Annotated in this window: 88 protein-coding genes and 2 pseudogenes (1 of these 90 running past the window's edge); 25 read left to right on the top strand and 65 right to left on the bottom strand. The window is 73.3% G+C overall.

Annotated elements, in window-relative coordinates; all coding sequences use genetic code 11:
* Window positions 1-183 precede the first annotated feature (183 nt).
* The 3 genes from ACFY1S_RS20555 to gltB form a co-directional block, all read right to left on the bottom strand.
* A complete protein-coding gene (locus ACFY1S_RS20555; protein ID WP_387120232.1) occupies window positions 184-699 on the bottom strand; it encodes a hypothetical protein in 516 nt (171 codons plus the stop codon).
* Window positions 700-821: 122 nt separating this feature from the next.
* Entirely contained in the window at window positions 822-2357 is a 1536-nt protein-coding gene (locus ACFY1S_RS20550) for a glutamate synthase subunit beta (RefSeq protein ID WP_387120229.1), read from the bottom strand.
* Window positions 2350-7053, bottom strand: coding sequence for a glutamate synthase large subunit (gene gltB / locus ACFY1S_RS20545; RefSeq protein ID WP_387120227.1), 4704 nt, complete (start codon window positions 7051-7053; stop codon window positions 2350-2352). Before gltB ends, ACFY1S_RS20550 begins: the two co-directional genes overlap by 8 nt.
* A 153-nt stretch (window positions 7054-7206) precedes the next feature.
* On the opposite strand from gltB, the gene ACFY1S_RS20540 reads away from it, so the two are divergent.
* Complete coding sequence (locus ACFY1S_RS20540; protein ID WP_387120315.1) at window positions 7207-8043, top strand: GNAT family N-acetyltransferase; 837 nt, start codon at window positions 7207-7209, stop codon at window positions 8041-8043.
* Window positions 8044-8056: 13 nt separating this feature from the next.
* On the opposite strand, the gene ACFY1S_RS20535 is transcribed toward ACFY1S_RS20540, so the two are convergent.
* The gene (locus ACFY1S_RS20535; protein WP_387120224.1) at window positions 8057-9244 is read right to left on the bottom strand and encodes an FAD-dependent oxidoreductase; all 1188 of its coding nucleotides are present in this window, start codon (window positions 9242-9244) and stop codon (window positions 8057-8059) included.
* A gap of 15 nt (window positions 9245-9259) precedes the next feature.
* Window positions 9260-10435, bottom strand: a complete 1176-nt coding sequence (gene lgt / locus ACFY1S_RS20530; protein ID WP_387120221.1) for a prolipoprotein diacylglyceryl transferase — start codon at window positions 10433-10435, stop codon at window positions 9260-9262.
* A 101-nt stretch (window positions 10436-10536) separates the two neighbouring features.
* Here lgt and ACFY1S_RS20525 point away from each other — a divergent pair, with 101 nt between their 5' ends.
* Complete coding sequence (locus ACFY1S_RS20525; RefSeq protein ID WP_387120218.1) at window positions 10537-11106, top strand: NUDIX hydrolase; 570 nt, start codon at window positions 10537-10539, stop codon at window positions 11104-11106.
* A gap of 69 nt (window positions 11107-11175) precedes the next feature.
* Here ACFY1S_RS20525 and trpA read toward each other — a convergent pair whose 3' ends face one another.
* The 3 genes from trpA to trpC are packed head-to-tail and all read right to left on the bottom strand — an operon-like array spanning window position 11176 to window position 14060.
* On the bottom strand, window positions 11176-11979 hold the full coding sequence (gene trpA, locus ACFY1S_RS20520) for a tryptophan synthase subunit alpha (protein ID WP_387120215.1): 804 nt from the start codon (window positions 11977-11979) through the stop codon (window positions 11176-11178).
* A 1-nt stretch (window position 11980) separates the two neighbouring features.
* Window positions 11981-13219, bottom strand: a complete 1239-nt coding sequence (trpB, locus tag ACFY1S_RS20515; protein ID WP_139585700.1) for a tryptophan synthase subunit beta — start codon at window positions 13217-13219, stop codon at window positions 11981-11983.
* 37 nt (window positions 13220-13256) lie between these two features.
* Window positions 13257-14060: an indole-3-glycerol phosphate synthase TrpC gene (gene trpC, locus ACFY1S_RS20510; protein ID WP_334631255.1), complete on the bottom strand. Its 804-nt coding sequence runs from the start codon at window positions 14058-14060 to the stop codon at window positions 13257-13259.
* A 485-nt stretch (window positions 14061-14545) separates the two neighbouring features.
* On the opposite strand from trpC, the gene ACFY1S_RS20505 reads away from it, so the two are divergent.
* Complete coding sequence (locus ACFY1S_RS20505; RefSeq protein WP_387120311.1) at window positions 14546-14815, top strand: hypothetical protein; 270 nt, start codon at window positions 14546-14548, stop codon at window positions 14813-14815.
* A 19-nt stretch (window positions 14816-14834) separates the two neighbouring features.
* Here the strand turns inward: ACFY1S_RS20505 and ACFY1S_RS20500 are convergent, their stop codons facing one another.
* From ACFY1S_RS20500 to ACFY1S_RS20485, 4 genes and pseudogenes are all read right to left on the bottom strand, one after another.
* The gene (locus tag ACFY1S_RS20500; RefSeq protein ID WP_387120210.1) at window positions 14835-15431 is read right to left on the bottom strand and encodes a Trp biosynthesis-associated membrane protein; all 597 of its coding nucleotides are present in this window, start codon (window positions 15429-15431) and stop codon (window positions 14835-14837) included.
* Window positions 15432-15605: 174 nt separating this feature from the next.
* On the bottom strand, window positions 15606-17159 hold the full coding sequence (locus ACFY1S_RS20495; RefSeq protein ID WP_387120207.1) for an anthranilate synthase component I: 1554 nt from the start codon (window positions 17157-17159) through the stop codon (window positions 15606-15608).
* Window positions 17156-17590: a phosphoribosyl-AMP cyclohydrolase gene (hisI, locus tag ACFY1S_RS20490; protein ID WP_387120308.1), complete on the bottom strand. Its 435-nt coding sequence runs from the start codon at window positions 17588-17590 to the stop codon at window positions 17156-17158. Before hisI ends, ACFY1S_RS20495 begins: the two co-directional genes overlap by 4 nt.
* Window positions 17591-17758: 168 nt before the next feature.
* A pseudogene (locus ACFY1S_RS20485) lies at window positions 17759-18043 on the bottom strand (phosphoribosyl-AMP cyclohydrolase); the annotation flags it as partial.
* A 597-nt stretch (window positions 18044-18640) separates the two neighbouring features.
* On the opposite strand from ACFY1S_RS20485, the gene ACFY1S_RS20480 reads away from it, so the two are divergent.
* The 3 genes from ACFY1S_RS20480 to ACFY1S_RS20470 are packed head-to-tail and all read left to right on the top strand — an operon-like array spanning window position 18641 to window position 20746.
* Window positions 18641-19372, top strand: coding sequence for an ABC transporter ATP-binding protein (locus ACFY1S_RS20480; protein ID WP_387120204.1), 732 nt, complete (start codon window positions 18641-18643; stop codon window positions 19370-19372).
* Entirely contained in the window at window positions 19369-20124 is a 756-nt protein-coding gene (locus ACFY1S_RS20475) for an ABC transporter permease (protein ID WP_387120201.1), read from the top strand. The genes ACFY1S_RS20480 and ACFY1S_RS20475 overlap by 4 nt, the downstream gene beginning before the upstream one ends.
* 25 nt (window positions 20125-20149) lie before the next feature.
* Window positions 20150-20746 (top strand): TetR family transcriptional regulator, encoded by a 597-nt coding sequence (locus tag ACFY1S_RS20470; RefSeq protein WP_364362636.1) that lies wholly within the window; start codon window positions 20150-20152, stop codon window positions 20744-20746.
* Between the two features lie 14 nt (window positions 20747-20760).
* Here the strand turns inward: ACFY1S_RS20470 and ACFY1S_RS20465 are convergent, their stop codons facing one another.
* The 3 genes from ACFY1S_RS20465 to ACFY1S_RS20455 form a co-directional block, all read right to left on the bottom strand.
* A complete protein-coding gene (locus tag ACFY1S_RS20465) occupies window positions 20761-21510 on the bottom strand; it encodes a DUF2470 domain-containing protein (protein ID WP_387120196.1) in 750 nt (249 codons plus the stop codon).
* 85 nt (window positions 21511-21595) lie between these two features.
* Window positions 21596-23374 carry an ABC transporter ATP-binding protein gene (locus ACFY1S_RS20460; protein WP_387120193.1) on the bottom strand — a complete coding sequence of 593 codons (1779 nt, stop codon included), beginning with the start codon at window positions 23372-23374 and terminating at the stop codon, window positions 21596-21598.
* Window positions 23371-25254, bottom strand: a complete 1884-nt coding sequence (locus tag ACFY1S_RS20455; RefSeq protein ID WP_387120190.1) for an ABC transporter ATP-binding protein — start codon at window positions 25252-25254, stop codon at window positions 23371-23373. The genes ACFY1S_RS20460 and ACFY1S_RS20455 overlap by 4 nt, the downstream gene beginning before the upstream one ends.
* Before the next feature lie 168 nt (window positions 25255-25422).
* Between ACFY1S_RS20455 and ACFY1S_RS20450 the strand changes: the two genes are divergently transcribed.
* The 3 genes from ACFY1S_RS20450 (at window position 25423) to ACFY1S_RS20440 (ending at window position 29094) form a co-directional block, all read left to right on the top strand.
* The gene (locus tag ACFY1S_RS20450; RefSeq protein WP_387120187.1) at window positions 25423-26052 is read left to right on the top strand and encodes a TIGR03085 family metal-binding protein; all 630 of its coding nucleotides are present in this window, start codon (window positions 25423-25425) and stop codon (window positions 26050-26052) included.
* A 259-nt stretch (window positions 26053-26311) separates the two neighbouring features.
* Complete coding sequence (locus tag ACFY1S_RS20445) at window positions 26312-27127, top strand: terpene synthase (RefSeq protein WP_387120184.1); 816 nt, start codon at window positions 26312-26314, stop codon at window positions 27125-27127.
* 140 nt (window positions 27128-27267) lie between these two features.
* Entirely contained in the window at window positions 27268-29094 is a 1827-nt protein-coding gene (locus ACFY1S_RS20440) for an AMP-dependent synthetase/ligase (RefSeq protein WP_387120182.1), read from the top strand.
* Window positions 29095-29327: 233 nt separating this feature from the next.
* On the opposite strand, the gene ACFY1S_RS20435 is transcribed toward ACFY1S_RS20440, so the two are convergent.
* On the bottom strand, window positions 29328-30785 hold the full coding sequence (locus ACFY1S_RS20435) for a PLP-dependent aminotransferase family protein (protein WP_387120179.1): 1458 nt from the start codon (window positions 30783-30785) through the stop codon (window positions 29328-29330).
* Between the two features lie 59 nt (window positions 30786-30844).
* On the opposite strand from ACFY1S_RS20435, the gene ACFY1S_RS20430 reads away from it, so the two are divergent.
* Together ACFY1S_RS20430 and ACFY1S_RS20425 are read left to right on the top strand one after the other, a co-directional pair.
* Window positions 30845-31495, top strand: a complete 651-nt coding sequence (locus tag ACFY1S_RS20430; protein WP_387120176.1) for a YitT family protein — start codon at window positions 30845-30847, stop codon at window positions 31493-31495.
* A gap of 102 nt (window positions 31496-31597) precedes the next feature.
* Complete coding sequence (locus ACFY1S_RS20425; RefSeq protein WP_364362623.1) at window positions 31598-32059, top strand: hypothetical protein; 462 nt, start codon at window positions 31598-31600, stop codon at window positions 32057-32059.
* Between the two features lie 7 nt (window positions 32060-32066).
* On the opposite strand, the gene hisF is transcribed toward ACFY1S_RS20425, so the two are convergent.
* The 12 genes from hisF to hisD all read right to left on the bottom strand — a co-directional run bounded on the left by hisF (window position 32067) and on the right by hisD (window position 40263).
* Window positions 32067-32825 carry an imidazole glycerol phosphate synthase subunit HisF gene (gene hisF, locus ACFY1S_RS20420; RefSeq protein WP_364362622.1) on the bottom strand — a complete coding sequence of 253 codons (759 nt, stop codon included), beginning with the start codon at window positions 32823-32825 and terminating at the stop codon, window positions 32067-32069.
* A 74-nt stretch (window positions 32826-32899) separates the two neighbouring features.
* Window positions 32900-33898 (bottom strand): NADP-dependent oxidoreductase, encoded by a 999-nt coding sequence (locus ACFY1S_RS20415; RefSeq protein ID WP_387120173.1) that lies wholly within the window; start codon window positions 33896-33898, stop codon window positions 32900-32902.
* A gap of 49 nt (window positions 33899-33947) precedes the next feature.
* Complete coding sequence (locus ACFY1S_RS20410; RefSeq protein ID WP_364362620.1) at window positions 33948-34379, bottom strand: organic hydroperoxide resistance protein; 432 nt, start codon at window positions 34377-34379, stop codon at window positions 33948-33950.
* A 5-nt stretch (window positions 34380-34384) separates the two neighbouring features.
* On the bottom strand, window positions 34385-34831 hold the full coding sequence (locus ACFY1S_RS20405) for a MarR family transcriptional regulator (protein ID WP_364362619.1): 447 nt from the start codon (window positions 34829-34831) through the stop codon (window positions 34385-34387).
* Window positions 34832-34909: 78 nt separating this feature from the next.
* Window positions 34910-35299: a RidA family protein gene (locus tag ACFY1S_RS20400; RefSeq protein ID WP_387120168.1), complete on the bottom strand. Its 390-nt coding sequence runs from the start codon at window positions 35297-35299 to the stop codon at window positions 34910-34912.
* The gene (priA, locus tag ACFY1S_RS20395) at window positions 35296-36021 is read right to left on the bottom strand and encodes a bifunctional 1-(5-phosphoribosyl)-5-((5-phosphoribosylamino)methylideneamino)imidazole-4-carboxamide isomerase/phosphoribosylanthranilate isomerase PriA (protein ID WP_387120165.1); all 726 of its coding nucleotides are present in this window, start codon (window positions 36019-36021) and stop codon (window positions 35296-35298) included. The genes ACFY1S_RS20400 and priA overlap by 4 nt, the downstream gene beginning before the upstream one ends.
* A 14-nt stretch (window positions 36022-36035) precedes the next feature.
* Window positions 36036-36359, bottom strand: coding sequence for a hypothetical protein (locus ACFY1S_RS20390; RefSeq protein ID WP_387120162.1), 324 nt, complete (start codon window positions 36357-36359; stop codon window positions 36036-36038).
* Window positions 36360-36398: 39 nt separating this feature from the next.
* On the bottom strand, window positions 36399-37034 hold the full coding sequence (gene hisH / locus ACFY1S_RS20385; protein WP_387120159.1) for an imidazole glycerol phosphate synthase subunit HisH: 636 nt from the start codon (window positions 37032-37034) through the stop codon (window positions 36399-36401).
* Window positions 37031-37204, bottom strand: coding sequence for a hypothetical protein (locus tag ACFY1S_RS20380; protein ID WP_167517465.1), 174 nt, complete (start codon window positions 37202-37204; stop codon window positions 37031-37033). Before ACFY1S_RS20380 ends, hisH begins: the two co-directional genes overlap by 4 nt.
* 58 nt (window positions 37205-37262) lie before the next feature.
* The gene (gene hisB / locus ACFY1S_RS20375; protein WP_357989976.1) at window positions 37263-37874 is read right to left on the bottom strand and encodes an imidazoleglycerol-phosphate dehydratase HisB; all 612 of its coding nucleotides are present in this window, start codon (window positions 37872-37874) and stop codon (window positions 37263-37265) included.
* On the bottom strand, window positions 37874-38944 hold the full coding sequence (locus ACFY1S_RS20370) for a histidinol-phosphate transaminase (RefSeq protein ID WP_387120154.1): 1071 nt from the start codon (window positions 38942-38944) through the stop codon (window positions 37874-37876). Before ACFY1S_RS20370 ends, hisB begins: the two co-directional genes overlap by 1 nt.
* Window positions 38941-40263, bottom strand: coding sequence for a histidinol dehydrogenase (hisD, locus tag ACFY1S_RS20365; RefSeq protein ID WP_387120151.1), 1323 nt, complete (start codon window positions 40261-40263; stop codon window positions 38941-38943). The genes ACFY1S_RS20370 and hisD overlap by 4 nt, the downstream gene beginning before the upstream one ends.
* A gap of 106 nt (window positions 40264-40369) precedes the next feature.
* Between hisD and ACFY1S_RS20360 the strand changes: the two genes are divergently transcribed.
* Window positions 40370-41074, top strand: a complete 705-nt coding sequence (locus ACFY1S_RS20360; RefSeq protein ID WP_387120148.1) for an LON peptidase substrate-binding domain-containing protein — start codon at window positions 40370-40372, stop codon at window positions 41072-41074.
* Here the strand turns inward: ACFY1S_RS20360 and ACFY1S_RS20355 are convergent.
* From ACFY1S_RS20355 to mraZ, 25 genes and pseudogenes are all read right to left on the bottom strand, one after another.
* Complete coding sequence (locus tag ACFY1S_RS20355) at window positions 40989-41720, bottom strand: DUF2567 domain-containing protein (RefSeq protein ID WP_387120145.1); 732 nt, start codon at window positions 41718-41720, stop codon at window positions 40989-40991. The two genes, ACFY1S_RS20360 and ACFY1S_RS20355, sit on opposite strands and share 86 nt — an antisense overlap.
* 56 nt (window positions 41721-41776) lie before the next feature.
* Window positions 41777-43519 (bottom strand): ATPase, encoded by a 1743-nt coding sequence (locus ACFY1S_RS20350; RefSeq protein ID WP_387120142.1) that lies wholly within the window; start codon window positions 43517-43519, stop codon window positions 41777-41779.
* A 74-nt stretch (window positions 43520-43593) separates the two neighbouring features.
* Entirely contained in the window at window positions 43594-44622 is a 1029-nt protein-coding gene (locus ACFY1S_RS20345; RefSeq protein ID WP_387120139.1) for a hypothetical protein, read from the bottom strand.
* Between the two features lie 42 nt (window positions 44623-44664).
* Complete coding sequence (locus ACFY1S_RS20340; protein ID WP_364362608.1) at window positions 44665-45609, bottom strand: RluA family pseudouridine synthase; 945 nt, start codon at window positions 45607-45609, stop codon at window positions 44665-44667.
* On the bottom strand, window positions 45606-46223 hold the full coding sequence (lspA, locus tag ACFY1S_RS20335; RefSeq protein WP_364362607.1) for a signal peptidase II: 618 nt from the start codon (window positions 46221-46223) through the stop codon (window positions 45606-45608). The genes ACFY1S_RS20340 and lspA overlap by 4 nt, the downstream gene beginning before the upstream one ends.
* A 64-nt stretch (window positions 46224-46287) precedes the next feature.
* The gene (locus tag ACFY1S_RS20330; protein WP_139586058.1) at window positions 46288-46707 is read right to left on the bottom strand and encodes a TraR/DksA C4-type zinc finger protein; all 420 of its coding nucleotides are present in this window, start codon (window positions 46705-46707) and stop codon (window positions 46288-46290) included.
* 224 nt (window positions 46708-46931) lie between these two features.
* Window positions 46932-48431: a potassium/proton antiporter gene (locus ACFY1S_RS20325; protein ID WP_364362606.1), complete on the bottom strand. Its 1500-nt coding sequence runs from the start codon at window positions 48429-48431 to the stop codon at window positions 46932-46934.
* 22 nt (window positions 48432-48453) lie between these two features.
* The gene (locus tag ACFY1S_RS20320) at window positions 48454-48759 is read right to left on the bottom strand and encodes a DUF167 domain-containing protein (protein ID WP_387120134.1); all 306 of its coding nucleotides are present in this window, start codon (window positions 48757-48759) and stop codon (window positions 48454-48456) included.
* An 11-nt stretch (window positions 48760-48770) separates the two neighbouring features.
* Window positions 48771-49490, bottom strand: a complete 720-nt coding sequence (locus ACFY1S_RS20315; protein WP_387120131.1) for a hypothetical protein — start codon at window positions 49488-49490, stop codon at window positions 48771-48773.
* Between the two features lie 75 nt (window positions 49491-49565).
* A complete protein-coding gene (locus ACFY1S_RS20310; protein WP_364362603.1) occupies window positions 49566-50369 on the bottom strand; it encodes a DivIVA domain-containing protein in 804 nt (267 codons plus the stop codon).
* Window positions 50370-50413: 44 nt separating this feature from the next.
* Window positions 50414-50719 carry a YggT family protein gene (locus ACFY1S_RS20305; RefSeq protein WP_030334503.1) on the bottom strand — a complete coding sequence of 102 codons (306 nt, stop codon included), beginning with the start codon at window positions 50717-50719 and terminating at the stop codon, window positions 50414-50416.
* 30 nt (window positions 50720-50749) lie between these two features.
* Window positions 50750-51445: a cell division protein SepF gene (locus tag ACFY1S_RS20300; protein ID WP_364362602.1), complete on the bottom strand. Its 696-nt coding sequence runs from the start codon at window positions 51443-51445 to the stop codon at window positions 50750-50752.
* A gap of 192 nt (window positions 51446-51637) precedes the next feature.
* The gene (locus ACFY1S_RS20295; protein ID WP_387120127.1) at window positions 51638-52381 is read right to left on the bottom strand and encodes a YggS family pyridoxal phosphate-dependent enzyme; all 744 of its coding nucleotides are present in this window, start codon (window positions 52379-52381) and stop codon (window positions 51638-51640) included.
* A 9-nt stretch (window positions 52382-52390) separates the two neighbouring features.
* Window positions 52391-53506, bottom strand: coding sequence for a cell division protein FtsZ (ftsZ, locus tag ACFY1S_RS20290; protein WP_139586065.1), 1116 nt, complete (start codon window positions 53504-53506; stop codon window positions 52391-52393).
* 247 nt (window positions 53507-53753) lie between these two features.
* Window positions 53754-54572: a cell division protein FtsQ/DivIB gene (locus ACFY1S_RS20285; protein ID WP_387120124.1), complete on the bottom strand. Its 819-nt coding sequence runs from the start codon at window positions 54570-54572 to the stop codon at window positions 53754-53756.
* Window positions 54569-56134: a UDP-N-acetylmuramate--L-alanine ligase gene (murC, locus tag ACFY1S_RS20280; RefSeq protein ID WP_387120121.1), complete on the bottom strand. Its 1566-nt coding sequence runs from the start codon at window positions 56132-56134 to the stop codon at window positions 54569-54571. The genes ACFY1S_RS20285 and murC overlap by 4 nt, the downstream gene beginning before the upstream one ends.
* On the bottom strand, window positions 56131-57237 hold the full coding sequence (gene murG / locus ACFY1S_RS20275; RefSeq protein ID WP_387120118.1) for an undecaprenyldiphospho-muramoylpentapeptide beta-N-acetylglucosaminyltransferase: 1107 nt from the start codon (window positions 57235-57237) through the stop codon (window positions 56131-56133). The genes murC and murG overlap by 4 nt, the downstream gene beginning before the upstream one ends.
* On the bottom strand, window positions 57237-58649 hold the full coding sequence (locus tag ACFY1S_RS20270; RefSeq protein WP_387120305.1) for an FtsW/RodA/SpoVE family cell cycle protein: 1413 nt from the start codon (window positions 58647-58649) through the stop codon (window positions 57237-57239). The genes murG and ACFY1S_RS20270 overlap by 1 nt, the downstream gene beginning before the upstream one ends.
* A gap of 390 nt (window positions 58650-59039) precedes the next feature.
* Window positions 59040-60164 (bottom strand): phospho-N-acetylmuramoyl-pentapeptide-transferase, encoded by a 1125-nt coding sequence (mraY, locus tag ACFY1S_RS20265; protein WP_387120115.1) that lies wholly within the window; start codon window positions 60162-60164, stop codon window positions 59040-59042.
* Window positions 60161-61558 carry a UDP-N-acetylmuramoyl-tripeptide--D-alanyl-D-alanine ligase gene (gene murF, locus ACFY1S_RS20260; RefSeq protein ID WP_387120111.1) on the bottom strand — a complete coding sequence of 466 codons (1398 nt, stop codon included), beginning with the start codon at window positions 61556-61558 and terminating at the stop codon, window positions 60161-60163. The genes mraY and murF overlap by 4 nt, the downstream gene beginning before the upstream one ends.
* On the bottom strand, window positions 61555-63117 hold the full coding sequence (locus tag ACFY1S_RS20255; protein ID WP_387120108.1) for a UDP-N-acetylmuramoyl-L-alanyl-D-glutamate--2,6-diaminopimelate ligase: 1563 nt from the start codon (window positions 63115-63117) through the stop codon (window positions 61555-61557). Before ACFY1S_RS20255 ends, murF begins: the two co-directional genes overlap by 4 nt.
* A 52-nt stretch (window positions 63118-63169) precedes the next feature.
* The gene (locus ACFY1S_RS20250) at window positions 63170-65374 is read right to left on the bottom strand and encodes a peptidoglycan D,D-transpeptidase FtsI family protein (RefSeq protein ID WP_387120105.1); all 2205 of its coding nucleotides are present in this window, start codon (window positions 65372-65374) and stop codon (window positions 63170-63172) included.
* Window positions 65375-65376: 2 nt separating this feature from the next.
* Entirely contained in the window at window positions 65377-65985 is a 609-nt protein-coding gene (locus tag ACFY1S_RS20245) for a hypothetical protein (RefSeq protein WP_387120102.1), read from the bottom strand.
* Window positions 65975-67084 (bottom strand): annotated as a pseudogene (gene rsmH, locus ACFY1S_RS20240) (16S rRNA (cytosine(1402)-N(4))-methyltransferase RsmH). Before rsmH ends, ACFY1S_RS20245 begins: the two are co-directional and overlap by 11 nt.
* Before the next feature lie 205 nt (window positions 67085-67289).
* On the bottom strand, window positions 67290-67721 hold the full coding sequence (gene mraZ, locus ACFY1S_RS20235; RefSeq protein ID WP_355049459.1) for a division/cell wall cluster transcriptional repressor MraZ: 432 nt from the start codon (window positions 67719-67721) through the stop codon (window positions 67290-67292).
* Window positions 67722-68076: 355 nt separating this feature from the next.
* On the opposite strand from mraZ, the gene ACFY1S_RS20230 reads away from it, so the two are divergent.
* From ACFY1S_RS20230 to ACFY1S_RS20215, 4 genes are read left to right on the top strand one after another with little or no spacing between them, the layout of a single operon-like run.
* On the top strand, window positions 68077-69324 hold the full coding sequence (locus tag ACFY1S_RS20230) for a MurT ligase domain-containing protein (RefSeq protein WP_387120302.1): 1248 nt from the start codon (window positions 68077-68079) through the stop codon (window positions 69322-69324).
* Window positions 69314-70033 (top strand): type 1 glutamine amidotransferase, encoded by a 720-nt coding sequence (locus ACFY1S_RS20225; RefSeq protein ID WP_139587167.1) that lies wholly within the window; start codon window positions 69314-69316, stop codon window positions 70031-70033. The genes ACFY1S_RS20230 and ACFY1S_RS20225 overlap by 11 nt, the downstream gene beginning before the upstream one ends.
* On the top strand, window positions 69976-70716 hold the full coding sequence (locus tag ACFY1S_RS20220) for a TVP38/TMEM64 family protein (protein WP_387120299.1): 741 nt from the start codon (window positions 69976-69978) through the stop codon (window positions 70714-70716). Before ACFY1S_RS20225 ends, ACFY1S_RS20220 begins: the two co-directional genes overlap by 58 nt.
* Complete coding sequence (locus ACFY1S_RS20215) at window positions 70713-71480, top strand: phosphotransferase (RefSeq protein ID WP_387120098.1); 768 nt, start codon at window positions 70713-70715, stop codon at window positions 71478-71480. Before ACFY1S_RS20220 ends, ACFY1S_RS20215 begins: the two co-directional genes overlap by 4 nt.
* 138 nt (window positions 71481-71618) lie before the next feature.
* Here the strand turns inward: ACFY1S_RS20215 and leuS are convergent, their stop codons facing one another.
* On the bottom strand, window positions 71619-74459 hold the full coding sequence (gene leuS / locus ACFY1S_RS20210) for a leucine--tRNA ligase (RefSeq protein WP_387120095.1): 2841 nt from the start codon (window positions 74457-74459) through the stop codon (window positions 71619-71621).
* A gap of 391 nt (window positions 74460-74850) precedes the next feature.
* Here leuS and ACFY1S_RS20205 point away from each other — a divergent pair, with 391 nt between their 5' ends.
* From ACFY1S_RS20205 to ACFY1S_RS20195, 3 genes are read left to right on the top strand one after another with little or no spacing between them, the layout of a single operon-like run.
* A complete protein-coding gene (locus ACFY1S_RS20205) occupies window positions 74851-75903 on the top strand; it encodes a MoxR family ATPase (RefSeq protein WP_357993461.1) in 1053 nt (350 codons plus the stop codon).
* A 1-nt stretch (window position 75904) separates the two neighbouring features.
* A complete protein-coding gene (locus ACFY1S_RS20200; protein WP_387120092.1) occupies window positions 75905-77203 on the top strand; it encodes a DUF58 domain-containing protein in 1299 nt (432 codons plus the stop codon).
* 16 nt (window positions 77204-77219) lie between these two features.
* Complete coding sequence (locus ACFY1S_RS20195; protein ID WP_387120089.1) at window positions 77220-79703, top strand: transglutaminaseTgpA domain-containing protein; 2484 nt, start codon at window positions 77220-77222, stop codon at window positions 79701-79703.
* Between the two features lie 233 nt (window positions 79704-79936).
* On the opposite strand, the gene ACFY1S_RS20190 is transcribed toward ACFY1S_RS20195, so the two are convergent.
* The 11 genes from ACFY1S_RS20190 to ACFY1S_RS20140 form a co-directional block, all read right to left on the bottom strand.
* The gene (locus ACFY1S_RS20190) at window positions 79937-80338 is read right to left on the bottom strand and encodes a DUF3040 domain-containing protein (protein WP_139587174.1); all 402 of its coding nucleotides are present in this window, start codon (window positions 80336-80338) and stop codon (window positions 79937-79939) included.
* A 116-nt stretch (window positions 80339-80454) separates the two neighbouring features.
* Window positions 80455-81714: a DNA polymerase IV gene (locus ACFY1S_RS20185; protein ID WP_387120085.1), complete on the bottom strand. Its 1260-nt coding sequence runs from the start codon at window positions 81712-81714 to the stop codon at window positions 80455-80457.
* Between the two features lie 156 nt (window positions 81715-81870).
* A complete protein-coding gene (locus ACFY1S_RS20180) occupies window positions 81871-82638 on the bottom strand; it encodes a methyltransferase domain-containing protein (RefSeq protein WP_387120082.1) in 768 nt (255 codons plus the stop codon).
* A 9-nt stretch (window positions 82639-82647) separates the two neighbouring features.
* On the bottom strand, window positions 82648-83574 hold the full coding sequence (locus ACFY1S_RS20175; protein ID WP_387120080.1) for a carbohydrate ABC transporter permease: 927 nt from the start codon (window positions 83572-83574) through the stop codon (window positions 82648-82650).
* On the bottom strand, window positions 83571-83747 hold the full coding sequence (locus tag ACFY1S_RS20170) for a hypothetical protein (RefSeq protein WP_364366190.1): 177 nt from the start codon (window positions 83745-83747) through the stop codon (window positions 83571-83573). The genes ACFY1S_RS20175 and ACFY1S_RS20170 overlap by 4 nt, the downstream gene beginning before the upstream one ends.
* Window positions 83744-84691, bottom strand: coding sequence for a carbohydrate ABC transporter permease (locus ACFY1S_RS20165; protein ID WP_387120077.1), 948 nt, complete (start codon window positions 84689-84691; stop codon window positions 83744-83746). Before ACFY1S_RS20165 ends, ACFY1S_RS20170 begins: the two co-directional genes overlap by 4 nt.
* Before the next feature lie 5 nt (window positions 84692-84696).
* Window positions 84697-86046 (bottom strand): extracellular solute-binding protein, encoded by a 1350-nt coding sequence (locus ACFY1S_RS20160; RefSeq protein ID WP_387120074.1) that lies wholly within the window; start codon window positions 86044-86046, stop codon window positions 84697-84699.
* A gap of 92 nt (window positions 86047-86138) precedes the next feature.
* Window positions 86139-89522: an error-prone DNA polymerase gene (locus ACFY1S_RS20155; RefSeq protein ID WP_387120071.1), complete on the bottom strand. Its 3384-nt coding sequence runs from the start codon at window positions 89520-89522 to the stop codon at window positions 86139-86141.
* A gap of 165 nt (window positions 89523-89687) precedes the next feature.
* A complete protein-coding gene (locus ACFY1S_RS20150; RefSeq protein ID WP_387120068.1) occupies window positions 89688-91250 on the bottom strand; it encodes a DNA polymerase Y family protein in 1563 nt (520 codons plus the stop codon).
* Window positions 91247-91972, bottom strand: coding sequence for a hypothetical protein (locus ACFY1S_RS20145; RefSeq protein ID WP_387120065.1), 726 nt, complete (start codon window positions 91970-91972; stop codon window positions 91247-91249). The genes ACFY1S_RS20150 and ACFY1S_RS20145 overlap by 4 nt, the downstream gene beginning before the upstream one ends.
* A gap of 102 nt (window positions 91973-92074) precedes the next feature.
* Complete coding sequence (locus ACFY1S_RS20140; protein ID WP_139587588.1) at window positions 92075-92524, bottom strand: SAV_6107 family HEPN domain-containing protein; 450 nt, start codon at window positions 92522-92524, stop codon at window positions 92075-92077.
* A gap of 455 nt (window positions 92525-92979) precedes the next feature.
* Here ACFY1S_RS20140 and ACFY1S_RS20135 point away from each other — a divergent pair, with 455 nt between their 5' ends.
* The 6 genes in view from ACFY1S_RS20135 to ACFY1S_RS20110 are tightly spaced (at most 38 nt apart) and all read left to right on the top strand, a layout consistent with a single transcriptional unit that may run on beyond the window.
* Complete coding sequence (locus ACFY1S_RS20135; protein WP_364362580.1) at window positions 92980-93468, top strand: YbaK/EbsC family protein; 489 nt, start codon at window positions 92980-92982, stop codon at window positions 93466-93468.
* 38 nt (window positions 93469-93506) lie between these two features.
* A complete protein-coding gene (locus ACFY1S_RS20130; protein ID WP_387120296.1) occupies window positions 93507-94202 on the top strand; it encodes a monooxygenase in 696 nt (231 codons plus the stop codon).
* On the top strand, window positions 94199-94750 hold the full coding sequence (locus tag ACFY1S_RS20125; protein ID WP_364362579.1) for a GNAT family N-acetyltransferase: 552 nt from the start codon (window positions 94199-94201) through the stop codon (window positions 94748-94750). Before ACFY1S_RS20130 ends, ACFY1S_RS20125 begins: the two co-directional genes overlap by 4 nt.
* Entirely contained in the window at window positions 94747-95601 is an 855-nt protein-coding gene (locus ACFY1S_RS20120) for a carotenoid biosynthesis protein (protein ID WP_387120060.1), read from the top strand. Before ACFY1S_RS20125 ends, ACFY1S_RS20120 begins: the two co-directional genes overlap by 4 nt.
* Complete coding sequence (locus ACFY1S_RS20115; RefSeq protein WP_387120057.1) at window positions 95598-96722, top strand: glycosyltransferase; 1125 nt, start codon at window positions 95598-95600, stop codon at window positions 96720-96722. Before ACFY1S_RS20120 ends, ACFY1S_RS20115 begins: the two co-directional genes overlap by 4 nt.
* An 11-nt stretch (window positions 96723-96733) precedes the next feature.
* Window positions 96734-97682: the 5' portion of a phytoene desaturase family protein gene (locus ACFY1S_RS20110; RefSeq protein ID WP_387120054.1), read on the top strand. 539 nt of this gene lie beyond the right edge of the window; the window shows 949 of its 1488 coding nt (coding positions 1-949); the start codon lies at window positions 96734-96736; the stop codon falls past the right edge of the window.

The raw sequence follows: 97682 nt of genomic DNA, 5'->3' as shown, positions 1-97682 counted from the left end.
CGGGCCCCCCCCCACTGGGGTGGGGCCGTCGCCCGCCCCCCCAAATGGGGGGGGTGCCGGGCGCCCAAACTGGGGGCCCCCCCCCCAGGGCCCGTGGGGGGGGTGTTGCCCCCCCCCCCCCCCCCCCCGCAGGTCGTCGCCGGCTGGTTTCACCCACCCGGCCACGGGCCTGGAGAGGCCCGGTCACGGAGTCGCTGGGACGCCTGTCGCCGCGGCCGTGCTCGCTTCCACGACCCGGATGTGCCGGTAGGCGAACCAGAGCGGCGGGAACGCCCCGACCGCGAAGGACAGGTCGACGAGCGTCCAGAACCAGGGGATGTCCCGGATCGGTCCGCAGATCACCGCCAGCGGGATGATCCCCGCGCAGGCGATCATGCCGACCTGCACCACCCACACGTTGCGCACCGGGTCACGCAGCGGCCCCCAGAACGCCACGGCCAGCACCAGGTGGGCGAAGGCCAGCCAGTCGGTGCCGTAGAGCAGGAACGGGTAGTCCTCACCGGCCGTCACGAGCCCGGTGTGCACCCGCTCGATCCAGGCGACCAGGGCCGGCAGTTGGTCGGCGAGCGGGTCCAGTGCGCGCAGCAGCCACCGCACCTCGATCTCCAGCGGGAACGCCGTCGCCCCGCTCAGGAAGAGCCCGATCAGCACGATCCACAGCCACCGACGGGTTCGCCGTAGCCGCTCTTCGATGTCCATGACCGCAGCGTAACGATGATCTTCGTGCCGGTTGGTCCGCCGACCGGTGACCGCTGTCTCAGTGACACGGTGCCCGTCCGGCCGGCGGGGCGGCGACCGCCCCGCCGGCCGGCCGGAATCCCTCAGCGCACGGCGAGCGGCTGCGCGGCCGGGGCGACCGGCGCCGGCAGCACCCCGGCGCCCCCGAGGTAGCCGTGGATCGCGGCGGCCGCCGCACGCCCCTCGGCGATGGCCCACACGATCAGCGAGGCGCCGCGGTGCATGTCACCCGCCACGAACACCCCGTCGGCGTCGGTCTGCCAGTCGTCGCGGGCGTCCACCGCGCCCCGAGGGTTGCGGGTCACCCCGAACTGCGCCAGCAGCGGCTGCTGCTCGGTGCCCTCGAAACCGATCGCCAGCAGCACCAGGTCCGCCGGAAGCTCCCGCTCCGAGCCGGGCACGACTGTGACGATGCGCCTGCCGTCGCGCTTCTCGACTGTCACCTCGGCGATCCGCACCGCCCGCACCTGGCCGGTGCCGTCGTCCACGAACTCCTGCACCGCCACCGCGAAGACCCGCTCGCCGCCCTCCTCGTGCGCCGGGTAGCTGCGCAGGACCCACGGCCAGGTCGGCCACGGGTCCCGTGCCTCGTCGCGCTCGGTCGGCGGCTGCGGGTACAGGTCGAGCTGGTGCACGCCTGCGGCGCCCTGCCGGTGCGCGACGCCGAGGCAGTCCGCCGCGGTGTCCCCACCACCGATGATCACCACATGCTTGCCGGCCGCGTCGATGGGTGTACCGTCCGGCAGCACCGCCCGCCCCGGCCGCCCCTCGCCTGTCACCGCGACGCCCGGCTCGTCGGTGGCCGACGTGGCCACCGCGCGGTTGGCCGCGACCAGATGCGCCATGGCCTGGTGTACGCCCCGCAGCGCCCGCCCCGGGGTCTCCGGAGTGTCCCGGCCCTGCAGCGCCCCGCAGGCCAGCAGCACCGCGTCGTGCTCGGCGCGCAACTGCTCGGCGGTCACGTCCACCCCGACGTTCACCCCGGTCCGGAAGCGCACCCCCTCGGCGGAGAGCTGGGCCAGCCGGGCGTCGATGTGCCGCTTCTCCAACTTGAAGTCGGGGATGCCGTACCGGAGCAGGCCACCTATCGCGTCGTCGCGCTCGTACACAGTCACCGCGTGACCGGCGCGGGCCAGTTGCTGGGCGGCGGCCAGGCCGGCGGGCCCGGAACCGACGACGGCGACCGACCGGCCCGACGGCGCAGGTACGGGACGCGGGGTGAACCCACGCGCCGCCGCCGCGTCGGCGATCTCCACCTCGACCTGCTTGATGGTCACCGGGTGACCGCCGGCGATGCCCAGCACGCAGGCCGCCTCGCAGGGCGCCGGGCAGAGCCGGCCGGTGAACTCCGGGAAGTTGTTCGTGGCGTGCAGCGACTCCACCGCCGCGTCCCAGTTGCCGGTGCGGACCAGGTCGTTCCAGTCCGGGATGCGATTGCCAAGCGGGCAGCCGTCGTGGCAGAACGGGATGCCGCAGTCCATGCAGCGGGTGGCCTGCTCGCGGACGAGGTCCTCGCCGGCCGGCGGGTACACCTCGCGCCAGTCGCTGATCCGCACCGGCACCGGACGGCGGGCCGGCAGCCGCCGGTCGTAGCGCAGGAAACCGTTCGGGTCAGGCACGAGCCACCTCCTGGGCCGCCACCCGCGGGGCGGGCGGCACGGGCGCGGCGGGCGCGCTGAGCGCGCCCATCACCGCGTCGTCGACGTCGTGGCCGGCGGCTTCGGCGGCCCTCATGATCTCCAGCACCCGGCGGTAGTCGCGGGGCACCACGGCGGTGAACTCGGCCACCGCCTCCGGCCACCGCTTGAGCAGCTCCTCGGCGACCGCCGAGCCGGTCTCGGCCACGTGCCGCTGGACCAGCTCGTGCAGAAGCGTCTGCTCCTGCTCGCCCAGCGGTGCCAGGTCGACCAGCTCCCCGTTGACCCGGGAACGGTCCAGACGGTGCACGAACGCCATCCCGCCGGACATGCCGGCGGCGAAGTTGCGGCCGGTCGCGCCGAGCACCACCACCGTGCCGCCGGTCATGTACTCGCAGCCGTGGTCGCCGACACCCTCGACGACGGCGACCGCGCCGGAGTTGCGCACCGCGAACCGCTCCCCCACCCGGCCGCGCAGGAAGACCTCGCCCGCGGTGGCCCCGTACAGGATGGTGTTGCCGGCGATGATCTGGTCCTCCGCGCGCTGGCCGGGCTCGGCGTCCGCGTCGAGGAACGGCGCGGCGGCGTCCGGACGGACGATCAGGCGGCCGCCGGAGAGGCCCTTGCCCACGTAGTCGTTGGCGTCGCCGTGCAGCCGCAGCGTCACACCGCGCGGCAGGAACGCGCCGAACGACTGCCCGGCCGTGCCGTGCAGCACGAACTCGATGGTGTCCTCGGGCAGGCCGGCGCCCCCGAAGCGGCGGGTCACCTCCCCGCCCAGCATCGCGCCGACGCTGCGGTGCTCGTTGCGCACCGCCACCTCGACCCGCACCGGCGCGCCCCCGGACAGCGCCGGACGCGCCAGCGCGATCAGCTCGTTGTCCAGGGCGTGCTCCAGGCCGTGGTCCTGCGCCCGTACCCCGCGCCGGACCGCGCCGGCCGGCAGTTCGGGCAGGTGCAGGACGGGCGCCAGGTCCAGGCCGTGCGCCTTCCAGTGCGCCACCGCCGGGGCGACGTCGAGCAGCTCGGACTGCCCGATGGCCTCCTCGATGGACCGGAAGCCCAGCTCGGCCAGGTAGCCCCGGACCTCCTCGGCGAGGAACAGGAAGAAGTTCTCCACGAACTCCGGCTTACCTGTGAACCGCTCCCGCAGCACCGGGTTCTGGGTGGCGATGCCGACCGGGCAGGTGTCCAGGTGACACACCCGCATCATCACGCAGCCCTCGACGATCAGCGGCGCAGTCGCGAAGCCGAACTCCTCCGCGCCGAGCAGCGCCGCGATCAGCACGTCCCGGCCGGTCTTGAGCTGACCGTCGACCTGCACGGTGACCCGGTCGCGCAGCTTGTTGAGCAGCAACGTCTGCTGGGCCTCGGCCAGCCCCAGCTCCCACGGGGTGCCGGCGTGCTTGAGCGAGTTCAGCGGGGACGCGCCGGTGCCGCCGTCGTGCCCGGAGATGAGGATGACGTCGGCCTTCAGCTTGGCCACGCCGGCCGCTACCGTGCCGACACCCACCTCGCTGACCAGCTTGACGTGCACCCGGGCGGCCGGGTTGACGCACTTCAGGTCGTGGACGAGCTGCGCCAGGTCCTCGATCGAGTAGATGTCGTGGTGCGGCGGCGGGGAGATCAGGCCCACGCCCGGCGTGGCGTGCCGGGTCCGTGCGATCCACGGCCACACCTTGTTGCCGGGCAGTTGGCCGCCCTCGCCGGGCTTCGCGCCCTGCGCCATCTTGATCTGGAGGTCGTCGGCGTTGACCAGGTATTCGCTCGTCACACCGAACCGGCCGCTGGCGATCTGCTTGACCGCCGAACGGCGTACCGGGTCGTGCAGCCGCTCGACGTCCTCGCCGCCCTCACCGGTGTTGGACTTGCCGCCGAGGCGGTTCATGGCGATCGCGAGCGTCTCGTGCGCCTCGGCGGAGATCGACCCGTACGACATGGCGCCTGTGGCGAACCGCTTGACGATCTCGGAGGCCGGCTCGACCTCGTCCAGGGGCACCGCCGGGCGGACCCCGGTGCGCAGGGTGAACAGCCCGCGCAGCGAGCCGGCCTGCGCGGCGAGCGCGTCCACCTTGGACGTGTACTGCCGGAACACGTCGTACTGCCGGCTGCGGGTGGCGTGCTGGAGCAGGAAGACCGTCTCCGGGTTGAACAGGTGCAGCTCACCCTCGCGGCGCCACTGGTACTCGCCGCCGACCTCCAGCCGGTCCGAGGCCGCGGCGCCGGACGGCGGCCAGGCCAGCGCGTGCCGGGCGGCCACCTCGGCGTGCACGCCGGCCAACCCCACCCCGCCGATCCGGCTGGGCGTGCCCCGGAAGTAGCGGTCGATGAGCCGGCTGTCCAACCCGACCGCCTCGAAGACCTGCGCACCGCAGTACGACGAGACCGTCGAGATGCCCATCTTCGACATGATCTTCAGGACGCCCTTGCCGAGCGCCTTGGCGTAGTTGCGCACCGCACCCGCCGGCTCCACCCCGACGAGCGCGCCGGTGGAGATCATGTCCTCCACCGACTCGAACGCCAGGTACGGGTTGACAGCCGCCGCGCCGTACCCGATCAGGACCGCCGCGTGGTGCACCTCCCGGCAGTCGCCGGACTCCACGATGAGCGCCGCCTGGGTGCGGGTCTGCTCCCGCACCAGGTGCTGGTGCACGGCGGCGGTGAGCAGCAGCGACGGGATCGGCGCCAGGTCGGCGTTGGAGTCCCGGTCGGAGAGCACCAGGATGCGGACGCCGTCCTCGATGGCCTCGGAGACGTGCCGGCAGATCTCGGTCAGCCGGGCCTTGATGCCTGCGGCGCCCTCGCGGATGCGGTACAGGCCGGAGACCCGGACCGCCTTGAAGCCGGGCAGGTCACCGTCCTCGTCGATGGAGAGGATCTTCGCCAGCTCGTCGTTGTCGATGATCGGGTGTGGCAGCACGATCTGCCGACAGCTCGCCGCCCCCGGATCGAGCAGGTTGCCCTCCGGCCCGATTGTCGATGCCAGGCTGGTCACCAGCTCCTCACGGATGGCGTCCAACGGCGGGTTGGTGACCTGGGCGAAGAGCTGGTGGAAGTAGTCGTAGAGCAGCCGCGGCCGGGTGGACAGCGGCGCGATCGGGGTGTCCGTGCCCATCGAGCCCAGCGGCTCCGCGCCGGTACGCGCCATCGGCGCGAGCAGGATCTTCAGCTCCTCCTGCGTGTAGCCGAAGGTCTGCTGGCGGCGGCGTACCGAATCGTGGGTGTAGACGGTGTGCTCGCGGGCCGGCAGGTCGTCCAGCTCGATCAACCCGGCGTGCAGCCACTCGCCGTACGGCTGCGCGACGGCCAACTCGGACTTGATCTCCTCGTCGTGCACGATCCGCCCGGCGACGGTGTCGACGAGGAACATCTTCCCCGGCTGGAGCCGCCCCTTGGCGACCACGTGGGCCGGGTCGAGGTCGAGAACGCCCGCCTCGGAGCCCAGCACGACCAGACCGTCGTCGGTCTGCCACCAGCGCCCCGGGCGCAGCCCGTTGCGGTCCAGCACCGCGCCGACGATCTCGCCGTCGGTGAACGCCACCGACGCGGGCCCGTCCCACGGCTCCATGAGGCTCGCGTGGAAGCGGTAGAACGCCCGCTTGTCCGGCTGCATGCCGGGGTCGTTCTCCCACGCCTCGGGGATCATCATGAGCACCGCGTGCGGCAGGCTGCGCCCCGCCAGGTGCAGCAACTCCAGCACCTCGTCGAAGTTCGCCGAGTCGGAGGCGCCTGGGGTGCAGACCGGGAAGACCCGGCGGATGTTGCCCGGGACGTTCGGCGAGCGCAGCAGCGCCTCCCGGGCCTGCATCCAGTTGCGGTTGCCCCGGATCGTGTTGATCTCGCCGTTGTGGGCTATGAACCGGTACGGGTGCGCCAACGGCCAGGACGGGAACGTGTTCGTGGAGAAGCGGGAGTGCACAAGCGCGATCGCGCTGTCCACCCGCTCGTCGCGCAGATCCGGGTAGAACGCCGGCAGCTGGTCGGGGGTGAGCATCCCCTTGTAGACCATCGTGCGGCTGGACAGCGACGGGAAGTACGCAGGCACGCCCCGCTCGGCGGTCTCCCGCTCGGCCTGCTTACGCAGGCAGAACGCCACCCGGTCCAGGTCGATGCCGCTCAGGGCGGAGCCGGCCCGACCGGCCGGCGAGTCGGTGAGCCGACGCGCGGCCACGAAGACCTGCCGGACCCGGGGCATCGCCGCCAGGGCGGTCTCGCCGAGCTCCTGCGGGTCGATCGGCACGTCCCGCCAGCCGAGGAGGTCGGCACCCTCGACAAGCGCGTACTTCTCGACGACGCGGCGGGCGCGGGCCTCGGCGGCGTCGTCGTCGGGGAGGAACACCAGACCGGTCGCGTACTCACCGGCCGGGGGCAGCGTGACACCGGCCACCGCGCGCAGGAACGCGTCCGGGACCTGGATCATGATGCCCGCGCCGTCGCCGGTGTTGGGCTCCGCGCCTCGGGCGCCCCGGTGGTCCAGCCGGCAGAGCGCACCGAGCCCGTTGGCGACGACCGCGTGCGAACGCCGACCGTGCAGATCCGCAACGAAGGCCACCCCGCAGGCGTCGTGCTCCTGCGCCGGGTCGTACAGGCCCTGGGCGGACGGGCGGGGGTCGGGCGTCGGGGACGCCTGCGGGCTGAGCGGGTACGGCTGTGACTTGTGCGGGTACGGCTGAGCCACCGGGCCTCCTGTCGTCACTCAGGTTGGATCGTGATGGGGACGACGTCGGCCCGTGGGTCTATTGAGTCTACGTTAGGGCTGCGGCCACAAGGCCAGTCAAGATTGATCACACCGTCCAGAGTCTGGGACGTGTAGTCTCGCGCGGTGGATCCGCTGCATCAGGACGTCTTCGACCGGTTGGAACGCTTCTACGACGCGGTGCCCCGCGACGTCGCCCTTGCGCAGGAGTACGGCGGGCTGGTGTTGTTCGTCCGCGAAGGCGCCGGTTGGCCGTTCTACGCCCGCCCCCGCCTCGACGCCACCGAACCGCCGTCGCTCGCCGACGTGACAGCCGTACGCGAACGGCAACGGGAACTGGGCCTCCCGGAAGCCTTCGAATGGGTGCACGAGACCACACCGCAACTACTCGCGGTGGCCCGCTCGGCGGGGCTGAACGTGCTGGAGGCGCCGCTGATGGTGCTCGACCCGGCAGCCCTGCCCGACCCGGCGACGCTCTCCGACGTACCGGTGCGGGTGCTGGCGGCGGACTCGCCCGACTTCGCCGCCGACGTGGCCGCCCGGCGGGCCGTCGCGGCCGTGGCGTTCGCCGCCGCCGGCACCGCGCGCGGCGAGGCCGGCCCGGCCGAGCGGGACGCCGCGGTCACCGGGCTGGAGTTGGCCGCGCTGGACGAGGAACGGGTCCGCATCGCCGACGGCCGACGGATCTCCGCGCTGGCCTGCACGGTCACCGAGGGCGCCCTGGCCAGCGGGATGGCGATGCGTGTCGACGACGTCGCGGAGATCGCCGGTGTGGCGACCCTGCCGGCCGCCCGGCGGCGTGGTCTGGGCGCCGCGCTGACCGCCACACTGGCCCGGGAACTGCTCGCCGCCGGCACCGAACTGGTCTTCCTCTCCGCCGGCAGCGACGAGATCGCCCGCGTCTACCTGCGGGTCGGCTTCCGCCGCGTCGGCACCGCCTGCATCGCCGAGCCCGCCGCCCTGATCGGCTGACCGGCGGCGCGGGTCACGCCGGGGGCCGCCACTGCGCGGCCGAGGCCGCGGCGCTGGAGAGCAGACGCGAGTTGATCGTGCCGAGGGCCGCGTCGCGGGCACGCAACGCCAACCGGCCCCGCGTCTGGAGCACCGCCGACATGCGTCGGGTCTGCCGGACCACTGTCGCCGCCCGTGGCCGGCGCACCCGGTCGTACGCCTGCACGGCGTCGGGCAGCCGGGCCTCGCGCAGCAGGGAGGCGAGCGTGGCCGCGTCCTCGAAGGCGAGGCAGGCGCCCTGCCCGAGGTGCGGCGGCATGGCGTGCGCCGCGTCACCGAGCAGCACCACGCCCCCGGGCCCGACCGGGAAGCCGTACGCGCGGGGCAGCGGACGCAGCTCGCGGACCTCCTGCTGGACCAGGTCACCGGGGTCGGTGGCCTCGAGCAGCGCGCCGATCGGCTCGGGCCAGCCCGCGTACCAGCGGCGCAGCAGCGCCAACTGCGTCTCGGGCGGTTCCGGGCGGGGCGCTCCGGCGGCGGTGGCCACCCAGTAGATGCCACCCCTGCTGGAACCGCCGGACGAGCCACGCTCGCCGAGCGAGGCGGCCACGAACCGGTAGCCCGCGCCGAGGACCTCACCGGCGGCCGGCTGGTCGGCGGGCAGCCGGGGCGCCCGGTACCAGGGAATGACGGCCCGCCAGGCGGCGCAGCCGGAGCTGACCACCCCGGACTCGGGGGCGAGCTGGCGGCGGACGCCGCTGTCCGTGCCGTCGGCGGCGACCACCAGGTCGGCCTCGATGGTGTGCCGGCCATCGCTGACCGCCGGTCGCTGGCCCGACTCGACCCGGACGTGTCGCACTGTGACGCCGGTGCGCAGCTCCACCCGGTCGCCGAGCCCGGCGATCAGCGTGTCGTGCAGATCCTCGCGGTGCACCACCACAGGCATCCGGTCGGCCGGGACGGGGCGGGGCTGCACCAGCCAGTGCCCGTCCGGCCGGCGGACCCCGCCGTCAGGCAGCGGGGTGGCGATGGCGGCCAGGCCCGCGCCGAGGCCCAGCGCCTGAAGGGCGCGTACGCCGTTGGGCCACAGCACCACGGCGGTCGGCTCGGGGCGTACCCGCTCGGCCCGCTCCAGCAGGGTGACCTGCCAGCCGGACCGCGCCAGCGCGCTGGTGACCGCGAGACCACCGACTCCGGCGCCGACCACCACCGCGCTTCGCATCGGTGCCGCCCCCGCTCAGCTGTCCCGGTCGGCGGGACGCGCGCCTGTGGCGTCGGCCCGGTCGTCGCGGGTCTGCGGCGTACCGTCCCCCGCCTGGTCCCCGGTCGAGGCGGCGTCGTCGGCCGCGTCGACCGACTCGTCGGCCGGGCGGTCGTCGTCACCGGCGGACCCGGCCGGCAGGACACCGCTGTCCCGCCAGGCGTGGTACTGCTCTTCGCTTACCACCTCGTACCCCTCGGGGGCGGCGCTGCGCGCCGAGGCCTCCCGCGCGGAGAGGTCGACCTGGGACAGGTCGGACGTGCCGGTCGGCGCGGGCGTCGCCGCCGCACCGAGCGGGATCAGGAACTCCTGGGGGCCGCGCACCCGGACGAAGTAGATCAACGCGCCGAGGAAGACCAGGGCCGCGGTCCAGACGTTGAGGCGTACGCCGAGGATCCGGTTCGCCTCGTCGGCGCGCATCAGCTCGATCCAGAACCGGCCGGCGGTGTAGCCCATCACGTACAGGGCGAACGCCCGACCACGGCCGAGCTTCAGCCGACGGTCGAGGACCAGGACCAGTGCCACCACGCCGAGGTTCCACAGCGCCTCGTACAGGAAGGTCGGCTGGTAGAGGCCCGGTTCGAGGATCGGCTGACCGGCGTCGTCGCGCAGCGCGTGCCCGGGATTGTCCGGGTCCATCCGGTGGATCTCCAGACCCCACGGCAGGGTGGTCCGGCCACCGAACAGCTCGTTGTTGAACCAGTTGCCGAGGCGACCGACCGCCTGCGCCAGCGGCAGACCGGGGGCCAGGGCGTCGGCCACCACACCGAACGGGATGCCGAGCTGCCGGGCCGCGATGAAGGCGCCCACCGCGCCGCCGGCGACCGCGCCCCAGATGCCGAGACCACCCTCCCAGATGGCGAACGCCTTCATCGGGTCGCCGCCCGCGCCGAAGTACTTCTCCGGGGAGGTGATCACGTGGTAGATCCGGGCGCCGATGATGCCTGCGGGCACCGCCCAGACGGCGATGTCGAGCACCGCGCCGGGGGCGACGCCGCGCTGACGCAGCCGACGCTCGGTCACCCAGCAGGCCAGCACGATGCCGGCGATGATGCACAGCGCGTACGCCCGGATCGGGACCGGCCCGAGCTGCCAGACAGCGGTGCTGGGACTGGGCAGGGCCGCCTGGGGGGACAGCGAGGCGTAGGTCACGGGTGCACACGCTACCGCTGTGCACCCCCGAAGCGGCACCCCGGGCCGCCCTACCGGCAACCCGGTGACTTCTGGTTTGCACCGCCGTAGGCTCTTTGTCCATGAGCGCGCTCAGCTGGGCGGTCGCCGCGGTCGTCACCGACGACACCGGACGGGTGCTGCTCTGCCGCCAGGGCCGGGGCGAGCGACGGTACGCCCTGCCCGGCGGGCGGCTACGTCCGGCGCAGAGCCCGGTGCCCGCCGCGCTGCGCGACATCCGCGCCGAGACCGGCTGGGAGGTCGAGCTGGTCGACCTGGTCGGTGTCTACCACCTGGCCGCGCCGGGCACGGGTACGGCGCCGGCAGGGCGGGCCGGGCCGCTGCCGGACGTCCTGGTGCACGTGTTCCGGGCGCGGGTGGCAGGTGTCCGGCCCGCCGCCGACCCACCACCTGGTTGCCGGCTCTCCTGGCATCCGCCCGCCGCGCTGCCCGAGGCGGTCACCCCGCTCACCCGGGCAGCCGTCGACGACGCGTCGGCCGGCCGCTCCGGTGTCCTGCGTGACGTCCCCTGGGCACCCGGCCCCGTCGGCGTCGCGCCGCCAGCGGCCCGCGCCGCCGACGACGGGTGGTCGGGAGTCGGGCAGCCACCGGAGCAGCGCGGCGAGGCGGCGGATCCGTCCCTGCGACCCTGACAGCGCCGCCCGACGGCCCGCCGCCGGTAGCGGCGCATCACCGCCAGGCCGAGCTTGGCGGGAGACGGCTCAGCGGACCGGGTTGCGGACGCCCTCGGCAAGCTCGGCGCTGAGCGTACGCAGCGCGGCCAACCCCTCCGCCTCGGACGACGCGTCGAGCACGCACCGGACCAGGGCGCTGCCCACGATCACGCCGTCGGCGTACCCGGCCACGGTCCCGGCCTGCGCGCCGGTGCCCACCCCCAGGCCGACGCCGACCGGCAGGTCGGTGACCGCGCGGGTCCGGGAGACGAGCGTCGGGGCGGCGTCGGAGGTGTTCGTCCGCGCGCCGGTCACGCCCATGACCGCGGTGGCGTAGACGAAGCCCCGGCAGTGCTTGACGGTCATCGCCAACCGGGCGTCGGTGGACGACGGGGAGACCAGGAAGGTGCGGTCCAGCCCGTGCGCGTCCGAGGCGGCCAGCCACTCGGCCGCCTCGTCGGGGATGAGGTCAGGCGTGATCAGACCGGTGCCGCCGGCGGACGCGAGGTCACGGGCGAACACGTCCACGCCGTACCGCTCGACCGGGTTCCAGTAGGTCATGGTGACCACCGGGGCTCCGGTGGCCGCCACCGCCTCGACGACGCGCATCGTGTCCGCGGTGCGTACGCCCCCGGCCAGCGCGATGTCACTGGCCTTCTGGATGACCGGCCCGTCCATCACCGGGTCCGAGTACGGGATCTCGACCTCGATGACGTCCACGCCGGCCTCGACCATCGCGGTCATCGCCGCGATGCTGCCCTCGACCGTCGGGAACCCGGCAGGCATGCAGCCGACCAGCAGCGCCCGTCCGTCGGCCCGGGCCTTGTCGAAGGCCACCCCGATCCGGCTCATCTCACCGCTCCTTGTCGAGGATGCCGAAGTAGTCCCCGGCGGTGTGCACGTCCTTGTCGCCCCGCCCGGAGAGGTTGACCACGATTGTGGGCTCCCGGCCCAGCTCGGCGGCGAGCTTCGGTGCGAGGGCGACGGTGCCGGCGAGCGCGTGGGCGCTCTCGATCGCCGGGATGATGCCCTCGGTGCGGCAGAGCAGCTCGAACGCGGCCATCGCCTCGTCGTCGGTGACCGGCAGGTAGGTGGCCCGCCCGCTGTCGTGCAGCCAGGCGTGCTCGGGCCCGACGCCCGGGTAGTCCAGCCCCGCCGAGATCGAGTGCGACTCCAGCGTCTGCCCGTCGGCGTCCTGGAGCACGTACGTGCGGGTGCCGTGCAGCACCCCGGCCGACCCGCCGGTGATGCTTGCCGCGTGCCGGCCGGTCGCGACACCGTCGCCGCCGGCCTCGAAGCCGTACAGCCGCACGGCCTCGTCGGGAACGAACGCGTGGAAGATGCCGAGCGCGTTGGAGCCGCCGCCGACGCAGGCGGTGACCGCGTCCGGCAGCCCTCCGGTGAGGTCGAGGCACTGCTGCCGGGCCTCGTCACCGATGCCCCGGACGAAGTCACGCACCATCGCCGGGAACGGGTGCGGCCCCGCCGCGGTGCCGATCAGATAGTGCGTCTCGTCGACGTTCGCCACCCAGTCGCGCATCGCCTCGTTCATCGCGTCCTTGAGGGTGCGCGAACCGTTGGTGACCGGGACGACCGTGGCGCCGAGCATCCGCATCCGGGCCACGTTGAGCGCCTGCCGCTCGGTGTCGACCTGGCCCATGTAGACCACGCACTCCAGGTCGAACAGGGCGGCGGCGGTCGCGGTGGCCACGCCGTGCTGGCCCGCGCCGGTCTCGGCGATCACCCGGGTCTTGCCCATCCGCTTGGTGAGCAGCGCCTGACCCAGCACGTTGCGCACCTTGTGCGCGCCCGTGTGGTTGAGGTCCTCCCGCTTGAGCAGCACCCGGGCGCCGACCTTCGCGGAGAACCGCCGGGCCTCGTAGAGCAGCGACGGCGTGCCCGCGTAGTCACGCAGCAGCGCGCCGAACTCGGCCCGGAAGGACTCGTCCGCCATCGCCGTACGCCACGCCCCGTCGAGCTCGTCCAGCGCGGCCACCAGGGCCTCGGGAACGAACCGACCGCCGAAGCGGCCGAAGTGGCCGGCGGAGTCGGGCTGCGGGCCGGCCACCGGGGCCAGCGCGTCGGCGCTCATCGGAAATCCTCTCGGTGGGGCGTCACACCGGTGCGGCTCAGCGCACCGGCCGGGGCGTCGCAGGGTGGTTACCGGCGTTGACCAGTTCGGCGACCGCCTCGCGCGGGCTCTTCTGGGTGACCAGGCCCTCGCCGACGAGGACCGCGTCGGCGCCCGCCGAGGCGTACCGGATCAGGTCGTGCGGGCCGCGGACGCCGGACTCGGCGATCTTGACGACGCTGCTGGGCAGGCCCGGCGCGATCCGCTCGAACACCGACCGGTCGACCTCCAGGGTACGCAGGTCACGGGCGTTGACCCCGATCACCTGCGCGCCGGCCTCCAGGGCCCGGTCGGCCTCCTCCTCGTCGTGGACCTCGACCAGAGCGGTCATGCCCAGCGACTCGATCCGCTCGAGCAGGCCCATCAGGACGTTCTGCTCCAGGGCGGCGACGATCAGCAGGACCAGGTCGGCGCCGTGCGCGCGGGCCTCGTGGATCTGGTAGCTGGAGACCACGAAGTCCTTGCGCAGCACCGGCACGGTCACCGCGGCCCGGACGGCCGCCAGGTCGTCGAGCGAACCGCCGAACCAGCGCCCCTCGGTCAGCACGCTGATGGCGCGGGCGCCACCGGCCGCGTAGTCGACGGCGAGGTCGGCCGGATCGGCGATCTCGGCCAGCCGGCCCTTGGACGGCGACGAGCGCTTCACCTCGGCGATCACCGCGACGCCGGGCTTGCGCAGGGCCGCGTACGCGTCGAGCGGCGGCGGCGCCGCAGCTGCCAGTTCACGGATCCGCTCCAGCGGAACCTGCTCCTGGCGACGGGCGACGTCCTCGCGCACGCCTGCCAGAATCTCGTCGAGCACGCTTACGGACGCTGCCTGACCGGCGTCGTCCCCCTCCGCGTGCGCATGCTCAGCAGTCACCAACGGACTCCCCTCTCCGGGTGTCATGGGCCGATGCTAGGGGCAGGGGGCCGACCCCGGACGCCGGGGGTATGGCGCTGCTCACGAAAAGGGCTGCGGCATAATGGCCGACCTGCCGTGAACGGGATGTCACGCAGCGCCACCTCCGCCATCGATCGTGGTCACACGGTGGGAGCCCGGCGCTCCCGGCGAGTCAGCCGATCCCCCGATCATGCCACCGACGCCGGACCGGCGCTCAACGGCAGTTACGCCTGTCGATGCTGTGAGCAAGCTCAAGGCCTGACGGCCGATCCCTGGTCGGGGCCGGGACGGGACAGTTGACCGGGCGGTCACCACTGCGAAACGTCAGCCGGTCAGCATCGTCCTCGGGCAGACTCGATGGCGCGCCTGCCCCGACCGCCGTCAACTCCTCGTGCGAGGTGACCATGAACATTGCCGAGCCGACCCCCAGCATCGGGCTGACCACCATCTCGCGGACCGTGGCGTCGCTCGCCGTCGGTGTCGTGCACACCCTGGAACGGGCAGTGGTCGGTGAGGGCCGGGTGCGCACCGCGCGCGGCAACGCCTGGGAAGCGGTCTGCGCCGACCGGGCCCGCGCCGACAAGCGTGCCGAACTGGACCGCCTGGTGGCCGAGCTGACCGCCGCGCGAACCGCCGCCCGCCGGACACAGCGGGACCGTCAGCCGGTCGGCTGACAGCGGCCGACGGCCGGCCTCAACCGGCCGTCGGATCTTCGCCCCGGTCCAGCGCGTCCCAGGCCTCGGTGGTCCGGCGACCAGCCATCGGCGCGGACGAACCCCCCGGACCGGGCACCGCCGGCGCGCTGTCCGCGACGGTCCGTGACGGCCGCTCGTACCGCGCGCCCATCGCCGGCCAACCACCGCCACGCAGCGCCGTCCACCCCCCGCCCACGGCGGCGAGCAGGCCGCCGAGCAGGCAGAGGGCGGGCCACTGCCGGCTCACTGCGCCGTCCAGGTCAGCGACCAGGCCGTACCCACCGCCGGCCGCCACGGCCAGGCCGAGCACACTGAGCAGCCCGCCGAGCAGCCGCCGCACCCGGCCCCGGGTCGCCAACAGCGCGCCACCGCCGGCAAGCGTGACCAGAGCCAACGCCGGAAGCCACGGCAGCAGCGCGGCGCCACTGCGGGTATCCCGCATCGGCGGCAGCGGTGCCGGGCGCACGGTCAGCTCCAGCGACCAGCTCCGGGTCGCCGCCCACAGCGCCAGGCCCGCACCCGCCACACAGAGCAGCACGGCGTACGTCAGCTCGCGCCGACCCACCCCGGACCGCCCGCCCCCGTCGGCGCTCACCGGGCCAACCTTTCGTTCGCGACTGCGGGGCTCCGCTGCGCTGCACTCCTCGCGCTCACCGGGCCGGCCTTTCGTTCGCGATTTGCGGGGCTCCGCTGCGCTGCACTCCTCGCGCTCACCGGGCCGGCCTTTCGTTCGCGACTGCGGGGCTCCGCTGCGCTGCACTCCTCGCGCTCACCGGGCCGGCCGCAACGTCTCGGCCGCCGCGATCGCCGCCAGCACGGCGGCCGCCTTGTTCCGCGTCTCCTGGTCCTCGGCGGCCGGGTCCGAGTCGGCGACCACACCCGCGCCGGCCTGCACGTAGGCGCGGCCGTCGCGGATCAGCGCGGTCCGGATGGCGATCGCCATGTCCAGGTCGCCACCGAAGCCGACGTAGCCGACAGTGCCGCCGTACACGCCGCGGCGCACCGGCTCCAACTCCTCGATGATCTCCATGGCCCGCACCTTCGGTGCGCCGGAGAGCGTCCCGGCCGGGAAGGTGGCGGCGAGCGCGTCGAACGCGTTCTGGTCCGTACGCAGCGTGCCGGTCACCGTCGAGACGATGTGCATCACGTGGCTGTACCGCTCGATCGTCGCGAACTCGGGCACCTCGACACTGCCCGGCTGGCAGACCCGACCCAGGTCGTTGCGGCCCAGGTCGACGAGCATCACGTGCTCGGCCCGTTCCTTCGGATCGGCGAGCAGTTCGGCGGCCAGCGTCGCGTCGTCGGCCGGCGTGCCGCCGCGTGGCCGGGTGCCGGCGATCGGGTGCAGCAGGGCCCGGCGCTTGCCGTCCGTGCCCGCGGTGACCTTCAGGTGCGCCTCCGGCGACGAGCCGACGATGTCGAAGCCGTCGAAGCGCAGCAGGTACATGTACGGGCTCGGGTTGCTGGTGCGCAGCACCCGGTAGACGTCAAGCGGATCGGCGTGGGTGGACCGCTCGAAACGCTGCGACAGCACGATCTGGAAGCACTCGCCGGCCCGGATCGCCTCCTTTGCCGCCTCCACCGCCTTCGGGTAGCCACCCTCGGGCGTACGGCAGGAGACCTCGCCGGTCGGCGGACGCTCGACCGTGGAGATCATCGGCGGGATGGGCCGGGACAGCGCGGTGGTCATCGCGTCCAGCCGGCCCACGGCGTGGTGGTACGCGGCGCTTACCTGCGCGGCGCGGTCCGGGGCGTCAAGCGGGGGCAGCAGCGCGTTGGCGACCAGGATCGCCGAGCCGTCGTAGTGGTCGAGCACCACCAGGTCGGTGGCGAGCATCATGCCCAGCTCGGGCACACCCAGGTCGTCCTCGATCAGCTCGGGCAGCCGCTCGAAGCGACGGACCAGGTCGTAGCCGAGGTAGCCGACCATGCCCCCGGTCAGCGGCGGCAGCCCGTCGGCAGGGTCGGCGACCGGGCCGGCGAGAGCCGCGACGGTCTCCCGGAGCACCCGCACCGGGTCGCCTCCGGTGGGCAGCCCCGCCGGTGGCTCACCGAGCCACGCCGCCACGCCGTCCCGCTCCACGAGGGTCGCGCTGCTGCGCACGCCGATGAACGAGTACCGCGACCAGGCCATGCCTGCCGAGCCGACGCCCTGTTCGGCGGACTCCAGCAGGAACGTGCCGGGCCCGCCGGCCAGCTTGCGGTAGACGCCCACAGGGGTCTCCGCGTCGGCCAGCAACCGCCTGGTGACCGGCACCACCCGCCAGCGCGCGGCCAGTCCGGCGAAGGTGCTCGGGTCGGGGCTCACCGTGCCGTCGGTCATGCGCCGGGCCCCGTCCCCGTCACCGGCAGCTCGGTGAAGAAGCACGTCCGGTGCCCGGTGTGGCAGGCCGCGCCGACCTGGTCGACGCTGACCAGCAGCGCGTCGCCGTCGCAGTCCAGGGCGACCGAGCGGACGTACTGGTGGTGCCCGGAGGTGGCGCCCTTTACCCAGTACTCGCGGCGGCTGCGCGACCAGTAGGTGGCCCGGCCGGTGGTGAGGGTGCGGTGCAGCGCCTCGTCGTCCATCCAGGCGACCATCAGCACCTCACCCGAGTCGTGCGCGCGGACGACTGCCGCGACCAGGCCGTCGGCGGTGCGACGCAGCCGGGCCGCGATGGCCGGGTCGAGCCGGGAGGGACGGGCCGGCGGGGACGCGTCCGGGCCGCTCGGATCGCTGGGGACGCCGGTTACCGGCGGGTCAGGTACGGGCACAGTGACCAATTGTCCCGCACGCGGGGCGGGGACCGGCGACCGCTCCCGCCGGGGGCCGGCGGGCCGGGCCAGTTGGGCGACGTAGCGCTCCAGCCGCCCGTCGACAAGGGCGTCGGCCAGGTCGGTGCCGGCGCTCTCGGCGATCTCCTCGGCGTACGGGCGGACCAGCGGCAGCGTGCCGGCGACAAGCCGCACGGCGGCGGCCCAGAGCTGCCCGACGGAGCCCGGACGCAGCCCGAGGCAGAGCAGCATGTCCTCCCGGTAGTTGGGCGGTGCGACGGGCAGTTCCAGGGCCGCCGCGAAGGCCGCCCGGCGGGAGAACACACGTACCGACGGGTTGGCCGGGCGCAGCACCGACGGGCAGAGCCGGGCCAGGTCGGCGACGGCGAGTCGGACGCCGAGGCGGTCGTCGGCGACCCGCGCGGCGGCGGCCTTGCCCAGCGCGGCGATCATCTCCTCGAGCCGGGGTGGTTCGGCCGGCTGACAGAGCACCGGCAGGTCGATCCGGGGCCGCCAGTGCGGGTCGGCCCAGAGCAACCGGGCCGGGGCGGTGACCGGCAGCCCGAACGCCCAGTCCGCGGGCTCGCCGAGCCGGTGCACCCAGGAGCGGACGTCCCGGGCGGCCACCGACACGTGGGTCAGCCGGCCTGCGGATTCGGCGAGGTACGCCCGTCGGGCCGCGTACGGGGCACCGCCGACCAGCACGTCGAGGTCGACGTCGCTGTGCGCGGTGGCCGTCCGGCGGGCGTGACTGCCGCGCAGGAGGATGCCGACGACAGGTCGCTCGGCGGCCTGCCGAAGCCGTGCGGCCCAGTCTTCGAGGAAACCGCTGTTCGGTAACGGAGCGTGACCCACCGCGCCATCGTGCCGTACGCCCGATCAGCGCGCAATGCCCGATGGCGGACCTGGTGTCCGGTCCGAAGGCTACTGCCCGTTGTAGCGCCCACCGGCACGGGCCGTCCCGGTCGCCGGCCCCTCGGCCGTTGCGGCGGCGGCGGAATCTCATCTAGCGTTGAGTTCATCAGTTGATGAGTTTTTCGGAGGTGTCTGATGGACGATGCGATAGCCGTCCGTGACCTGGTCGTCGACCGGGGCGGGCGGCGGGTGCTGGACGGCATCAGCTGCGATGTCACCCGGGGCGCCGTCACCGGCCTGCTCGGCCCCAGCGGCAGCGGCAAGACGACCTTCCTGCGCGCGGTCGTCGGGGTGCAGGTGGTCACCGGCGGAACGATCACCGTCCTGGGTCAGCCGGCCGGCGCCCCCGCGCTGCGGCACCGGGTGGGTTACCTGACGCAGGCGCCGAGCGTCTACGCCGACCTGAGCGTGCGCGAGAACGCCCGCTACTTCGCGGCCCTGCACGGGCGGGGGCGCGCCGAGGCCGACCGGGCGGTCAGCGACGTGGGGCTGGCCGGGGCGGCCGGCCAACTGGTCGCCACCCTCTCCGGCGGCCAGCGCAGCCGCGCGTCGCTCGCCTGCGCGCTGGTCGGCGACCCGGAGCTGGTCATCCTCGACGAGCCGACCGTCGGCCAGGACCCGGTGCTGCGGGCCGACCTGTGGGCCCGGTTCCACGCCATGGCGGCGGCCGGCACCACCCTGCTGGTGTCCAGCCACGTGATGGACGAGGCGGCCCGCTGCGACCGCCTGCTGCTGATCCGCGAGGGGCGGCTGATCGCCGACGACAGCCCCGCCGCGATCCGCGCCGCGGCCGGCGTGGACGACCTCGACGAGGCGTTCCTGCGGCTGATCCGGGCCGGCGCGGCACCCGCCGGAGGCGCCTCGTGAACGCGCGCATCCTGGCCGCCACCACCTGGCGCATCCTGCGCCAGCTCCGGCACGACAGGCGCACCATCGCGCTGCTGGTGGCGGTGCCGGCCGTCCTGCTCACCCTTGTCTACTTCATGTACGCCGACCAGCCGACCCCACCCGGGGCGCCGTCCACGTTCGACCGGGTCGCGCTGGTGATGCTCGGCATCTTCCCCTTCGTGATCATGTTCCTGGTGACGAGCATCGCCATGCTCCGGGAGCGCACCTCGGGCACCCTGGAGCGGCTGCTCACGACCCCGATGGGCAAGCTGGACCTGCTGTTCGGCTACGGCATCGCGTTCGGGTTGGCCGCCGCGGTCCAGGCGGCGGTCGCCGCCGCCGTCGCGTACTGGGTCTTCGACCTGGAGACCGCCGGCAGCAGCGCGCTGGTGATCGGGATCGCGGTCCTCGACGCGGTGCTCGGCGTCGCCCTCGGGCTGTTCTGCAGCGCCTTCGCCCGCACCGAGTTCCAGGCAGTACAGTTCCTGCCGGTCGTGGTGATCCCCCAGCTGCTGCTGTGCGGGCTGTTCGTGGCCCGCGACCAGATGGCCGGCTGGCTCCAGGCGCTCAGTGACGCCCTCCCCCTGTCGTACGCCGTCGAGGCGTTGCAGGAGGTCGGCGCGAACGCCGAGCCGACCGGCAGGATGTGGCGGGACGTGACAGTGGTGTTCGGCGCGGCGGTGCTGGCGCTGGTGCTCGCGGCGGCCACCCTGCGCCGGCGCAGCGGCTGACCGGCGGGACGGACGAAGGGCGGCGATGACGCGGCGTACGGGCCGGAGACCCGGCAACCCGGGCACCAGGGAGTCGATCCTCGACGCGGCGCGGGCGGCGTTCGCCGAACGGGGCTTCGACGCGGCCTCGATCCGCGCCATCGCCGGCACGGCCGGGGTCGACCCGGCGCTTGTGCACCACTACTTCGGCAGCAAGGACCAGCTCTTCCTGGCCGCGATGAACTTCCCGGCGGACCCGGGTCAGCTGGTGCCGAGGGTGCTCGCCGGTGACCGGGACGGCGTCGGCGAGCGGATGGTGCGCGTCTTCCTCGGCGTCTGGGACTCTCCGGCCGGCAGCGCCGGGGTGGCGCTGCTGCGCTCGGCGGTGAGCAACGAGTGGACGGCGCGGCTGCTACGCGAGTTCATCACGACGCAGGTGCTGCGCCGGGTGCTCGAACAGCTGGACGTCGAGCCGGCCCAGCTGCCGCTGCGCGGGTCCCTGGTGGCCACCCAGATGATCGGCCTGGCCATGATGCGGCACGTGGTGCGGCTGGAGCCGGTGGCGTCCGCCGACCCGGAGACGCTTGTCGCGGCCGTCGGCCCGACCGTGCAGCGCTACCTCACCGGCTCCCTGTCGGCCTAGCCAGCGGCCGGTGCTCAGGACCGGGGTCGGGCCCCGGCCAGGCGGCGCAGCGGTGGCAGCAGGCCGGCCAGCTCGTCCGGGTCGGTCACCGGGCGCGGGAAGGCGAGCCGGACCCGACGCCGGCCGCCGGCGCGGCCGAGGGCCACCACCAGCCCGTACCTGTCGATGCGCACCACACGGGGTGGCCCGTCCGGCGTCTGCCCGGTCAGCCCGAGCTGCCGACGCAGGTAGTCGGTCATCTCGGGGGCGTCGCGTTCGGCGAGGTCGGCCAGCAGGCGCGCCTCGACCGGGTGCACCGGGTCCGGCTCGGCCTCGGCGTACTCCCCGGGGTCGACCCGCCGCACGGTGCCTGCGCGTTCCCAGCGGACCTCGGCCACCTCGAAGCGGTACAGCCGGAAGCGGGTGCCCACGTCGAGCAGGTCACCGGTCGGGTCGACGGCGGCGAAGTCGACGGCCGCGTGCCGGGCCTCGTCGCCGCGCAGCTCGGCCGCCCAGCCGGAGACCCAGGCCCGGCCCAGAGCGGGCGCACCGGCGGCGGGCGGCAGGTCGAGCACGTCCAGGACCACCGCGACGTCGTTGCCGCCGGCCACCGGCTGCAGCGCGGCGGCCAGGTGGCTGGCGACCGGCACCAGCAGCAGCACCCGACCGTCCGGGTCGGTCACGTGCCGGGCGTGGTGCGGGCCGGGCCGGTGGGCCAGGTGGACGAGACCGGGCAGGCGGCCGGCGACGAGGGTACGAACGATCTCGGCGGGGCTGGGCCGCATGGGCGCGACTCCTTTTGAGGTTAGGCTTACCTAATCCGGAGCCTAGAGCACCTGTGCAGCGACGTCCACCACACAGATGCCATCGTTACCGCGTCTGCTCCAGCCACGAGGCGTAGAGCAGGCCGTAGACCGAGTCCGCGTCCCGGACCAGCTCGTCGTGCGGCCCGCGCTGCACCACCCGCCCCCGGTCCACCACGATCACCTCGTCCGCGGCCTGCGCCGTGGAGAGCCGGTGCGCGATGGCGAGCGTCGTGCGGCCCCTGGTGACCGCGTCCAGGGTGCGTTGCAGACGCACCTCGGTCGCCGGGTCCACCGCGCTTGTCGCCTCGTCCAGGACCAGCAGGTCCGGGTCGGCCACGTACGCCCGGGCCAACGCGACGAGCTGCCGTTCCCCGACGCTGAGTGCCTCACCCCGCTCACCGACAGGCGTGTCCAGCCTCGCCGGCAGACCGTCCAGCCAGTCCGACAGGCCCAACTCGGTGAAGGCGGAGCGGAGCTGCTCGTCGGTCAGCTCCGGACGGGCGAACCGGACATTCTCCCCCACCGTCGCGTCGAAGAGGAAGCCGTCCTGCGGCACCATCACCACCCGGGAGCGCAGCGAGTCGAAGCGGACCTCCGACAGCGGCACGCCGGACAGCAGCACCGCGCCCGCCGACGGGTCCATCAGGCGGGTGAGCAGCTTGGCGAATGTCGTCTTGCCGCTGCCGGTCTCCCCGACCACCGCCACCCGGCTCTTCGCCGCGATCTCCAGGTCGATGTCGTGCAGCACCGGTGGCCCACCCGGGTACGCGAACCGCACCCCCGCGAAGCGGATGTCCAACGGCCCGCCCGGCAGGTCGCGCCCCTGCTCCCCCGGGTCGGCCACGTCCGGGGCGACGTCCAGCACGTCCAGCACCCGACGCCAGCCCGCGATCGCGTTCTGCGCCTCGTTGAGCACCTCGGTGGCGATCTGCACCGGCTGGATGAAGAGCGTGACAAGGAACAGGAACGCGGTCAGCTGCCCGATCGACAGCGTGCCGTCCACGCCGAGCGTCACACCGAGCACCACCACGCCGGCCAGCGCCAACCCGGCGGCCAGCTCACCCACCGAGCTGCCCACGATGCTGATCCGGATCGCCCGCTGCTGCGCCAGCCGCTGACCGTCGATGGCGTCGTCCAGCCGTCGGGCGGTGCGTCCCGCGATGCCGTACGCCCTGATGACCGGAGCCCCGACGACGCTCTCGCCGATCGCGCCGAGCAGCGTGCCGGTGCGCTGACGCACAGTCGCGTACGCCGCGCCGAGGCGGCGTTGCAACTGCCTGATGACGAGCACCGCCGGCAGGAACGCGGCAAGCACCACAACTGTCAACTGCCAGGAGTACGCCAGCATGACGGCTGTGGTGACGACCAGCTGACCGAGATTGACCAGCAGGATCACCCCACCCCACTGGAGGAACTGGGTGATCTGGTCGACGTCGCTGGTGACCCGGGAGACGAGCGATCCGCGCCGCTCCGACTGCTGGTGCAGCATCGACAGGTCGTGCACGTGCCGGAACGCCCGGGTGCGTACGTTCGCCAGCGCCGTCTCGCTGACGGTGAACAGCCGGCGCATCATCAGGTACCCGCAGAGCGTGGTGACGGTGAGGATCGCCGCGGTGATCGCCACCACCGACCACACCACGTCCAGGTTCAGCCCGCCGACGATGCCCCGGTCGATGCCCTGCTGCACGGCGACCGGTACGGCCACCCGGCCGACCATGTAGACGAGCGCGAGGGCGAGCGTGGCGGCCAGCCCGGTCCGCAGCTCGGGCGAGAGCGCCAGGCCACGACGCAGCGTCTGCCAGGTCGTCTCGGTCCGCTCACCAGCGTCCTGCGTCGTCGTCACCGGTCCACCTCGATCTCCAGGCCCGACGGGAGCGGTGCGACCTCGTCGTCGTACGGGCGTTCCTGCGCGCGGTCGACCTCCGCCTGTTCGTAGGCGGTGACCAGGTCGGCGTAGCCGGGCACGGTGGCCAGCAGCTCGGTGTGCGTCCCCCGGGCCACCACCCGCCCCTGCTCGACGTAGATGACCTCGTCGGCGAGCGCGATCGTGGCCCGGCGGTACGCGACGACCAGGATCGACGCGGCCGGCACACCCGGTTGGCCCGCCGACGAGCGCAGGCCGGCGAGGATGGCCGCCTCCACCCGGGGGTCGACAGCGCTCGTCGCGTCGTCGAGCACCAGCAGTCGCGGTCGGCCGACCAGCGCGCGGGCCAGGGTGAGCCGTTGGCGCTGCCCGCCGGAGAGCGAGGTGCCCCGCTCGCCGACCATGGTGTCCAGTCCGTCGGGCAGGGCCGCGACGAACCCGTCCGCCTCGGCCAGCCGCAGCGCCGCCCAGACGTCCTCGTCGTCGACGCCGGGCCGGTCCAGGGCGATGTTGGCGCGGACCGTGTCGTCGAAGACGAACGGCACCTGCGCGACCAGGGCCACCGTGCCGGTCAGCGACGCGGCGGTCAGCTCCCGCACGTCCACCCCGTCCAGCTCGACGGTGCCGGAGTCCGGGTCGACGAGGCGTACCGCCAGCGAGGTGATGGTGGACTTGCCGGCACCTGTCGGCCCGACCAGGGCCACCGTCCGCCCGGCCGGCACGGTGAAGCCGACCTCGCCGAGCACCTGCGCGCTGGGTAGGTGCGCCTCGGCCGGCGGGTACGAGAAGTGCACGCCGGTGAAGGTGAGGGTGGCCGGGCCGGAGGTGGCCGGGTCGAGCACCCGCTGCCCGTACGACATCTCGCCTGTGGCGTCGAGCACGCGGCGCACCCGGTCCCAGCCGGCGACGCTGCGCGGCAGCTCGGCCAGGACCCAGCCGATGGCCCGCACCGGGAAGGCCAGCACGGTGAAGAGGAAGGCCACGCTGACCAGCTCGGCGACGCTTATCGCGCCCTGGCGCAGCCGGAACGCCCCGACCACCAGGACGGCGAGGGTGCCGAGGCTGGGCAGCGTCTCCAGCAGCGGGTCGAAGACACCGCGCAGCCGGCCGACCGCGATCAGCGAGTCGCGCAGCTCGCCTGCGCGGCTGGCGAACCGGGCCGTCTCCTGCGCCTCGCGGCCCATCGTCTTGACCACCAGGGCGCCGTCGAAGCTCTCGTGGGCGATGCCGCTGACCTCGGCGCGCAGCCGCTGCGCCCGGGCCTGCCGGGGCGCCATCCGGCGGGAGTAGACCACGTTGAGCGCGAACAGGGCCGGAAACACCGCGAGGCCGACCAGGGCGAGGGCCCAGTCGGTGGCGAACAGCGAGGCGATCGCGCCGACCAGCATGACGAGCGTGCCGACGGCGAACGGCAGCGGCGCGATCGGGTACCAGGCCGCCTCCACGTCGGAGTTGGCGTTGGACAGCAGCGTGCCCGTGGAGTTGCGCTGATGCCAGGCCACCGGCAGGTCCAGGTAACGGCGGGTGACCCGGCGGCGGTAGGCCGCCTGGAGGCGGTACTGCATGTAGCCGGCACCGAGCCGGCGACCGAAAATGCCCACCACGCGCAGCACGCTGATCCCGAACAGCGCGGCCGCGGCCAGCGCCAGGGTGCCGACGCCCACCTGGCCACGGGCGATGGACGGCACCACCACCTCGCCGACGACCCCGCCCACGACGTACGCGCTGGCGATGACCATCCCGCCGAACAGCACACTGCCGACCACCGCGACCGCGAAGATCCGTGGCTGTTCCCGGATCGCCTGCCCGAGGACCCGCAGCCCTCGACCCAGCACGTCCCGACTTGTCCTGCTCGCCACGCTCTCCCCCGCCGTAAGCCACAATTATCTCCCTCATCCTTACCGCTGCGAGCCAGCACCGCCGACCGGAGCGGATATGTCGACAGTCACGTGCCGGCGCGCGCGGTCGGCGAGGCGGGCCGCGCCCGCCGGCGCGCGGCGGCGGGCGGCCGGGCCTACGATCGGGCCATGTCGCGGTACGCCCGAGCCGAGCGCCAGGCGCTGGCCGATCTCCTCCTGGCCCTCGGGCCCGACGCGCCGACGATCAACGAGGGGTGGGCCACCCGTGATCTCGCCGCGCACCTGGTGCTGCGCGAGCGCCGGCCGGACGCGGCGGGTGGGATCCTGCTGCCGCCACTGCGCGGGTACGCCGAGCGGGTGCGCCGCCGCCTCGCCGCCCAGCCGTACGACGACCTGGTGGCGCGGGTGCGCCGACCACCGGTGTGGAGCCCGGTCAGCAACCCGCTGACCGACGAGCTGGCCAACACCATGGAGTTCTTCATCCACCACGAGGACGTACGGCGGGCCAGCCCCGGCTGGCAGCCCCGCGACCTGGCGCCCGGCCTCCAGGCCAGCCTGTGGAAGCGCGCCGCCCCGATGGCGCGGCTCGCGCTGCGCCGCTTCCCGGCGGACCTGTACGTGCAGGCCCCCGGGCACGGGGAGATCTCCGTCGGCCGTGGCGGCGAACGGCTGCGGCTGGTGGGGGCGCCGGCCGAACTGGCCCTGTTCCTCTCCGGCCGGCAGCGGGTGTCGAGGGTCCAGCTGGACGGCCCGCCCGAGGCCGCCGGCCGGCTGCGAACCGCCGGCCTGGGTATGTGACGCTCTGACCAGAAACGGTCGCAATTCCACTGTGGAATACCCCACACCCAGCGAAGCACGCTGATGCCTTCTCCCGTACGCTTCATCGCGCCGCTCTGCGCCGGGCGGCACGAAGTGGGGACGCACTGTGCGGAGTTTCGCGATGTCGGCGCTGCGGGAGCCCCCGTTCGCCAGGGGGCGCCACGGCGCCACGGAACAGGTTGCGGGCGAGAGCGCCGAATGGGCGCGCGCCTTCGGATTGGTCGATTCCGGCCATCGTGTGCGCCGGCTGCAACAGGCCGACGCCGCGGGGCTGGCCGGTCGCGCCTGCCCGGACGGGTCGGCGGACGGCCTGCGGCTGCTCACCGACCTGATCAGCTGGCTCTTCGTCATGGACGACGCCTGCGACGAGGACGGCCTGGGCAGCGACCCGGCCCGGCTCGGGCCGGCGATCAGCACCCTGCTCGACGTGCTGGACCAGTTCGGCGACCCGGACGTCGTACCGCCCACCGTCGGGCCGCTCGGTGACGCGCTGCACGACCTGTGCCGCCGCACCCGGCTCCACGACCACCCGGCACTGCTGCTGCGGTTCGTCAGCCAGCTCCGGGAGTACCTGCTGGCACTGCTCTGGGAGGCGACCAACCGGGAGCGGCGGCGCGTGCCAGAGGTGGCGGAGTACGTCCAACTGCGCCGGCACATCGGCGGCGTACATCCCTGCCTGACCCTTACCGACCTGGCGTCGGGGCAGCCGCCCGGGTCGGACCGGCGCGCCGACCCGGCGTTCGTCGCCCTGGACCTGCTGGCAGTGGACCTGGTCTGCTGGTGCAACGACCTCTTCTCGTACGGCAAGGAGAGCCAGTCGGACCCGGACGCGCAGAACCTGGTGACGGTGATCGCCCAGAGGAGCGGCTCGGACGAGGCGGACGCGTTGCGGACGGCGGCGGACCGGTTCAACCGAGGGCTCGCGGCGTACCTGACGGCGGAGGAGGCTCTGCTGGCAAGCGGTGACGACGGCGTCCAGCCGGCAGTGGCGACCCGCCGGAACTGGGTCCGCGCCACCTACGACTGGTCAGTCGCGGCCGCCCGGTACGCCTGATCGGGCGGCACCGGTCGGTGTCCAGGGACGCCCGAACGATCACCAGGGGCTAGCCGATGCCCGGTGACAGGCAATACTCTGCGGTAACCACATACGACGTGACCCCCGTCACGCCACCACCCCCGAAGGCGGCTACAGCGATGGCTCTCGATGTACCGTACCGCTCCATCCCGGATATGTTCCTCAAGCGCGTGGCGGCCACCCCCGACCAGCACGCGTTCGCGTCCCCGAACTCCGACGACTCCGGTCCCGACTGGCTCACCTGGGCGCAGGTCGGGCAGCGCGCCAAAGCGGTCGCCGCCGGCCTGCACAACCTGGGGATCGGCTTGGAGGACCCGGTCGCGATCCTCGCCAACACCCGGCTCGACTGGGTGATCGCCGACCTCGGCATCATGTGCGCCGGTGGGGCGACCACCACCGTCTACCCGACCACCGAGCCGGCGGACGCCACGTTCATCATCGCCGACTCCGGGTCCAAGGTGCTGTTCGCGGAAAACCCGGCCCAGGCCGCCAAGATGGCCGGCGCCACCCTGCCCGCGCTCACCCACGTGGTGCTCCTCGACGGCGCCGTCGACCCGGCTGCCGCCATTCCGCAACTGACGCTCGCCGAGCTGGAGGAGCGGGGCACCCAGACGCTGGCCGCCGAGCCGGATCTGATCGACATGCTCGTGGCCGGCATCGGCCCGGACCACCTGGCCACCCTGATCTACACCTCCGGCACCACCGGCCGACCCAAGGGCGTCGAGCTGCTGCACGGCGGCTGGTGCTGGGAGGCCGTGGCGCAGGCGGAGGTCGGGCTGCTGCGCGACGACGACCTGCAGTACCTGTGGCTGCCGCTGGCCCACTCGTTCGGCAAGACCCTGCTCTGCGGCGCCATCCACGTCGGGCTGCCCACCTACGTCGACGGGCGGGTGGACAAGCTTGTCGAGCTCCTCTCGGTCATCCGTCCGACGCTGATGTGCGGCGCTCCCCGGGTGTTCGAGAAGGTCTACAACAAGGCCGTGACCACCGCGCAGGGCGCCGGCGGCGCGAAGGCGAAGATCTTCGGCTGGGCCGTCGGCGTCGGCAAGGAGAAAATCACCCTGGAGCAGGCCGGCAAGCCGGTGCCGACCGGGCTGAAGCTGCGCTACGGGCTGGCCGAGAAGCTGGTGTTCAGCAAGCTCCAGGCCCGCCTGGGCGGCCGGATGCGGGTGCTGGTGTCCGGCGCCGCTCCGCTCAGCCCCGAGATCGCCACCTTCTTCGCCGCCGCCAACCTGCCGATCTCCGAGGGCTACGGCCTCACCGAGACCAGCGCCGGCAACTTCGTCAACCCGCCGGCCGGGCTGCGGATCGGCACCGTGGGCCGGGCGATGGGCGACCTGGAATGCCGGATCGACACCGACGGGGAGATCCTGGTCCGTGGCCGGCCGGTGATGCGCGGCTACCACAACCTGCCGGAGGAGACCGCCGCCTCGTTCACCGAGGACGGCTTCTTCCGTACCGGTGACATCGGCACCCTCGACGAGCAGGGCTACCTCCGCATCACCGACCGCAAGAAGGACCTGGTCAAGACCTCGGGTGGCAAGTACATCGCGCCGTCGCACATCGAGGGGATGTTCAAGGCGATCTGTCCGTACACCTCACAGGCGGTCGTCGTCGGTCAGGCCCGCAACTTCTGCACGATGCTGGTCACCCTCGACCCGGACGCGATCCGGGGCTGGGTCGCCGGCGGCCCTCTCGAAGGGCGCAGCTACACCGAGATCGTCGCCTCGGCTGAGGCCCAGACGATGGTCGAGGAGTACGTCGCCCAGCTCAACGCCAAGCTCAACCGCTGGGAGACGATCAAGAAGGTGGCCATCCTGCCGCGCGACCTGACCATCGAGCACGGCGAGATCACCCCCTCGCTGAAGATCAAGCGCCGCGGGGTGGAGAGCAACTTCGCCGCCGAGATCGACAAGATGTACTCGGGCACCCTCGCCGAGCTGTGACCCGCCGACGGTCCCGTGTCCGGCTCCCCCGCCGGCACGGGGCCGTCACAGGTGGTGGCCCCGCCACCTCGTCTGTTCCTCCTCCACGGCGAGCTGCTCCTCCAGCGCGGTCTGCCGGACCCCCCGCCGGCGTCGGGTGTCCACGACCGAAGGGGATTGTGGCAGTCGCGGCCTGGGCCAAGGCGGGTTCCGAGCAGACGGGTGGGCTGCGGAGCCCATCTTGCGTGCCGGGCTCAGGCGATGACGGCCGGCTCCCGCCAGCGCTGCCGACCGGTCCGGTCCAGGTCGTACCGGACCCCGGCGATCCGCTCGACCGCCTCCACCAGGTCGGCGGCGGGCAGGGTGAACGGCAGCCGCAGGAACCGTTCCAGGGTGCCGTCGAGGCCGAACCGGGGGCCGGGGGCGAGCCGGACGCCCACCTCCTCGGCGGCCCGGGCCAGCGCGCTGGAGACCGGCCCGTCCAGCTCGGCCCAGAGCGTCACGCCGCCCCGTGGCGCGGTGACGCGCCAGTCCGGCAGCCGGTGCGCCAGCGCGCCGAGCAGGGCGTCGCGCTGCGCGGCGAGTTGGACCCGCCGGTCGCCGACGATGGCCGGCGCGTCGGCGAGCAGGCGCACCGCGACAAGCTGGTCCAGCACCGGGCTGGCCATGTCCACACCGACGCGGACGGCGGCCAGTCGCTGCACCTGCGGAGCGGAGGCGCGGACCCAGCCGATCCGCAGGCCACCCCAGTATGTCTTGCTCATCCCGCCGATGCTCACGACCCGGGAGTGCCTGTCGAAGGTGGCCATCGGCGGCGGCAGTTCGGTGCCGTCCAGCGGCAGGTCCACGAACGATTCGTCGACGACGAGGTCGGTGCCGGCGGCGTGGGCGGCGGCCACCACCCGCTCGCGCAGGGGGGCCGGCATCAGATGTCCGGTCGGGTTCTGGAACTCAGGGATGAGGTACGCCAGCCGGGGTCGGGTCTGCCGGAGAGCGCCCAGCAGCAGGTCGGCGTCCCAGCCACAGATGTCGGAGGCCAGGCCGTGGGTGGTGATCCGGGCCCGCCGCCCGGCCAGCGCGGCGAGCGCGTTGGGGTAGGTGGGTGACTCGACAAGCACGCTGCCGCCGGGCGCGAGGGCGAGGCGCAGCACGAGGTCGAGTGCGTGCTGGGTGCCGCTTGTCACCATGATCTGGTCGGCCGAGGTCGGCAGCCCCCGTGCCGTGTACCCGTCGGCCACCGCCTCGCGCAGCTCGATGATGCCGGTCGGGTGGTAACCGGCGCCGCCCACGTACCGCGGCAGGTCCTCGGCGGCGGCCCGGGCCGCCGTGAGCAGCTGCGGCGGCGCGGACAGCGCGGCGACGCCGAGGTCGATCATCTCCCGGTCGTCCAGCGGGGTCCACAGGCCGGTGCTGGCGACCCGGTGGTTGCCGGGCAGCATGGTCCAGCTGCCGGCGCCCCGGCGGCTGGCCAGGTGCCCTGTCTCGCGCAGCTGCCGGTACGCGGCGGTGACAGTGGTCCGGCTGATCCGCAGCGCCTCGGCCAGCTCGCGTTCGGCCGGCAGGCGTACACCCAGGGGCAACCGGCCGTCGGCGAGCAGGCCCCGCACGGCGCCGGCGAGGGCGGCGTAGTCGGGGCTGCGCCGCCGGCCCGGAAGGGCGTGCCACTGGCCGAGCAGACGGGCCAATTGGACGCCGCGCACCTGACCGGTCATGGCCACTCCTCGGATATTGGCTTCTTTCATAGGGAGGATTGGCACCTAGGGTGGCATGCATGGCACTGATTGGCAATCTGCGGTACCGGCCCGCGCGGCGGCTGGGCCAGCTCTACGTCGGGCTGGTCCTCTACGGCGTCAGCATGGCCCTGATGGTCCGCTCCGATCTGGGCCTCGACCCGTGGGACGTCTTCCACCAGGGCCTGGCCGAACGGACCGGGCTCTCCTTCGGCACCGTCACCATCGCCGTCGGTGCGCTCGTGCTGCTGCTCTGGATCCCGCTGCGGCAACGCCCCGGGCTCGGCACGGTCAGCAACGTGGTCGTCATCGGCCTGGTGGTGGACGCCACGCTGGCCCTGCTTCCGACTGGCGGCCCGCTCGGCGTGCGCATCGCGCTGCTGGTCACCGGGATCGTCGCCAACGGCGCCGCCACCGGCCTCTACCTCGGCGCACAGCTCGGTCCCGGCCCCCGCGACGGCCTGATGACCGGCCTCGTGGCCCGCCGGCCCGGCTGGTCGGTCCGGCTGGTACGTACGGTCATCGAGGTCACCGTGCTCGCGCTGGGCTGGCTGCTCGGCGGCAAGGTGGGCGTGGGCACCGTCGCGTACGCGCTTGCCATCGGCCCACTGGCGCACCTGTTCATCCCGGTGTTCGCCGTGCCCATGACGAAGAGCACAACCCCGGAGCCGGAGGCCGCTCCCGTCGGCTGAGGGTTCACCTACCGTCCCCGGACCGGCACGCCGTGGTGGTGACGAGGGGCCGGATGGCGGGTGGGTGTTCCCTTCCGGGACGCGCGCCGTCATCATTTCTGCATGGGGGAGAACGGTTGGCGCTGGACGGACGCCTGGATCTTCGTGTCGCTGGTCATCGCGAGCGGCGCCGGTCGGCACCGCCGATCGGCGACCAGCCGCAGGCCGGAGGGTGTCCGCCTCACCGATGTGCTCTCCACCGCCGACCATCTCAACCACGCGATCCCGCAGCGGCACGAGGTGGAGGTCGCCGTCCGGCGTCTCGTCGGCGCCGGTCTGGTGAGCGTGTCCGACGGCTGGTTCCGGATCACCGGCGAGGGTGAGCAGCTCTGGCGCAACCGCCCCCGCACCGGGGTCGCCACGATGGTGGACACCGTGCAGGGCGCCCTGAGCCGACGGCACGCACCGGGCAGCGCCGACTGGATCCTGGAGGAGGCCGACCACGCGGCGGCCGTCCAGGAGTACGTGGTCCGTTCGATCCCGACGCCCCGGCGCTCCCCCGAGGGGCACTCCGGCGGGCACTGACCGGGCTTCAGCGCACCGGGTGACCACCACGGCGCAGCGCGTCCTTGACCTCGGCCACTGTCAGCTCGCCGAAGTGGAAGACGCTGGCGGCGAGCACCGCGTCCGCGCCGGCGCCGATCGCCGGCGGGAAGTGGGCCACCTCGCCCGCGCCGCCGCTGGCCACCACCGGCACGTCCACCACGGCCCGCACGGCGGCGATCAGTTCCAGGTCGAAGCCCGCCTTGGTGCCGTCGGCGTCCATCGAGTTGAGCAGGATCTCCCCCGCGCCCAGCTCGGCACCGCGCCGCGCCCAGTCGACCGCGTCGATGCCGGTGCCGCGCCGGCCGCCGTGCGTGGTGACCTCGAAACCGCTGGCGGTGGCGGCCCGGCGTACGTCGAGGGAGAGCACCAGCACCTGCCGCCCGAACCGGTCGGCGATCTCGGCGATCAGCTCGGGCCGGGCGATGGCGGCGGTGTTCACGCCGACCTTGTCGGCGCCCGCGCGCAGCAGGGTGTCCACGTCGGCGACCTGCCGGACCCCACCGCCGACGGTCAGCGGGATGAACACCGACTCGGCGGTGCGGCGCACCACGTCGAGCATGGTGCCCCGGTCACTGGAGGACGCGGTGACGTCGAGGAAGGTCAGCTCGTCGGCGCCGGCGCGGTCGTACGCCGCCGCCAGCTCCACCGGATCACCGGCGTCGCGCAGGTCGAGGAAGTTGACGCCCTTGACGACCCGCCCGGCGTCCACGTCCAGGCAGGGGATAACGCGCACCGCCACCGTCATGCCCGTGAGCCTATCCCCCGTACGTGGCACGGCGGCCGACCCGATCGGGCCGGCCGCCGGTAACGAGGTGGGTGTCACACCCGGACGAGCATCTTGCCCAGGTTCTCGCCGCGCAGCAGCCCGAGGAATGCCGACGGGGCGTTCTCGATGCCGTCCACGATCGTCTCGTCGTACCTGAGCGTGTCGTCGCGCAGCCAGCCGGCCACGTCGCGCAGGAACGCCTGACGGACGTCGCCGTGGTCGTTGACCAGGAAGCCGCGCAGGGTGAGCCGCTTGCCGATGACCATCGCGAGGTTGCGCGGCGCGGCCGGCGGCTCGATGGCGTTGTACTGCGCGATCATGCCGCAGATGGCGGCCCGGCCGTGCAGGTTCATCGCCGAGATCGCCGCCTCCAGGTGATCGCCGCCGACGTTGTCGAAGTAGACGTCGACACCGTCCGGGGCCGCCTCGCGCAGCGACTCGCGGACCGGCCGGTCGTGGTAGTCGAAGGCGGCGTCGAAGCCCAGCGCCCGCAGCCGCTCGACCTTGGCCGGCGACCCGGCGCTGCCGATGACGCGGCCGGCGCCCTTGAGCTTGGCGATCTGCCCGACGAGGCTGCCCACCGAGCCGGCGGCGGCGGAGACGAAGACCGTCTCGCCGGGCTTCATGGCCGCCACCTCGAGCAGACCGGCGTACGCGGTCAGCCCGGGCATCCCGAGCACGCCCAGGTACGCGCTGACCGGGGCCAGGCCGGCGTCGACCGTACGGGCGGCGGAGGCGTCGAGAAGCGCGTACTCCCGCCAGCCCAGCCCGTGCAGGACCGTGTCGCCGACGTGGACGTCCGCCGCCTCGCTGGCCACCACCTCGCCGACCGCCGCCCCGTCCAGCGGCGCGTCCAGCTCGAACGGCGCCACGTACGACTTGACGGCGTTCATCCTCCCCCGCATATACGGGTCGACGGACATGAACTGGTTGCGGACCACGATCTGGCCCGGACCGGGTGTCGGCACCTCGGTCTCGACGAGCCGGAAGTTCTCCTCGGTGGGCCAGCCGGCGGGCCGGCGGGCCAGGTGGATCTCACGGTTGCTGGTCACGGGGGTGGTCGTCCTTCCGTCCGGGGGGTGGCGGTCTGGGTCCGCGACGTCACGCGGCCAGGGTCTCGCGAACGGTGAGGGTGACGTCGATGTTGCCGCGGGTGGCGTTGGAGTACGGGCACACCTGGTGGGCCTGCTCGACGATCTGCTCGGCGGTCTCGCGGGGCACGGCGGGCAGGTCGACGACGAGCTGCACGGTGAGCCCGAACCCGCCGCTGCCGTTCGGGCCGATGCCCACCTCGGCGCCGACGACGGAGTTGGCGACGTCGGCCTTGGCCCGGCGGGCCACCACACGCAGCGCGCTGTGGAAGCATGCCGCGTAGCCGGCGGCGAAGAGCTGTTCGGGGTTGGCGGCACCACCGGCGCCACCCATCTCCTTCGGCACGGCCAGGTCGAGCGTGACGGTGCCGTCGGAGGTCTCGACGTGGCCGTCCCGGCCGTCGCCGGTGGCGGTCGCGGACGCGGTGTAGAGAACCTGCATGAGAGTCACTGCTCCTTCTGTCGATGGATGGTGTCGGTGACCCGGGTGAGGGTGTCGCGCAGCGCGACGAGCTCGCCGAGGCCGAGCCCTGTGGACTGCGCGATCCGCAACGGGACGTCGCAGAGCCGCTCGCGCAGCGCACGGCCCTGCTCGGTGAGGCCGACCTCGACCCGCCGCTCGTCGCGGGCGGACCGCCGTCGGATGACCAGGCCCGCCCCCTCCAGCCGCTTGAGCAGCGGGGAGAGCGTGCCGGAGTCCAGTCGCAGCTCGGTGCCGAGCTCGGAGACCGTGGGGGCGTCGTCGGGACGCTCCCAGAGCACCAGCAGCACCAGGTACTGCGGGTAGGTCAGCCCGAACTCGTCGAGGATCGGCCGGTACACGTCGGTCAGGGCGCGCGACGCGGCGTAGAGCGCGAAGCACACCTGCCGGCGCAGCACCAGATCATCGGTCACCGTTGAACCGTAGCCCACAACTAAGTTGTGCACAACCTATCTGGCCGCGAGGCGACCCGACGCCGCCGGGCCGCGCCCTCAGCGATCGCCGAGGTACGCCTCCAGCTCCACCTCGACCAGGTGCTCCCGATCCAGCAGGGCGGCCACCACCACAAGCGTCGCCGCCGGCCGCACCGCCCCGAAGACCGCGTTGTGCGCCTGGCCTACCTCGTCGGCGTACAACCGGTCCGTCACGTACATCCGGGTCCGGACCACGTCCCCCGGCTCCGCACCCACCTCGGCCAGCGCCGCCAAACCGATCCGCAGCGCCTGCGCGGTCTGCGCCGCCGGATCACCCACGTGCGTCACCCGGCCATCCACAGTGGACGTGCAGCCCGCCGTCCACGCCAGGTCACCGGCCCGGACGACGCGTGAGTAGCCGTACCGCTGCTCCCACGGGCCGCCCGAGCCCAGCCGGGTGACGGTCACGCCTCGGCCAGCGTCCGCAGCGCCTCGGCCACCGTGAAGGCGCCCGCGTACAGCGCCTTGCCGGCGATCACACCCTCCACACCGAGCGACTCCAGCGCGGCCAGCGCCCGAAGGTCGTCCAACGTGGACACACCACCGGAGGCGATCACCGGCCGGTCGGTCCGGGCGCACACCTCCCGCAACAGGTCCAGGTTCGGCCCGCGCATCGTGCCGTCCTTGGTGATGTCCGTGACCACGTACCGGCTCGCGCCCGCCTTGTCCAGCCGCTCCAGCACCTCGTACAGGTCACCGCCGTCGCGGGTCCACCCGCGCGCCGACAGGGTACGACCGCGCACGTCCAGCCCGATGGCCACCCGGTCGCCGTACTCCCCCACCACCCGGTCACACCACACCGGGTCCTCCAGGGCGGCGGTACCGATGTTGACCCGGGTCGCCCCGGTGCCCAGCGCCGCCCGCAGCGACTCGTCGTCACGGATACCGCCGGACAACTCCACCTTCACGTCCAACTGGCGCACCACCTCGGCGAGCAGGTGCGCGTTCGTGCCCCGGCCGAACGCCGCGTCCAGGTCGACCAGGTGGATCCACTCCGCGCCGTCCTGCTGCCAGGCCAACGCGGCGTCCAACGGGTCGCCGTAGATGCTCTCGCTACCGACAGCGCCCTGCACGAGCCGGACGGCCCGGCCGTCGGCGACATCCACGGCGGGTAACAGGGTGAGACTCAACGTCTTCTCCTCGATCAGGTACGACGGTCCAGAGCGATCACGACGATCGCCGGCAGTACGAGCAGCAACAACACGATCAGCGCGACGCGCAGCGCCAGATCGTCGACGAACGCCCAGATCAGGATCAGCGCCGCCCCGGTGAGCAGGACGATCGCGGCCCGCTCACCCCGGGAGTGCCGGGCCAGCCGACCCGAGCGGCCCCGGCGCAGCTGCGGCGTCAACCGGCGGACCACCGCCCGACGGCGCTGCCGGCGAGCCACCCGGCGCTGCCGCACCGCCCGCTCACGCGCCTGCTCCGCCTCACGCTCCGCCCGGCGGCGGGCCCGCTCCCGACTCACCGCGCGCCCCACCCGACGGGCAGCGGGCGCCGACGCCCCTCAGCCACCGGTGGACAGCGTGGCGAGCCAGTTGCGCAGCAGCGCGGCACCGGTGTCAGCGGACTTCTCCGGATGGAACTGGGCCGCCGACAACGCACCGCGCTCCACCGCCGCCACGAAATCCGTGTCGTGGTGGGCAGTGGTCACCAACGCGCCGGCCGCGGACAACGCCGCCGGGTCACCCATCGCGTACGAGTGGACGAAGTAGAACCGGCTCTGCGGCCCCAGACCGGCGAAGAGCACCGACTCCCGGGGCGCCCGCACCGTGTTCCATCCCATGTGCGGCAACCGGGTCGCGGCCAACCGGGTCACCCCGCCCGGCAGCAGCCCGAGCCCCTTGGTCACCACACCGTGCTCGTCACCGTGCTCGAACAGCACCTGCATCCCCACACAGATGCCCAGCACCGGCCGGCCGGCGGCCACCCGCTCGGCGATCACCGGGCCCGCCCCGAGCGCCTCGATCCCCGCCATGCACGCGGCGTACGCACCAACCCCCGGCACCACCAGCCCGTCGGCGGCGGCAGCGGCGGCCAGGTCGTCGGTCACCCGCACGTTTGCACCGGCGGCGGCCAACGCCCGCTCCGCCGACCGCAGATTGCCCGAACCGTAGTCGAGCACCACCACGTCGGCGCTCACGAGCCCGACCCCGGAATCAGACGCAGCACCCCGGCGGCCGTGGCGAGGACCGCCAGCAGCCCGGTGACCACCACCGCGCCCCTCGGCGCGCCCTGCCGGTGCAGCGACCAGGTGCCGCCCACCAGCACCCCGGCCAGGATCAGCAACAGAGTCGGCAACGCGGCACCCATCAGAGCCACCTTCCATTCGCGACTGCGGGGCTCCGCTCCGCTGCACTCCTCGCGCTCATCAGAGCGCACCCTTCGTGCTGGGGATCGCGCCCGCCGCACGCGGGTCGATCGCGGTGGCCTCGCGCAACGCCCGGGAGACCGCCTTGAACTGCGCCTCCACCACGTGGTGCGCGTCCGGGTGACCACCCGGGCGGGCCGCCCGCAGCACGTCGACGTGCAACGTGACCCGTGCCGCCTGACCGAACGACTCCCAGATGTGCCGGGTCATGCTCGTCGCGTACACCGGCCCGATGTACGGCGCCAGCAGCGGCTCGTCGTGCACCACGTACGGCCGGCCGGACAGGTCGACCGCGGCCCGCACCAGCACCTCGTCCATCGGGACTGTCGCCGAACCGTACCGTCGGATGCCGGCCTTGTCGCCGAGCGCCTGGTCGAACGCGGCGCCCAGGGCCAGCGCGGTGTCCTCCATCGTGTGGTGCGCGTCGATCTCCAGGTCACCAACGGTGCGCACGGTCAGGTCGAAGCCGCCGTGCCTGGCGATCTGGTTGAGCATGTGGTCGTAGAAGCCCACGCCGGTGCTGATCTCGGCGGCGCCGGTGCCGTCGAGGTCGATCTCGACGAGGACCTTGGTCTCCTTGGTGATCCGCTCCACCCGGGCGGTCCGGCTCATCACACAGTCTCCATCGCAGAAAGGAAGGCGTCGGTCTCGGCGGGGGTGCCGGCGGTCACCCGCAGCCAGCCGGGCAGACCGACGTCACGGACCAGCACACCCCGGTCCAGCAGGGCACGCCAGGCGGTGGCCTGGTCGCCACCGGTCTCGAAGAGCACGAAGTTGGCGTCGCTGTCGGCCACCCGCAGACCGCGCCCGCGCAGCGTCGCCACGATCCGGTCCCGCTCCCCCATGATCGCGCTCACCGTACCGAGCAGGGCGTCGCGGTGCGCGAGTGCCGCGCGCGCGGCGGCCTGGGTCAGCGCCGACAGGTGGTACGGCAACCGGACCAGCTGCACCGCCCGCACCACCGCCGCGTCGGCGGCCAGGTAACCCAGCCGGCCGCCGGCGAAGCCGAACGCCTTGCTCATCGTCCGGGTGACCACCAGCCGCGGGTGACCGGGCAGCACCGCGAGGGCGCTGACCGTGCCGGGTCGGGCGAACTCGGCGTACGCCTCGTCGACCACCACCATGCCGGGCGCCGCGTCGAGCACGGCGGCGACCACCGACGGGTCCAGTGCGGTGCCCGTGGGGTTGTTCGGCGAACAGAGGAACACCACGTCGGGCCGGTGCTCGCGGACCTGGGCGACCGCCTCGTCGGCGGTCAGCCCGAAGTCGACGCCGCGCCGCGCCGGCACCCACCGGGTGCCGGTGCCGAGCGCCAGCAGCGGGTGCATCGAGTACGCCGGAACGAAGCCCAACGCGCTGCGCCCCGGGCCGCCGAACGCCTGGAGCAGCTGCTGCTGGATCTCGTTGGAGCCGTTGGCCGCCCACACCTGCTCGACGGTGAGCCCGTGCCCCAGGTAGCCGGCCAGGTCGGCGCGCAGCGCCACCGCGTCCCGGTCCGGGTAGCGGTTCAGGTCGCGCAGCTCGGCCGCGAGCGCCTTGCCGATCGCCTCGACCACCGGCTCTGGCAGCTGGTACGAGTTCTCGTTGGTGTTGAGCCGCACCGGCACGTCCAGCTGCGGCGCCCCGTACGGCGTCAGCCCGCGCAGGTCGTCGCGGATCGGCAGATCCTCCAGCCCCGTCACGCCGATCCTCCCGGGAAGCGGGCCTGGACGGCCTGGCCGTGCGCCGGCAGGTCCTCCACGTTCGCCAGGGTGACCACGTGCGGGGCCACGTCACGCAGCGCGGCCTCGGTGTACTCGATCAGGTGCACACCGCGCAGGAAGGACTGCACGGACAGCCCGGACGAGTGCCGGGCGCACCCGCCGGTGGGCAGCACGTGGTTGGAGCCGGCGCAGTAGTCGCCGAGCGACACCGGCGACCAGGCGCCCACGAAGATCGCCCCGGCGTTGCGTACCCGCAGCGCCCACTCCCGCGCGTCGGCCGTCTGGATCTCCAGGTGCTCGGCCGCGTACGCGTCGACCACCCGCAGCCCAGCCTCCAGGTCGTCCACCAGGACCACGCCGCTCTGCTCACCGGTCAGCGCGGTGCTCACCCGCTCGGCGTGCTTGGTCGCCGGCACCTGCCGGGCCAGCTCCCGCTCGACCGCCTCGACGAGCGCCGGCGACGGGGTGACGAGCACGCTCGCGGCCAGCGGATCGTGCTCGGCCTGGCTGATCAGGTCGGCGGCGACGTGCGCCGGGTCGGCGGTGTCGTCGGCCAGGATGGCGATCTCGGTCGGGCCGGCCTCGGCGTCGATGCCGACCACACCGCGCAGTAGCCGCTTCGCCGCGGTCACCCAGATGTTGCCGGGGCCGGTGACCAGGTCGACCGGATCGCACCGCAGCTCACCCGCCGGGTCGACAGCCGAGCCGTACGCCAGCATCGCCACCGCCTGGGCGCCGCCGACGGCGTACACCTCGTCGACGCCGAGCAGCGCGCACGCGGCAAGCACCCGAGGGTCGGGCAGGCCACCGTTGTCCTTCTGCGGCGGGCTGACCACCACCAGCGACCGCACCCCGGCCGCCTGGGCCGGCACCACGTTCATCACAACTGTCGACGGGTACATGGCGAGCCCGCCGGGGACGTAGAGGCCGACCCGGTCGACCGGCAGCCACCGCTCGGTGACGGTGCCACCGGGCACCACCTGGGTGACGTGGTCGGTACGCCGCTGGTCGGCGTGCACCCTGCGGGCCCGGCTGATCGACTCCAGCAGCGCCTCACGCACCGCCGGGTCGAGCACCCCCTCGGCCTCGGTGATCGCCTCCACGGGCACCCGCAGCACCTCCGGCGAGATGCCGTCGAACCGTTCGCTGGCCTCCCGGATCGCCGGGTACCCATGCTCCCGGACCGCCTCCACCAGCGGGCGGATCCGCTCGACGGCCACCGACACGTCGAGCTGGGCACGGGGCAGCAGACGGCGCGGGTCTCCGAGACCGTCGCGCAGGTCGATCCGATTCAGCACCCTTGCGAGTCTAGGCGGCCCGGCCGCAGCTCACCCGAGCCGCCCGCCCGCCGGGACGGTGAGCCGGGCCACGCCCCGCCGGACGGGATTCGTTAGGCTCGACCACGTGACCGCACGGCTGCCGGTGTTCCCGCTCGCAACGGTGCTCTTTCCCGGGTTGGTGCTGCCACTGCACATCTTCGAGGAGCGTTACCGGGCGCTGGTCCGGCACCTGGTCGACCTGCCCGAGGGTGCCCCACGCGAGTTCGGCGTGGTGGCCATCCAGGCCGGGTGGGAGGTCGCGCCCGCCGGACCGGGCGGGCGACCCGTCCCCGGTGTCGGCGAGGTCACCCTGCACGAGGTGGGGTGCACCGCCGAACTGCGCCAGGTCACCGAGCTCGCCGACGGCGGCTTCGACATCGTCACTGTCGGCCGACGCCGGTTCCGCATCGCGGAGGTCGACGAGAGCGCCGCGCCCTTCCTGACCGCCGAGGTCGAGTGGCTGCCCGAGCCGGCCGGCGCGGACGAGGTGGCCGATCTGCTGGCCGCCCGGGTCATCGCGGTGTTCCGGCAGTACCTGAGCCTGGTCCGCTCCGACCCGGAGGAGATCTCCGAACAGCTCCCGGAGGACCCGACGGTGCTGTCGCACCTGGTGGCGGCGACGGCGGCGCTGACCGTCGACGACCGGCAGCGGCTGCTGGCGATCGACGACACCGCGGCCCGGCTCCGCGCCGAGCTGCGGTTGCTCAACCGCGAGGCGGCTCTGTTGCGCCAGGTGCGGGCGGTTCCGGTGCCGCTGTCGGAGCTGGCGTCCCCGCCGACGCCCAACTGAGCGACGCCAGCTCGGGCTCCGGCCGCAGCGACGGCCACCGCGACCAGCCCGCCAGCAGGGTGTACGTGATCGCGGCGCCGAACGCCGGCAGCAGCAGGTTGCCGTGCGGCACCGGCAGCACACCGAGCAGCCAGTCGACGCCACCGGCGCGCAGGTCGGCGGGTTTGGTGAACGCCTGACCGTCAGGCGCGGCGTCCAGCAGCCGGTCGAAGGTGGCAAGGCCCACCCGCCGGCCCACCTGCCAGGCCACCGGCGCCGCGGCCACCGTGCCCAGCACCACGGCGAGCAGGCCGACCGGGCCGCGTCGGCGACGCAGCACGAACCACACGACGAGGGCCGCGAGCACCCCGAAGGCGAGACCGAGCAGGCTGAACCAGCCGTCCGCGGCGATCGGCTGCTCCGGCTGCGGCTCGGCGTAGATCGCCCCCTCGGCGGTCTTGAGCACCGGCGTGTCCGGCGCGAGCGCGGCCCAGAGCAGCCCGAGCGGCGCGCCCAGCACGGCGATCGCGAGCACGAAGCCCAGCACCGTCAGCACCGTGCGCGACTGGCGACGCGACTCGTCGGGCGGCGCGGGCCGGTCGGTCTCGTCGACGGGCCGGTCGGTCTCGTCGACGGGCCGCTCGGGGTCGGGGTTGTCCGGGCTCACCCGATGATCCTCTCAGGCCCGACGGTGGGCCGGGGCGCCGGTGGCGGCAGACCAGCTCACCGGGCGAACGGCTCCACCATCATCGCCGCCGCGCGCAGCCACGCCTGCCGGGTCTCGGGCTGGAGCTGGTGGTACTCGATGGACGACCCGGTCTCCAGCGCCGGGTCGTACGGCACCACCGCGACACCCCGGGTCCGGGTGGCGAAGTGCCGCTCCAGGTCGTCCTGGAGGGCGGATCGCCCAGCGGTGGGACAGGAGATGAGGGTGATGGCGTTGTCGGCCAGCTCGCTCATGCCCTCCTCGTGCAGCAGGTCGAGCATCCAGTCGGCGCTGAACGCCGCGTCCTCGCGGGGCACGGTGGTCACCACCAGCTGGTCGGCGGCCTGCATCACGGTGCGCCAGTTGGGGCTCTCCACGTTGTTGCCGGTGTCCACGCACACCACGTCGTGGGTCCGGCGCAGCAGCTCCAGCACCCGCCGGACGGTGAACTGGTCGAGTCGCTGGGCGAAGCGCGGGCTCTCCTCGCCGGCCAGCACGTCGTACGAGCCGTCGGAGGCGTGCCTGAGGAAGTCGTCCAGCCGGTCCAGCAGGGTCGCCCCCTCCAGGATCTCGATCTGGGCCAGCTCGCCGATCAGGTGGCGGATGGTCCGGGCGTGCCGGGCGCTGCCGGCGCGCAGCCCGAGGGTGCCGCGCAGTTCGTTGTCGTCCCAGGCCAGCACGCCCCGCCCGCGCACACTGCCGACCGTGGCGGCGGCGAGGACGGTGGCGGTGGTCTTGTGCACCCCGCCCTTGGGGTTGGCGAACGCGAACACCCTCGGCGTGCCCAGGTCCCGGCGGAGCACCCCGGTGGCCCGTTCCACCTCCTGGTCGACGCCCTGCGGCCGCCACTCGATGCGGGGCGGGTAGCCGCGCTCGGCGACCGCCGAGCCGATCGACGGCGCGGGTGGCGGCGTAGGTGGCGGTGCGACCGGCGGGGCGGGTGGCGGGATCACCGGCGGTGCGGGCGGCGCGACGGGAGGGGGCGCCGCGACCGGGTAGCCCGTCTCCGGCTGGTAGCCGGTCTCCAGCAACGCGTAGCGCGACTCGACAGGCGGCCCACCCTGGCGGTAGCCGTTGTCCAGCACCGCGTAGCGCGACTCGACCGGCTCGGGTCGCGGCGCCGGCGGCTCGGGTGCGGCCCGGTACGTCGGCTCGGGCCGGTAGTCCGGCTCCGGCCGGTAGGTGGGCTCGGCCCGGTAGGTGGGCTCGGAACGGTAGTCCGGCTCGGCCCGGTAGGCCGGATCAGCCCGGTAGGCGGGCTCGGCCCGGTAGTCCGGCTCCGACCGGTAGGTGGGCCCGGAGCGGTACTCCGGCTCCGAGCGGTAGGCGGGCTCGGCCCGGTAGTCCGGCTCCGCCCGGTAGTCCGGCTCCGCCCGGTAGTCCGACTCCGCCCGGTAGTCCGACTCCGCCCGGTAGTCCGGCTCCGCCCGGTAGTCCGGCTCCGCCCGGTAGGCCGGCTCGGCCCGGTACGCGGGGTCGACCCGGTAGGTCGCCTCGGCCCGGTAGGCGGGCTCCGCGCCGTACGACAGCTCGGCCGGATGCCCGATGGCCGGCGCGCGCCCGGCGTAGCCGTTGGGAGCCGCGCGTCGGGGCAGCGGATCCGGTCCTGGCTCCTCGGCCCGCCGGTCGGGCTCGGCCTGCTCGGCGGCACGGCCGCCCAGCCGGGCGCGGTCCAGCAACGCCCGCCACCGAGGCGCTGGTTCGGCCGGCCGGCCCCAGCCGGTCTCACTGCCCTCCACGGCCCGCCCTCCCAGCACCATCGATCTCCGTCTGACAGGCTACGAAGGAAACACTATTCGGACCACACCTCAGGACGCACACCGCCCGGCACAGATCACGACGGGGTGGGGGCCAACGGGTTGGCCTCGGTCACGTCCGGGGAGGTGGTGGCGCTCGGCACGGCCGGCTCGGTCGCCACCGCCGACGACGCGTCCGGTGACGGAATAGTGACGAGCGGTGCGGGTTCCGACGATTCGCCCATCGACGCCGAGGGCAGAGGGGCGGGTCGCGTCGACGCCGTGGCCCCGGCGGGGTGCGACGTCGGGCCCGGTCCGGTGTCGACAGGCGGGCGGGCCACGTCGCGCTGTTCGGGAAGCGGCGGCGTGAAGACCGCGCGGTCCAGCCGGTACACCTCGGGGGCCGGGTCGACGGCACGTACCGCCGGCCGGGTCGCCACACCCCGCAGCACCTCGGGGGCGGCCCGGACGACCGCCGCGTACACACAGTCGCAGCCACCCCGGTACGCCGCCGCCTCCGCGTCCGCCACCTCGGCGCCGTCGGCGTACCGCGCGCGCAGTTCCCGCTCGTCGACACCGTCGCCTGTCGTCGCGGCGGCCCGCGCCCGGTAGTCGGCGGCCTCGGTGGCCTTGCGGGCAGCAACCTCCGCCATGCCGGCGACGACGTCGTCCGGCACCCGCAGCGCGGGGATCCTGACGATCTCGGTCTGCCGCCCGGGCAGTGGCACCCGCCCGAAGACCGTCGAGACCGGCACGTCGCCGAGCACGTCAGCCAGGCGCTGCGGCGGAAGGTACGCGTCGAACGTGACAAGCGCGTACGTCCCGTCGCCGGTGGACGGCGTCGCGGTGGACAGGGCGGCCAGGTCCGCCGCCGCCGAGCGCAGGTAGCCGGGGACGGAGTCGCCGTCGGACACCCCGACCCGGGTCACCTCGCCCACCGTCCGGTCGCCCACCGGGGCGTCGTCGGCCGCCCACACGGCGGTGCCCAGCACCGCCGCCAGGGAGAACAGCGCGGCCCAGGTGAGCACCCCGGACCGCCGCGAGCGGTCATCCAACCGGGCGACGCCCCGGGTCAACGGCGGCAGCAGCCGTTGGTCCAACTGCCGCAGCAGATCGCCGGCGCGCACGGGCGGATCCCCTCTTCGGATCGGTGTCGGACGGTCGCCGCTCTAGTCACGCAGGATCTGAAGCGCGCGCTCCAGGTCGTCAGGGTAGTCGCTGACGAACCGGACCTCGTCCCCCGAACGGGGGTGCAAAAAGCTCAATTCGCGAGCGTGCAGCCACTGTCGGGCCAGTCCGAGACGGGCCGAGAGGGTGGGGTCGGCACCGTACGTGAGGTCACCCACGCAGGGGTGCCGCAGGGTGGAGAAGTGCACCCGGATCTGGTGGGTCCGGCCGGTCTCCAGCCGCACGTCGACGAGGCTCGCCGCCGGGAACGCCTCAAGCGTGTCGTAGTGGGTGATGCTCGGCTTGCCGCCGGAGACCACAGCCCACCGGTAGTCGTGGGTGGGATGCCTGTCGATCGGCGCGTCGACGGTGCCGCGCAGCGGGTCGAGGTGACCCTGGACCACCGCGTGGTAGCCCTTGTCCACCTCGCGGTACTTGAAGGCGCGCTTCAACGCCGTGTACGCCTGCTCGCTCTTGGCCACCACCATGATCCCGGTGGTGCCCACGTCGAGGCGGTGCACGACGCCCTGGCGTTCGGCGGCGCCGCTTGTGGAGATGCGGTGCCCGATGGCGGCGAGGGCGCCGATGACGGTCGGGCCGGTCCAGCCGGGGCTGGGGTGCGCGGCAACGCCCACCGGCTTGTCCACCACCACGATGTCGTCGTCGGCGTACACGACGCGCAGGCCGGGCACCGCCTGCGGCACCACTGTCGGCGGGGCGACCGGGGCGGGCAGGGTGACCTCCAGCCAGGAGCCGGCCTTCACCTTGTGCGAGTTGGCCCGGGCAGTGCCGTCGACAAGCGCGTCCCCGGCGTCGATCAGGGCCGCGGCGGCGGTGCGGGAGAGCCCGAACAGGCGGGAGACGGCCTGGTCCAGGCGCATCCCGTCGAGGCCGTCGGGCACGGGCAGGGAACGGTGGTCGCCGCCGGCGGCGAACGCGGAGGTCATGCCCGCTCCCGCTGGTCGGCGGTGGTCGGGGTGGCGTCCGCGTCGCTCGCGTCACCGTCGCGGCCGGCCCGGCGGCCGTCGCGCTGACGGCCTGTCAACTCGAGCAGGACGGCCAGCAGCACGCCGCAGACCAGCGAGCTGTCGGCCAGGTTGAACACCGGCCACACCTGGCCGTACGGGTCGAACAGGCTGATCATGTCGACCACGTGCCCGTGGAACGGCGAGGGTGCCCGGAAGATCCGGTCGACGAGGTTGCCCAGCGCGCCGCCGAGCACCAGGCCGAGGGAGATCGCCCAGGGCAGCGAGCGCAGGCGCAGCGCCATCCACACGATCCAGCCCACCACACCGATGGTGATCAGCGGGAAGATCCAGGTGTGGTCGGAGCCGATGCTCCACGCCGCGCCGCTGTTGCGGGTGAGGCTCAGGTAGACAAGGCCACCGAGCAACCGGACCGGCTCCCGGTCGGTCAACGCGCCAAGCGCGAGGTGCTTGGTGACCAGGTCGGCCAGCAGGGCCACCAGGGCGACCCCGGCGAGGATCGCGACGGCCCGGGGCCGGGGCTTGCCGCCACCCGGCTCACTGCGGCCCGGCTCGGCGGACGGTGCTGCGGTCATTCGCTCCCCATCGACAGTCTCGGCGGTGATCGCTCACCGTCCCATCGCCGCCGGGGAACGGACCTCAGCGCCGCTCCTCCAGCTGCTTGCACGTCACACACAGGGTGGCCGACGGGAAGGCGGCGAGGCGCTCGACCGGGATCGGGTTGCCGCACCGCTCGCACCAGCCGTAACCACCCTCGTCCAGGCGCTCGAGGGCGCGCTCGACCTGCGTGATCCGTTCCAGGATGCTGTTGGCGAGTGAGATCTCCTGCTCACGCTCGAACGTCTTGGTGCCGGTGTCGGCCTGGTCGTCCCCGGCCGAGTCGGTCAGCCGGTCGCGCTGCAGCTCGGTGATCTCGCTCAGCGTCTGATCGTACTCGGCGCGAAGCTCGTCCCGCCGCGCCGCCAGCGCCGCGCGGATCTTCTCGGTCTCCGCCGCGCTGCGGGTGACCTTGGCCACCGCCTTGCGGCCGGCGGTCCTCGTGTCGGCTGGCTTCGCCATGGTCGCTCCCTCGGCCGCGGAACCGCGTGGTCCACGGTTCCTGGTCAGGGGGCGCCAACCAGGGCGTCCCCTATGTACAAAAAGGGGCGCACGGCGACGATGGCCGCGCACTCCGGAGGTTCGCAAGGATACGGAACGTACAGGCGTCCGACAACGTGCCGCACCGTCGTACCGCTTAACTGCCCCGAGACCCGTCTAACTGGGGCAAAAGGAACGCTAGCAGATCAACGGTCTGAGTCGTCCCCGTACTCCCCAAACCATCGGGCCAGCCGACCCCTCCGGCTGACCGCCCGCAACCGCCGTTCGGCGGCGTCACGCACCCCAGCGGTGGCGACGATCAACAGGCTGTCGCCGGTCTTCAGCCGGGTGTCCGGGCCGGGCACGAACCCCACCCCGTCACGCAGCACCAGGGTCACCGAGGCACCGACCGGCAACCGCAACTCGTCGACGTGCACCCCCGCCAGACGGGACCCCTGCGGCACCTCGAGCTGGAGCAGGTCGGCCCGCATCCGCTCCAGCGGAGCCGTCTCCACGTGGATCTCGCTGGCCTCGGCCGGCGCCGTGATCCCCAGCCGGCGGGCCAGCGGCCCGAGCGTCCCGGTCTGCACAAGCGTGAAGATGACCACCAGCACGAAGACCGCGTCGAACAACCGCTCCGCGCCCGGCACCCGCTCGGAGAGCGGAATGGTGGCCAGCACGATCGGCACCGCACCGCGCAACCCGGCCCAGGACAGGAACGCCTGCTCGCGCAGACCCACCCGGAACGGCACGGCCGACGCCGCCACCGACAACGGTCGCGCCAGCAGCACCAGCGCCAACCCCGCGACCACCGCCGGCAGCACCGCCGCGTCCAGCCGGCCCGGCGACACCAGCAGACCGAGCAGCACGAACAGGCCGATCTGCGCGAGCCACGCCAACCCGTCGGCGAAGCCGAGGATCGCCCGCCGATGCGACAGGCGCGCGTTACCCAGCAGCACGCCAGCCACGTAGACGGCGAGGAACCCGGAGGCGTGCAGCACCGCGCCTGCCGCGTACGCCAGCACCGTGATCCCGACCGCCGCGATCGGGTACAGCCCGGCCGCGGGCAGCGCGGCCCGGCGCAGCGCCCACGTCCCGGCCACGCCGGCGGCCACGCCCACCGCCGCGCCGACCCCCAGCTCGTAGACGACGAGCCCGGCCTCGTACCACCACGGATGCGCCCAGCCCGAATGCGACAGCAGCACCACCAGCAGCACCACCGGGGCGTCGTTCATCCCTGACTCGGCCTCCAGCGTGGCCACCAGCCGCGGTGGCAGGCGCAGCCGGCGCAGCGTCGCGAAGACCGCCGCCGCGTCGGTGGACGAGAGCACCGCCCCGTAGAGCAACGCCAGCCGCCAGTCCAGACCCAACAGCAGGTGTACGGCGACACCGACGACCAGGATGCTGACCACCACGCCGACTGTGGAGAGCGCGGAGGCCAGCCCGAGCACCGGGCGCAGCGTGCTCCACCGCGCGGTCAGGCCACCCTCGGCGATGATCACGATCAGGGCGCAGAACCCGAGGGTCCTGGTCAACTCGACGTCGTCGAAGCGGATGCCCAGCCCGCCCTCGCCGATCGCCACGCCCAACGCCAGGTAGACGAGCAGGCTCGGCACCCCGAGGCGGGTGGAGAGACGCACCGCCCCGACCGCCACCAGGAGCACGCCCGCACCGAGCAGCAGCGCGATGTCCAGCCCCGGTGTCACAGCTGCCCGGCCCGGACGTTCCTCACTCGACGGATCCGTCGCGCAGCCGGCAGAGCAGCCCGGACAGCTCCGGGCCGGGCCGGTCGACGAGGAAGAGCTTGTCCCGGCTGGCCGCGCCGGCCCGCAACGACACCGCGGCCTGCCGCACACCCAACGCGCCGGCAAGGGCCCGACGGGCCGCCTCGGTGGCGCGTCCGTCGACGGCCGGCGCGTGCACGGCGATCACCAGAGCCGGACCGTGCGGCCCGTCGAAGCGGCCGCCGACCCGGTCCCGGGACGCGCCGGGTTTCACCCGTACCGCCACGGTGAGCGTGTCCTGGGCGGGCACCGGAAGCCGTTTCAGATCGGTCGGACGTCGGCGAGCAGGACGGTGGCCGGCGCGCAGCGCGCACACGGGGTGAAACCCAGCTCGACCGCCTCGGCGACCGGCAGCGTCTCCGCCGCCCGACCGACAAGGTGCGCACAGTGGGCGAGGTGGTAGCGGGGCCGGCCGTCCACCACCTGGACGGGATCGGGCAGCCGGGCCACCCGGGCGGCCTCCGCCGGGGTGACCGGCTGGGCGGCCGGTTCACCTGCCAACGCCTCGGCGGCCACCGCGTCGACGGGCGACGCCCCGTCCGACGGCGCCGGACTCACCGGCGACGACGACGCGCCGTCGACCGGGGCCACGAACGGGGCATCCCGGTCGACCGACGCGTCGACTGGTGAAGCGTGGTCAACCGGCGGCTCGGGTGGTTGCCGCCACCCGGTGTCGCCGGAACCGACAGTCGACGGCATGTGCTGCACCGGCACGTCCGGCTCGACCAGCGGCGGCCCGTACGGAGCACCCGACGTGGCCTGGCTGGCCGTACGGGGTGCGCGGGAGGTGCGCCGGCCGGACCGGCCCGGAGCCGCCGTGGTGCGGTTGGCGGCTGCCTGGCGGGCACCCACCACCAACGCGACGGCGGCCAGCAGACTGGCCGCGATGGAGATGATCAACATGATGCTGGAGCCCCCGGCCAGGCCGAGAACCAGCAGCACCACCGCGACGAGGATGAGCAGGAGACTCGCAACTATCACGGCTCACCCCCGCCGCTTCGTACCGTAAAAGCGGGGCCGGCGACCGTCACCATTGGCGCGATCGCCGGCCGATGCTCAGCGTCCGGCTTCGAGGGCGCCGGAGCGCCCGCCACCGTACGAACCGGCGAGCCCCGCGGCGGCCAGCCCGTTGCCACCGGCGACCCGGCCCGCCTCGGAGCGGGTCATCTCGGCCTCGAGGCCCTGCCCGCGACCGTCGAGGTCACGCAGCTGGCTCTCCAGGTACGCCTTGAGCCGGGTGCGGTACTCGCGCTCGAACTGCTTGAGCTCCTCGATGTGCTTCTGCAGCGCCGTGCGCTTGGCGTCCAGGCCGCCCATGGCCTCCTGGTGCCGCTGGCGGGCGTCCCGCTCCAGGGCGTCGGCCTTCGCACGAGCCTCGCGGGTCACCTCCTCGGCCTTGCCGCGCGCCTCGGAGAGCAGCTGGTCGGCCTCGCGCCGGGCGTCGGACACGTGGTCGTCGGCGGTGCGCTGGGCCATCATGAGAACCCGCAGCGCCTGCTGCTCGCCGTCACCGGTGACGCCGGCCGGGCCGCCGGTCGCGCGGACCTGCTCCAGCTCGGCCTGCATCGCGCGGGCGGCCTGCTCGGCCGCCGACTTGTCACGCTGCACCCGGTCGAGCTGGGCCTTCACGTCGTTGAGCTCCGCCGCGAGTCGGGCGTCGCCGCCGGGGCCGGCGGGGGCACCGCCACGGCCGCCGCGCTCCACCTGGGCGCGCAGCTCGTTGTTCTCCTCGATGAGACGGGCGAGCTCGCGCTCGACCTCGTCCAGGAAGGCGTCGACCTCCTCCTCGTCATACCCCCGCTTGCCGATCGGCGGCTTTTTGAAGGCGACGTTGTGGACGTCGGCCGGGGTCAGCGGCATCGAAACTCCTCGGGTCAGTTGCGGCCGCGAAAGCGCGTCGGTCATCAGGCAGATGCCCTGATCGACGGCCCTAACACGAACTCCATCAGCACGAACAGGATAACCAGGAGCACAAGGGAGGCCAGGTCGATGCTCACGGTACCAATTCGCAGCGGAGGGATCACACGCCTCAACGCGTTGAGAGGGGGATCAGTGACGCTCCACACGGATTCCAATCCGGCCGACGCTCCACGCCCCGGCTGCCACCGTCGGCCGTACTGCAGGACGGCGCTCAGCACGAACCGGGACAGAAGAAGCAGCAGGAAGACATAAAGGATCAGGTACAACACTTGCAGCAAGATCGACAACACGGTCAGCGACGTCCCTCGGGTCGGGCGGGATCAACTCAGACTGAAAAAACCGCCCTCAGCGATCTTGGCCTTGTCCTCAGCGGTGACCTGGACATTGGCCGGTGAGAGCAGGAACACCCGATTGGTCACGCGCTCGATCGTACCGCGCAGCCCGAACGCCAGCCCGGCGGCGAAGTCCACCAGACGGCGGGCGTCGGCCTCGTCCATCTCGGTGAGGTTGATGATCACCGGGACCCCGTCGCGGAAATGCTCACCGATGGTGCGCGCCTCGCGGTAGGTGGTCGGGTGCAGCGTGGTGATCTGGTAACGCTGCTCCTCCTCCTGCACCACCGCGCGCTCACGCGTCGTGGCCTGCGGCGCGAGGGCCAGGTTGTCCCGGGTGTGGTAGGTCAGCGCGCCGGACGTCTCACCGGCCGACGACCGGGTGATCGACCGGACACTCGACCGCTCGACCCGCTCCGGACGCTCACCGTCACCACGGTCGGACTCGCTGACGCGCCCGTTCGACCGCTCGGAGAGCCGACCCCGCTCGCTGGCCCGCGGCCGGGGAGCCGGCGGCTCCTCGGTGTCGTCCTCGTCCTCGTCGGCGAACTCCTCGGCGTACCGGCTCTGCCGGTACCGCGAGTCGCGGTAGCCACCCTTGTCGTAGCCACCGTCGTCGTAGGCCCGCTCGTCGTCTTCCTCGACCAGACCGAGCCAGACCCCCGCCTTGCGCAGTGCACCCATCCCGCGCCCTTCCGTCCGCCGTGCGGCACGCGCCCCCGTGCCATGTCGCCCGTCGCGAGTGGACAACCATGCCCATCGGACCGGAACGGCAATCCCCCCGGCACGCGATTCGCGTCGCATGCCACGACCCCCCGACAAGGAGATGCCGTTCCTGAAACAACACTGATGTAATTTGCTTGTCTCGCGGTCAGGCTACCGCAGCGTGGGGCGCATTCCGAGCAACGCGCTACCGACGCGGACATGTGTCGCGCCGTATCGGATCGCGATTTCCAGGTCGCCGCTCATTCCGGCGGACAGCGCGCTCGCTCCCGGATGGACTCTCCGGAACGCCTCGGCCACCTCGGCCAGCCGCTCGAAGGCCCGTTCCGGAGGCCACCCCAGCGGCGCCACAGCCATCAGACCGGCCAGTCGCAACGACGGCGCGGCGGCCACCGCCTCGGCCACCGGCTCCAGGCCACTGCCCGGATCGGCCGAACCGGGCAGCGCTCCACCCCGCGCCGGGTCGCCGTCGATGCTGACCTGCACCAGGGCCTCCAACGGGCGCTCCCGGTCTGCGGCAGCAGTGGCCAGCGCCCGGGCCAGCCGGACACTGTCCACGGAGTGCACCACGTCGGCGTAGCGGACCACCGAGCGAGCCTTGTTGCGCTGCAACTGGCCGATGAAGTGCCACCGTGGGTCGACCCCGGCCGCGGCCACCTCGGCGGCCTTGCCGGCGGCCTCCTGGTCGCGGTTCTCCCCCACGTCGGTCACCCCGAGCCCGGCCAGCGCCAGCACGTCGCCGGCCGGGTAGGTCTTGGTCACCGCGATCATCGTGACCTCGGCGACGTCCCGGCCGGCGTCGGCGCAGGCGCCGGCGATCCGCTCCCGGACGTGGGCCAGGCCGGCCGCGAGTTCGGCGCGCCGGTCCGGTCGTACCGTGGCTGAGCTGTCGGTCATCGGCGGGGCTCAGGACCCGTTCTTGAGAAAGTCGGGCACGTCCACGTCGTCGAAGAGCACCCGACGCGGCGACTGGGTCGGCGCCGGCATGGTGGCCGGCGGCGTGACCGGGGCACTCTGCGGCGCCGGCTGGTTCGTGTTCGTCTTGCGCGCCGGCTCGGCAGCCTTGTACGCGGGCGTGCCGCCGTCGAAACCCGCCGCGATGACAGTCACCCGCACCTCGTCGCCGAGCGCGTCGTCGATCACCGCACCGAAGATGATGTTGGCGTCCGGGTGGGCCGCGTCGGTGACCAGCTGCGCCGCGTCGTTGATCTCGAACAGGCCCAGGTCGGAACCGCCGGCGATGGAGAGCAGCACGCCGCGCGCGCCGTCCATGCTCTGCTCCAGCAGCGGGCTGGAGATGGCCGCCTCGGCCGCCTCGACCGCGCGGTTCTCGCCGCGGGCGCTGCCGATGCCCATCAACGCGCTGCCGGCGCCGCTCATCACGCTCTTGACGTCGGCGAAGTCCAGGTTGATCAGACCCGGGGTCGTGATCAGGTCGGTGATGCCCTGCACACCGGAGAGCAGCACCTGGTCGGCGGTGCGGAACGCATCCATCATGCTGATGTTGCGGTCGCCCAGCGCCAGCAGCCGGTCGTTCGGAATGACGATCAGGGTGTCGCACTGGTTGCGCAGTTCGTCTATCCCCGACTCGGCCTGCACCTGGCGGCGCTTGCCCTCGAAGGAGAACGGCCGGGTCACCACGCCGATGGTCAGCGCACCGAGCTTACGGGCGATGTTGGCCACCACAGGCGCGCCGCCGGTGCCGGTGCCGCCGCCCTCACCGCAGGTCACGAAGACCATGTCGGCGCCCTTGAGCACCTCCTCGATCTCGTCGCGGTGGTCCTCGGCGGCGTTCTTGCCCACGTCCGGGTTGGCGCCCGCGCCGAGTCCACGGGTCAGTTCACGGCCGACGTCGAGCTTGACGTCGGCGTCACTCATCAGCAGCGCCTGGGCATCTGTGTTGATCGCGATGAACTCGACGCCCTTGAGCCCAACCTCGATCATCCGGTTGACGGCGTTGACGCCGCCACCCCCGATGCCGACGACCTTGATGACCGCCAGGTAGTTGTGCGGAGGTGTCATCTCCGGTCCTTTCCGTTCGAGATTGGCTTCGGCCGACCGGGTACGGCGTGGCCAGACCAGCGGCCGACGACAGCTGTCACCAGCGAGGATCAGAGGTGAACCCTCACCCTCTACTAGAGGCTTACAGTTATGTCAACCACTGAACCTCTTCGGGGCAACGTAAGCGCCGCCGCGCGATGAGCCAAGGACCCGACCGGCGTGTCGCCGGCCGGAGCGCGACTCGTCACGTCCGGCGCAGCCTCCCCGGTCAGCGGAAGGTCACCACGTCCGGCGCGCTCACGTCGATCCGGTCGGTCTCCTCACCGAGCAGCGCCGTGGCCACCCGCGCCTTGTCCGTACCCCGTGTCGCGTCTCCCCAGACCACCGTCCGGTCCCCGCGCAGCCGCAGACTGATCCGGGCCAGCCCCTCCACCGTCACGTCCACCAGCTCGGCGCGCAGCTGCGGGGTCAACGCGACGAGCACCTCCAGCGCGGCGCGGGTGTCCGGGTCGTCGCCGGCCGGCCGCGCCACCTTGACCAGCGGCAGCCCGGCGGGCCGGCGGGCCACCGTCCGGAACGCCACCCCGCCGCGGTCGATGAGCGTGAACGACTCCCCCTGGGGCACCGCCGCCACCGGCGTCCGTTCGGTCACCCGGACCACGAGCGCGCCCGGCCAGTCCCGGGAGACCGTCGCCCGCTCCACAGGCGCCAGTTCGCCGACCCGGCGGGCGGCGGCGGCCAGGTCCACCCGGGCCAGCGGCACCCCGTCGGCCACCCCGACCGCGTCGCGCACCTGCACCGGGGTGACCAGGGCGGCACCCTCCACCCGCACCTCACGGACGCCGAGCAGGCCGGTGCCCAGCACCGTCCACGCGACAAGCCCGGCCACCGCCAGCACCCCGGCGGCCACCGCCCACGGCAGCGCGGCGCGCATCCGACGCTGCCGGGCACGCGCCATGAACCGCCGGGTTGACGGCGGCACCGCGTCGCTGCCCGCCCGCACGAGCTGCCACCGCCGCACCGGGCCACGGCGCGGCGCGCCGCCCTCGGCGGCGCTGGTCCGTCCTCGGGCCGGGCCGGGGCTCATCCGGCCGTGGGCGCCGCGCCGTCCGGAGCGGCGGTGCCACCCAGGGCCGCACCGTCGCCACCGGCCGTGGCGCCACCTGCCACCGGCCCGCCGACGGCCGGGGTCGTCGCCACCGGGTCGACAGCCGCGGTCGGGGCGGCACCGGCGGTACGGGCCAGCAGGCCGGCCAACAGTTCGTCACCCATCAGCGAGATCGGCGGGGCGCCCATGGTCACCACCACGTCCCCGGGGCGGGCCCGACGGACCACCTCGATCGGCGCCGCCTCCCACGAGTCCACGAAGACCTTCCGCTCGGCGGGCAGCGCCACCGCCTCGATCAGCGCGGCCGAGCCCTCACCGGGCTGGCGCAGCTCACCCGGCCCGAAGACCTCCAGCAGCACCACCTCGTCGGCGATGGCCAACGCCTCGGCTATCTCCGCCTGCGAGTCGCGCGTCCGGTACAGCCGGTAGGGCTGGAAGACGACGATCAGCCGCCCGTCCCCGGCCACCTCGCGCAACGTCTGCAACGCCAGCGTCATCGAGGTCGGGTGGTACGCGTACTCGTCGTAGACCAGCACGCCGTCCGCGACACCCTTGCGCTCGAAGCGCCGCCGCACGCCCGGGAACACCGCCAGCGCGGCCTCCGCCGCCCCCAGCGGCAGATCCAGCAGGTACGCGGCGAGCACCGCCGACGCGCTGTTGAGGCCCATGTGCCGCCCGGGCACCGGCAGCCGGAACTCGCCGAGCGACCGACCGTCGATCGCGGCCAGGTAGCGCACCCCGCGCGCCGAGGAGGAGATCTCGCTCAGCCGCAGGTCGGCGTCGGCCGCCTCGCCGTACGTGTGGACCCGCCGGCCCTCGGCGCGAAGCGTCTCGGCCAGCCGGCGACCACCCGGGTCGTCGGCGCAGGTGATGATGAACCCCTCCGGGTCGGTGAGGCGGGCGAACTCGACGAACGCGGCCTCCAGCGTCGCGTAGTCGCCGTAGGTGTTCAGGTGGTCCGCCTCGACGTTCGTGATGATCGACACGAACGGGCGGTAGATGAGGAACGAGCGGTCGCTCTCGTCCGCCTCGACCACGAAGTACTCGCCGGTGCCGTGGTGGGCGCCCGAGCCGACCTCGGAGATCTCCCCGCCGATCACGAAGGACGGGTCCACTCCGGCCTGCTGGAGCACCATTGTCACCATCGAGGTGGTGGTGGTCTTGCCGTGGGTGCCGGCGACAGCTATCGCCCGGCGGCCGGTCATCGCCGCCGCGAGCGCCTCCGAGCGGTGCAGCACCCGCAGGCCACGCCGACGCGCCTCGACCAGCTCCAGGTGGTCGGAGGGAATGGCCGACGAGTAGACGACGGTGTCCACGCCGTCGAGGTTGGTCGCCTCGTGGCTGAGGTAGATGGTGCCGCCGAGCGCCCGCAGGCCCGCCAGCGACGGCCACTCACGCAGGTCGCTGCCGGAGACCCGGATGCCTCGGGTGAGCAGCAGCCGGGCCACGCCGAGCATGCCCACTCCACCCACCCCGATCAGGTGGACGGTGCCCAGGTCCTCCGCGGTGAGCGTGCCGGCCGGGGTGAACTGCGCGGTCATCGGGCCACCGCCTGCATGACGAAGGAACGCAGCGCCTCGTCACCGTCGCGCCGCCCGTACGCCGCCGCAGACGCGCCCATCGCGTACAACCGCTGCGGGTCGCGGATCAGCGGGATGACGGTGCGTTCCAGCCAGTCCGGGGTGAGCTCCGCGTCGTCGACCAGGAGCCCGCCGCCGGCTTCCACCACGGGCAGCGCGTTGCGCCGCTGCTCCTGGTTGCTGTGCGGGTACGGCACGTAGATCGTCGGCAGCCCGATCGCGGCGACCTCGGCGACGGTCATCGCCCCGCCCCGGGCCAGCATCAGGTCGGCGGCCGCGTAGCCCAGCTCCATCTCGGACAGGTACGGCAGCGTCACGTACGGCACCGGCAGGTCGGTGGGGATCGGCACCGGCTCGTTGCGGGCACCCATCACGTGCAGCACCTGCACGCCGTTGCGGGCCAGCTCCTTGGCCGCCCCAGAGACCGCCAGGTTGATCGACCGGGCGCCCGACGAGCCGCCGGAGACGAAGAGCACCGGCAGGTCCGGGCGGAGCCCGAAGTGGGCGCGGGCGGCGTCGCGAAGCGCGTACCGGTCCAGTGCGGCGATGGTGCGGCGCAGCGGCACCCCGACCACTGTGGCGTCGCGCAGCGACTCGGCCTGGCTCGGCTGGTGCGGGAAACCGACAGCGATGTTCTTGGTGAACTTCATGCCCAGCCGGTTGGCCACACCCGGCGGCACGTTCACCTCGTGGATCACCATGGGCATCTCGCGGCGCCAGGCGGCCAGGTAGGCCGGCACCGAGACGTACCCGCCGAAGCCGACGACCACGTCGGCCTGTACCTCGTCGATCACCTTGCCGGCGGCGCGCGCCGCGGTCCACATCCGGCCCGGGGTGCGGACCAGGTTCATGTTGACCGACCGGGGCAGTTGGTACGCCGGGATCTGCCGCAGGTCGTAGCCCTGCGGCGGGATCAGGTCGTTCTCCATGCCGCGTGGTGTGCCGAGGCAGGTGATCCGGACGCCCGGGTCGTGTCGGCGCAGGCAGTCGGCGAAGGCGAGCAGCGGGTAGATATGCCCCCCGGTGCCACCTCCCGCGAGCACCACCGAACGCAGCGGACCCATCAGCGTCTCCTTTCGCTCGCCGTACCCCCGCGGCTGCGGTCCTGGCGGACCCCGCGCGGCGCGGCCTGGTCGTCATGGCGCCGCTCGCGGGACCGGGGTACGGACCCTCGGCCAGCGGGCGGCGTCGCCGGTCGGCGACGCCGCCCGGGAAGCGGCGGCAACGGGGCCCAGAGTAGTCGGACCCACCGGGCCGGCGGACGGGCATGCAGTGCTCGGGCCGCATCGGGTTCTGCGCGGGCGAAGGACGCCAGCATGCCGATGCCCGCCAACGTCACCACCAGGGCACTTCCGCCGTCGGAGATGAACGGCAGCGGCAGGCCGGTGATCGGCAGCAGCCCGACCACCCCACCAATGTTGATCACGGCCTGGCTCACCAGCCAGGTGGTCACGGCGGCGGCGGCGAACCGGCGGAACGGGTCGTCGACCCGGCGGGCGATCCGCAACCCGGTGTACGCGAGGACCGCGAACAGGGCGAGCACCACCGCGCAGCCGATCACGCCCAGCTCCTCGGCGATGATCGCGAAGATGAAGTCGTTGTGCGCCTCGGGCAGCCAGTCCCATTTCAGGCTGCCCTTGCCCAGCCCGACGCCGAACCAGCCGCCGTGCTCGATGGCCAGTCGACCCTGGTAGAACTGGAGGCAGTCGCCGAGCTTGCAGGTCTCCGGGTCGGGCGGGTTGAAGAACATCACCAGCCGGGCGAAGCGGTAGTTGTCCGCACCCTGTTCCCCGGAGCCGGCGCCCAGCGAGGCCACCGCGATGAGCAGGCCGACGCCGAGCAGGCCGACCACGGTCAGCGCGCCGAAGACCCGCATGCGGACGCCGGCGGCCCAGAGCAGACCCACCACCAGGGCCAGCAGGCAGAGCATCGTGCCCACGTCGTTGTAGCCGACCAGGACGAAGAGCAGGCCCATCACCGGGAAGAGCGGGGTGGCCAGCTCCCGCCACCAGCCCAACGCGGCGCCCTTACGGGCGATCAGGTGCGCGCCCCACAACACCAGCGCGAACTTGGCCAGCTCGGAGGGCTGGACCTGGATTCCGCCGATGAACAGCCAGAGCAGCCGCGCCTCGATCGGGCCGATCCGCGCCGAGTCCTGGTCGGTGAGCCGGGCGTACGCGAGCAGCAGGTTGAGCACCAGCAGCAGCCCGATCGCGGTGAACAGCAGCGGTCGGCCCAGCGAGCGGTACGTGCTGGCGGGCAGCCGCTGGCAGACCCAGAACGCCCCGATGCCGATCACCGCGAAGATCGCCTGCTTGGTCACCGAGGCCGACGCGTTGCCGTCCTCGGCGTAGTCCTTCACGCTTGTCGCCGAGAAGACCATCGTCAACCCGATGAGCAGCAGCAGACCGGCGCTGGACAACAGCAGGTAGTAGGAGGCAAGCGGCCGGTCCAGCAGACCGCGCAGCGCGGCCAGCCCACCTGCCGCGTCGACCCCGCGCAGCGGCGCCGGCGCGGCCGGTTCCGGCTCCCGCGCCGCCGCGCCCGGTGCCGGGCCACGCGGCTCGTCCGGGCCGCGCTGGGCGACGGTGACCTTCGCGGTACGCGCCGCGCCCGGCTCCGGCCCCCGCGCCCCGCCCGGTGATCGACGCGGTCGCCCGCCCGTCCTGTCCTCAGTGCCGAGTTCCTCCCCCACCCCGACATCATCACCGCTGGACGCGCCCGACAGCCCCACAACGCCCCACCGGGCGTGTCGGACCCCCTCTCCCGCCGATCTTGCACTTTCTGCCCGGACAGAAGCCGCAGGGCGGGACACTCCGGGGTCCGAAAGTGCAAGATCGCGCGGGGTGAGGGGTGGGGGGCAGGGTCAGGTCATGTTGGCGAGGAACTCGCTGTAGAACAGGCCCAGGGCGATGGCCACTCCGATGCCGGCGATGATCCAGAAGCGGACCACGATGTTGACCTCGCTCCAGCCGGCCAACTCGAAGTGGTGCTGGAGCGGCGACATCCGGAACACCCGTTTGCCTGTGGTCTTGAAGGAGATGATCTGGATCACCACGGACATCGTGATGATCACGAAGAGCCCGCCGATGATCGGCAGCAGCAGGATGGTGCGGGTCGACATCGCCATCCCGGCGATCAGGCCGCCCAGCCCCAGCGCTCCTGTGTCACCCATGAAGATCCGCGCCGGCGAGGTGTTCCACCACAGGAAGCCCACACAGGCCCCGGCCGCCGCACCGGCGATCAACGCGATCTCCAACGGGTCGCGCACCGCGTAGCAGTAGTCCTGGGTGTAGCTCGGGTCGGCGCACCAGTGCCGGTACTGCCAGAACGCTATGAGCGCGTACGCGGCGAGCACCATCACCGACGCGCCGGTCGCCAGACCGTCCAGACCGTCGGTGAGGTTGACGCCGTTCGTCGCCGCCATCACCACGAAGATGAAGATGATCACCGCGCCGACCTTGCTGACCTCCAGGAAGTCGATGTCCCGGATGAAGCTCAGCGTGGTGCTGCCCACGGTCTGGGTGTTGGTGGCGTTGCCCGTCGCGTCGGTCATCGTGCTCGGGAACCACAGCGCAATCACCCCGAAGACCGCGCCGACCAGGATCTGACCGAGTAGCTTGCCGCGCTTGTTGAGACCGGCGCTGTTGCGCTTGCGCACCTTGAGGAAGTCGTCGAGGAAGCCCACCGCGCCGGAGAACACCATGAGCCCCAGCAGCACCAGCGCCGTGATGGTCGGCTCCACCTGCGCGATCTGCGCGTCCGGCAGCGTGGTCAGGGCCAGGTGGCCGGCCACGTACGCGATCACCGTGGCCAGGATGAAGACCACGCCGCCCATCGTGGGCGTGCCCTTCTTGCCCTGGTGCATGGCGGGGCCGTCGGACCGGATCGGCTGGCCGGCCTTGAGCCGGGTGAAGACCTTGATGGCGATCGGGGTACAGAACAGCGAGACCAGGAAGGCCACCCCGATGGCGACGATGACCGCCCTCATCGGGTGGACTCCCCACCGGCGTCGGCGCGCAGGGCGTCGGCCACCTCCCAGGTCCGGTAGCGGGAACCCTTGACCAGGACGACATCGCCCGGTCGTAGATCGCCCCGCAGCACCTCGACGGCCGCCGCCTGATCGGTGAGCAGCACCGACTCTCCTCCCCAGTCACCTACTGATGTGGCGCCCTCGTGGATCGGCGCCGCGAGCTCGCCCACCACGAGCAGCCGGTCCACGCCCAGCTCAGCCGCGAGACGGCCGGTCTGCGCGTGGCCGTCGGACTCGAACGGGCCCAGCTCAGCCATGTAACCCAGCACCGCGACGGTACGCCGGCCCCGGCCGATGCTTGCCAGCGCCCGCAGCGCCACCGCCATCGAGGCCGGGTTCGCGTTGTACGAGTCGTCGATCACGGTCACCCCGTCGGGACGGTCGAAGACGTCCATCCGCCGGGTGGAGACCAGCTTCAACTCGCCCAGGGCCGGGGCCAGCTCGGCCAGCGGCATGCCCAGCTCGCGCGCCACAGCCGCCGCCGCGAGGGTGTTGCCGACCTGGTGCCGGCCGGTCACCCCGAGCCGCACGGGCGCGCGGCCCTCCGGAACGACGAGGGTGTACGACGCGCGCCCCCGCTCGTCGAGCGTGACGTCCTCGGCCCGCACGTCCGCGTCGGGCGCCTCGCCGTAGCGGACCACCCGGGCGCGCGTACGGCCCGCCATCGCGTCCACCCGCGGGTCGTCGGCGTTGAGCACGGCCAGCCCGTCCGGCGGCAGCGCCTCGACCAGTTCGCCCTTGGCCTGGGCGATGGCGTCCTGCGAACCGAACTCGCCGATGTGCGACGTGCCGACGTTGAGGACCACGGAGATCCGGGGCGGCACCAGCTCGCACAGGTAACGCACGTGCCCGATCCCCCGGGCGCCCTTCTCCATCACCAGGTACCTGGTGTCCGGTCCCGCCCGCAGCGCTGTGTACGGGTGCCCCAGCTCGTTGTTGAACGAACCGGGCGGCGCCACGGTCGCGCCGAGCCGGGTGGTGAGCTGGCCGATCAGGTCCTTGGTGGTGGTCTTGCCGGACGAGCCGGTCACGCCGATCACGGTCAGCCCGGGCAGCCGGTCCACTGCCGCGCGGGCCAGCCGGCCCATGGCGGCCAGCGCGTCGTCGACAAGCACCATCGGTACGCCGGGCACCTCGCGGCTGCCGAGCACCGCCACGGCGCCGGCCTGGATCGCCGTCTGCGCGTAGTCGTGCCCGTCGACCTTCTCACCGGGGAACGCCACGAAGAGCGACCCGGCTCCCACCTTGCGCGAGTCGAACTCGACGCTGCCGGTGACGGTGGCTGCCGGATCGGCGGCGACGAGCCGCCCGTCGACCGCGGCGGCCACCTCGGCCAGGCTCAGCGCGATCACCGCTGACCCGCCAGATCCCCGAAGCGGGCCCGCAACGCGTCGGCCAGTTCCGTGCTGTCGTCGAAGGGGAACACCTCGCCCGCCACCTCCTGGCCACGCTCGTGGCCCTTGCCGAGCAGCGCGATGACGTCGCCCGGCTCGGCGAGCCGGACCGCCTCGTCGATCGCCGCCCGGCGACCGGCCACCTCGATGATCCGGGCGGCCGCGCCGGCCCGGAACGCCCCGGCGAGCACCTCGGCGCGGATCTCCGCCGGGTCCTCGGTACGCGGGTTGTCGTCGGTCACCAGCACCACGTCTGCCCCCTGCGCCGCGGCGGCGCCCATCACCGGCCGTTTGCCCCGGTCCCGGTCCCCACCGGCGCCGATCACGCAGATCAACCGGCCGGCGCTCAGCTCGCGCAGCGCGGCAAGCGCGGCCACGATGGCGTCGGACTTGTGCGCGTAGTCGACCACTCCGCGCACCGGCGCGGCGACGTCGACGAGCTGCAACCGGCCGGGCACCCCACCGCAGGCGGCCACGCCGGCGGCGGCGGTCGCCGGGTCCACCCCGGCGGCGACGAGCGTGGCGATGGCCAGCAGCGCGTTCGCCACGTTGTGCCGACCCGGCAACGCCACCCCGGCGGGCACGACGAGGCCGTCCGGGCCGTGCGCGGTGAACCGCTGCGCGTACCCCTCGCCACCGACACCGTCGGCCCACCACGTCGCGGTCGGGTCGCCGGCCGCCGAGTAGGTGACGGTCGCCGGCTTGTACAGCGGCTTGAGCGCCGGATCGTCGTGGTTGAGCACCTCGACGGCACACCGGCCGTCGAAGAGCTGCGCCTTCGCGGCGAAGTAGTCGGCGCTGTCGGCGTGGAAGTCCAGGTGGTCGGAGCCGAAGTTGGTGTAGCCGCCCACGTCGAACCGGACACCGCCCACCCGGCCCATCGCCAGGGCGTGACTGGAGACCTCCATGACCACGGCGGTCACCCCCCGCTCGCGGGCGGTGGCCAGCATGGCGTGCAGGTCGGTGGCCTCCGGCGTGGTCCGCACGCTGTCGATCACCAGGTCGCCGAGGCGGGTCTCCACGGTGCCGATCAGGCCGGTCGTGTGCCCGGCGGCCCGCAGCCCCGACTCGACGAGGTACGCCGTCGAGGTCTTGCCTGCCGTGCCGGTCACCCCGATCACTGTCAGGCCCGCCGTCGGGTCGCCGTACACGGCCGAGGCCAGCTCGCCGAGGACCGCGCGCGGGTCGGGCACCACCAGCACGGGCAGTCGCGTGTCCGCCGCCAGCTCCGCGCCCGCCGCGTCGGTCAGCAGCGCGACCGCGCCGGCCTCGGCGGCACCGGCGGCGAACTCCGCGCCGTGCCGGCGGGCGCCGGGCAGCGCCGCGTACAGGTCGCCGGGATGGACCTCCTGGCTGGCGTGGGTCGCCCCGGTGACGATCACGTCGGCGGTGTCCGCCGGAAGGTCGACGGCGAGCCGGACGGCGAGATCACCGAGCCGGACTCCGGTCACGGTACGTGGACGTGGATTGCCGGGCACGGCGTCAGACCCTACCCGGTCGTCCGGTTCCGGCCGCACAGCCGCCCCGGTGGTTCGTCGGCACTCACCGATGATGTCCCGCCGTCGCTGCTCAGCGCGGATAGACCACGAACTTGGGTGTCGACGCACCGTTGGAGGGCGGCACGCGGTAGTGACGCAGAGTGAACTGCATCATGTCCCGGAACGCCGGCCCGGCGATCGCGGCTCCCCCACCGTCGGGCGCGTACACGAAGACCGCTATGACGTACCGGGGCTTCTCCGCCGGCGCCATCCCGATGAAGGAGGACACCTCGCCTGGCTGCTTCCTGCCGTCCACCAACCGCCAACCGGTGCCGGTCTTGCCGGCGACCCGGTAGCCGGGGACGGCGGCGGTGACCCCGGTGGCCCCGTCGACGGTGGTGACGGCCTCCAGCATGGTGCGCAGCGCCGCGGCGTTCTGCGGGCTGAGCACCGACCGGGTCACCGGCGGGGGCGCCGGGGTGCGCTTGCCGTCCGGCCCGACGGTCTCCTTCACCAGGTGCGGCTGCACGTAGGTGCCGTCGTTGGCGATGGCGGCGTACGCGGCGGCCATCTGCAGGGGCGTGGCGTCCACGCTGTGCCCGATCGGCACCGACCCGGCCGACGACTCGCTCCACTCGTCGGCGGGCAACAGCCGGCCGCTGGCCTCGCCGGGCAGCCCCTCACCCGTGGGCTGGCCGAGCCCGAACCGCTTCTGGTAGTCGATCAGCCGGTCCGGGCCGAGCCGGTCGGCGATGGTGATCGTGCCGACGTTCGACGAGTACGCGAGCATCCCCGGCAGGCTCATCTTGCGGCCGTTGGCCGGGTGGGTGTCGGAGAACCAGGTGTCGCCCTTCTTGATGCTGTTCGCGATGGGCAGGGTGGTGTCCGGGGTGATCACCCCCTCCTGCAACGCCGCGCCGTAGGTGATCGCCTTGTGCACCGAGCCTGGGTCGACGACGAAGCTCGTGGCGGCGTCCTCCCGGGCGACCGGGTCGCTCGGCAGTGGCTTCGCCGCGTTGTAGGTGGGGTCGCTGGCCTGGGACAGCACCTCGCCCGTCGGCACGTCGATGATCACCGCCGCGGCGGTGCCGCCGCGCTGCTGCGCCATCGCCGTGCTGAGGATCTGCTGCGTCTTGAACTGCAGGTCGCGGTCGATGGTGAGCGCCAGCGAGCTGCCCGGCTTGGCCGGGGTGGTCTTGCTGTAGCCGCCCGGGATCGGCGCGGCGAGGTCGCCGAGGCCCGCCTCGTACACCCGCCGGCCGTCCTGCCCCGCGAGCAGCTCGTCGTAGCGGGCCTCCAGCCCCTCCAGCCCGTCCATGTCCTGGCTGGTGAAACCGATCAGGTTGGCCGCCAGGTCGCCACCGGGGACCTCCCGGCGCTCGTCCCGGTGCACCCCGATGCCGGGCAGCTCCAGCGCCTGTACCCGCTTGGCGGCCGGGATCTCCACCCCCCGGGCCAGGTACTCGAACCGGGACGGCTTGCCGTTCTCCAGCTTGCGGGGCTTCATCAGCTCGGCGAGCTTCGACGCGGGGATGCCGAGCAGCGGGGACAGCGCCTTCGCGGTGGTGGCGGCGTCAGTGATCTCGGTCGGGTCGGCGAACACGTACCGCGCCTCGACGCTGTGTGCCAGCTCGGCGCCGGTCCGGTCGTAGATCGCGCCGCGCGGCGCGGGCAGCTCGACCGTGCGGGTCCGGTCGGCGACGCCCCCGCCGGCGTACGCAGGGGTATCGACCGCCTGGAGGAACACCAGCCGCACGCCGATCACGGCGAACAGCGCCAGGGTGAGCGCGGTGCCCAGCCGTAGCCGCAGTCGCGGGTCGGCGAGTTTCGGTGGACGCGGCGGCTTGCGCGACGGCCGGCGGCCCGCCGGCCGGTCGGCGCGGCGCGGCGCGCGGGGGGTGGTCCGGCGGCGCGGTGGCGGCTCGTCGCCCACCGGCCCGCGCGGGTTGCGCGGCGCGACGGTCCGCACGACCCCGCCGCGGCCGGCCGCCGGCGCGTCCCGCCGCGCGGCCCGCGCGGCGGCGGCGCGGCCACCGTCGAGCACCTGCAACGCCGGCCGGAACGGGTCGCCCGAGCGGGTGCTGCGGGGGGTACGCCGCTGCTCGGCGCCGCGCGCCGGCACGCCGCGCTCCTCGCGGACCGTCCGACCCCGAGGGGTGTACGCCCGAGCGCCGGAGATCCCGCCGATGCCCGGCTCGTCGGTGCGCGACTCGCCGTCGGCGGGCCCGGTGTCACGCGAAGAACCGCGCCGGGACCCCGTGGGGTTCCGGCGCGGCTCGTCCGACCTCGGTGGCACTGTCAGCCTCCCGCGCCCTGGCTGGTCACCGACGGCTCGCCGGTCGCCGGCTTCGGCACGCCGAGCGGCAGCTTGCCGTCCGGCAGCCGGACGTACCCCGGCTCCCCCGCGTCCACCAGCCCCAGTCGACGCGCCTCGGCGGTCAGGTTCCCCGGCGCCTCGGCCTCGGCGATCTGCTTGTCGAGCTGCTGCTTCTCCAGGTCCAGTCGGGCCTGCTGCTGCTGCAGCTTCTCCAACCGGAACGCGTTCTCATTGATCTTGGTGTTGACCGCCAGGATGCCCAGCACCCCACCGACCACCAGGACCACGATCAGGGCCGCGAACGGCGCCCGCGGCACCGACACCGGCGCCGGCGGCGCCACCCGCAGCCGGGGCGGACGGGCGGTCGCCGTGACGCCGGTCTTCTCGACCGGACGCAGCGCGGCGCTGCCCTGGGTCGGGAACTCGCGCGCCCCCCGGGCGCGAGCCTCCCCCTGCCGATTCACTCGATCGATGCGTGGCGTACCGTTCCCCACGCGCGGAGCCCGCTCCGCCGCGGTCCGGCCCCCCGACCGCGGTGCGCGCTGCCCGCCGCCGGTGACGTCCCGGCGGTCGCGCTTGTCAATGTTCATGTCCCTCCCCCTCAACATCCGTCCCTCTACGGTCACGGCGCCCCTGACCCCCCACGGATCAGGCGGACCCCGTGCCCGGTTGGTGCATTCCCTTCACCCGTCGGCGAGACCGTTCGCGGTCGGTCCGCCCCTGTTCTGTCGCGTTCGGGTCGAGTCGTTCCGCGGCCCGCAGCCGCACCGAGGCGGCGCGCGGGTTCGCGGCGACCTCCTCCTCCCCGGGCAGTTCGGCGCCCCGGCTCAGCAGCCGGAACGTCGGACCGGACCCGGGCAGCTCAACCGGGAGGTCGACAGGGCCCTTACTGCGGACCCGGTCTGCGAGCGCCGCCTTGGTGAGCCGGTCCTCCAGCGAGTGGTAGGACAGGACCACCATGCGACCGCCCACGGTCAGTGCGTCGAGCGCGGACGGCAGCGCTGTCTCCAGCGCTGCCAGCTCTCTGTTTACCTCGATCCGTAAAGCCTGAAACGTTCTCTTTGCCGGGTGTCCACCCGTTCGTCGGGCTGGCGCCGGGATCGAGTCCCTGACCAGCTCCGCCAGCCGCGCGGACGAGGTGATCCGGGCGCGTTCCCGCTCCCGGATGATCGCCGAGGCGATCCGGCCGGCGAACTTCTCCTCGCCGTACACCCGCAGCACCCGGGCCAGGTCCGGGTGGGCGTACGTGTTGACCACCTCCTCGGCGGTCACCCCCCGCGTCTGGTCCATCCGCATGTCGAGTGGCGCGTCCTGCGCGTAGGCGAACCCGCGGTCGGGCGCGTCCAGTTGCAGCGACGACACCCCCAGGTCGAACAGGATCCCGTCGATGCCCGGATAGCCCAGCCGCTCCAGCACCTCGGGCAGCTCGTCGTAGACGGCGTGCTCCAGGTGGATGCGGTCGGCGAACCGGGCCAGCCTGACCCGCGCGTGCGCCAGCGCCTCGGTGTCCCGGTCGAGCCCGATGAGGACCGTCTCCGGGTGCGCCTCGAGCACCGCCTCCGCATGCCCGGCCAGGCCGAGCGTGGCGTCGACGTGCACCGTCCGGCCGCCTCGACCCAGCGCGGGGGCCAGCAGCTCGAGACACCGCTCGAGCAGCACCGGCACATGCGTGCCGCGCAACTCCCCCATGTCGACCCCCACTGGTTGAAACGTCCGTTCTTCTCGCGCGCCTGCCGTGGAGACGGCGCTGCCGTCGTACCGCCAGATCCCCATCCGCTCCCGCCGGCCACCGGGTTCGGCCCGATAACTGGATCGTGCGCCTGGCACCGGGGAAGGGATGCCAGGAACTCGAAAGCGGCTGGAGATCTCGCAGTACGTCGGGCGCCGTTCCGCCCTACAGACCGCCGGGCAGCACCCCCTCCTCGATGTCGGCGAAGTCGTCTTCGCTCTCGGCGAGGTAGGTCTCCCAAGCGACCTTGTCCCAGATCTCCACCCGCGTGCTCGCGCCGATCACGACGAGGTCGCGGTCCAGCGCGGCATACTCCCGCAGGTGGGCCGGGATCGTCACCCGACCCTGCTTGTCCGGCACCTCGTCGTGCGCGCTGGCGAAGAAGACCCGGCTGTAGGCCCGGGCCGCCTTGTGCGTCATCGGCTGCGCGCGCAACTGCTCCGCGATCCGCTGGAACTCGGGTGTCGGGAAGACATAGAGACAGCGATCCTGCCCTTTGGTGACCACGACACCCCCCGCCAGCTCATCCCGGAACTTGGCCGGAAGGATCAACCGGCCCTTTTCGTCCAGGCGCGGAGTGTGGGTGCCGAGGAACATCGGCCCTACCCCCTCGCCCCTGAGCGGCGTTCGCGGCGCCGCTGACCCCCCGGGCCGGTGAGCCCTCCCGGCCTCACCATTGGCCACCACTCTACTCCACTTCCCTCCACCCGCAACCAGATTTGCCCGCGTGGCGCGTCTGATCCGGCGGCAAAACCGCACGTCACACGGGGTGGAGCGGAGTGGAGGGCCACAGCGCCCCTCCGGCGTGGTCCGCTTTCCGACATAGATCGACTCCGTCCGGCGGACGCCGACCGGGCCGCCCACGCGGATGCCACGGCCGAACGGTTCACCGTCGGCGGCGATCTGGCGAGGCGGACGGTCCGGTAACCTCGCTCGCGTGACGGACGCGAAAATGCCCCTACGGGCCAAGGTGGCCAGCTCCGTGTCACGGACCGCCGCGGCACTCTCCCGGGCGGCCGGCCGTGGCGACGGTTCGGTGATCGGCGGGTGGATCGGGCTGAAGATCGACCCGGACCTGCTGGCCCACCTGTCGGCCGGGCGCGCGATCGCGCTCGTCTCCGGCACCAACGGCAAGACCACAACGACGCGCCTGACCGCCGCCGCGGTCGGTGTGCTCGGGCGGGTCGCCACCAACTCGTTCGGCGCCAACATGCCCACCGGGCACACCTCGGCGCTGGCCAAGGCCGGCAGCACCCCGTACGCGGTGCTGGAGGTCGACGAGCACTACCTGGCCCAGGTGCTGGAGGCGACCGAACCGCACGTCGTCGCCCTGCTGAACCTGTCCCGCGACCAACTGGACCGCGCCAAGGAGGTCGCCATGATGGCGCAGCTCTGGCGCGCGGCGCTGGTCCGGCACACCGACGTGCGGGTGGTGGCGAACGCCGACGACCCGATGGTCGTGTGGGCCGCCACCCCTCCGGCGGACCCGGCCCGGGGCATCAACCCGCCCCACGTGACCTGGTTCAGCGCCGGCCAGCGCTGGCACGACGACTCCTGGGTCTGCCCCGAGTGCGGCTCGACCATCCAGCGCTCCGGCGGCCAGTGGTGGTGCACCGGCTGCCCCCTGCGGCGACCGGAGCCGCAGTGGGTCGTCGAGGACGAGGGGGTGCTCGACCCCACCGGCGCCTGGCACAAGGTCTCCCTGCAACTGCCCGGCAAGGTCAACCTCGGTAACGCGGCGACCGCGCTGGCAGTGGCCGCCGAGTTCGGCGTACGCCCGGTCGACGCGGTGTCCCGCCTCGGCATCGTCACCTCGGTGGCGGGCCGCTACGCGCAGGTGGACAAGGACGGGCGCAACATTCGGCTGCTGCTGGCCAAGAACCCGGCCAGTTGGCTGGAGGCGTTCGACATGGCCGACGAGGCGCCGACCCTGCTCTCCATCAACGCGCGCGACCCAGACGGACTGGACACCTCCTGGCTCTTCGACGTCGACTTCGCGCCGCTGCGCGGCCGGCAGGTGCTGATCACCGGCGACCGGGCGTACGACCTGGCGGTCCGGCTGGACGTCAACGACGTGCCGTTCCAGCACGTGCGCACCTTCGAGGACGCGATCCGGTCGGTCCCGCCCGGGCGGCTGGAGGTCATCGCGAACTACACCGCGTTCCAGGACATCCGAGCGGAGTTGGACCGTGTCAACTGAGAGCCTGCGTATCGTCTGGATCTACCCCGACCTGCTGTCCACCTACGGCGACCGGGGCAACGCGCTGATCCTGGCCCGGCGGGCGCGCCAACGGGGCATGCCGGTGGAGGTGCTGGAGGTCCGCTCCGACGAGAGGCTGCCGGCGACCGCCGACATCTACCTGGTCGGCGGCGGCGAGGACGGGCCGCAGGCGCTCGGCGCGCAGCGGCTGATCGCCGACGGCGGTCTGCACCGGGCGGTGGCACAGGGTTCGGTGGTGTTCGGCGTCTGCGCCGGCTACCAACTGCTCGGCATGTCCTTCTTCGCCAAGGGCGTGCAGTGCCGTGGTCTGGAGCTGCTCGACCTCCAGTCCGACAGGGGTCCGAGCCGGGCCGTCGGCGAGCTGGCCGGCGAGATCGACCCCCGGCTGGGTCTGCCCGCCCTGACCGGCTTCGAGAACCACGGCGGCCGTACCCACCTCGGTCCGGAGGTCTCTCCGCTGGCCCGGGTCACCGCCGGGGTGGGCAACGACGGTGCCACCGAGGGCGCCTGGCGCGGCAAGTTGCTGGGCACCTACTCGCACGGTCCCGCGCTGGCCCGCAACCCGGCCCTGGCCGACCTGCTGCTGCGCTGGGCCACCGGGGCGCACCAGCTTCCGCCGCTTGACGACACCTGGTCCGACCGGCTCCGCAACGAGCGTCGCGCCGCGGTGGCCGCCGCCCGGGCATGATCCGCGCCGTCCGGCGGCTGCTGCGGCAGCCGTCGGCCGCCCGGTTCTCTCTGCTCGTCCTGCTCATCGGCGCCTGCGGGCTGCTGCTGCTCCTGGTGCCCCGACCGGATCCGGAGCAGCTTCCGGCGCTGGCCGACCGGTTGGGCGACCTCGCCCCCGTGGCCGCGATCCTCGGCGGTGCGCTGCTGCTTGTCGCGCTGGTCCCCCGGACGTTCATCACGCTCGCCGCCGGCGCGATCTTCGGCCCCCTGGAGGGCGCCGCGTACGCCCTGGGCGCCGCGCTGGTGGCGGCGGCGATCGGGTTCACCGTCGGCCGGCTGCTCGGCCGGGAGTTCGTCGCCGAACGGGTCCGTGGCCGGTTGGCCCGCCTCGACAGGTGGTTCGCGCGGCAGAGCGTGTTCGGCGTGGTGACCGTCCGGCTGCTGCCGATCGCCGGCTTCGGGCTTGTCAGTTACGGCTACGGCACGACAGGCGCGCGGGTCCTGCCGTTCCTGGCCGGAAGCGTCATCGCCTCGGCGCCGACCGCCTTCGGGTACGCCGCCATCGGCGCGGCGGTCAGCTCCCCCGGCCACGTCAACTGGTACGCGGCCGCCCCCGCCAGCCTCGGCCTGATCGCCAGCCTGGTGCTGGCGTACCAGTGGTGGCGGACCGAACGGCAGCGCCGCTCGACGATGCCGGTGTGACCGGGTCGACCGGCTCCGCCGAGGAGCCGCTGACCGGCGGATTCGTGGCCGACGTGGTCCGGGTCGGCGACACGGTACGACGTACCCCGCCAGCCAACCTGGATTTCGTCGGCGCGCTGCTGCGCCACCTCGCCGGGGTGGACGCGGACCTCGCGCCCCGCCACCTCGGCGTCGACGAGCGGGGACGGCAGGTGCTCAGCTACGTCGCGGGCCGGGTGCCGTGGCGGGAGCGCGAGGACGAGGCGTTCTTCGCCGACCCGGCGCTGGTACGACTGGCCGAGCTGATCCGCGGGCTGCACGACGTGTGCGCGGGCACCGCGCTGGCCGGCGACGCCGAGACCGTGTGCCACCGCGACCTCTCCCCGAAGAACACCGTGTACCGGGACTTCCCGGCCGGTCCTCTGCCGGTGGCCTTCGTCGACTGGGACCTGGCCGGGCCGGGCCGGCGGATCGAGGACGTGGCGTTCGCCGGTTGGCACTGGGCTCCGCTGGGCGAGGGCGCCGATCCGGCCGAGCTGGGCCGGCGGTGTCGGGTGCTCTGCGACGCCTACGAGGCGGGTTCGCCGGCACTGGACCGCAGTGAGCTGGTGGACGTGATGCTCCACCAGATCGAGGGCACCTGGCGGGGCATCGAGGCCGGCGCCGACCGGGGTGAGCCGGCTCTGCGCCGGCTGCGCGACGCGGGCGCGCCCGACGGGGTACGCCGCTGGCAGGAGTGGTTGCACGGCCACCGTCCGGTCGTGACGGCGGCGCTGACCGGCTGACCCGCGCGGCGGGCGGGCGGCGGGGCGGTGTGCCAGGTGAGCGGTATGACTCAGTGGCATATTTATTCCACTGAGTCATACCGCTCGGGACGGTGTCCGCCGCCGCTGCCGGCCCGACCGCCCCGCCGGCGCTTACCGTCAGGCGACGACCGAGACCAGACGGCCCGGCACCACGATGACCTTGCGGGGTTCCTTACCGGCCAGCGTGGCGGCGACCGCGTCCAGGGCCGCCGCGCGGACGGTCTCCTCCGGCGCGTCGGCGGGCACCTCGACGCGGCCCCGGACCTTCCCGTTGACCTGCACCGGGTAGGTCACCGTGTCGGCCACCAGCAGCGCCGGGTCGGCGGTCGGGAAGTCCGCGTACGTCAGCGAGGTGTCGTGACCCATCCGGCGCCACAGCTCCTCGGCGATGTGCGGGGCGAACGGCGCCACCATCAGCACCAGCGGCTCGGCCACCTCGCGGGGCGTCGCCGACAGCCCGGTCAGCCCGTTGGTCAGCTGGATCAGCTTGGCGATCGCCGTGTTGAACCGGATGGTGTCCATGTCGACACGGACCCCGTCGATGACCTTGTGCAGCAGCCGGCGGGTCGCCTCGTCGGCCGGGTCGTCGGTGACCCGCAGCGCACCTGTCTGCTCGTCGACCACCGCACGCCAGACCCGCTGCAGGAACCGGTACGACCCGACCACCGCCCGGGTCTCCCAGGGGCGGGACACCTCCAGCGGGCCCATCGACATCTCGTACACCCGGAAGGTGTCGGCACCGTACGCGGCGCACATGTCGTCGGGCGTCACCACGTTCTTCAGGGACTTGCCCATCTTGCCGTACTCGCGGTTGACCACCAGGTCGCCCAGGTAGTAGGCGCCGTCACGCTCGACGACCTCCTCGGCCTGCACGTAACTGCCGCGCGAGTCGGTGTACGCGTACGCCTGGATCATGCCCTGGTTGAACAGCTTGCGGAACGGCTCGAACGACGACACGTGCCCCAGGTCGTACAGCACCTTGTGCCAGAACCGCGCGTACAGCAGGTGTAGCACGGCGTGCTCGGCGCCACCGACGTACAGGTCGGTGCCGCCGCAGTCACCCTCGCCGCGCGGACCCATCCAGTACCGCTCGTTCTCGGCGTCCACGAACCGCGAGCTGTTCGTCGGGTCCAGGTAGCGCAGCTCGTACCAGCAGGAGCCGGCCCACTGCGGCATCACGTTGGTCTCGCGGGTGTAGCGCTTCGGCCCGTCGCCCAGGTCCAGTTCCACCTCGACCCAGTCGCGCCGCCGCGACAGCGGGGTCTCCGGGTTGGAGCCCGCGTCGTCCGGGTCGAACGTCTTCGGGGAGAAGTCGTCCACCTCGGGCAGCTCGACCGGCAGCATCTCCTCCGGCAGGGCGATGGCCGCGCCTGTCTCGTCGTAGACGATCGGGAACGGCTCACCCCAGTAGCGCTGCCGGGAGAACAGCCAGTCCCGCAGCCGGTAGGTCACCGCGCCGGCGCCGTGCCCGTTCGCCTCCAGCCACGCGATGATCGCCGCCTTGGCGTCGGCGACCCCCAGGCCGTTCAGGTCCAGGCCGCGCTCGGGCGCGGCGCTGTTGATGGCCGGGCCGTCACCTGTGTACGCCTTGCCGTCGAAGCCCTCCGCCGGCTGCACGGTCCGCACGATGGGCAGCTCGAAGACCTCGGCGAACGCCCAGTCCCGCTCGTCCTGCGCCGGCACCGCCATGATCGCGCCGGTGCCGTAGCCGGCCAGCACGTAGTCGGCGATGAAGATCGGGACCTGCCCGCCGGTGACCGGGTTGGTGGCGTACGCCCCGATGAAGACGCCTGTCTTCTCCTTGGTGTCGGACTGCCGCTCGACGTCGGTCTTGGCCGCCGCCGTCTTGCGGTACGCCTCGACGGCCACGCGGGGGCTGGCGTGCCCACCGGTCCAGGCGTCCCTGGTCCCCTGCGGCCAGACCGCCGGCACCAGCGCGTCGACCAGCTCGTGCTCGGGCGCCAGCACCATGTAGGTGGCGCCGAAGATGGTGTCCGGACGGGTCGTGAACACCCGCACCGGCTCCTGGGCGGTCGCGAAGTCGATGTGCGCACCTGTCGAGCGACCGATCCAGTTGCGCTGCATGTGCTTGATCGGCTCCGGCCAGTCCAGGCTGTCCAGGTCGTCCAGCAGCCGGTCGCCGTACGCGGTGATCCGCATCATCCACTGCTTCAGGTTGCGCTTGAAGACCGGGAAGTTGCCCCGCTCGGAGCGGCCGTCGGCGGTGACCTCCTCGTTGGCCAGCACCGTGCCCAGGCCGGGGCACCAGTTGACCGGGGCGTGCGACACGTACGCCAGGCGGTGGTCGTCGACGACCTGGCGGCGCTCGGCGACGCTCAGCTCGGCCCAGGCCCGACCGTCGGGGGTGGACCGGTTGCCGCCCTCGAACTCCGCGATCAGCTCGGCGATCGGGCGGGCGCGCCGGGCGTCGCGGTCGTACCAGGAGTTGAAGATCTGCAGGAAGATCCACTGGGTCCAGCGGTAGAAGTCGGTGTCGATCGTGGCCACCGACCGCCGCTCGTCGTGGGCCAGCCCCAGCCGGCGCAGCTGCGCCTTGTACCGCTCGATGTTCGCCACCGTGGTGGTGCGCGGGTGGGTGCCGGTCTGCACCGCGTACTGCTCGGCGGGCAGGCCGAACGCGTCGAAGCCCATCGCGTGCAGCACGTTGCGCCCGGCCATCCGCTGGTAGCGGGCGTACGAGTCGGTGCCGATGTAGCCCAGCGGGTGACCCACGTGCAGGCCGGCGCCCGACGGGTACGGGAACATGTCCAGCACGTACAGCTTCTCCGCGCCGGCGCGGGGGTGGTTCGGGTCGGCCAGCGGGCCGGTCGGGTTCGGTGCGTGGAAGGTGCCCTCGCGTGCCCAGATGTCCTGCCAACGATTCTCGATCTCGTCGGCCAGGGCCGCGGTATACCGGAACGGGGGAATGTCGCCCGCCGGTGCGGCTGCCTCACTCATCGTCTCTCCTCGCTTCGCTTCGCTTCGTCTCGGCGTCGCCGGGCCGGACCGGCGACGGGCACAAAAAAGCCCCTCGCGCAGGAGGGGCCGCCGTGCTGTCGCGCGTTCAGCGCATCAGCACGGCCCGGTAAGAAGCAGGAAGACTCCGGCCATGCCCCGCAGTGTACCTCGCCGGGAGTTTTCCCGATCGACGCCGTACCCCGTCCCCCGACCTGGCGAAAAACGGTGCGTAACCGACGGACCACCTGCGGGGGTCGGCGATAACGACAAACATGGTTAGCCTGAGAGGCCAGTGAGAATCCTGCGGCAAACGAGGCTCGACGTCGCGAACCCAACGGCGGGTCCAGGTGCTCTATTCAGAGCTGCCGTGACGGCGACGAGGAGGAGGCCCGTGACACAACAGACCTGGGACGAGGTGGGCGGCCTGTTGCCGCACGACGAGTTCCGCGCCGCCAGCGAGGCCATCGTGGCCAACATCGAGCAGGTCATCGAGGGAAAGACCGCCACCGTGCGGCTCGCCCTGGCCGTCCTACTCGCCGAGGGTCACCTCCTGATCGAAGACGTCCCCGGCGTCGGAAAGACCAAGCTGGCCAAGGCTCTGGCGCGGTCCATCGACTGCACCGTGCGCCGGATCCAGTTCACCCCGGACCTGCTGCCCAGCGACGTCACCGGCGTCAGCGTCTACAACCAGGAGACGCACGACTTCGAGTTCCGCCCGGGCGCCGTCTTCGCCAACCTGGTCGTCGGCGACGAGATCAACAGGGCCTCGCCGAAGACCCAGTCGGCGTTGCTGGAGTGCATGGAGGAACGCCAGGTCACCGTCGACGGCGTCACCTACCAGCTCCAGACCCCGTTCATGGTCATCGCCACCCAGAACCCGATCGAGATGGAGGGGACGTACCCGCTGCCCGAGGCGCAGCGCGACCGGTTCACCGCCCGGATCGCCATGGGCTACCCCGACTCGGGGGCAGAGCTGGCCATGCTCGACGGGCACGGCGCCACGGACCCGCTGCACGAGCTGCGTCCGGTCTCCGACGCGGACATCGTCCGGCAGCTCATCGCCACAGTCCGTCAGGTGCACGTCGCCGACGCCGTCAAGCAGTACGCCATCGACCTGGTCACCGCCACCCGCGAGGCCCCGGACCTGCGCCTGGGCGCCTCCCCCCGGGCCACCCTGCAACTGCTGCGCACCGCCCGGGCCGTCGCCGCCCTGGAGGGGCGCGACTACGTCCTGCCGGACGACCTGCAGGCCCTCGCGGTGCCCGTGCTGGCACACCGGATCATCCCCACCGCCGACGCACAGCTCGCCCGACGTACCACCGACGCGATCGTCTCCGAGCTGGTGCACCGGCTGCCGCTGCCGCACGACAGGCAGCGCAACCCGTACGACACCCGGCCCGCCACCGGCAACGGTCGCGCCCCCTACGAGCCGCGGAGGCCGTGACGTGCGTGCCGGGCTACGCGGTCTGACCACCCGCGGGCGCTCCTTCCTCGCCGCCGCCGTCGCGGCGGCACTCTCTGCCGGCATCCTCGGCGAGAAGGACCTGCTGCGGGTGGCCGTGCTGCTGGCCATCCTTCCGCTACTGGCCGCCGCCTACGTCGGGCGCAGCCGCTACAAGCTGGCCTGCAACCGCTCGCTTGACCCGCACCGGGTTCCGGTCGGGGCCAACTCCCGGGTGGTGCTGCGCCTGCAGAATCTGTCCCGCCTGCCCACCGGCACCCTGCTCCTGGAGGACCGGCTGCCCTACGCGCTGGGCAGCCGACCCCGCGTGGTGCTGGAACGCCTCGGCGCACACCAGGCCAGCTCCGTGGCGTACACGGTGCGGGCCGATGTGCGGGGCCGCTACGACGTGGGCCCGCTGGTGGTCCGGATGACCGACCCGTTCGGTCTCTGCGAACTCAGCCGGGCGTTCCCCAGCACCGACCACCTGACCGTCATCCCGCAGGTCACGCCCCTGCCGTCGGTCCGGCTCCCCGGGGAGTACGCGGGCAGCGGCGACAGCCGGGCCCGGTCGGTGGCGGTGCACGGCGAGGACGACGCGGCGACCCGGGAGTACCGGCGTGGCGACGACCTGCGCCGGGTGCACTGGAAGTCGACGGCGCGTACCGGCGAGCTGATGGTGCGCCGCGAGGAGCAGCCGTGGGAGAGCCGTGCCACTGTCGTCCTGGACACCCGCGCGTACGGCCACCGGGGTGACGGGCCGACGGCGAGTTTCGAGTGGGCCGTGTCCGCCGCCGCCAGCATCGCGGTGCACCTGCGCCAGGCCGGCTACAAGCTGCGCCTGGTCACCGGCTCGGGGGTGGACGTGGACGCCTCGGAGGCCGGCGGCGACGGGGCGCTGCTCGACCACCTGGCCGAGGTGCGACTGGACCAGCGCGCCGACGTGACCGAGCTGGTGCAGCGGGTCCGGCAGCGCGCCGACGGCGGTCTGATCATCGGGCTGTTCGGCGCGGTGAGCGTGGCCGAGGCCGAGTTGCTGGCCGGGTTGCGGGGCAACGGCGCCACCTGCGTCGGTTTCCTGTTGGACAGCTCGACCTGGCTCAGCCTGCCGGAGCGGGCGCGGGCCGAGGCGGAGCGCACCCACGGCGCCGCCGCGCTCGCCCTGTTGCAGAGCGGCTGGCGGGTGGTCGGCGTCGACCACGGCAGCCGGCTGCCGGCGCTGTGGCCGCAGGCGGGCCGGGGCTCCCAGGGCTTCGCCCTGCGCGCCGCGCTCGCCGAGACGGTCGCCGGCGGCGTGCGATGAACGGAAGGTTCCCCTCATGATCGCCAGTCGGAACACAGGCGCGGTGGCGGCCGCCGCCACGCTGCTCGCCGCCGCGCCGCTGTCGGCCATCTTCCAGAACTGGACGTGGCTGATCCAGTCGGCGATCGCGGTGGCCGTGGTCGCCGGGGTGGCCGCGCTGACCCGGCTCGTCCGGGCACCGCTGTGGGGTCAGGTGCTGGGCATGCTCGCCGCCCTGTTGCTCGCCCTGACGTGGCTGTTCCCCAGCGGCTCCGAGCTGCTCGCGTTCCTGCCCTCGACGGGCACCATCAGCCACTTCGCCGACCTGCTCAACGGCTCCATGCAGGACATGCGCTCGTACGGCGTCGAGGTCCCCGACACCGACCCGCTGCTGTTCATCACCGTGCTCGGCGTCGGCGGCGTGGCCGTGCTGGTCGACGTCCTGGCGGTGGGCCTGCGCCGGCCCGCGCTGGCCGGGCTGCCGATGCTCGCCATCTACTCGGTGCCGGTCGCCGTCTACGTGGACAGCGTCCCCGCGACGCCCTTCGTGGTGGGCGCCGCCGGTTACCTCTGGCTGCTGGTGACCGACAACGTCGACCGGGTACGCCGGTTCGGCCGCCGGTTCACAGGTGACGGCCGTGACGTCGACGTGTGGGAGGCGTCCCCGTTGGCGTCGGCCGGCCGCCGGCTCGCGGTGGTCGGTGTGGCGCTGGCCGTCGCGGTGCCGCTGGCCGTGCCGGGCATGACCGGCGGGCTACTGGACACGTTCACCGAGGGAACGGGCAACGGCACCGGCAACGGCCGTTCGGGCTCCGGTGGCACGTCGGGGCGGATCGACCTGTTCGCCGCGCTGGCCGGCCAGCTCAACCAGTCCGAGGTGGCCGATCTGGTCAAGGTGACCACCTCCGAGCCCAACCCGTTCTACCTGCGCTACGCGGTCGCCGACGAGCTGCGTCCGAACGGGTTCCAGGCGCGCACCCCCAGCGGCCGAGCGGTCAACCGGGACCTGCCGGATCCGACCGAGCGGGCCGGTCGAGGGGTGCAGCAGACCCCGTACCGGGCGACTGTCGAGGTGACCAAGAGCCTGAGCATGTCCCTGATGCCCGTGTACGCCGAGCCGACCCGCACCGACGACCTGAGCGGCAACTGGCTGTACGACCCCAACCAGCAGGTCGTCTTCTCCAACCGGGAGAGCTCCCGGGGGCGCAAGTACTCGTTCGACTACATCCGTTCGACGTACACCCCCGCCGTGCTGCGGGCCGCGCAGCCGCTGCCGGCCGACCACCCGGTACGCCGGCAGTTGACCGCCACCCCCGGCGCGGTGCCCGAGGTGGAGGAACTGGTCAAGGGGCTGGTCCAGGGCAAGCGCACCGACTACGACCGGGTGTTGGCGATCTACCAGCACTTCTCCGCGGACAACGGGTTCAGCTACCGGCTCAGCACCCAGAGCGGCAGCAGCGGCCAGGACATCGTCAACTTCCTGACCAACAAGGTCGGCTACTGCCAGCAGTACGCGGCGGCGATGGCCTGGCTGGTCCGTACGGCCGGCATCCCGGCCCGGGTGGCGTTCGGCTTCACCAACGGCAGCAAGCGCGACGGCGACACGTACACGCTTACCAACCTCAACCTGCACGCCTGGACCGAGGTCTACTTCGACGGCATCGGTTGGGTGCCGTTCGACGCCACCCCGTCGTACGGGGTTCCCGGCTCCACCCGGTCGTCGTGGGCTCCGGACACGGACGCGCCGGAACCGACCACCCGGGGCGCCGGCACGGCGGACACTCCGCAGGGCCCGGACGCGACGGCCGGTCCGGCCGACCGGGACAACGCCGACCGGGAAACCGACACCGGCCTGGCCCTGGGCGGGCAGACGCCGACCGAGGAACCTCCGGTGTGGCCGTGGTGGGCGGCGGGTCTGCTGGCACTGCTGGCGCTGCTCGCGGTGCCCGCGCTGCGCCGGCTGGCGCTGCGGCGTCGCCGCGGAGGCCGGGCGGCGGCCGCCACTGTGGCATCGCCCGCCGCCGGGGACGGCGACGGTGCCGGCGCGCCGGAGGCACGGGTGGTGGTCGTGGCGGACGCCCACCAGGCCCGTGCGGACGCGCACGCCGCCTGGGCGGAACTGCTCGACACGTTGGTGGACTTCAAGGTCCGGGTGGACCAGACCGAGACTCCCCGGGCCACCGCGGACCGGCTGGTCCGGGAAACCCTCGCCGACGACGTCGACGCGGTCGGCGCGGCGCGGTTGCTGGGCCGGGCCGAGGAGCGTGCCCGGTACGCCAGGGATCCGCTGACCGGCGAACGTCTGCTGCCGGCGCTGCGCACGGTCCGGAGTGCGCTCACCACCCGGGCGGACCGCAGGACCAGGGTGCTCGCCGCTCTGCTGCCGCCGTCGGTGCTGCTGCGCTGGCGGACGGCCCTTGCGGACAACTCCAGCCGGATGGTGGCGCTGACCGGCCGCGCCAGGTACCGCCTGCTGCGCTGGAGTCCGCGTCGCCTGCTGGCCGACCGAACGGCCCGCTGAGCACCGACTGTCCGGGGGCGGTGGCGACCTGCCGCCGCCCCCGCACCGTCACCGCCCCCCGATGGCGACGCCGTGCCGTGGCCATCGGCCATGGTTGGGCGTGAGGTTGGCGCGGGCCGGGTGTGCGATGCCTGTGGCGGCGGAGGAGGGCGCGCGGATACGGCAGGGGTCGCCGGGACTGCCCGGCGACCCGCTCGTCGCGGTGTACGGCCCGCCTCAGCGGCGGGACGGGCTCAGCGGTGCCCCTCCGGGCGCTGCCGCCACCTGTCCTCCATGCGGTCCAGGAGTGACGGCCGGCGACCGGATCGGCCACCGCCGCGGGGACGACGACGACTCGTCGTGCCGCCCACCACGTGCAGGTCGGGTGACTGCGCCCGACGGTGCGACTGCACCGCGAACGCGGCCGAGGCCAGCATGACGACGAAGCCCGCCACCGCCAGCGGTGGAGTCTTGATCACCGCGCCATAGACCAGTAGAGCCAAACCAGCGATGATCACGCCGGCAGCGACGAGCAGGCGACGCCGCGCATGGAAGCGCGGATCGCTGGCGCGCACGGCCGAGGCGAATTTGGGGTCCTCGGCAAGCGACCGCTCGATCTGCTCGAACAGCCGCTGCTCGTGCTCCGAGAGCGGCACGGCACTCCTCCCCGGTCACGTTGGTCGGGCCCACTCGGGCCGACAGACCGTGGCAGCCAACCGGCTGCTTACCCGCAAGTCTACGAGGGGGGTCGCGCGTCGGAAAGCGGGACGACCTACGGGTGGGGTGGATTTTCGTTTCGACGGGGATCACGGTCGCCCATCAGACTGGCCGGACCTATGACGGACCGCCCGAATCGGGCAGCAGCGGCGTCCGCGGCAGCTTCCGCCTCGCGCCAACCGCGCTCGGGCGCGCCGAGGGTGAGCTGCCGGGGTGCGCCCTGCGCGGGAGCGAGGCCCTCCACCCGGACGCCGACGAGGCGGATCCGCTCGCCCGGGTCCAGCGTGGTGTAGAGCGCCCACACCGTGTCGAACATCTCTCGGGCGGTGTCGGTGGCGACGCCGAGGGTGCGGGAGCGGTTGACGGTGCGGAAGTCGGCAAGCCGGACCTTGAGGGTGACGGTGCGCCCCACCTGCCCGGAGCCCCGCAGTCGTACGCCGACCTTCGCGCTGAGCGCGAGCAGGGCGCGACGGATCTCAAGCGGGTCGGCCACGTCGGCATCGAAGGTCACCTCGGCGCCGATGGACTTGTCGACGTGCTCGGGGCTGACGCGGCGCGGATCCCGGCCCCAGGCCAGCTCGTGCAGGTGGGCCGCCGACGCCGCGCCGACCGCCCGGCGGAGCATCCCGGGCGGGGCCTCGGCCAGGTCGCCGACGGTGGCCAGGCCGAGCCGGCGCAGCGTCTCGGCGGCCCGCTCCCCCACCCCCCAGAGCGCGTCCACAGGCAGCGGGTGCAGGAAGTCGAGGACCTGCCCCGGCGGCACGACTAGCAGGCCGTCCGGCTTGGCGCGGGTGGAGCCGAGCTTGGCCACGAACTTGCTCGGCGCCACCCCGACCGAGCAGGTCAGCCCCTGCTCGTCGGCGACCCGGCGGCGGATCAGCCGGGCGATGGTGGCGGGGGAACCGAACAGTCGGCGGGCGCCTGTGACGTCGAGGAACGCCTCGTCGAGGGAGAGCGGCTCGACCAGCGGGGTGACGTCCCGGAAGATCTGCATGACCGCCCGGGAGGCGGCCGTGTAGGCGGTGAAGTCCGGTGCCAGGTAGACGGCGTGCGGGCAGCGCGCCCGGGCCTGGCTGGTCGGCATCGCGCTGCGTACGCCGTAGCGGCGGGCCTCGTAGCTGGCCGAGCTGACCACGCCCCGCGGCCCGATGCCGCCGACGATCACGGGTCGGCCGCGCAGCTCGGGTCGGCGGCGCACCTCGACGGCGGCGAAGAAGGCGTCCATGTCGACGTGCAGGATCGGGCTGGCGGAGTCGTCGGAGTCCGGCCCGAAGCGTGGATCCCCGCCCCGGGGCAACGACTGGCTGCGGCCCATCCCGGCAGGTTAACCCGGGGGTACGACAACACCAGCGACCAACCGGCCGGGCCGTACGCTCCACAGCCCCTACGACCACCAGTGGCACAGTCGGCTCGGCCGTGCGCACGGTGGCCCGGGGACCGTCAGCGGCGCGGGGGAACCACCGGGCGCGGTTCAGGCCGGTCGGCGGGCGAACAGGTGCAGCTGGGCGGCCAGGTCCCGGTACGGGGGCTGGGCCGCGAGCACGCGTTCCAACTCGACCAGGGCGGCGGACTGCCCGTCGGCGACGGCTGCCGGCAGCAGGTCGGCCAGCACGCGTACCCCGTGGATCTCCTCGACCACGAGCCCGGCGGCGGCGAGCAACGCGGCGGCGCCTGGGGCGTCGTAGCGACGGCGCAACGTGTCGCGCGGTCCGGCGGTGCCGGCCGGGTCGGCGGCCAGGACGGTCGCGACGTCCAGGTGGCCGTTCATCGCCCGGCCCAGCACGGCGGCTGCCCGGCCGGCCACCAGCACACTTGCCGCGCCGCCGGGACGCAGCGCGGTGGCCAGCGCGGTCACCACAGGCGTCGGGTCGTCGACGACCTCCAGCACGGCGTGGCAGAGAACGAGGTCGACGCCGGCCGGCTCGACCAGGCCGGCGAGGGCGTCGCCGTCGCCCTGCACGGCGGCGATCCGGTCGGCGACCCCGGCCTCGGCGGCCCGGCGGGTGAGCGCCGCGAGGGCGTCGGGGCTGGCGTCGACCACCGTGACGCGGTGCCCGGCGCTGGCCAGCGGGACGGCGAACCCGCCGGTGCCGCCGCCCACGTCCAGCACTGTGAGCTCGGTGTCGCCACGCCGGTCCAGCTCGGCGCGGAGCACCGACCAGATCACTGCGGTACGGGCGGTCAGCGGCGGCCCGGCGAACCGGCCTCGGGTCTGCTCCACCCGGTCGAGCCTAGTCACCCGGTCCAGTCAGCCCTTGCGGCCGGTGGTGGCGATGCCCTCGACGAAGTGCCGCTGGGCCAGGAAGAACAGAATGATCATCGGGATGGTGGCCAGTACGCTGCCGGCGAGGACGATCTCCCACTGCTGCTCCCCGCCGTAGCCGAACCTGTCGAGCACCACCTTGAGCCCGCGCGGCAACGTGTAGAGCTGCTCGTTGCGCAGATAGATCAGCGGCTTGAGCAGGTCGGTCCAGCTGGCCTTGAACTCGAAGACGAAGGCGACGAGCAGCGCCGGCCGGATCAGCGGGAAGGCCAGCTTCCAGAACAGCTGCGGGTAGCTCGCCCCGTCCATCCGGGCTGCCTCGAAGTACTCCCGGGGCAGCGAGAGCAGGAACTGCCGCAGCAGGAAGATGTAGAACGCCGAGCCGAACAGGTTGCCCGCCCAGAGCGGCACCTGGGTGTCGGTCAGGCCCAGCTCCGACCAGATCAGGTACGTGGGGATCATGGTGACCGCGAACGGCAGCATCATGGTGGCCAGCACGAGCCCGAAGAGCAGGTTGCGGCCGGGGAAGCGGAAGTAGGCGAAGCCGAACGCCACCCAGGCGCTGGAGAGCGTCACCGCCGCCGCGGCGGCCACACCAACCACCACGCTGTTGCCGAACCAGGTCAGCAGCGGCACGGCCCGCCACGCCTCGGCGTAGTTCTCCGGGGCGAACGGGGTGGGCAGGAAGCCGGGCGCGAAGACGTACTCGCGGGGGCGCAGCGAGGCGCTGACCAGCCAGACGAACGGCAGCATGAAGATGATCGCGGCGCCGACCAGCGCCGTCACGAACAGCACCCGGTGCCAGAGCGGCCGGCGTGCCTCCTCAGCGGGAGGGCGGCGCGCCGCCGCTCCGGCGCCCGGCTCGATGCCGGGCACCGGAGCGGCGGCGCTCCGTTCGACGGCGGTGGTCACGACTGTTCCCCGGCCGCTGGGTCCTCCTCGGCCCGGGACCGCCGTGCGTTGGCCACCGGACCGTCAGTGATCTCGTACTCGCGCGGCTCAAGGTGCTGCCCGGGCACCCAGCCCGAGGTCAGGCGGGTCCGTCGCGCGTTGGCCACCCCGTTGTGGCCGGTCATCGAAGTCACTGGTCTTCTCCCTCGTAGTACACGAACCGGTTGCTGAGTTTCACCTGCACCAGGGTGATCACCAAAATGATCGCGAAGAGCAGCCAGGCCATCGCCGAGGCGAAGCCCATGTGCAGGAACTGGAACGCCTCCTGGAACAGGTGGATGACGTAGAAGCTTGCCGCGTCGCTGTTGAATGTGTTCTGCGTCTCGCGGTTGCCGAAGTACATCGTGTAGACCTCGGTGAACATCTGCAGTGACGCGATCGTGTTGACGATCAGGGTGAAGAACAACGAACCCGAGATCATCGGCAGGGTGACCGCGCGGAACCGGGCCCAGGCGCCGGCGCCGTCGATGGCCGCCGCCTCGTACAGGTCACGGGGCACGTTCTGCAACGCCGCCAGGTAGATGATGACTGTGGAGCCGAGACTCCACAGGCTCATCAGGATGATGCCGGGCATCACCCAGTGCGGGTCGGTGGTCCAGCTCGGACCGTCGATCCCGACCAGGCCCAGCGCGCGGTTGATCAGGCCGTCCTGGGTGTTGAGCAGCAACAGGAACAGGATGCCGACGGCCACCGCCGGGGTCATCACCGGTAGGTAGAAGACGGTCCGGAAGAAGCCCTGCAACCGACCGACCCGCTTGAGCAGCAGCGCCAGGCCCAGCGAGATGATCATCACCAGCGGGACGTGCAGCGCCGTGTAGTAGACCGTGTTGCCCAGGCTGCGGGCCACCGACGGGTCGCTCATCAACTGCCGGTAGTTGTCCAACCCGGTGTACTCCGGTGGGTTGATCACGTCGTACTCGGTGAAGCTCAACCAGAGGCTGGCCACCATCGGCCCGGCGTAGAAGATCAAAAACCCGACGATCCACGGCGCCAGGAAGAGGTACGCCCAGCGGGCCTCCCGCCGGGCCAGCGGCGTACGACGCCGCCGGGCCGGGGCGGAAGCGGTGACGGTGGCCATCGTGGCTACTTCGCGGCCTTGTCGAGCGCCGCGGTGGCCTCCTGCTGGGCGCGCCGCAGGGCCTGCGCCGGCTGCTCCTGGCCCGCGAGCACCCGGTTGACCGCGTCGTAGTACGCCTTGTCGAACTCGGCGCCCGCAGGTGAGGCGGGCAGCGCGAACGCGGCGTCCTGCACCGAGCGGATGGTGGTCACGGCGTCGTCGAAGCGCTTGTTGCCGGTCGGCTGGTACAGCTCGTCGAAGATCTTCTTGTCGGCCTCGGCGTTGGCCGTGTAGAGGCCGGTGAACGGCTGGCCGGCGGCCTTACGGGCGTCCACCCGGGCCTTCGCGGCGGCCATCCAGGTGTCGGTGGCGGTCATCTGCTTGACGAACGCGCACGCCGCGTCCGGGTTCTTCGCGCCCTTGGTGATCACCCAGGCCTGGCCACCGGACTGGGTCAGCGGCTTGCCCTGCCGGTCGGTGAACGGCTTGACCACCAGCTCGACGTCCGGGCTGTTCTTGGCGGCCTGGTTGAGGAACCACTCCTCCATCGGCCAGGCCACGATCTGCTTCTTGGAGAGCGGGTTCTGGGCGCCGAAGAAGTCGAAGGTGTCCCGGAAGGACTTGAACTTGCCCCAGCCGCCCTGCTGCTGGATGAGGTTGACTCCGGTGGTCAGCGCCTCGACCACCCTGGGGTCGTCCAGGTGGGCGGTACGACCGTCGGCGGAGAGCATGTCGGCGCCGTTGGCCTTGGCCCACATCGGCAGGAACTCGGGGATCTTCGGGTCGATGCCGATGCGCGACAGCCGGCCGCCGGAGACCGTGGTCAGCTTGGCGTTGAGGCCGGGCAGCGCGGCCCAGTCGGCGAGGTTCACCTGGTCGACGGTCATCCCCGCCTGCTTGAGCAGCCCCTCGTTGAGGTAGACCACCCGCACCGTGGAGAACTCCGGAATGCCGTAGACGGTGTCGTCGAGGGTGACCTGGGCGCGGGCGGCCGGCCGGTACTGGTCCAGGTTGATGTCCTGCTTCTTGACGCAGTCGGTGAGCGGCTGGATCGAGCCGCGCTTGGCGTACGTGCCGATCAGCTTGCGGTCCATGTAGACCAGGTCCGGTGGGTTGCCGGAAGCGACAGCGGAGAGGAACTGCTGCTCGTCGAAGGCACCCTCGGTGACCTTCAGCTCGACGTCGGGGTGGTCCCGCTTGAACGCGTCGATCCGCGTGGTGGCGATCTCGTCGGAGAAGCCGAACCCCATGGTGCTGAGCGCGCCCTTGGTGGCGGTGCCGCCCTTCTCGTCGTCGCCACCGCCGACTCCCCCACACCCGCTGAGTGCAAGGGTGAGCACCCCGACGAACGCGGTCGCCCGCAGTTTCCGTGACATGAGACCTCCCCGAACGACGCGGGCCACCTTGCCCGCGACCTGCACTTCTCCCCAGGCGGGATTCTTAAACGTGCAAGGCCGACGTCTGCTGCTCAGCGGAAATCGCGGGAGGCGGGCCTGACCGGTGGCTCGATGGCGTCCAGCCGGTCGGCCACCAGGTTGGTCACCCCCTCGTGGCGCTGCAACCGCCCCCGCACCACGAGCGCGGCGCTGGTCCGGGCCACCCGCCGGTAGCGCTGCCACAGCCCCGGCGAACAGGTGACGTTGAGCATCCCGGTCTCGTCCTCCAGGTTGAGGAAGGTCACCCCGCCCGCGGTCGCCGGGCGCTGCCGGTGGGTGACGATGCCGCCGACCCGGATCCGCTGCCCCGGCTCCACCCGGCCCAGCCGGGCGATCGGCACCGCGCCGAGCACGTCGAGCTGCCCCCTGATGAACCGGGCCGGATGGCTCTCCGGCGACAACCCGGTGGCCCACACGTCGGCGACCAGCCGGTCCACCGCCTCCATCCCGGGCAGCATCGGCGCCGCCGCGCCGCTCACCGTGCCGGGGAGTCGACCCGGACGGTCCTGGGCCGCCGCACCGGCGCCCCACAGCGCCTCCCGCCGGGTCAGCCCGAAACAGGCGAAGGCGTCCGCGGTGGCCAGCGCCTCCAGCTGCGCGGCGGTGAGACCGACCCGCCGGGCCAGATCCGGCATGTCACGGTACGGCCCGCCGGCCGCCCGCTCGGCCTCGATGCGCTCGGCCACCTCGGATCCGAGGGTACGCACGCTGGACAGCCCCAACCGGACCGCCGGGCCGCCCAGCCCCCAGGCGTGCGGCGGCTCCCCCGGCCCGCTGCCCCACCGGGTGTCCGGGGTGGACTCCAGCACCGCCTTCGCGCCGCTGGCGTTGATGTCCGGGCGGCGGACCTCCACCCCGTGCCGGCGGGCGTCGTCGACGAGGGTCTGCGGCGAGTAGAAGCCCATCGGCTGGGCGTTGAGCAGCGCCGCCAGGAACGGCGCCGGGTGGTAGCGCTTGAGCCAGGAGCTGGCGTACACCAGGTAGGCGAAGCTCATCGCGTGGCTCTCCGGGAAGCCGTAGCTGGCGAACGCGGTGAGCTTGCGGTAGACGTCGTCGGCCAGCTCGCCGGTGATGCCCCGCTCAGCCATCCCGGCGTAGAGCCGGTCGGCGATGCGGGCCATCCGCTCGACCGAACGCTTCGCGCCCATCGCCCGGCGCAGCTGGTCGGCCTCGGCCGCGTCGAAGCCGGCCAGGTCGATGGCGAGCTGCATCAACTGCTCCTGGAACAACGGCACGCCCAGGGTCTTCTCCAACGCGTTGCGCATCAGCGGGTGCGCGAAGGTCACCGGCTCCTGGCCGTTCTTGCGCCTGATGAACGGGTGCACCGAGCCGCCCTGGATCGGGCCGGGCCGGATCAGCGCCACCTCGACCACCAGGTCGTAGAACTCGCGGGGTTTGAGCCGGGGCAGGGTGGCCATCTGGGCGCGACTCTCCACCTGGAACACCCCTACCGAGTCGGCCCGGCAGAGCATGTCGTAGACCTCCGGGTCGTCCAGCGTCATGTCACCGAGGTCGAGCCGGGACCCGATCATGTCGTAGCCGTAGTGCAGCGCCGACAGCATGCCGAGGCCGAGCAGGTCGAACTTGACCAGGCCGACCGCCGCGCAGTCGTCCTTGTCCCACTGCAGGACGCTGCGCCCCGGCATCCGCCCCCACTCCACCGGGCACACCTCGATCACCGGCCGGTCGCAGATCACCATGCCGCCGGAGTGGATGCCCAGGTGCCGGGGGAACGTCTGCAACTCGTTCGCGTACTCCACCACCTGCTCGGGGATGTCCTCGACGTCGACGGTGGCGACCGAACCCCACCTGTCGATCTGCTTGCTCCAGGCGTCCTGCTGCCCCGGCGAGAAGCCGAACGCCTTGGCCACGTCCCGTACCGCCGAGCGGGGCCGGTAGGAGATCACGTTGGCGACCTGGGCGGCGTGCTCCCGGCCGTAGCGGGTGTAGACGTGCTGGATCACCTCCTCCCGCCGGTCGGACTCGATGTCCACGTCGATGTCCGGAGGGCCGTCCCGCTCCGGGGCGAGGAAGCGCTCGAAGAGCAGCCGGTGCCGGACGGCGTCCACGTTGGTGATTCGCAGCGCGTAGCAGACCGCCGAGTTGGCCGCCGAGCCCCGGCCCTGGCAGTAGATGTCCTGCTCGCGGCAGAACGAGACGATGTCGTAGACCACAAGGAAGTAGCCGGGGAAGCCCAACTCCTCGATCATGTTCAGTTCGTGGTCGAGCTGCGCGTACGCCGTCGGGTGCGCCTGCGGCGGCCCGTAACGCTCCCGCGCCCCGTCGGCGGTCAGCTTGCGCAGCCAGCTCATCTCGGTGTGCCCCGGCGGCACCGGGTACGCCGGCAGCTGCGGTGCGACGAGCTGGAGGTCGAAGGCCAGCTCCGCGCCGAACTCGGCGGCCCGCGCCACCGCGCCGGGGTACGCGGCGAACCGGGCCGCCATCTCCGCGCCGCTGCGCAGGTGGGCGGTGGCCGCCGCGGGCAGCCAGCCGTCGATCTCGTCCAGGCTGCGCCGGGCCCGGACGGCGGCGACAGTGGTGGCCAGCCGACGCCGGCCAGGGCTGGCGTAGTGCACGTTGTTGCTGGCCACCGTCGGCAGCCCGGCCGCCGCCGCCAGGTCGGCGAGCGCGTCGTTGCGGTCGGCGTCGACGGGATGCCCGTGGTCGGTCAGCTCCACCGCCACCGTCTCCGCGCCGAAGAGCGCGGTCAGCCGGTCCAACTCGCGGGCCGCCGCGTCCACCCCCTCGGTGAGCAACGCCCCCGGCACGTGCCCCTTGCGGCAGCCGGTCAGCACCAGCACGTGGTCACGCAGCTCGGCGGCGACCTCCTCCAGGTCCCCGTACACCGGGCGGCCCTTCTCCCCGCCGCGCAGCTGGGCGCGGGCGATGGTGGTCGCCAGCCGGGCGTACCCCTCGTGGCCGTGCGCGAGCACCAGCAGGTGCGCGCCGTGCGGGTCGGGTTCGCCGTTCTGCGGGCCGGGCAGCCCGAGGGAAAGCTCCGCGCCGAAGATGGTCGGCAGGCCCAGCGTGCGGGCCGCCTCGGCGAAGCGGACCACCCCGTAGAAACCGTCATGGTCGGTGACGGCGAGCGCGGTGAGCCCCAGCCGGGCGGCCTCCTCGGCCAGCTCCTCCGGGTGGCTGGCGCCGTCGAGGAAGCTGAAGTTGGTGTGCGCGTGCAGTTCCGCGTACGGCACCACGCCGTCGGGGCGGGCCAGCTCCGGCGGCTGGTACTGCTCGCGCCGGCGACTCCAGGCCGGGGAGTCTCCCCCGTCGGCGTCCACGGCGAGCGGGTCCACCACGTGCAGGTGGCGCTCCTCGCGCGGCCGCCCGCCGCCCGACCGGCCGGAGCCGCCGCCCCGCCCGGAGAGCACCCGTTCCAGCTCGGACCAGGGCATCTTCGGGTTGTGAAAGCTCATCGGGCTGCCCTCACGGGTGCCCGGACCCCGACGGCCGGATCCGCCGGTGAGCGATATACCTGAGAGTCATAAATATGCCTGACAGTCATATCGCTCGCCGGGCCATCCGCTCCCGACGGAGAACGGACCACGGTCGACGGACCGTCTGCGCAGCGAGACCACCCCTCAGTCATAGATCGCCTCCACCAGCCACTGCCCAGCCTCGACGGCCAGCAGCAGGGCGGCACCGTCGGCCAGGCTGACCTGGAACCGGGCCCGGCGGCGGGCCTCGGCCGGCGCCCACCACCGCTCGTCCACCGGCCACGGGCCGGCCCAACCCACGATCTCCGCCGGTCGGCCGGCACCGACCACCAGCCGGGCGGGGGCGGCGCTCACCGCCAACCGCGCGCTGATCACCACCGGCTCACCGGCGGCGTCGTGCACGGTCGCGGCGAGAGGGCTGGGCAACACCACGGCGGGCGCGGGCGGTGGCAGCCGACCCGGCCACGGCGGAGCGCCGGGGCGGGCGGGCAGGCGTTCGTCGCCCCACGGCACGAGTCGCACCTGGTCGGCCGGGGAACGCCCACCGCCGAGCACCGCCGTGACCACCGCCTCCGGGCCGAGGATGCCCTGCACCCGGCTCAACGCCCGGTGCGCCCGCTCCCGCTCCTCGCCGGTCTCCCCCCAGAGGCCGGTCTGCAGACCGGCCTGGGCGATGACCCCGTCCGGGATCAGTCGCAACCGGATGATGCCGGACGACGGCCGGGCCGGTCGGGCACCGGCGCGGCCGTTGCTGCCGGAGAGCCAACCGTCGAGCTGCCAGCGCACCCGGTCGGCGATGGCGGAGGCGGTGAGCAGCCCGTCGTGCCGCCACACCCGGTGCAGCTCCTGCCCGTGCGCGGTGACCGCCTCGATGCCGAGCCGGGTGCAGGCCAGCCCGTGCCCGGCCAGCCGGTCGTGCAACTGCTCGGCCAGCGCGCGGGCGGCGAACGCCGCCGCGTCGACCCGGTCGACCGGATCGTCGTACTCGCCGGTCACCGTCAGGTCGGCCGGTGGCTGCCGGACGGCGAGCGGGCGGTGGTCACGCCCGGCGGCGAGCCGGTGGGCCAGCGCGCCGTCGAACCCGAACCGGGCCAGCACGTCACCGGCCGGCAGCGCGGCGAAGTCGCCGAGGGTCCGCACTCCCAGCCGGCGCAGCAGGTCCGCCAGCGCGGAGCGGCCGAGCGCCTCGACCGGCAGCCCGGCCAGGAACTCAGGTGTGCCGCCCGGCGCCACCACCCGACCGGCACGGGCGGCCAGCCCTGCGGCGAACACCCCGTCGGCGATGCCGACCTGGCTCTCCACCAGGCACGACTGGGCGACGTGCTCGATGATCCGTTCGGCGGCCGCCTCCTCACCACCGAGGTAACGGCTCGGCCCCCGGGCCGCCACCGCGCAGGACCCCGGACGCACCACCTCGACACCGGCGACCAGCTCCTCCACCGCGGCGACCACCGGCTCGAACGCCCGGGCGTCCCGGCCGGGGTCGTACTCCACTACCGTCAACTGTGGGCAGCGGCCCTGCGCCTCCCGTTTGCGCAGCCCTCGACGGACCCCCTCGGCGCGGGCACGCTCGGAGCAGGCGACCACCCGGTTGGCGTGCAGTACGGCGACCGGGCCGGTGGCCGGCACCCCCTCGACGATCTCGGCGGCGAGCACGGGCCAGTCCGGGCACCACAGCAGCAGGGTCCGTGCCGGTGAGCCGGTCATCCCCGCCCGACCAGGGCCAGCGGCACGGCCTGTCGACCCCTGGCCGACCGCACCGTCCGGGGGATCACCCGGGTGAGCTCGTCACCAGGGAGCCAGACCTTGATCTCCTTGGGCCGGGCGGCCGCCCCGCGCCCGCGCGCCGAGACGGTGACCTCCCGGCGGCGCAACCTCCCCCGGCCCTGCCCGAGCCCCTCCCAGACCCCACGGACCACCTGCAACGTCACGTCCGCGCCGTCCCACCGGCCGTACGGGACCAGCACGCTGCCGCGCTGCCGGGCCCGGGCGGCCAGCCGGGTGGCGACCGAGGCGGAGACCGTGGCCGGGACGCTGGTCACCACGACATCCACCCCGTCGATCAGCGCGGCGACCACTGTGGCCCACTCGGGGCCGGGATTCGGCACCAGGGCCAGCCGATCCAGGGCGATACCCAGTTCGGCGGCCGCGCCCGCACCGAAGGTCGGCACACCCACCACGGCACACCAGGAGCCGGCCCGGGACGCCTCGGCAAGCAGGGCCAGCACCAGCGAGGTGCCGCCGCTGCGCCGAGGTTGACCTGCGGCGACCGCGATGGTGCTGCCCCGGCGCAGGCCCCGGTTGGGCAGCAGACCCGTCAGCTCGGGTGTCACCGGCAGCACCCGGTGGCCACCGACCGGATCGGGTGCGCTCGCCGGACGTACCAGATCGGCAAGCGCGGCGGAACCGACCACCATGCGGCCCGCCATTGGACCAACTCCCCCGTCGTTGCTGTGGATCAGATCAGGACCGGCACGCTGTGACGCCGGCCGCCCGGCTCCCCCCGCCGGGCGGCCGGCGTCACGGCGGGATCATGCGGCGAGGCCGTCCAGGGTGGGTTGGTGGGCCATGCCGAGCGCGGTCTCCACCACCGTGACGAACTGCTCGGCGGCGCGGAGCAGGTCGTCGGCCTCCCGGGCGCTGACCACCCGGGGGATGCCGGCCTCGGCGGCGGCCCGCTTGCTGGCCCCCGCGGCGAAGAACCGGGCCCACTCGTCGAGCTCGGGGGCGACGGCGCAGAGCAGGACCCAGACGCTGGTGATCCGGTTACGGCGGCTCGGCGCGGGCCGGGCGCGGGCGGCGAGCAGGGCGGCCGCCGCACGCAGCGCCGCCAGGTGGGCGGCCGCGTAACGCAGGCCGTCGGGGCGGGTCTGGCCAGCCTCGACCAGCCCGCGCCGGGCCAACGTGAGGAGCTGGGCAGGGGTGCGGTGCGGCAGCACGTGCGCCGGCACCGTCGGTGCCTGAGCCGGGTTGGTCGGCATGGACTGTCTCCTCCACGTGGCCGGGCGTCGCCTCCGGCGCGGTGGAGCCGCCGATGAGACGCCGAGTCGGTGTGGTGCGGAGGAAGACGCACCGGGTGTGGCCGGCCGGGTGTGGATGCTTCCCCACACCACACCCGGCCGGCGTACCGGCGGGTTCGTCGCCCGCCGCCCGGGGGTCGTGGGCGGCGGGCGACGCTCCTGCCTGATGGGACCGGGCTCGCGACTGCCCGGAAACCCAGGTGCGGCCCGCGGAGCCGCACCGCCCGGAGCTGGCGCCGCGAAACACCTCGCTCCGGCTGGTTGGAACGGGCGTTCGAGGCAATCGAACACTCGTTCTAACTGCTGCTGACAGTACACCTTCCCTCCGACGAAAATGCAACGTGTGACGCGCCGCGGCTCGCCGTCCGGGCGCACCGGGGTGAACGGGCACCGGACGGACCGGGAAGAATGTCCCCATGCAGCCACACCCGAACGTACGGGCGGTGCAGGACGCGCTCACCGCCGCCGGCACGCGCAACGGCGTCGGCGAGCCCAGCACCGTCCGCCTGCTACCGGACGCGGTGCACACCGCGGCGGCCGCCGCCGAGGCGCTCGGCGTCGAGGTCGGCCAGATCGCCAACTCGCTGATCTTCGACGCGGACGACGAGCCCCTGCTCGTGCTCACCTCCGGCGCGCACCGGGTGGACACCGCCGGCCTGGCCGCGTCGATAGGGGTCACCCGGCTGCGCCGGGCCACCCCGGAGTTCGTCCGGACGCACACCGGGCAGCCGATCGGCGGGGTCGCCCCGCTCGGGCACCCGCGAGCACTGCGCACCCTGGTGGACACGGCCCTGGCGGCGTACCCGGAGATCTGGGCCGCCGGCGGCGTACCGCAGGCGGTCTTCCCGACCACCTACACCGAACTGCTGCGGGTCACCTCCGGCACCCCGGCCGAGGTGGCGTGAGCACCACTCCGGAGCTGGTCACCCTGCACGTGTGGCGGATGCCCCGCAGTGCGCTGCCCCGGGCGCTGACCCGGATGGCGGTGGACCCGCGCCGCCTGCGCGCCCTGCCGGGCGTCCGGTTCGGCAAGCTGCTGGGCACCGGGACCGGCACCAGCTTCGGGCCAGGTGACGCCGACCTCACCCGCTGGGCGGCGCTCACCGTCTGGGACTCCCCCGCGGCGGCGGCCGGCTTCGACGACTCACCTGTCGGACGCTCCTGGGCACGCATCGCCCACGCCGCCGCCCGGGTCGACCTGCGACCGCTGAGCAGCCGGGGCGAGTGGTCCGGTCAGCGGCCGTTCGGCGACCCACCGGGCGGACGGGTCACCGGGCCGGTGCTGGCGCTGACCCGGGCGCGCCTGCGGGCCCGCCGTGCGGCCACCTTCTGGCGGGCGGTCCCGCCGGTGGCGGCGGCCCTGCACGAGGCACCCGGACTGCTGGCCCGGTTCGGCGTCGGCGAGGCGCCGCTGGGATGGCAGGGCACGGTGAGCGTGTGGCGCGACCCGACGGACCTGGTGGCGTTCGCGTACCGTCACCCGGAGCACCGGGCGGCGATCATGCGTACCCCCACCGCGGGCTGGTACGCCGAGGAACTGTTCGCCCGGTTCGAGGTGCGCGAGGTGGTCGGCGACCGGACGGTGCTCGGGTGGGTCGCCGACGGCGATCCGGGAACGGTGAAGGGTGGACGGGCATGAGGTTGGTGCGCTGGACGCCGGACGATCTGGTCCGGCGGCTGGACGACGTGGTGGCCGTCTACGGCGAGGCGATGGGATACCGCACCGACCTGCTGGAAGCCCGGCGCGGCTACATCGCCACCCACGTCCGCCGTCCCGGGTTCCGGGCCGTGGCGAGCCTGACCAGCGAGGGTCACCTGGCCGGCTTCGGCTACGGCTACCTGGGCGCCGCCGGTCAGTGGTGGCACGACCAGGTGCACCGGGCGTTGGACGCGCCGGCCCGCAAGCGGTGGCTCACCCACTGCTTCGAGGTGGTCGAGCTGCACGTCAGGCCACCGGCGCAGGGGCACGGCCTGGGCGCCGGCCAACTGCGGGCGCTGCTCGGCATGGCCGAGGGCGACACGACGCTGCTGTCCACCCCGGAGGCCGTGGAGCAGACCTCCCGGGCCTGGCGGCTGTACCGGCGGTTCGGCTTCGTCGACGTGCTGCGCGACTTCCACTTCCCCGGCGACGAGCGGCCGTTCGGCGTACTCGGTCGGGACCTGCCGCTCGAGCCCCCCGCGGCATGACCCGACGGATCTCCTGGGCGCTGCTCGCCGTCCTGGTGCTCGCCCAGATCTGCTACCCGCTGACCACAGGCGCCACCCGGGCCGGGCTGACCGTGGCCACGGTGGTGATCGGCTGGCTGCTCTCGGTGGGCCACGCCCTGCTCAGCCGGGGTCCCCGGGTCGCGGCGGCGCTTGTCGCGGTGGCCACCGGTGGTGGGTTCGCGATCGAGGCGATCGGGGTGGCCACCGGTGTGCCGTTCGGCAGCTACGACTACTCGGGTGAGCTGGGCCCCAAACTGGCCGGGGTGCCGCTGATCATCCCGCTGGCCTGGACCTGGATGGCCTGGCCGGCCTGGCTGGCGGCGGTCCGGCTGACCGGCGGCGGTTCGACGGCCGGCGGCGCCGGTTCGACGGCCGGCCGGTGGGTGGGGCGGATCGCGCTGGCCACTGTGGGGCTGGCCGCCTGGGATCTCTTCCTCGACCCGCAGATGGTGGCCGAGGGCTACTGGGTGTGGCGGGACGCCGTCCCGGCGCTGCCCGGCCTGCCCGGCATCCCGGTCAGCAACTACCTGGGCTGGCTGCTCTTCGCGGTGCTGATGATGAGCGCGCTGCGCCCGCTGGCCGGCCCGACCGTGGAGCACACCGACCGGCGGGACCACCCGATGGTCGCGCTGTACCTGTGGACGTACTTCTCCAGCATCCTGGCCCACGCGGTCTTCCTCGACCTGCCCGCCTCGGCGCTGTGGGGTGCCGCCGGCATGTCGGTGACCGCCGTGCCGCTGGTGGTCACCCTGCTGCGCGACCGCCGGAGCCGCGACGCGGACCGGGAGGCCCACGAGCCGCGCCGCACAGGCGTCGACGCCACCCGATGACCGTTCTGCTCGCCCTGCTGCTCGCCGTCGCCGCGTTGACCGGGCACACGTGGCTCAACGCCGCCCGCTGGCTGCGTCGGCCCACCGACCGGCCCGACGAGGTCGACGAGCCGGTGGCCGTGCTGCTGCCGCTTCGCGACGAGGCCGCCCGGGTCACGCCCTGCCTGCGTGCCCTGCTCGCCCAACGCGGCGTACCCGGACTGCGCGTCGTGGTCCTCGACGACGGGTCCACCGACGGCACCGCCGACGTGGTGCGCGCGGTGGTCGGCGACGACCCCCGGGTGACACTGCTCACCGGGGTCGCCCCGCCGCCGGGCTGGCTGGGCAAACCCCACGCCTGCTGGCAGCTGGCCACCCGGGCCGACCCGGCCGCCACCGCGCTGGTCTTCGTCGACGCCGACGTGGTGCTCGCCCCGCACGCCGTGGCGGCCGCCGTCACCGAGCTGCGCGCCGCCCGCGCGACCCTGCTGTCGCCGTACCCCCGGATCGTGGTGGCGACGGCGGCCGACCGGCTGGTCCAGCCGCTGTTGCAGTGGCTCTGGCTGACGTTCCTGCCGCTGCGCGCGATGGAGCGCTCGCCGCGGCCGTCGCTGGCCGCGGCGGGCGGGCAGTTCCTGGTGGTGGACCGGGCCGGCTACACCGCCGCCGGCGGGCACGCCGCGGTCGCCGACAAGATCCTTGAGGACGTCGAGCTGGCCCGGGCGGTCAAGCGGGCCGGCGGGCGGATCGCCCTGGCCGACGGCTCCCGGCTGGCCACCTGCCGGATGTACGACGACTGGCCGCAGCTGCGCGACGGGTACTCGAAGTCGCTCTGGGCGTCGTTCGGGCACCCGGGCGCGGCGGCGGCCGTGGTCGCGGCGCTTCTGCTGCTCTACACCGCCCCGCCGCTTGTCGCGGTGGGGTTCGCCACGACGGCTCCCCGGGTGTCAATGGTTGCGCTCATCGCATACCTGCTCGGGGTGACCGGGCGGGTCCTGACCGCGCGGGCCACCGGGGGCCGGTGGTGGCCCGACGCGCTCGCACACCCCGTGTCGGTCGTGGTCCTCGGTTGGTTGACCGTACGGTCGTACCATCTGCGGAAGCGACGCCGCCTGACCTGGCGGGGCCGCCCGGTCAGCTAGGAGGGCGCGGCATGGCGCGGATCGTGGTCGTCGGCGCCGGGGTGGGTGGCCTCGCCACCGCCGCCCGGCTGGCCGCCACCGGGCACCAGGTGACGGTCTTCGAGGCCGCCGACACGGTCGGGGGCAAACTCGGCAGGTACGCGCACGACACCCCGGCCGGGTCGTTCCACTTCGACACCGGGCCGAGCCTGCTCACGCTGCCCGGGGTCTTCCACGACCTGTTCGAGGCGACCGGGGCGAAGCTCGACGAGTACCTGGACCTGGTCCCGCTGGACCCGATCGTCAGGCACGTCTTCCCCGGCGGCGGCCCGGCACTCGACTCGTGCGCCGACCCGGTGGAGTTCGCCGCCCGGATCGGGGCCGCCTTCGGTGATCGGGCGGCCGCCGACTGGCAGCGGCTGTGGCGCCGGGCCGCGCGGGTGTGGAACGCCTCCGAGCGGGACATCCTGCGCCGTACCGTCGACTCGCCACGCGACCTCGCGTCGCTGGCCTGGCGGGTCGGTGACCTGGCCGCCATCGCACCGGGCCGTACCCTGCGCGGGCTGGGCCGCCGGCACCTGTCCGACCCCCGGCTGCGGATGCTGCTGGACCGGTACGCCACCTACACCGGCGCCGACCCGCGTCGGGCTCCGGCGGCGCTGGTCGCCGTCCCGTACGCGGAGCTGGCCTTCGGCGGCTGGTACCTGCGGGGTGGGCTGGGCACCCTCGCCGACGCGCTGCTGACCCGCTGCCTGGACCTCGGCGTGGTCGTGCGGACCGGCACCCCGGTGACCCGGATCGACGCGACAGGCGGCCGGGTGCACGGGGTACGCCTCGCCGGCGTCACCGCGCCGGTGCCCGCCGACGTGGTGGTGGCCAATGTGGACGCGATCACCGTCTACCGCGACCTGCTGCCGCATCCGCGCCGGCTGGCCGCGCTGACCGACCGCAGCCTCGCCGGCTTCGTGCTGCTGCTCGGCG

This window comes from Micromonospora sp. NPDC000663, from assembly GCF_042898105.1.
Lineage (GTDB): Bacteria > Actinomycetota > Actinomycetes > Mycobacteriales > Micromonosporaceae > Micromonospora.
The sequence above is the reverse complement of the archived record's forward strand: the minus strand, read 5'-3'. Positions and strand labels throughout refer to the sequence as shown.

Bases quoted from the DNA above. Each gene is read 5' to 3' on its own strand.
- ACFY1S_RS20185 (WP_387120085.1), bottom strand. From the start codon at position 81,714: ATGGGCCGCAGCCAGTCGTTGCCCCGGGGCGGGGATCCACGCTTCGGG.
- ACFY1S_RS20330 (WP_139586058.1), bottom strand. From the start codon at position 46,707: ATGGCGAAGCCAGCCGACACGAGGACCGCCGGCCGCAAGGCGGTGGCC.
- murG (WP_387120118.1), bottom strand. From the start codon at position 57,237: ATGGGTCCGCTGCGTTCGGTGGTGCTCGCGGGAGGTGGCACCGGGGGG.
- leuS (WP_387120095.1), bottom strand. From the start codon at position 74,459: ATGAGTGAGGCAGCCGCACCGGCGGGCGACATTCCCCCGTTCCGGTAT.
- ACFY1S_RS20480 (WP_387120204.1), top strand. From the start codon at position 18,641: ATGGACGATGCGATAGCCGTCCGTGACCTGGTCGTCGACCGGGGCGGG.
- ACFY1S_RS20150 (WP_387120068.1), bottom strand. From the start codon at position 91,250: ATGACCGGCTCACCGGCACGGACCCTGCTGCTGTGGTGCCCGGACTGG.
- ACFY1S_RS20125 (WP_364362579.1), top strand. From the start codon at position 94,199: ATGAGGTTGGTGCGCTGGACGCCGGACGATCTGGTCCGGCGGCTGGAC.
- mraZ (WP_355049459.1), bottom strand. From the start codon at position 67,721: ATGTTCCTCGGCACCCACACTCCGCGCCTGGACGAAAAGGGCCGGTTG.
- ACFY1S_RS20425 (WP_364362623.1), top strand. From the start codon at position 31,598: ATGGGGGAGAACGGTTGGCGCTGGACGGACGCCTGGATCTTCGTGTCG.
- ACFY1S_RS20115 (WP_387120057.1), top strand. From the start codon at position 95,598: ATGACCGTTCTGCTCGCCCTGCTGCTCGCCGTCGCCGCGTTGACCGGG.
- ACFY1S_RS20155 (WP_387120071.1), bottom strand. From the start codon at position 89,522: ATGAGCTTTCACAACCCGAAGATGCCCTGGTCCGAGCTGGAACGGGTG.
- ftsZ (WP_139586065.1), bottom strand. From the start codon at position 53,506: ATGACACCTCCGCACAACTACCTGGCGGTCATCAAGGTCGTCGGCATC.
- trpB (WP_139585700.1), bottom strand. From the start codon at position 13,219: ATGAGCGCCGACGCGCTGGCCCCGGTGGCCGGCCCGCAGCCCGACTCC.
- ACFY1S_RS20295 (WP_387120127.1), bottom strand. From the start codon at position 52,381: ATGACCGACAGCTCAGCCACGGTACGACCGGACCGGCGCGCCGAACTC.
- ACFY1S_RS20230 (WP_387120302.1), top strand. From the start codon at position 68,077: ATGCCCCTACGGGCCAAGGTGGCCAGCTCCGTGTCACGGACCGCCGCG.
- ACFY1S_RS20435 (WP_387120179.1), bottom strand. From the start codon at position 30,785: ATGACCGGTCAGGTGCGCGGCGTCCAATTGGCCCGTCTGCTCGGCCAG.
- ACFY1S_RS20470 (WP_364362636.1), top strand. From the start codon at position 20,150: ATGACGCGGCGTACGGGCCGGAGACCCGGCAACCCGGGCACCAGGGAG.
- ACFY1S_RS20135 (WP_364362580.1), top strand. From the start codon at position 92,980: ATGCAGCCACACCCGAACGTACGGGCGGTGCAGGACGCGCTCACCGCC.
- hisF (WP_364362622.1), bottom strand. From the start codon at position 32,825: ATGACGGTGGCGGTGCGCGTTATCCCCTGCCTGGACGTGGACGCCGGG.
- ACFY1S_RS20165 (WP_387120077.1), bottom strand. From the start codon at position 84,691: ATGGCCACCGTCACCGCTTCCGCCCCGGCCCGGCGGCGTCGTACGCCG.
- ACFY1S_RS20440 (WP_387120182.1), top strand. From the start codon at position 27,268: ATGGCTCTCGATGTACCGTACCGCTCCATCCCGGATATGTTCCTCAAG.
- trpA (WP_387120215.1), bottom strand. From the start codon at position 11,979: ATGAGCCGGATCGGGGTGGCCTTCGACAAGGCCCGGGCCGACGGACGG.
- ACFY1S_RS20535 (WP_387120224.1), bottom strand. From the start codon at position 9,244: ATGCGAAGCGCGGTGGTGGTCGGCGCCGGAGTCGGTGGTCTCGCGGTC.
- ACFY1S_RS20450 (WP_387120187.1), top strand. From the start codon at position 25,423: ATGTCGCGGTACGCCCGAGCCGAGCGCCAGGCGCTGGCCGATCTCCTC.
- ACFY1S_RS20495 (WP_387120207.1), bottom strand. From the start codon at position 17,159: ATGACCGACGGCACGGTGAGCCCCGACCCGAGCACCTTCGCCGGACTG.
- ACFY1S_RS20465 (WP_387120196.1), bottom strand. From the start codon at position 21,510: ATGCGGCCCAGCCCCGCCGAGATCGTTCGTACCCTCGTCGCCGGCCGC.
- ACFY1S_RS20195 (WP_387120089.1), top strand. From the start codon at position 77,220: ATGATCGCCAGTCGGAACACAGGCGCGGTGGCGGCCGCCGCCACGCTG.
- ACFY1S_RS20310 (WP_364362603.1), bottom strand. From the start codon at position 50,369: ATGCCGCTGACCCCGGCCGACGTCCACAACGTCGCCTTCAAAAAGCCG.
- ACFY1S_RS20145 (WP_387120065.1), bottom strand. From the start codon at position 91,972: ATGGCGGGCCGCATGGTGGTCGGTTCCGCCGCGCTTGCCGATCTGGTA.
- ACFY1S_RS20340 (WP_364362608.1), bottom strand. From the start codon at position 45,609: ATGACCTCCGCGTTCGCCGCCGGCGGCGACCACCGTTCCCTGCCCGTG.
- ACFY1S_RS20160 (WP_387120074.1), bottom strand. From the start codon at position 86,046: ATGTCACGGAAACTGCGGGCGACCGCGTTCGTCGGGGTGCTCACCCTT.
- ACFY1S_RS20285 (WP_387120124.1), bottom strand. From the start codon at position 54,572: ATGAGCCCCGGCCCGGCCCGAGGACGGACCAGCGCCGCCGAGGGCGGC.
- ACFY1S_RS20120 (WP_387120060.1), top strand. From the start codon at position 94,747: ATGACCCGACGGATCTCCTGGGCGCTGCTCGCCGTCCTGGTGCTCGCC.
- ACFY1S_RS20430 (WP_387120176.1), top strand. From the start codon at position 30,845: ATGGCACTGATTGGCAATCTGCGGTACCGGCCCGCGCGGCGGCTGGGC.
- ACFY1S_RS20350 (WP_387120142.1), bottom strand. From the start codon at position 43,519: ATGGTGCTGGGAGGGCGGGCCGTGGAGGGCAGTGAGACCGGCTGGGGC.
- ACFY1S_RS20380 (WP_167517465.1), bottom strand. From the start codon at position 37,204: ATGGGTGCCGCGTTGCCGACTCTGTTGCTGATCCTGGCCGGGGTGCTG.
- ACFY1S_RS20410 (WP_364362620.1), bottom strand. From the start codon at position 34,379: ATGCAGGTTCTCTACACCGCGTCCGCGACCGCCACCGGCGACGGCCGG.
- hisB (WP_357989976.1), bottom strand. From the start codon at position 37,874: ATGAGCCGGACCGCCCGGGTGGAGCGGATCACCAAGGAGACCAAGGTC.
- ACFY1S_RS20130 (WP_387120296.1), top strand. From the start codon at position 93,507: ATGCCCCGCAGTGCGCTGCCCCGGGCGCTGACCCGGATGGCGGTGGAC.
- murC (WP_387120121.1), bottom strand. From the start codon at position 56,134: ATGACCGCGCAGTTCACCCCGGCCGGCACGCTCACCGCGGAGGACCTG.
- ACFY1S_RS20140 (WP_139587588.1), bottom strand. From the start codon at position 92,524: ATGCCGACCAACCCGGCTCAGGCACCGACGGTGCCGGCGCACGTGCTG.
- ACFY1S_RS20300 (WP_364362602.1), bottom strand. From the start codon at position 51,445: ATGGGTGCACTGCGCAAGGCGGGGGTCTGGCTCGGTCTGGTCGAGGAA.
- lspA (WP_364362607.1), bottom strand. From the start codon at position 46,223: ATGACCGCAGCACCGTCCGCCGAGCCGGGCCGCAGTGAGCCGGGTGGC.
- ACFY1S_RS20245 (WP_387120102.1), bottom strand. From the start codon at position 65,985: ATGAACATTGACAAGCGCGACCGCCGGGACGTCACCGGCGGCGGGCAG.
- ACFY1S_RS20505 (WP_387120311.1), top strand. From the start codon at position 14,546: ATGAACATTGCCGAGCCGACCCCCAGCATCGGGCTGACCACCATCTCG.
- mraY (WP_387120115.1), bottom strand. From the start codon at position 60,164: ATGAGGGCGGTCATCGTCGCCATCGGGGTGGCCTTCCTGGTCTCGCTG.
- ACFY1S_RS20555 (WP_387120232.1), bottom strand. From the start codon at position 699: ATGGACATCGAAGAGCGGCTACGGCGAACCCGTCGGTGGCTGTGGATC.
- ACFY1S_RS20525 (WP_387120218.1), top strand. From the start codon at position 10,537: ATGAGCGCGCTCAGCTGGGCGGTCGCCGCGGTCGTCACCGACGACACC.